Here is a 115,343-nt window from a genome sequence, read left to right as displayed (position 1 = left end):
AATCGCGTCGACCCGAAAAAGTATCTCGACAACAAACCGGATCTGCCGCCGCATCGCGACTTCAATAGCAAGTGGGATGACGACGACGACTGGCCGAACAAAGACCAGCCGAAGAAGTAAACCTGCGCTCCCCGTCATCGCGCAGGCTGGATGCATTCCCGGGTAGCGGCTGACGCCTTACCCGGGCTACCTAAACCAGCCGACGTTGTACCGCGGGGCCATTACAGCATTTCGATTATATCGTCATCTTTCGGCGTACCGCCGCTTAACGCTTCATCAAAATAGTGCTTCGGTACGGTATACCGCAGACGGTCGAGGGCAAACTGCATGCTGCGATCATCAATGGCATGTCCGAGATCTTCAACGATATCCAGCGTAACATCTCCCCCCAGCTCCTGCAGCCGCTCCTGCGCGGAAACCGCCCACGCCAGATCGATAACCCGATCCTCGCCGCCGTGGATCAGATGCACGGTGGTTTGCGTAGTCGCCGTTTGCGGCAACGTCGCGTAACGGCCGTTAAAGGCAATCACCCGTGACGCCAGCCCTGGCTCGGCTTTAATACTCTCAAGCGACATAATCGCACCCTGCGAAAAACCGATCAGCGCCGTTGCCTGCGGGCCTAAACCGCTCTGTTTTTGCCAGTAGCGCACCGTTTCAATAAAGGTCGGCATAATGGCATCGATGCGTTGCTGACGATTCTCTTCCGTCACGCCTTGCACCGAAAACCACTGCCGCGCCGGCGCCGGACCGCAGGGTTCTGCGCCACCAATACTGACAATAAGCGCGTTGGGAAACAGCGGCGCAAACCAGCTACCTATTTGCCCCATCGAAACCGGATTATCGCCCACGCCATGAAACAGCAGCAGCAACTGTTGCGCAGGCGTCGCCGGGCTCTGAACAATAAAGTGATCGTGTTTCATGGTTGTCTCCTGATGTCTCAGATAAACAGGAATCTGGCTCCTGGTTGATGCAAGGCAGTTTACGCCGCGCAGGGAATATGACCATGCCATTTAACTGAATGAGTTAGTTAAAAAAATTGCAGCTTCCTGACCCACTCTTCCAGCTGTTGCGCGCGGGCAGGATCGAGTCCCGCCATGGCCGCCGCCGCCTCTTCCCGCAGTCGCGCCAGTAGCGCCTTTCGACCGGATAAACCAAGGTTTGCGCACAGCGTTGCCTCATCCTGCTGCGCTAATCGCGCACGAAGCGCCACTAACGGCAGCGGCGTCGCCTGTAAGAGCCGGTTCAGACTCCCGACCGCCGTCAACAGCGGACGATGCGCAAAGGCAAAACCGGCGACCTCCAGCCAGTCCTCCTCAGTAAGCATAGTTGTTTCATCCGCCGTCACCGGAGCGCGTTCATCACGCCACTGACTTAGCCAGCGCTCATCCCGCGCCAGCCGTTGATATTCACGCCAGGCCAGCTGCCGCCCCTCTTCGCTGAGCGGATAAAGCGCCATCGCCGTATAACAGCCGCTGCTCGCCTCGCGATGCGTTCCCATACGCACCAGCAGAAACCCGCAGCGCTGCCAGAAGCGCCATAGTTCAGGGGTAAAACCAAAGCTGACGGAGAGATAGTCACACCCATGCGTCTGCTTGACGGCATGGGCGATTAAACGCTGCCCCTGTCCTTCGCGCCGGCGCGCTGGATGTACGGCAATACGGCTGACGCGTCTGCCGGTCAGCGTCGCCGCCAACGGGCTACCGCCGTGCGCGGCCAATGACTGGGCCACAAGATTGCCGCGCGGGCGGCGATATCCGGCCCAGACGGCGCGGCTAAGTTCAGGTTCAAGCCCCCCCTCCTCCACCAGCCACACCGCGCCAGCGACGCCATCCGCGCAGCGAGCCACGGTAAAGTGCTGGCCCGGCGCATCCATCATCCTGCGCAAATCCAGCGGCGAAGTGCGGTAATGCGCGCCGGAAAGCAGTTGATAAGCCTCTGATGGGCGCGAGGGCTGTTCGCGCCAGGCACGCTGGCTTAACGTCTCCAGCTGCGTTTCCCCGTGCGGCGCCTGGAGAAACGCCTCATCATTAAACAACAATAGCCGATCGATAACCGACTCCAGCGGGCAACCCGGCGCCCAGCGAATCGGCGACGACAGATGATACCGCCGTAGCGTTGGGAAACTGGCGCAGAACTTCAATAAGAAGCCACGACCGGTCCCCTCATAGCCCTGAACCGTCGTCGTTAACAGCGTATGGGGAAAACGCGCCGTCAGCTGGCGTAGCGTCGGCGCCGGGATAGCGGCGGCCTCATCGACCACCAGCCAGTCGGCTTTTGCGTCGCTTGCCAGCAGCGCATCAGGCGCCATAAAGCGCATCTTCTGTCCCGCAAAAGCGGCGATGACCTCTGTCGCGTCGCGCGTTGGCGCGGTGACGATGGCGGAACCAGCTAGCTGATGAATCAACATTCCCGCCAGCGCAGATTTACCGCGCCCGCGCCCGGCGGTGACGGCGGCAATGTGTGGGGGCGACGACGTCAGCGAAGTGAGAATAGCGGCCTGTTCGGCCTGCGGGTAACCATCGGCAGCATGCCAGTGCCTGCGCGGCACCGCCTCCGGCAACCGTAAGCCGTAGCCCTGTCGCCACAGGGCGACCTCAGGATCCGCGTTAAAGAGTTGAAGACAACGGTGGACAAAGTTAGGGGTGGCGATCGGTTCAGACGTATCGCTCCAGCGCAGCGAATCGCCATCCGCCTGCTCAGGCCAGCGGGCAAAATCCGGCGCCAGGAGCACTAACCAGCTGCCGGCGCGCAGCGTGCCGGCAAGCGCGGCAAAAGCCGCCACGTCAAAACCGTGGCGAGCGTCGAAAAAGGCATGCTGAAATTCGCGCCCGAGCAGCGTTTTCAGCGCGCCCGGCGCCACGCAGGGTTCCTGCTGCGGCAACGCGCCGACCCATAGACTATCGCCGCCCAGCCGCTCTCGCAGCTCAACGGCCTGCGCCAGACACCAATGTTCGTCGCCGCTGAGCACCAGCAAGCGACGAATACCCTCGCGCGCCATCTGCGCGGTCAGGTCAAGCAGCGTTTCCATCGGCAAACGTTAGCGAAGCGCGCTGCCGAAGGTATTACACTGCGCAGGGTCGCCGCTATCGAAACCGCGTTTGAACCACGTATAGCGCTGCTGGGAAGTCCCATGGGTGAAGCTATCCGGCACCACACGGCCCTGGCTCTGCTCCTGCAGACGATCGTCGCCGATGGCCTCAGCGGCATTGAGCGCCTCCTGCAGATCGCCGGTTTCCATCACATCCTGTTTCTGCATGTTATTGCCCCAGACGCCCGCAAAGCAGTCTGCCTGCAGCTCCATTTTCACCGACAGGCGGTTCACTTCGGTCTGCGAAGCCTGCTGCTGCATCTGACGGACCTTAGGTTCAATGCCGAGCAGCTTCTGCACATGGTGGCCGACTTCGTGCGCAATCACGTAGCCCTGCGCGAAGTCGCCGTCAGCGCCGAGTTTGTTTTTCATCTCGTCATAGAATGACAGGTCGATATAGACCGTGCTGTCCGCCGGGCAGTAGAACGGCCCCATCACCGATTGGCCGGTGCCGCAACCGGTACGGGTCGCGCCGCGATACATCACCAGCTTCGGCTGAACATATTGCCGCCCCATCTTTTCGAAAATAGGCCCCCAGGTGTCTTCGGTGGTGGCCAGAATAACGGAGGTGAACTTCGCCGCTTCGTCATCCTTCGGGCTGATGGAACGCTGGGTGGAGGTTTGCTGCTGCGGCATCGGTTCGCCGGTCAGCATGCCGGTTAAATCCACGCCATAATAACCCGCCACCAGAACGATAATCAGCAGGACGATGCCGCCTTTACCGCTTGGAATGCGAAAACCGCCACCGCCGCCGCCCAGCGGCGAACCTGAATCACTACGTCTGTCTTCCACATTGTCGCTTTCACGACGCCCTTGCCAGCGCATAAGCACCTCTATTCCATCATGTTACGAATATGAGAGATCGTAGGCGGTTCAGCGGAGGATTACCACAGGAAACAACGAATAAGAGCGCCAGAAGAATGATTTCTTCCGGCGCGGAGGGGATTAGTCGAGCTTGACGCCCAGACGGTGGGCCACTTCTTCGTAAGCTTCGATCAGGCCGCCGAGGCTCTGGCGGAAGCGATCTTTGTCCATTTTATCGAGGGTGTTTTTATCCCACAGACGGCTACCGTCCGGAGAGAATTCATCGCCAAGCACCACTTCACCTTTGAACAGACCAAACTCCAGCTTGAAGTCGACCAGAATCAGACCGGCATCATCAAACAGCTTGCTGAGTACGTCGTTCGCTTTGTAGCTGAGCTCCTTCATGCGCGCCAGGTTTTCTTTATTCACCCAGCCGAACGTCTCACAGTAGGATTCGTTGACCATCGGGTCGTGCATGGCGTCGTTTTTCAGGAACAGGTCGAACAACGGCGGAGTCAGTTCGATACCTTCTTCAATACCCAGGCGTTTCACCAGTGAACCCGCCGCGCGGTTACGAATCACGCATTCAACCGGCACCATATCCAGCTTTTTCACCAGGCATTCAGTATCGGAAAGCAGCGCTTCCATTTGGGTCGGGATACCGGCTTCTTCCAGCTTGCTCATAATGAAATGGTTGAATTTGTTATTCACCATGCCTTTACGATCGAACTGCTCGATGCGGGCGCCATCCCCTGCTGACGTATCGTTACGGAATTCAAGTACCAGCAGATCCGGGTTTTCGGTGCTGTATACCGTTTTCGCTTTGCCACGATACAACTCAGCTTGCTTTTTCATCTTTCACCACTCCAGTGATATTAAGCCAAAAAATTACCTTTCCGCCCGTAGGCAAAATCAGGCAAATTACCGGACTTTGCGGCTACGCACACGTTTGCGTCACTATACATTAAAAAGGGCCGGATTGCTCCAGCCCTTTTTATTACTTGTTAAATGCGGCCTGGAATACGGCTACCAGGGCGTCATTTTGCGACTGCGTCAGGGTATGGCCTTTCGGGTCGATGAACTGCAGACTACTGCGGTTATCGAGATCGCCGACCTGCAGTTTATAGTCGCCAGAGACCAACTGCGGATCGCTTGCGCCCAGTTCCTGCCAGCTGCTGTCAGACAGCGGCTTGTAAGTTACCGCCATGCTGCCCTGGGAGCGAGTGCTGTCGGTCACCTTCATGCCCACTTTTTCAAGCGTGGCCGGCAGTTTCTGCCATACCATGTTGAATGGCGCGCGCACCACCAGCATCGGCAAGCCGGTGTCATCCGCCGCGCTCTGCACGTCAAAGGTCGCGCCAGCGCTTCTCTGCGCCGCATTCTGCGCATTGGTGGCGTTGGAATCAAGACCGGAGGAGATAACGTTCAGCATCGAGGTGCTGTAGCGCTGCAGAGAAGCCGGGTCAGACACGGGCTTGCCCGCCTGCTCCAGGTTCACGAGCTTCACCACCACCGCCTGCTGATAGCCCTGCGGCTTAACGGAGATTTGATAACGGCCACGGTACTGCTGGTCTTCATCAAGGCGGTTCCACTCTACCCAATCGGTATTCAGCGTCTGGCCTGCATCGTCACGCTTGGTGATGGTGTAGTTTTTCGCCTGTACGATGCTGACAACCTGCGCCCATAAAGAACCGCTACGGCTATTTTCAACCATCAGGGTGGAAGTGTCGCCGTTAAACTGGGTACGCGCGCCGCTGACCAGGGCTAACGCCTGAGCCGGAGGACGAATGTCCAGCGCTTTACCTACCGCACCGGTGCTGGCGGCAACCGGAATGTTGTAGTCGCCAGTCTGCAGCGGCAGGATCATCCCCGCCGGGGCGTGAAGTTCACTGAGCGGCGCGGCATCTAAATAAGCCTCGTCGCCGCTAACCTGACGCTTATAGCGCGAGTCAGAACTACAGGCCGCGAGGAGTAAAACCAGCGAAACACCCGCAACCTTCGCCAGGCGCGACTTCTGTACTGAGTAAGCCATCAAATCTCCCTAAACTCTACAGCAAACCGGCATGCTTCAGCGCTGCGGTAACCGCTTTCGTACCCGTTTCGGTAATCGGCGTCATCGGCAGGCGCAGCGTGTCGGTCGCTACAAGTCCCAACGCCTTACAAGCCCATTTGACTGGGATCGGGTTGGGTTCGACAAATAATTTTGTATGCAGCGGCATCAGACGCTGGTTAATCGCGCGAGCTTCCGCGAATTGACCCGCCATCGCCAGTCGGCACATGTCCGCCATTTCACGGGCGGCGACGTTCGCCGTGACGGAAATGACGCCGACGCCGCCGAGCTGGATAAAGTCCATGCCGGTCGCGTCATCGCCGCTCAGCAGAATAAAGTCGTCTGAAACCAGCTCTTTGATCTGGTGAACGCGACTTAAGTTCCCTGTTGCTTCCTTAATACCGACAATATTTTTAATTTCCGCCAGGCGACCAACGGTTTCCGGCAGCATATCGCAACCGGTACGGGACGGCACATTATACAGAATTTGCGGCAGGTCAGTATGCTCAGCGATAGCTTTAAAGTGTTGGAACAGGCCTTCCTGAGTCGGACGGTTATAATAAGGAGTGACCGTCAGGCAGCCGACAACGCCGCTATCGTTGAAACGTTTGGTCAGGCTAATCGCCTCTGCGGTTGCATTTGCACCGGTACCAGCAATGACCGGGATGCGGCCATCGGCCAGTTCAAGGGTCATCATCACGACGTCGCCATGCTCTTCATGGCTTAACGTTGCGGATTCGCCGGTAGTCCCTACCGAAACAATCGCCGAGGTTCCGTTGGCGACATGGTAATCAATCAGTTTTTTCAGGCTTGACCGGCAGACATTACCGTTATCATCCATCGGCGTGACAAGCGCTACAATACTTCCCGTGAACATGGGCCATCCTCAGAGCAGAAGTGGGACAAGATTCTCAATGTTACGTTTGGTGCCGCAATAAAAGCAAGAGACCCAACGCCATCTGGGATGTTGTACGCCGGTTTTTTTTATGCTTTCCTAATGTTACCTCACCTTTTTAAAGGAAGAACAGGTTTGACAGCCTCATTACAACACTATCTGGTGATTACCGCTCTGGGCGCAGACCGCCCCGGCATCGTAAACACAATCACTCGCCACGTCAGCAGCTGCGGCTGCAACATTGAAGACAGCCGGTTGGCCATGCTCGGCGACGAGTTCACGTTTATAATGCTGCTTTCCGGCTCGTGGAACGCGATTAACCTGATCGAATCAACGCTGCCGTTAAAAGGAGCCGAGCTGGATTTGCTGATCGTAATGAAGCGCACCTCCGCCCGGCCGCCGCAGGCGATGCCGAATACGGTTTGGATCCAGGTAGAGGTGCCGGACTCGCCGCATATCATTGAGCGCTTTACCGCGCTGTGCGACACGTGGAATATGAATATCGCCGAACTGGTCTCCCGTACTCAACCGGGCGAAGATAAAGACGCCGCTCAGCTATTTATTCAAATCACCGCACACAGTCCTGCCTCGCAAAACACGACAAATATCGAGCAAGCGTTCAAAGCCCTATGTACAGAACTGAGCGCACAAGGCAGTATTAACATCGTTAATTATTCACAGCATGATGAACAGGATGGAGTTTAACCAATGACCCCACTGAAAGCCGGTGATATCGCACCGAAATTTAGCTTACCGGACCAGGACGGCGAGGAAGTAAATTTAACCGACTTCCAGGGACAGCGTGTTCTGGTTTATTTTTACCCGAAAGCCATGACCCCGGGCTGCACCGTACAAGCGTGCGGTTTACGCGATAACATGGACGACCTGAAAAAAGCGGGCGTCGAAGTTCTGGGTATCAGCACTGATAAACCAGAAAAGCTGTCCCGTTTTGCCGAAAAAGAGCTGCTGAACTTTACGCTGCTGTCTGATGAAGATCATCAGGTCTGCGAACAGTTCGGCGTCTGGGGCGAAAAATCATTTATGGGGAAAACCTACGACGGTATTCACCGTATTAGCTTCCTCATTGATGCTGACGGCAAGATTGAACATGTGTTTGATAACTTCAAAACCAGCAATCACCACGACGTCGTGCTGAACTGGCTGAAAGAAAACGCATAACGTCTAAATGAAAAACGCCGGGGGATAATAAATCGCCCGGCGTTTTTTTGCGTCAATCAGCGTGTCACTCGTCTTCAATAACCATTCCGTCAGGCCAGGCGTGAACCACCGCTTTGATTAACGTCGCCAGCGGAATCGCGAAGAATACCCCCCAGAACCCCCACAGCCCGCCGAAAATCACTACCGACAGAATAATCACCAGCGGATGTAAATTCACCGCCTCCGAGAACAGCACCGGCACCAGCAGGTTGCCATCCAGCCCCTGAATAATCAGGTATACGGCAAACAGGCTCCAGAACTCAGTGCCCGCGCCGAACTGGAACAACGCCACGCCGATCACCGGAATGGTGACCACAAAAGCGCCGATATACGGGATTAACACCGAGAATCCTACCAGTACGGCCAGCAGCAGCGAGTAGTTGAGACCAAAGAGAATGAAGCCTATCCAGGTGGCGACGCCGACGACAATCATCTCCAGCACCTTGCCGCGGATATAGTTGGTAATCTGCTGGTTCATCTCCTTCCACACCTGCCCCGCCAGGCCGCGATTACGCGGCAATACGCGGCGTACGGCATTCAGCATCTGCTGTTTGTCTTTCAGCAGGAAGAAGACCATCAGCGGAACCAGGACCAGATAAACCGCCAGCGTCAGCAGGCCCACCAGCGAGGCGAGCGAATACTTCACCACCGAATCCCCCACGGTCAACATGCGAGTGCGCACATTTTCCGCCATCGCATCGATGATGCCGGCATCCACCAATGCCGGATAACGCCGCGGCAGCGTGGCGGCGAAATCGGAAAGCTTATTCAGCATGCCTGGCATATCGCGGATGAGATAAATACCCTGTTGCCAGGCCACCGGCATCACCACAAAGGCCATCAACAGCAAGATACCGACAAAAAGCACCAGCACCAACGACGTGGCCCAGGTTCGCGACAAACCGATACGCTCCAGGCGAACGGTCGGCCATTCCAGCAGATAGGCCAGCACGATGGCGACCAGCAGCGGCGCCAGCAGCCCGCTGAAAAAGAACATAATGCCGAAGCCGGCCAGCAGAATAACCAGCAGCGCTATCGCTTCCGGATCGCTGAAACGACGACGATACCACTGCATTAACATCTCAAGCATAAACCCTTCCCTGAAGCGCAAATCGCCACAATCCGGGGAATTGTATCTAAGTGTCACAAAAAAGACTTCGCTTTTTATTGGCTATGACACAAACCTGCACAACTGTGCGAATATCATATTTTCAACGCCATCAACCACAGCTAAACTCGCAGAATCTGCGGCACGGGAACATTGGGCCGCGCAACCGATCAAACTGGCACACCCACATTACAGGACAGAGGTTATGTTCAGGCAGTTAAAGAAAACGCTGGTGGCCGCCGCCGTCGCGTCGTTGACGCTGGGGACGATATTACCTGCCGCCGCTGACTCGGCGGATACGCTGCCGGATATGGGCACCTCGGCAGGAAGCACGCTTTCCATCGGGCAGGAAATGCAGATGGGCGATTACTACGTGCGCCAGCTGCGCGGTAGCGCGCCGCTGATAAACGACCCGCTACTGGTGCAATACATTAACGGGCTGGGCATGCGCCTGGTCGCCCACGCTAACTCCGTGCGTACGCCGTTCCACTTTTATCTGATTAATAACGATCAGATTAACGCCTTTGCTTTCTTCGGCGGCAACGTAGTGCTGCACTCGGCGCTGTTCCGCTACGCGGATAACGAAAGCCAGCTTGCCTCGGTAATGGCGCACGAAATCTCCCACGTCACCCAGCGCCATCTGGCGCGCGCGATGGAAGATCAAAAACGTAGCGCGCCGCTAACCTGGGTCGGCGCGCTGGGCTCTATTCTGCTGGCGATGGCCAGCCCGCAGGCGGGGATGGCGGCATTAACCGGCACCCTGGCCGGCACCCAGCAGGGAATGATTAGTTTCACCCGTCAGAATGAAGAAGAAGCCGACCGCATCGGTATTCAGGTACTGCAGCGCTCCGGGTTCGATCCGCAGGCGATGCCGGCTTTTATGGGTAAATTACTCGACGAATCCCGCTATTCCAGCCGCCCGCCGGAAATGCTGCTCACTCACCCACTGCCGGAAAGCCGTCTGGCCGATGCCCGTAACCGCGCCAACCAGATGCGCCCGGTAGTAGTCCAATCCTCGGCGGATTTCTATCTCGCTAAGGCCCGTACCCTCGGTATGTACAACTCCGGGGAAAATAAGCTCGGCAGCGATCTGCTTGACGCCTGGTCAAAAGGGAATATCCGCGAACAGCACGCCGCGCAGTATGGCCGCGCGCTACTGGCCATGGAGAGCAATAACTACGATCAGGCGCGCAAAGCGCTCCAGCCGCTGCTCGGCGCCGACCCGCAAAATCCCTGGTATCTGGATCTCGCCACCGATATCGATCTTGGGCAGAAAAAGACTACCGACGCGATTAACCGTCTGAAAAACGCCAAAGAGATCCGTACCGATCCGGTCCTGCAGCTGAACCTGGCCAATGCCTATCTGCAGGGCGGACAGCCGGCGGAAGCCGCGACTATTCTCAACCGCTACACCTTTAATAACAAGGATGACGGCAACGGTTGGGACCTGTTGGCGCAGGCGGAAGGCGCATTGGGTCATCGCGACCAGGAGCTGGCGGCGCGGGCCGAAGGCATGGCGCTGGCCGGTAGGCTTGACCAGGCCATCTCGCTGCTAAGCAGCGCCAGTTCGCAAGTGAAATTGGGCAGTTTGCAGCAGGCGCGCTACGACGCTCGCATCGACCAGCTGCGCCAGCTGCAGGAAAGATTCCGCCCCTATCAGAAAATGTAAGGAGACCACATGTCTGACGCGGTAAAAATTTACCACAACCCTCGCTGCTCGAAGAGCCGTGACACGCTCAGCCTGCTGAAAGCCAACGGCATCGACCCTGAAGTGGTGTTGTATCTGGAGACGCCGCCGGATGCCGCGACGCTGCGCCAGCTGTTGAAAATGCTGAATATGAGCAGCGCCCGCGAACTGATGCGCCAGAAAGAAGATCTGTATAAGTCGCTCAATCTCGCCGACCCACAGCTCAGCGAAGAGGCGTTGATTAAGGCTATGGTCGAGAACCCGAAACTCATCGAACGGCCCATCGTGGTCAGCCACGGTCAGGCGCGTATCGGCCGCCCGCCGGAACAGGTGCTGGAAATCGTCAGCTAACCCCCTACGCGCCGCCGGTGTTGCCCGCGGCGCGATTTTTTTCGTGGCCGCTTCCAGAAAAAACAGGCCAATCCCCTCCCCTTGCGCAGTAGTGCTACTGTCCGTCCATCACCTGAATCCACTGGACGGATTGCCAATGAATAAAGCTATTTCCACACCGCATGACGCAGTATTTAAAACCTATCTTTCCCATTCGGATACCGCGCGCGATTTTCTCCAGTTGTATCTGCCTGAAGCACTAAAGGAGATCTGCGATCTGCGTACGCTACATTTAGAATCGGGTAATTTTGTCGAAGAAGATCTCAGACCTTACTATTCCGATATTCTCTACTCGCTGCAAACCACCGCGGGCGACGGCTATATTTACGCGCTGATCGAACATCAAAGTAGCCCCGACCGACATATGGCCTTTCGCCTGATGCGCTATGCCGTCGCCGTCATGCAGCGCCACCTTGATGCCGGACACGAAAAACTCCCTCTGGTGATCCCGGTGCTTTTCTATCACGGCCTGGTGACGCCCTATCCGTTTTCAATGCGCTGGCTGGATGAGTTTGCCGCGCCGGAGCTGGCGACCACACTCTACCACGGCGAATTTCCGCTGGCGGATATCACCGTCATACCGGATGATGAAATCGCCACTCATCAACGTATGGCAACGCTGGAATTACTGCAAAAACATATTCGACAACGCGATCTGGCGCAGTTACTCGACAAGCTGAGCGAATTATTATTGACTGGATTAGCCACGCAAACACAGGTGCAGGCGCTAATGCACTATCTGGTGCTCGCGGGAAATAGCCGCGAACCGATAAAGTTTATTCGTGAGTTGGCGCGCCGGACGCCGCAACATAAGGAGACGCTGATGACTATTGCAGAATATCTCGAACAGCAAGGGCTGGAGCGCGGTTTGCTTCAGGGCCGTAAAGAAGAAGCACAGCGTATCGCCGCCGCGATGTTACGTAGCGGTCTCGCCCCCGCGCTGGTGGCGCAGCTAACCGGGCTGACAGAGCAGGAACTGGCGTCGCTTTCGGCCTAAAGCTTCAGGATCTCTTTAACAAATGGGATCGTCAGTTTTCGTTGGGCGGTAATTGACGCGTGATCGAGCTGATCGAGCGTCATAAACAGCGAGCGCATTTCTCTATCCAAACGCTTGAGCAGGAAACGGCAGACATCTTCCGGCATCTCGAAACCGCGCAGTCTGGCGCGCAACTGCAGCGCCTGCAGCTTATCTTCATCCGACAGCGGCTGTAGCTTATAGATTTGCCCCCAGTCAAGGCGCGAGGCGAGATCCGGCAGGCCAAGATGCAGCTGTCGCGGCGGGCAATCGCCGGTGATCAGCAGGCGAGTTTTACCTGATTCGAGAATACGGTTATAGAGGTTGAAAATAGCCATTTCCCAGGGCTCATCCCCGGCCACGCACTCGATGTTATCGATGCACACCAGCGCCAGTTGCTCCATGCCGTCCAGCACTTCCGGCACGAACCACGTGCGCTTATCCAACGGCACGTAGCCGACGGCATCGCCACGCTGGGATAGCTCAGCGCAGGCGGCATGCAAAAGATGGCTACGCCCCGCGCCTTCGCGTGACCAGATATAGATGTATCCGCTGTGTTCCTGCCGCAACACGTTCTGCAGAGCGGCAAGTAGGGAAGGATTATCACCCGGCCAGAAACTCGCGAACGTTTCGTCGTCAGGAAGATACAGTGGCAAAGAGAGCTGTGCCGGAGCGTTCAGATGGACCTCAACATAGGCTTACAGAAAAACGCGAAGAGTTTAACACAGTTTTAGGTCAGGAGAGAACCGGGCAGGATCGCTGCCCGGTATGAGGATCGTTATTTCGCTTCTTCGCTATCCGCGGCGTCCAGCACCACTTCTTCCGGACGCAGGACGCTGATCAGTTTAAAGATCAGGCTCAGGCAGATACCGACGATCGTCGCCAGCGCCATGCCTTTCAGCTCCGCCGCACCAATATGCACCTTGGCGCCGCTCACGCCGATGATCAGGATGACTGAGGTCAGAATCAGGTTCTGCGCTTTGCTGTAATCGACTTTTGATTCGATCAGCACGCGGATACCGGATGCGCCGATCACCCCGTACAGCAGCAGAGAAACGCCGCCCATCACCGGTACCGGGATAATCTGGATCGCCGCAGCCAGCTTGCCGACGCAGGAGAGCAGAATCGCGATAATCGCCGCGCCGCCAATAACCCAGGTACTGTATACGCGGGTAATCGCCATCACGCCGATATTTTCCCCGTAGGTGGTGTTTGGCGTTGAGCCAAAGAAACCGGAGACAATCGTCGACAGCCCGTTGGCGAACATCGAGCGGTGCAGACCCGGATCGCGGATCAGGTCGCGCTTAACGATATTGGCGGTCACCACCAGGTGCCCCACGTGCTCGGCGATCACCACCAGCGCGGCAGGCAAAATGGTGAAAATGGCAAACCACTCAAAGCGCGGGGTGTAGAAGGTCGGCAGTGCAAACCAGTGCGCTTCGGCGATAGGCGTCGTATCGACCACCCCCATCACAAAGGAGAGCGCATAGCCCACCAGCACGCCGATAAGAATCGGTATAATCGCCAGGAAGCCGCGGAACAGTACGGAACCAAAAACCGTCACCGCCAGCGTCACCATCGAAATAATAATAGTTTTGCTGTCAGGCGATTGACCGTCAGCCGGCAGCAGCCCGGCCATGTTCGCCGCCACGCCCGCCAGTTCCAGGCCGATAACCGCCACGATGGCGCCCATCGCCGCCGGCGGGAACATCACATCCAGCCAGCCGGTACCGGCTTTTTTGACAATAAAGGAGACGATGCAAAACAGGACGCCGCACATAATGAAACCGCCGAGCGCCACTTCATAACCCAGCGGCAACAACAGCAGCACCGGGGAGATAAAGGCGAAGCTCGATCCCAGATAGGCCGGAATTTTGCCTTTACAGATAAAGAGGTACAACAGCGTACCGATGCCGTTAAACAGCAGTACGGTAGCCGGGTTAATGTGGAACAGGATAGGCACCAGAACCGTTGCGCCAAACATGGCGAACAGATGTTGCAAACTAAGCGGGATTGTCTGTAAAAGCGGCGGTCTTTCACTCACCCCGATTGCACGGCGCGTCATAATATTATCCTCTGAGAGTCGTTTGTTATTTGTTGTGGGCGTGATTTATTCAAAAAAAAGCCGACTCTCAAAGTCGGCTTTTTATCACTTCATCATTTATTTGGTACCGAAAATCTTATCGCCGGCATCGCCGAGGCCCGGAATAATGTATCCGTGCTCGTTGAGGCCCTGGTCGACGGAGGCGGTGTACAGCTCGACGTCAGGATGCGCTTTCTCCAGCGCGGCAATGCCTTCCGGCGCCGCCACCAGCACCAGCACCTTAATGCTCGAGCAGCCCGCTTTTTTCAGCAGGTCGATGGTCGCGATCATCGAACCACCGGTTGCCAGCATCGGGTCAACCACCAGCGCCATACGCTCGTCAATGTTTGAAACCAGCTTCTGGAAATAAGGAACCGGCTCCAGCGTTTCTTCATCACGGTAGATACCAACAACGCTGATACGCGCGCTCGGCACGTGCTCCAGCACGCCTTCCATCATACCCAGACCGGCACGCAGGATAGGCACCACGGTAATTTTCTTACCTTTGATCTGCTCAACTTCGACCGGACCGTTCCAGCCTTCGATAGTGACACGCTCGGTAGCGAGATCGGCGGTTGCTTCGTAGGTCAGTAAGCTACCAACCTCTGAGGCGAGTTCACGGAAGCGTTTAGTACTGATGTCATGCTCACGCATCAGGCCCAGCTTGTGTTTGACGAGTGGATGTTTCACTTCCACGATCTTCATTCTCTTTCTCCTCTGAGGGGCAGCCACAAAAAAAATCGCGGGATTATACCGCTTTTTGCGGATTGCGCCATACCCATCTTGCTTGACGTATATCAAACAAAGTGATTTATGGATTGTTACACATTATAAAACAAACAAAAAAAGCCGGAGGTTCCCCTTCGGCTTTTATCTCTGACAAGGCTATGCTTGTTGGCGATTACAGGTTTTCCCCGTTACTGGCAATAACCTGCTGATACCAGGCAAAGGATTTTTTACGGCTACGGGCCAACGTGCCGCGACCGTCGTTATCTTTATCGACAAAGATAAATCCATAGCGCTTTTTCATCTCCCCGGTACCGGCGGAAACCAGGTCGATACAGCCCCACGGGGTATACCCCATCAGATCGACGCCATCTTCCACCACCGCTTTTTTCATTTCGGCAATATGGGCGCTGAGATACTCGATACGGTACTGGTCGTCCACGCTGCCGTCAGCTTCACGCACGTCAATGGCGCCAAAGCCGTTTTCAACGATAAACAGCGGCAGCTGATAGTGATCCCAGAACCAGTTGAGCGAGTAGCGCAGACCAACCGGGTCAATCTGCCAGCCCCAATCCGATTTCTTGACGTAGGGATTGGAGACCAGGCTGGTGCTTTCGTCGTAATCCAGGTGCGGATTATCGTCAGTCGCTTTGGTGGCGAAGGACATGTAGTAGCTAAAACCAATATAGTCGACGCAACCCTCTTTTAACGCCAGGCGATCGGCGTCGGTGATATCCAGCGTAAAACCGCGGCGCGCGAAGTAGTTGAGCAGATGCTGCGGATAGCGGCCACGCACGTGCACATCGGTAAACCAGTAACGACGATGCATAGCGTTCATTGCCATCATGATGTCGTCCGGCGCGCAAGTGAGCGGATAGATTGGACACATCGCGATCATACAGCCAATCTGCAGGTCCGAATTAATCTCACGTGCCGCCTTCACCGCCAGCGCGCTGGCCACCAGTTCATAATGGGCGGCCTGAAACATCACCGGCTCACGGTCTTCTCCGGGCTGATACTTCAGGCCGGAGTTGGTAAAGGGGGCGAAATCTTCATGGAAGTTGGCCTGGTTGTTGATCTCGTTAAAGGTCATCCAGTACTTCACTTTGTGCTGATAACGGGTAAACACCACCTTCGCAAAGCGGACGAAGAAATCAATGAGTTTACGGTTGCGCCAGCCGCCATATTCAGTCACCAGGTGGTAAGGCATCTCAAAATGGGAGAGCGTGATCACCGGTTCAATACCATATTTCAGGCACTCGTCGAACAGATCGTCATAGAATTGCAGGCCCGCCTCATTGGGCTCCAGCTCATCGCCCAGCGGAAAAATGCGCGTCCAGGCAATTGAAGTACGGAAACACTTAAATCCCAGTTCGGCAAACAGCGCCACGTCTTCTTTATAACGATGATAAAAATCAATCGCCTCATGGTTGGGATAGTTATGGCCGGGCAGTACGCCGTCGGTGATCGTTCGCGGCACCCCATGGGCGCCTGCGGTCATCACGTCAGCGACGCTAATCCCCTTCCCTCCTTCTTGCCAGCCGCCCTCAAGCTGATGCGCCGCAACCGCGCCGCCCCACAGAAAACCTTCTTTGAATCCGGACATATACTCTCCCTATAGACGATCGTTATGCGCTTTTCACCAAACAGAAACCGGTTTCATTGGCATAATGGTCATTCATTAAAGGCGAGGCAAGCAGAAGACTGTACCCGGTTTCATTTTCGTGAACAGTATCAAATTTGCTCATCTCTAAGCCGTTTTAAATCGAGTGTAAAGCAGGCTCGCAAACGTTTGCTTTCCCTGTTAGAATTGCGCCGATTTTTCTTGCTACCGCAAACGCGTGGAGACTTCGCAGTGACCGATAAAACCTCTCTCAGCTATAAAGATGCCGGCGTGGATATTGATGCAGGCAACGCTCTCGTCGACCGTATTAAGGGCGTGGTGAAGAAAACCCGTCGCCCGGAAGTGATGGGCGGACTGGGCGGATTCGGCGCGCTGTGCGCTCTGCCGCAGAAATACCGCGAACCGGTACTGGTCTCCGGTACCGACGGCGTCGGCACCAAGCTGCGTCTGGCGATGGACCTTAAACGTCACGACACTATCGGTATCGATCTGGTCGCCATGTGCGTCAATGACCTCGTAGTTCAGGGCGCCGAGCCGCTGTTTTTCCTCGACTACTACGCGACCGGTAAACTGGACGTAGATACCGCGGCAAGCGTGATAAGCGGCATCGCCGAAGGCTGCTTACAGTCCGGCTGCGCGCTGGTTGGCGGCGAAACGGCGGAAATGCCGGGTATGTACCACGGTGAAGATTACGACGTGGCCGGTTTCTGCGTCGGCGTGGTAGAAAAATCAGAAATCATCGACGGCAGCAAAGTGGCTGACGGCGACGTCCTGGTCGCGCTTGCCTCCAGCGGCCCGCACTCTAACGGCTACTCGCTGGTGCGTAAGATTATCGAAGTCAGCGGCGTTGACCCACAAACCACCGACCTCAACGGCAAACCGCTGGCCGACCATCTGCTGGCGCCGACCCGCATTTATGTCAAATCGATTCTGAATCTGATTGCCAACGTCGACGTCCATGCTATCGCTCACCTGACCGGCGGCGGCTTCTGGGAAAATATCCCGCGCGTACTGCCGGACAACACCCAAGCGGTAATCGACGAGTCCTCCTGGCAGTGGCCGGAAGTCTTCAACTGGCTGCAAACCGCCGGTAATGTCAGCAGCCACGAAATGTACCGCACCTTTAACTGCGGCGTCGGCATGCTGGTCGCGCTGCCGGCAGCCGAGGCGGATAAAGCCATCGCCCTGCTGAACGAGCAGGGTGAAAACGCCTGGAAAATCGGTTACATCAAGGCATCCGATGCCGAACAACGCGTGGTCATTGAATGAAAAACATTGTGGTGCTGATTTCCGGTAACGGCAGTAATTTACAGGCGATTATTGATGCCTGCGCCCGGAAGCAAATCAACGGCACCCTGCGTGCGGTATTCAGCAATAAGGCCGAAGCATTCGGCCTTGAGCGCGCCCGCGAGGCTGGTATTCCGGCCTTTGCGCTCTCACCGAAAGCGTTTGATAGCCGCGAAGCCTTCGACCGCGAGCTGATGCAGCAAATCGATGTCTTCCAACCCGATCTGGTGGTGCTGGCGGGCTACATGCGTATCCTTAGTCCGGCCTTTGTTGGCCACTATCAGGGGCGCTTGCTGAATATCCATCCTTCTCTGCTGCCGAAATATCCAGGGCTGCATACTCATCGCCAGGCGCTGGAAAACGGTGATGAGGAACATGGCACCTCGGTGCATTTCGTCACCGACGAGCTCGACGGCGGGCCGGTGATCTTACAGGCTCGGGTGCCGGTATTTCCGGAAGACAGCGAAGATGACGTTACCGCCCGCGTTCAGGCGCAGGAGCACGATATCTATCCGCTGGTGGTGAGCTGGTTTGTTGATGGCCGCCTGCGTATGGAAGCTAACTCTGCGTGGCTGGATAATCGCAAGCTGCCGCCGCAGGGCTATGCCGCCGAAGAATAAGTTCGACCTGCCCCGGAGCAATCGCCGGGGCACCTTCCTCTCTTATTTCCTCGCTAATTATCGCCGTTTTCCAGACATAGCGCGTTAGGGTTCCAGGCTGCCGGTAATGGTATCGGGCGCTGATAATCAAATTCGCGCAGTGTCAGACCCGCTACGCCGTTGGCATACAGTACCGGCAAACCGCCGGGATAAGGTTCGACCCCCCAAACTCGGCCGCTTTGCGGATTCAGACACCAGGCGTTATCAATCCCCATCCCGGTCGGCGACATCGGATTGCACGGCGGGCGGATATCATAAAGCCCCTGCTCCGCTGCCAGGTTCAGCTTCTGGGTGAGCTGCACGCCGTCAAACAGAATACGCCGGATCTGGCCTGGCGTTTCACTATGTAGGTTTATCGCGCCTTCGCACTCGCCAACCAGCCCGCGGAACTGGATCTGTGAGATTTCGCCGGGTTCAATCGCCGGATCGCGGCGGCGCGCGGAAAGGAAAACAGGGTCCGCCTCGCCCCAGTGACAGGCCGGCGCGCTCACGCAATCAAAAGCAATGCTGCTAAAAATCATCCGCCGTAGCCGCCCGCCGTCGCGGGAAATCAGGCCGATGCCGCGATTGGAGTCAAAGATAGTGCAGTTACTCACCAGCACATCCTCAATATCCTGCCAGGTTTCAGTACCGATTTTAAAGGCGCAGCTTTTCGAGCGCAGCGTGCAGTTAACAATGGTTACCTGACGCAACGGTCGCTGGATGCGCTCAGGTTTATCGGTGGTTTTCAGACAGATGGCATCATCCGCCGCGCTGAAATAGCTATTGGCGATATGTACCTGCTGGCAGCTGTCGATATCCAGCGCATCGGTATTAGCCATCGTCAAATCATTGTCAACGGTGACACCGTCAACCACCACGCCCGTGCAGGAGACCAGATGAATTGTCCACATCGGGGCATGTCGTACGGTGATGTTCTCCAGCCGGACGCGACGGCAATTTTCCAGCAAAATGATCCTCGGGCGCGCCGTGGCTGGCGTGCGGTAACCCATGGCATCAACGCGACGGGAAAACCAGCCGTCAGCGCTGCCGTAAATCTCACCGCCGCCGCAGATGGTAATATTCTGCGCATCCACAGCATACAGAAAGGCCCGATCTGAAGATTCCGCCCGGCTCAGCGCCGTCGCCTGGGCAAAGTCATCATAGTTTTCGCTAACGATAAGCTCGGCGCCCGGCGACAGCCACAGACAGGTGTTCGAGCCTATCAGTAAACCGCCGAGCGCGTACCTGCCGCAATCAACCACCAACCGGCCGCCGCCCGCCTGCGCCAGTTCGTCCAGCGCCTGTTGAAAGAGTTCGGTATCAGGCGTCACGCCATCCGCATGGGGATGGCGCTGCGAAAGATAAATGTTCATAGCATGTCCTGGAAAATCAACGTGGAGGCTATCTCACCATCTCTCTCACCCTCAGCGTAGGGTCGAAAGCGATATCGCGGAAATATCTGCGTACCCTTTCACAATCGCCGTCACGACCAGGGGCAAAACGTGATAACACCCGCAAACTTTACCCCTGACAAAAATGATAAAAGGGTCCGCATCACATTTAAGGCCTGATTCAACCACAGAAAACGTGAGGCGCATCGCGGGGTTTATTTCATTTTGTCGCCATTTGGCATGCTGCTCGCAGAACGGTACGAAAAACCGTCTATCGGGATTTTCGCCCCCATCTCCCTCTTTTACTGTGCAACCTCTCATCCCTGATAAAAGAGATACGCGCATGACGAGGACAGTAACCCCGCAACGAGAAGTCAAAACCCGCAATATCCTCTGCTGGGGGATGGGCGATATTTTCGGCAGCGGCGCGATGACCATCACCGGCCTGTGGCTGCTCTACTTTTATATTGAAGTCGCCGGGCTCTCGCCCGCCGCCGCGGCCTCTATTTTCGCCATCGCCAAGATTTGGGACGGCATCACCGACCCGGTAATGGGCTACATTACCGACAACATTCGCACCCGTTGGGGACGGCGACGGATCTTCTTTATTGTCGGCGCGCCGCTATCGCTCTGTTTCGCTCTGATGTGGATAAGTGGTTTTGGCTACGCCTGGTACCTCGGTACCTATCTACTATTCAGCACCGTCTTCACCCTGCTGATGGTGCCTTACGATACGCTGCCTGCAGAGATGACCACCCGCTATGATTTGCGCTCGAAAATGTCCGGGGCACGAATGCTATTTGCTCAGGCGACAGCCTTTCTCGCGGCGCTGATCCCCGGACAAATCATGGCCCACGTCGACGATAAATCGCAGGCGTTTCTCTATATCGGCATTATCTTTGCCCTGCTTTTTGCCTTGCCGTGGATCTTCGTCTGGCGCGGTACCTGGGAACGTGAGCATCTCCCACCACCGCAGACGCAGCAAGGTTTAGGTAAAACGCTGCGCTCGCTGTATCGGGAAATGGCCTCGACCTTCCGTCTGCGGACCTTCCGTATCCATATCATGATGTACGTCGGCGGCGCGGTGGCGCTGGATATTTTCGGCTCGCTGTTTATGCACTACATGACCTACGTGCTACGTGTCGGCACCTCGCTGGCTTCGCAGGCCATGAGTCTGATGACGCTGTTTCAATTCTTCGCGATCCCTTTATTTACCTGGCTTTGCATCCGCGTCGGCAACGGCAACGCCTATAAGGTCGCCATCGCGCTGATCCTCTGCGCGCTACTGTGGTTCAGCCAACTGACCGCTTCTTTCAGCCATCTTTCCTGGCTGCTGCTCGGCGGCGCAATCGTGATGGGCATCGCCCGCGGCGGCACCTATCTCATCCCATGGAATGTCTACAATTTCCTGCCCGATATCGATGAAGCCTACACCGGCGTGCGCCGCGAAGGGATCTACGCAGGGGTGATGATGCTGACGCGCAAATTCTCCCAGGCGCTGGCGCTGTTTATCGTCGGCCTGGCGCTGGAAGCCTTTGGATTCACCAAAGGCGCCGAAACGCAGAATACCGCCGCGCTGAATGGTATCTGGTGGGTATTCCTCGTTGGCCCCGGCCTGCTGGCCTTACTGGCGATGTATGGCGCTTTTCGTTTTCGCTTGAGCCAGTCGCGACATCAAATCCTGATTAGCGAACTGGAGCGACTGCGCGCAGGTGGTCATCCACAGGATGCCAGCCCGCTGGCACGCGAAACCATCGAGCTACTGACCGGCCATCCTCATCGCAACGATCGCTGGCAACACGCCGCCGTTTCTACTCAAGGAAATCACTATGTCGCAGAAAAACAACCGTCCTGAATTACAGTCACTCATCGAAGCGCTAATCGGCAACTTAACCGCGATTACCGATGATAGCGGCGAGTATTTGCAGCGGCTGGCGGATGGCCGGGTGGTTGATACCAAAGGTTGGGACGGCTGGGAGTGGACGCATGGCATCGCCCTGTTTGGCCTGTTTCGCTACCAGCAGCTGACAGGATCGCTTCGGGCTGGTGAACTTATCGACGGCTGGTTTAGCGCCCGTTTCGCCGAGGGCACGCCGGAAAAAAACATCAATACCGCTTGTCCGTTTTTAACCCTGGCACTGCGCTATCAACAGACGCCTCGCAGCGACTGGCGCGCCTACCTGGAAAGCTGGGGAGACGCTATATATCGCCAGATGCCGCGTACCGATGAAGGCTGCCTGCAGCACGTCACCTATGAGGCTCCCCATCATCAACAAATCTGGGACGATACGCTAATGATGGCGGTGCTGCCGCTGGCGATGCTCGGCAAAATGTTTGGTAAACCGCGCTGGGTAGAAGAGGCGAAATTTCAGTTTTTGCAGCACCTGCACTATTTAAGCGACCGCCAAAGCGGCATGTGGTTTCACGGCTGGCATTTCAACGGCAGACACCATTTCGCCGGCGCGCTGTGGGCTCGCGGCAATAGCTGGATAACGCTGGCGATACCGGAGCTACTGGAGATGCTCGCGCTCGACGAGCACGACGCCTTTTACCGCCAGTTGCAAAATACTCTGCAGATTCAGGTCAGCGCCCTTGCCCGCTGCCAGGCCGAAAACGGCCTATGGCCGACGCTGCTCAACGACCCGGATAGTTATCTGGAAGCCTCTGCGACGGCGGGGTTTGCCGCGGGTATTTTTAAGGCGGTGCGCCTCGGCTACCTCGACGACGCGTTTCTGCCGGTCGCCGAGCGGGCCTGCCGGGGTATAATCGAACATATCTCGCCGCAAGGAGAGCTAACGCAGGTGTCGTTTGGCACAGCGATGGGCCACGACCTCGACCACTATCGTAACATTCCCCTGACCGCCATGCCCTACGGCCAGGCAATGGCGATACTGTGTCTGGTTGAAGCGCTACGCCGCACGCTTTAATACGGCTATCTGAGCGCCGTCAGTTCGGTGCTCAGGCTATCAGCCAGATTACGTGCTCGTACGGGATCGAACATCACGTAAAACGCCGGCGAGGCCTCTCCTGTCTGCTGACAAAGCGTTTCCATTTCCGATGCGCAGCGATACAGCGCCTGCACGTTGATATGACAAATTTCCCGCATGCTCCAGCTGTTTTCCACCTCTCGGGCGAAGTGCAGGGTAAAGAAGGCCTTTTGCGCGTGGGTAAATGTTTGGCAATAGAGCGCCAGTCCCTGCCACTCTTCACGCCACCGAAGCGCCAGCGCGGCGGGAAAATCCGCCGTGAGAGCGAACGCTTGCGCCGCTTTCCCCAACTGCTGCGCGCTGGCTGCGACGTCATCTTTTTCTTGCGCGATTTGCGTGAGATTAGCCATCGATTTCTGCGGATCGTCACGCTTGAAGTGGATATCGTGCGCCGAACCGGGTAACCAGTGACTGCGCGCCAGTTGTCCGTAAAGGCTCCACACCGCCTGGCCGTAGCTTTCAGGCAATTGGCTATGGCGATGGAACACATGGTCTCGCACATATATTGACTGATAGAGCGTCTGCGTCGCCTGCTCAAGCAGCGACTGGAACTGCTGCGCGACATCGGCTGGCGGACACCAGCCGTAACGCTGCGCCAGCCATTGCACCAGTAACTGCTGCTGATTTTTTGCCGCCCCTTCGCCCAGCAATTGGCTGCAGGCGAAGAGGTTACATTCGCTTAACGTCGCAGGGATCCAGTGATTATCGATGCTTTCCCAGCTGGTTTTACAGATAGCGCCGGTAATGCGCGGATTGCGGCTCTGGCACCACAACAGTCGCCCCTGTAGTTCATCAATACGTAAAAACGGCATGACTCCCCATCCCACTTCCTCGCCGGCAAGATCGATATCGATCCATACATCTCGCGTCTGCACCGCCAACAGCGCCGGATTATTAGGGAAAGCAGGCCAGAAACGTTCCGGCGTGAGTTTTATCGATACCGAAACCGCAGGCGGCAGCGGTTCAATCGCATCCAGCACGGCGCTAAGATCGTCATTGCTGGCCGGGAAAACGCGCAGTACCAGATGTTTATTTTGCGCGGCTACCGCCTGACTCAGGGCATTAAAGCAGCGGCGATACAGCATCAAGCTATGCGCGGGCTGGCGGGGATCGTCGTGTTGTCTGGCCCACTGCGGGTGAGAGATTGGTAATAAGCCGTCGGTACTGGAGAGCGCGATAATCAAACCGGTGAGCGCTGGCACGCTTTGGCACACGGCGCGGATTTTGTCAGTTAACCAGCGGCTCCAGAAATCGACATCGAAACGCACCCCGCGCGGGGTATCCAGCAGTTCCGGATGCGCTAATAACAGTTCGGTTGGAAAGCTAAGTTCTTTCGCCTGCAGATAAAATCGCAACCCCTGTTCACGGCAGCGTAACGCCAGGCGATTGAGATAGATACAGCGCGCTCGTTGTTGGCTCGACAACCGGTCGTTATAGTCAAAAGGCGTATACCCCTGTGGCGAAACCAGCTTGCCAAATAGCTCGGCCTGCCCCACCACCACGGTATTAAAATCATGCTCAAGTGCGTATTCAATCAACCGACAGGCCGACGGCCAGTGCCAGATATCCTGGTTGTTAAGCTCCAGCGCCCGCGTTTCCCACATCGTTTCGCCCTCCATTTCGCCCCTGACTGAACATAACGTAAGCAAACAAACGCGTCCGCTTTTTCCTGACATCTGATTGAAAGAAAACTGTCATATTGCTTTGACATAGTTGGACATTCAATGGCAAAGCTCGCCATAATGAAAAAGCGACGTCAATGATCCGGAGTGTGAGTTGTAATGGGCCAGGAAAAGCTATACATCGAAAAAGAACTCAGCTGGTTGTCCTTTAACGAGCGCGTACTTCAGGAAGCGGCGGACAAGAGCAACCCGCTTATCGAGCGCATGCGCTTCTTAGGAATTTACTCCAATAACCTTGATGAGTTTTACAAAGTGCGCTTCGCCGAACTTAAGCGACGCATTCTTATCAGTGAAGAACAAGGTAGTACCGCCCATTCACGTCATCTGTTAGGCAAAATCCAGGCCCGCGTGCTAAAGGCCGATCAGGAATTTGATGGTCTTTACAATGAACTGCTGCTGGAAATGGCGCGTAATCAGATCTTCCTGATTAACGAACGCCAGCTGTCCGTTAACCAGCAGTCCTGGCTGCGCAACTACTTCAAACAGTATCTTCGCCAGCATATTTCGCCGATTCTGATCAACCGCGAGACGGACCTGGTTCAATTCCTGAAAGATGATTACACCTATCTGGCGGTGGAGATTATCCGCGGCGACACCATTAATTATGCGCTGCTGGAGATTCCATCTGATAAGGTGCCACGCTTTGTGAACCTGCCGCCGGAAACGCCGCGACGCCGCAAGCCAATGATTCTGCTGGATAACATTCTGCGTTACTGCCTGGATGATATCTTTAAGGGCTTCTTTGACTACGATGCCCTGAATGCATATTCGATGAAAATGACCCGCGATGCCGAGTACGATCTGGTACACGAAATGGAATCGAGCCTGATGGAGCTGATGTCCTCCAGCCTGAAGCAGCGCTTAACCGCCGAGCCGGTACGTTTTGTCTACCAGCGCGATATGCCGGACGCGATGGTTGAAATGCTGCGCGATAAGCTCTCCATCTCCAACTACGATTCAATGCTGCCGGGCGGGCGTTATCACAACTTTAAAGACTTTATCGGTTTCCCGAATGTTGGCAAGGCCAATCTGGTCAACAAACCGATGCCGCGCCTGCGCCATCTGTGGTTCGATAAATTCCGCAACGGCTTTGACGCCATTCGCGAACGCGACGTACTGCTCTACTACCCATATCATACCTTCGAGCACGTGCTTGAACTGCTGCGTCAGGCCTCGTTCGACCCGAGCGTGTTGGCGATCAAAATCAATATCTACCGCGTCGCTAAGGATTCACGGATTATCGATTCGATGATCCACGCCGCCCACAACGGTAAAAAAGTGACCGTGGTGGTTGAACTGCAGGCTCGCTTCGACGAAGAGGCCAATATTCACTGGGCCAAACGTCTGACAGAAGCCGGCGTACACGTTATCTTCTCGGCGCCGGGGCTGAAGATCCACGCCAAACTCTTCCTCATTTCGCGTAAAGAAGGCGATGAGGTAGTGCGTTATGCGCATATCGGCACCGGCAACTTCAACGAGAAAACCGCTCGTATCTACACCGACTATTCACTTCTCACCGCCGACGCGCGCATCACCAATGAAGTTCGTCGCGTATTTAACTTTATCGAAAACCCTTACCGGCCAGTTAGCTTCGACTACCTGCTGGTGTCGCCGCAGAACTCGCGTCGTCTGCTGTATGAAATGATCGACCGCGAAATCGCCAATGCGCAGAATGGGCAACCGTCCGGAATTACGCTTAAATTAAATAACCTGGTCGATAAAGGGCTGGTGGACAGACTCTACGCCGCCTCCAGCACCGGCGTGCCGGTGAACCTGCTTATCCGCGGCATGTGCTCGCTGATCCCCGGTCTTGAGGGAATAAGCGAAAATATTCGCGTGATTAGTATCGTTGACCGTTTCCTTGAGCACGACAGGGTCTATTGTTTTGAAAACGGCGGTGATAAACAGGTGTGGTTATCCTCCGCCGACTGGATGACGCGCAATATCGACTATCGTATCGAAGTCGCCGTACCGCTGCTGGACCCGCGTCTGAAGCAACGCGTACTGGATATTCTCGATATCCTGTTCAACGATACCGTAAAAGCGCGCTATCTTGATAAAGAACTGAGTAATCGCTACGTGCCGCGCGGCAATCGTCGCAAAGTACGCGCACAGATGGCGATTTACGATTATCTCAAATCACTCGAACAACCCGATTAACCTATGCCAATAAACGAAAAAACCCCTCGGCCGCAGGAGTTCGCTGCGGTCGACCTTGGTTCGAACAGTTTTCATATGGTGATCGCCCGTGTCGTCGACGGGGCAATGCAGATCATCGGTCGCCTGAAGCAACGCGTCCACCTGGCCGATGGCCTGGATGAAAACTCGGTGTTGAGCGAAGAAGCGATTACTCGCGGACTGAACTGCCTGTCGCTGTTTGCTGAACGTCTGCAAGGGTTCTCCCCTTCCAGCGTTTGTATCGTCGGGACGCATACCCTGCGCCAGGCGGCCAACGCGGCGGATTTTCTCAAACGAGCGGAAAAAGTTATTCCTTATCCCATCGAGATAATCTCCGGTAACGAAGAAGCGCGTCTGATTTTTATGGGCGTTGAGCATACGCAACCGGAGCGCGGTCGTAAGCTGGTTATCGACATCGGCGGCGGCTCGACTGAGCTCGTGATCGGCGAAGATTTCGAACCCCGCCTGGTGGAAAGCCGACGTATGGGCTGCGTAAGCTTCTCCCAGGCCTATTTCCCCGGCGGCGTTATCAATAAAGAAAACTTCCAGCGCGCGCGCCTGGCGGCGGTGCAGAAGCTGGAAACGCTGGCATGGCAGTTCCGTATTCAGGGATGGAATGTGGCGCTGGGCGCCTCTGGCTCCATCAAAGCCGCGCATGAAGTGCTGATCGCCATGGGGGAAAAAGACGGATTTATTACGCCTGATCGCCTGGAAATGCTGGTTAGTGAGCTGCTGAAGAATAAAAACTTCGATTCATTAAGCCTGCCGGGATTGTCGGAAGACCGCAAAGCGGTATTCGCTCCGGGCCTGGCGATTTTGTGCGGGGTATTCGACGCGCTGGCGATCAAAGAGCTGCGCCTGTCCGACGGCGCCCTGCGCGAAGGCGTGTTGTACGAGATGGAAGGCCGCTTCCGCCACCAGGATATTCGCAGCCGAACGGCCCAAAGCCTGGCGAACCAGTACAATATCGATCGCGAACAGGCCCGCCGGGTACTGGAGACCACCACTCAGATGCTGGAACAGTGGCAGGAACAAAACCCGAAACTGGCGAATCCGCATCTGTCTGCCCTGCTGAAGTGGGCGGTAATGCTACATGAAGTGGGGCTGAACATTAACCACAGCGGCATGCATCGCCACTCCGCCTATATCCTGCAAAATAGCGACTTGCCGGGCTTTAATCAGGAGCAGCAGATGCTGATGGCCACGCTGGTGCGCTATCATCGCAAGGCTATCAAGCTGGATGATTTGCCGCGTTTTACCTTGTTCAAGAAAAAACAGTTCCTGCCGCTTATCCAACTGCTGCGTCTGGGCGTGTTACTGAACAATCAGCGTCAGGCGACGACGACGCCGCCAAAACTGACATTGAAGACGGAAGCCAACCACTGGACCTTAATTTTCCCGCACGACTGGTTTAGCCAGAACGCGTTGGTACTGCTGGATCTGGAAAAAGAGCAACAGTATTGGGAAGGCGTGCCGGAATGGCTGCTGAAAATTACTGAAGAAGAAGCGTAAAGCTGACATCTTTGACTAAAACGGCCGGGTCATACGCCCGGCCGTTTTTTATGCGACTTCAGCTGCACAGGCCAACTGTTCTATCGGAACCGGCATACCAATGTCATAGCCCTGCATATAATCAATCCCCAGCGAAATCACCGCCTGGCGGATCTCCGGCGATTCCACATACTCCGCCACTACCTGCATATTTTTGATTTGCGCCAACCGGCAAATCGACGCCACAACCTGATAATCCAGGCTACTGGTCACCAGATTACGGATAAAGCTCCCATCAATTTTCAGCATGTCGACGTTGAGCGTTTTCAGCCGCGCATAGCTGGCATAGCCGGTCCCGAAATCATCAATCGCCACCCGGCATCCCAACTCCTGCAACCGCGCGAGCGTTTGTTGCGCCTGCTCCGGATTACTGAGCGAGTGATTTTCCGTCAGTTCAAAAATAAGCTGCCACGGCTCGATATTATAATGATGCAACATTTCCTCGACTTCGTCCGGGAACCGGCTGCGGCTGACCGAGACTGGCGACAGATTGATGGCCAGACGCATGCCTGGCAGCGTATGTCGATTATCGTTCATAAAAGCCAGCGTATTGTCGATAACCCAGCTGTCGATGCGCGAAGCCAGGCCAAATTCGTGCGCCGCGGGCAAAAAATTATCCGGCGCAACCAGTTCGCCCTGCTCGCCCACCATACGCAACAGGACTTCATGATAGCTATCGCCACGCATGCCGATAATGGGCTGCGCCATCAGCCGAAAGCGATTCTGCTCCAGCGCCTGCAGGATCTGGTTCATCATAGACACACGTTCTTTTAATCCCTGCTGGACGTGAACGGCGCCGCGGCGCTGCACGTTTTCCGGGTGGCCGCTGGTTAACGACATATCGGCAATATTATTCAGTTCGCCGAGCAGTAAATACAGATGCTTGACCGGAGAGCGCACGTTGCAATAGCTGATCCCGACGGGCGGCTGCAGCGGAATACCATCCCAGATGAAACGGAACTGCTTAATCCGCTCATCCAGCATCACGATGCGTTTTTGATGATCGTCGCTATTCAGGCGTACCACCAGATCATGGCCCGAAAGGTGATAGACCATTTCATTCGGCTGCAGCATGTGACTTAAGTATTCCGACAGCTGCTGCTTATACTGAATGCGTAGCATCACGCCATAGTGCCGACCAAGCAACTCCAGCTCCGGCATGCGTAAAAAGCATAGTACCGACCAGGTCGAGTGGTTTAGCGCTCGGCTCAGGGCCCGTAAATTTGGCATATGAACGACCGGGTCGAGAAAGGCCATCCTACGAACCCGACGGTGGATCATCCGCTGCTGCGTCGCCAGCATCGCCATATAAGCGATAATAAAGGAGAAAACCAGGTAGCTGGAGGAGGTAATCGCCAGCTGGTTATTGTAGATCGGGGAAAATGGCAGATAGCTGTAATGAAAATGGATAACCAGAATTAATATCGGCGGCCACACCAGGGAAATAAAACGATAACCGAAACGCATCGCTCCCCATAGCATGACCGGCATAAGTAATGAAAGTGTATAATTTGTGCTAAATATCGTGCTGTTGGCATTTAACGGCATGAATAATAAAGCCAGTATTATTAACAATACTATTGCCCAGACAATAATTTCCAGCGGTTTTATTTTTTGGTCAATTTGTAAACGTACCTGGGATATAAAGCCGCGTAAGTGTAGCGGATTACGAATAACGCGAAGCAAAAAATAGCACAGCGGCACGCCGGTCAGACAACCGACCATCAGCGCCTGAAAAGTGATTAACGATCGTAAACTAAATGGCGTTGTCCCAACCAGTTCCGCCGCACGCGGATGCAGGCCAAGATACTCAGCAAGTTGAGAAATAATGAGAAAAATCACCGAAGGCAGCAGCATTTGCCAGAACAACCGATACGGCATCAGGGCAACATTGCCGTGGGAAATCTGCTGACGGCGCGGAACGAAAATACGATAACCGCCCCAGCACAGCACCGCGGGGATCAAAAAATGAAATAACACACCGATGGCTTGCTCAAAGGTCATGCCGCGCGTAATGGTCAGCAGCAAACCGATAACGATACCCGGCAGCGCCGCCCAGCCAAAAAAAAGCATCAGGCTTAATACTAGCGCCAGTGGAAGGTAATACAGGAAGACGGTATGACCGTTAAGATTTGCAAATGTATTCGCGGCGCGCGCCAGCGGCAACAGCAGCGTAGGCAGGATGAGCGGTAGCGCCCACCATTTATCCTGATATCGTTTGTATAGTTTAATAATACTCATAGATGCTCGACAGATTACCCCAACTCCTGCGGAGTATATTCAGACAGGCATCCAACCCGACCAGGCTAACCGCGAAAGTAATAACGATGCGGAACAGATGGACGATTTTAGTGAGCAATGGAATCAAGCAATTGACGCAAATCAATAAACTATTTAGCTAATATTAATAAAACTTATTTTTTTGCGACCTCGTGCAACAACCAAAATCTGTGTAAATACGATGTTCATCTTATATAACATTAAGTAATGTTTTAGCACTACGATTTTTACACCGCCGACAATTGACCCCACCGCTATACTATGACTTAATACCCCCATCGCCCGTCTTCGGGTATACTTCAAGGAACCTTTTGTGAGTCAGGCACCCAGTATGCGTAAACGACATCGATTTAACCGTCGCATGACCCGTATCGTACTACTTATCAGTTTTCTCTTCTTCTTTGGACGCTTTGTCTACTCCTCTATCGGTGCCTGGTACCATCATCAGGACAAACAAGAGTCGCAGCAATCGACCATCACCATTGACGCTCCGGCGACGCCAACGACTCCAGCCCAGGAATAACGCCTACGGCAAAATTTTTAGTTGTTGCAGCAGACGCAGCATCTCCGCTATCCCTTTGTTGATAACTTTATCCTGACGCATCACCACGCCCAGTTGGCGATAGAGCCGCGGCGATAGCGACTGTATACGTATTCCGGTGCGGTCATCTTCATCCGCCACCGCCATCTTCGGTACGATACTGTATCCCAGACCGGCACGCACCATACGCTTGATAGCCTCAATGCTACCGAGTTGCATCACCGGCGCCGAGTTTACCCCGGCAGCGCGAAACCAGCCATCGATTAGCCCACGGGTCCCGCTGCCGGCTTCAAATGCTATTAGCGAAAGTGCCTGTAGCAGTGAAGGCGTCACTTGCCCCACTAGCGGTTCATCATCGTTGGCAGTAATAAATACAAACTCTTCCTCCAGCACTGGCGTTACCGCCAGGCTGCGGCCGCTGGCAGGTAAGGTCACCAATCCCAGATCAAGCCGGCTCTCTTCCACCGCACGTACAATGTCAAGCGTATTACCGGTCGTGACGCCAACCGTTAACAGCGGATGCTTCTCGCGTAGATGGCGCAATAGCGGCGGCAGCAAATGAATACAGGCCGTCGCCCCGGTACCGAAGCTCATCGTGCCGTGCACTTCATGGTTAAACTCAGCCACCGACTGCACCGCCGTATTCACCGCCTGCTCAATAATTTCACTATGGGCCAGTAGCGCCAATCCGGCGGCAGTGGCTTTGATCCCTCGGCCGGTACGCTCAACCAACCGCGTCTTCAGGAACTGCTCAAGCTGGCGAACCTGCTGGCTTACCGCCGGCTGCGATATTCCCAGTACATCAGCGGCGGCGGAAAAACTGCCGCGCTGCGCCACCAGCCGAAAGGTCGTCAGATTTACCAAATTCAGCATCGTCATCACAAAGTTTCTCTTATGCAGGCTATAAGCCCCAGGGACTGCCTGCACAATAGCGCGCGCGATATGCTGCCGACAACTGCATAACGCTTTGGAATTCAATGAAAACGTCAACCTTGCCTGGCACCGCGCCTCTTTCCCTTACTCTCGCAGCCGGCGGCAACCAGCTCATCAACTGGGGGATCGTTTTTTATATGCCCGGTACCTTTGCCGGCGCTATTGCTAGTGATACTGGCTGGGGCGGAACGGAGATCTATCTCGGTTTGACCTTCGCCATGCTGATGATGGCGGCGATCTCGCCTTTTATCGCCCGCCTGTTGGCCTGGTTTGGCGGTCAGCGGGTGGTGTTCATCGGTTCATTAACCATCGCGGCAAGCTGCCTGGCTATGTCGCAGGCAGACAGCCTGATCTTCTGGTACGTCGCATGGCTACTGGCCGGTGTCGGTATGCGGCTGGCGCTATACGATGCGCTGTTCGCCGCGCTGGTTAACCTGTATGGTCAACGCGCGAGAATGACTATTTCACGGGTGACCCTGGCTGGAGGACTGGCCTCAGCGATATTCTGGCCGCTGGGCACCGCGCTGCTCGCGCTAATGGGATGGCGTGGAGCGCTGGTAATCTACAGCCTGTTTGGCCTGTTTAGCGCACTACTGCTGTGGCGGATGCCTAATCAACGCTTGCCCGACCGGAGCGCTCATCAGGAGAAAGTGCCGCTTTCCCGCCGCGACCAGCGCACAGGCCTGCTGTACGCCTCGCTTATCGCTTTGGTCACCTTTATTTCTAACGGCACATCCACCCATCTGCCTGAGTTTATCGCCAGCTACGGTCTGCCGGTAACAATAGGCGTACTATGGGGCATCGGACAGACCGGCGCCCGCTTTCTTGAGGTGATTTCAGGAGCGCGACTCACCCCACTCCGGCTAACGCTGTTGACCACAGCGCTATTGCCGCTCTGCTTTTTACTGGGCCTCAACGCCACCTCGCTAAGCTGGACCGTTGGCGGTTTTGTTTTCGCCTATGGGGCAATTAACGGCCTGACAACGGTATTTAAGGCAACATTACCGTTGCAGCTATTCGCAGCGGAAGATTACGCGCGGCGTACCGGACGGCTGCTGATCCCAGCGCAACTGCTGGCCGCCGTCTCGCCATTTGCCTATGCCTGGCTAAATCAACATCTGGGGATAGAAAGGAGCCTTGCTATTTCGGGTCTATTATCGCTGGTCGTACTGGGGCTGGCGCTGAGAATCGGCTGGCTGCAGCGGCGGCAGGTTGTGCGGATAAATCAGGGACAAAATGAAGAGAGGGTATGAAAAACCCTCTGTAAAACACACACATTTAGGGCTATCAGGCCACGATCAGACGCTTAAACAGCAGCTGCTGGACGTCCTGACGATGTGCCAGGATCGCATGCGCGGTCACTAACGTACCGTCTACGGAATACAAAACCCGGTAGCCTTCAGCGTGATTAAACTCCCGGTATTTGGCGCAGCCAATTTTCAGCAATTCTGGGCAAATCTGGCAGCCCAAGGGGAACTGGCCTACGGTGCTCTCAAACTGTGTAAGAATATCTGCGATAACCGGACGCGGCTCAATATCAACACGCTTCAGAAAACCCGCTATTGTGTCGATGCAGTGCTTTACTGTAAGCGTATACTCAAAGGTCACCTGCTGTTCCATGGAAATCCCTTAACGTTGAGCGCGCTGCGTTTAATCCGCAAGGCCATCCAGCAACTGGTCTTTCGAGAATACGCGCCCTTCCGCTTTATCTTTCTCTGACAGGGTAAGCAGCTTCAGCAAAGCAATGGCGTTCTCCCGTTCCTGCTGCTGGTCATAGGACTCTATAACATAAGCAGGCACACCATTTTGTGTGACCAGGATAGGTTCTGACAGATCAAGCGTTGCTGCGTTCTTTTTAACGTAGCTGATTGTTTCTACTTTCATGTTGGTCCGCCTAATAGTCATGCCTCGGTTTTAATATAGACTATATTTAGACCACACTCAATAATCATTACTCAGCGTCATTTACCAGGACATAAAAAAACCCTCTGTAAAACAGAGGGTTTGGTTCAGCTAGCGGAGGGGGTTATTCCCACTCAATAGTCGCTGGCGGCTTACCGCTGATGTCGTACACCACGCGGGAAATACCGTTAACTTCGTTGATGATGCGGTTGGAGACGCGGCCAAGGAAATCATACGGCAGGTGCGCCCAGTGCGCGGTCATAAAGTCGATGGTTTCTACCGCACGCAGGGAGACGACCCAGTCGTATTTACGGCCATCGCCCATCACGCCGACGGAGCGAACCGGCAGGAACACGGTAAATGCCTGGCTCACTTTGTCATACAGGTCGGCTTTGCGCAGTTCTTCAATGAAGATAGCGTCCGCGCGACGCAGCAGGTCGCAGTACTCTTTCTTCACTTCGCCGAGTACGCGAACGCCAAGGCCCGGCCCCGGGAACGGGTGACGGAACAGCATGTCATACGGCAGGCCCAGCTCCAGGCCAATCTTACGCACTTCGTCTTTGAACAGCTCTTTCAGCGGTTCAACGAGGCCCATCTTCATCTCTTTCGGCAGCCCGCCCACGTTGTGGTGAGACTTGATGACGTGCGCTTTACCGGTCGCGGAAGCGGCGGATTCGATCACGTCAGGGTAGATAGTGCCCTGCGCCAGCCATTTCACGTCTTCCAGCTTCAGCGCTTCTTCGTCGAACACTTCAACGAAGACGCGGCCAATGATTTTACGCTTCGCTTCCGGATCGTTTTCGCCCTTCAGCGCGGTCAGGAAGCGGTCTTCCGCCGCAACGTGCACGATGTTCAGGCCGAAACGGTCGCCGAACATATCCATAACCTGCTCGGCTTCGTTCAGGCGCAGCAGGCCGTTATCCACGAATACGCAGGTCAGGTTTTTGCCGATGGCGCGGTGCAGCAGCATCGCGGTAACGGAAGAGTCAACGCCGCCGGACAGGCCGAGGATGACTTTATCTTCACCCACCTGCTGACGAATACGCTCAACCGCGTCGTCGATGATCTTCGCCGGCGTCCACAGCGCTTCACACTGGCAGATATCGCGCACGAAGCGCTCCAGCATACGCAGCCCCTGACGGGTGTGGGTGACTTCCGGGTGGAACTGTACGCCGTAGAAGCGTTTTTCTTCATTAGCCATTATGGCGAACGGGCAGCTTTCAGTGCTGGCGACGGTCACAAAGTCGGAAGGGATAGCGGTGACTTTATCACCATGGCTCATCCACACGTCCAGCAGCGGCTTACCGTCAGCGCTCAGCGCATCTTCGATGCCCTTGATCAGCGCGCTGTCGGTCTGCACTTCCACCTGCGCGTAACCGAACTCGCGCTCGTTGGAAGCTTCAACGTGGCCGCCCAGCTGCATGGCCATGGTCTGCATGCCATAGCATACGCCGAATACCGGTACGCCGGCTTCGAAGACGTACTGTGGCGCGCGCGGGCTGTTGTCTTCGGTGGTGCTTTCCGGGCCGCCGGAAAGAATAATGCCGTTCGGGTTGAACTCGCGGATTTGAGCTTCGGTCACGTCCCAAGCCCAGAGCTCGCAATAGACCCCTAATTCACGTACGCGACGCGCAACCAGCTGGGTGTACTGAGAACCGAAGTCCAGGATAAGAATGCGATGTTTATGAATGTTATCCGTCATTGACGTTAATTCCAGAGAAGTAGCGATGATTGAATAAAAATCGCCCGGCGCGTAGCCGGGCGATGAAAATCAGGAGCCCATGCGGTAGTTCGGGGATTCCTTGGTGATCGTCACGTCGTGAACGTGGCTCTCCTGGATGCCCGCGCCGCTGATGCGCACGAACTCTGCTTTGGTACGCAGTGCGTCAATAGTACCACAACCGGTCAGACCCATACAGGAGCGCAGGCCGCCCATCTGCTGGTGAATGATCTCTTTCAGGCGGCCTTTATAGGCAACGCGGCCTTCGATACCTTCCGGTACCAGTTTGTCAGCGGCGTTATCGCTCTGGAAGTAACGGTCAGAGGAACCTTTGGACATCGCGCCCAGGGAACCCATACCGCGGTAGGATTTGTAAGAACGGCCCTGATAGAGCTCGATTTCACCCGGGGATTCTTCGGTACCGGCCAGCATGGAGCCAACCATCACCGCGGCGGCTCCTGCGGCAATCGCTTTTGCGATATCGCCGGAGAAACGGATACCGCCATCGGCGATAACCGGAATACCGGTGCCTTCCAGCGCTTCAACCGCGTCGGAAACGGCGGTGATCTGCGGAACGCCTACGCCGGTAACGATACGGGTAGTACAGATGGAGCCTGGGCCGATACCCACTTTCACCGCGCTGACGCCAGCTTCCGCCAGGGCACGAGCGCCCGCGCCGGTCGCCACGTTACCGCCGATGATTTGCAGGTCAGGATATTTAGCGCGCGTTTCGCGAATACGCTGCAGAACGCCTTCGGAGTGACCGTGAGAAGAGTCGATCAGCAGAACGTCAACGCCTGCGGCAACCAGCGCGTCAACGCGCTCTTCGTTACCGGCGCCAGCGCCAACGGCCGCGCCAACGCGCAGACGACCGTGCTCGTCTTTACACGCATTCGGTTTACGTTCCGCTTTCTGGAAATCTTTTACGGTGATCATGCCGCGCAGATGGAAGCTATCATCCACTACCAGCGCTTTTTCTACGCGTTTTTCGTGCATTTTAGCGAAGACCACTTCACGGCTTTCGCCTTCACGCACGGTGACCAGGCGCTCTTTCGGCGTCATATAAACGCTGACCGGCTGATTCAGGTCGGTAACAAAACGCACATCGCGGCCGGTGATAATGCCGACCAGTTCGTTGTCTTCGGTCACTACAGGATAACCGGCGAAACCGTTACGTTCGGTCAGCTCTTTCACTTCGCGCAGGGTGGTAGTCGGCAGAACGGTCTGTGGATCGCTTACCACGCCGGATTCATGTTTCTTCACGCGACGGACTTCTTCAGCCTGGCGCTCGATGGACATGTTTTTATGAATAAAGCCGATGCCGCCTTCCTGGGCCAAGGCAATCGCCAGGCGCGCTTCAGTTACGGTATCCATCGCCGCGGAGAGCATAGGAATATTCAGACGAATAGTTTTCGTCAGCTGCGTGCTGAGATCGGCGGTATTCGGCAGAACGGTAGAATGAGCGGGAACAAGGAGGACGTCGTCAAACGTCAGGGCTTCTTTAGCGATACGTAGCATGGGCAATATCTCGACCAGGGTGGATAAATATTGCCGTGGCATTATACAGAGCGTAACCGATTGCATCCACCCTTTTTTGCAAATAATACTTGCGATCCCCTCTCAGCGCGTTACTATCGACTGAATAACCTGCTGATTTAGAATTTGATCTTGCTCACATGTTGCCATCTCAATCCCCTGCAATATTTACGGTCAGCCGCCTGAATCAGACGGTTCGCTTACTGCTGGAACGCGAAATGGGCCAGGTCTGGATAAGCGGCGAAATCTCTAACTTCAGCCAGCCCTCTTCCGGCCACTGGTACTTCACCTTAAAAGACGATAACGCACAAGTGCGCTGCGCGATGTTTCGCAACAGCAACCGCCGCGTCACGTTTCGCCCGCAGCATGGCCAGCAGGTGCTGGTTCGCGCCAACATTACCCTTTACGAGCCGCGCGGCGACTACCAGATCATCGTCGAAAGCATGCAGCCCGCCGGTGAGGGCCTGCTGCAGCAGAAATATGAGCAGCTCAAGGCGCTCCTGACGGCGGAAGGGTTATTCGATCAAAACCACAAGCAGGCGCTCCCCTCTCCCGCGCACTGCGTCGGCGTCATCACCTCCAAAACCGGCGCCGCGCTGCATGATATTTTACATGTTTTGAAACGCCGCGACCCCTCGCTGCCGGTGATCATTTATCCAACGGCGGTGCAAGGCGATGATGCGCCGGGGCAAATCGTGCGTGCGATAGCAGTAGCCAACCTGCGCCAGGAGTGCGACGTGCTGATCGTCGGGCGCGGCGGCGGTTCGCTGGAAGATTTATGGAGCTTTAACGACGAACGGGTGGCGCGGGCGATTTTCGCCAGCCGCATTCCGGTAGTAAGCGCCGTCGGCCATGAAACCGACGTCACCATCGCCGATTTCGTCGCCGACCTGCGGGCGCCGACGCCCTCTGCGGCGGCAGAGATCGTCAGCCGCAATCAGCAGGAGCTTCTGCGTCAGCTACAGTCAGGCCAGCAACGCCTGGAGATGGCGATGGATTACTTCCTCGCTAACCGCCAGCGCCGCTTTACGCAGTTGTTTCACCGCTTACAGCAGCAACATCCTCAGCTGCGCTTAGCGCGTCAGCAAACCGAACTGGAACGCCTGCGGCAGCGGATGCGCTTTGCGCTGGAAAGCCAGCTCAAACGTGCCGACCAGCGTCAGCAGCGCGCCGCGCAGCGGTTGAATCAGCAAAACCCGCAGCCACGCATCCATCGCGCGCAGTCGCGTATTCAGCAACTGGAGTATCGTCTGGCGGAAAATATTCGCGCCCGACTGAGCGAGCAGCGCGAGCGTTTCGGCAATACCGTGACGCATCTGGAAGCCGTCAGTCCGCTGGCGACGCTGGCTCGCGGCTATAGCGTCACCTCAGCCGGTGACGGCAAAGTGCTGAAAAAAATCAAACAGGTGCAGGCTGGCGATGTCGTGACTACCCGGCTGGAAGATGGTTGGGTCGAGAGCGAAGTGACAACCATCACTCCAGTGAAAAAAACGCGCGCCCGCAAAAAAGTCTGATTATCCCCCCGTATCATGCGGGGATAACTATACTGCTGTCATGCCCTTTTAAAACCGTTCATCCGGCCAGGGAGCGTGATATGCCAGATACTTGTCCTCGTTTCGTGATTCCACCCTACATTTTACGCCGCATTGTCGATCATGGTTCCGTTCAGCAGCAGCGCTGCGCGCAGCAAACGCTGAGCCATGTACAAACCCTGATGACGCACGTGCCGGGCCGCCCCGCCGCCGCCCATGTCGCCACGCCAGGCCAGCTTGAGCGCGACATTTACGATGCCAGGCAGACTCAGGAACTTCCAGGATTCCAGGTGCGCTTTGAAGGACAGCCTTCCAACGGCGATGTCGCCGTGGATGAAGCCTACGACTATCTCGGCATCACCCATGAGTTTTTCTGGACGAGCTATCATCGTGATTCGCTGGACAACCGCGGATTGAAGCTGACCGGCAGCGTCCACTATGGTCACGAATATCAAAACGCTTTCTGGAATGGGCAGCAAATGGTGTTTGGCGACGGTGATGATGAAATCTTTAATCGCTTTACTATTGCGATTGATGTGGTGGCGCACGAGTTAAGCCATGGCGTTACGGAGAGCGAAGCCGGGCTTATCTATTTCGAACAATCCGGCGCGCTCAATGAATCGCTTTCCGATGTTTTTGGCTCACTGGTCAAGCAATATCAACGCCAGCAAACGGCAGATAAAGCAGACTGGATAATTGGCGAGGGGCTCCTCGCGAAAGGTATTCACGGCCAAGGACTGCGTTCGATGTCGCACCCGGGAACCGCCTATGATGACCCCATTCTTGGTAAAGACCCGCAACCCGCCCATATGAAAGATTTTGTGCATACCCAGCAGGATAACGGCGGCGTGCATATTAACTCCGGCATTCCTAATCATGCTTTCTATCTCGCCGCCAGCGCGCTGGGTGGTTTTGCATGGGAAAAAGCGGGATATGCCTGGTACGACGCAGTTTGTGATAAGTCACTGGCCAAAGACGCCGATTTTTCAGCCTTTGCCGGACTGACGATTCAACATGGCGAAAAACGTTTTGGTAAAACGGTCGCCGAGGCGATTCGCCAGGCCTGGGAGGGCGTTGGAGTCACATCATGAACGAGGCCGACCTCAGCGATGACGCAATTATTGAACTGGCGCGCGAGGGCGGCGTCGCCTGGATCCCGACGCTGAGCGGCATGCGTAAGATTGTCGTGGCGCAGCTTAACGAGCAACAAAAACAGCGCATCGCCGCAATACTGCAGCAGTCGTTGCCGCTCGGCAAGCCGCCGGGCCAGCCGGATTCTCCGGGTAGCGGCGACCAGCGTTTTTTTCGCATTCAGATAATCAGCGCCCAGCACTATCACAGCCTGATTATTCTCATCCCGGAAGAGCGCGCGCCGCAGGCGCTGGTTGAACTCTGGCGTAATGGTGAAGGCTGCGTTAGCGATTAGACAGGCACAAATTCGACGCGCTTTTTCGAAATCAGCCCGTGGCCGTGCTGGCAGAAATAATCCACCGCGCCGCAGGCCTTCAGCACTTCCAGCGGCTGATGGCAGTCCGGGCAGCGCGCCTCTAAAGCAAAATCTTTCTCACAGTTCGCGCAATGCGCGCTATTGCCTTGTACTTCCAACAGGGCATGACAAATGGGGCAATTGAGTTCCATGGCGTCTCCTTCTCATAATGAATAGCATGAGTTTATCACGTCATACGTCAGCGTTGCTGACCCGGCGAAGCGTTGAATAGGGTAGATAAAAAAACCCGCCGGCGGCGGGTTTCTGCATTATTTGCTTTTCTTGATATGCTTAATCAAGCGTTTACGCTTACGCATCTGGTTCGGCGTCAGGGTATTACGTTTATTGGCAAACGGGTTCTCCCCTTCCTTGAACTGAATGCGGATCGGCGTTCCCATGACATCCAGGGATTTACGGAAATAGTTCATCAGGTAACGCTTGTAGGAATCCGGCAGGTCTTTCACCTGGTTGCCGTGAATCACCACGATCGGCGGGTTATAACCACCGGCGTGCGCATACTTCAACTTCACGCGGCGACCGCGTACCAGCGGCGGCTGATGGTCTTCTGCCGCCATGGTCATAATGCGGGTCAGCATGGCGGTACCCACGCGACGGGTGGCGCTGTCGTAAGCTTCGCGCACCGATTCGAACAGGTTGCCAACGCCGCTGCCGTGCAGAGCGGAGATAAAGTGCACGCGGGCGAAGTCGATGAAGCCCAGACGGAAGTCGAGGGTCTCTTTCACCTGCTCTCTCACTTCCTGGCTCAGGCCATCCCATTTGTTAACCACGATAACCAGGGAACGACCGCTGTTAAGAATAAAGCCCAGCAGCGACAGATCCTGATCGGAGATGCCTTCACGGGCATCAATGACCAGCATCACCACGTTGGCGTCTTCAATCGCCTGCAGCGTCTTGATGACCGAGAATTTCTCCACGACGTCGGTAATTTTGCCGCGCTTACGCACGCCGGCGGTATCGATAAGCACATATTCGCGTTCATCGCGCTGCATCGGGATGTAGATACTGTCGCGGGTTGTACCCGGCATATCGTAAACCACCACGCGGTCTTCGCCGAGAATACGGTTAGTCAGCGTTGACTTACCGACATTTGGACGACCGACGATCGCAAGCTTAATCGGGAGATCTTGCGGGTTGAAGTCGTCTTCCGGCTCTTCAGCTTCTTCGCCGTTTTGCTCGGCTTCAAACTGCGCCCAGTAGGCGGCGTCTTCATCCACTTCTTCCTGAGGATTAACCTCATCTACCCACGGCAGCAGTACGTGTTCCAGCAGGCTGGTGACGCCGCGGCCATGCGAAGCGGCAATCGGATAAATATCGCCCAGCCCCAGCGACCAGAAGTCGGCCATCGCCTGATCGACGTCGATGCCGTCAGTTTTGTTCGCCACCAGGAAGGTCGGTTTTTCGCGAGAACGCAGATGTTTGGCGATCGCGGAATCCGCCGGCATCAGGCCCGCGCGCGCATCAACCATAAACAGCACCACGTCGGCCTCTTCAATCGCCAGCAGAGACTGTTCCGCCATCCGGGTTTCCACGCCTTCTTCCGTACCGTCGATACCACCGGTATCGATACAGATGAATTCGCGGCCTTCCACTTCAGCACGACCGTACTTACGGTCGCGAGTCAGCCCCGGGAAATCCGCGACCAACGCGTCACGAGTGCGCGTTAAGCGGTTGAAGAGCGTGGATTTTCCAACGTTAGGGCGCCCGACAAGCGCGACCACAGGTATCATGTTAAATGCCTCATACAAATTGCAATACAACCTCATTTTACGAGGTTTTTTAAAAAGTCAAAACGGCCCCTGTCTGTCAGGAGCCGTTTATTAAAGCGATACTACCGCGCGAGTTAACGCGTGATTGAATACAGCGTACCGTCTTTGGCCTGGATAAGCAGGCGACCGTCGGCGATAACCGGGTCGGTCAGGAAGCCGGAACTATCGACTTTCTGCTGCGCCACAAAGTGGCCGTCTTCCGGATTGATCCAGTGCATGTAGCCTTCGCTGTCGCCTACCACCAGGCTGCCGTTATACAGCGCCGGAGCGGTCAGCAGACGGTGCAGCAGATCGCTCTGGGTCCACAGCGTTACGCCGCCATCGGTGGTCAGCGCCAGCAGGCGGTCATTCTGATCGACCAGATAGATACGATTGCCGTCAACGATGAAATCGTTCACTGAACCCAGTTCGCGTTTCCAGATAATCTGGCCGCTGCGCAGATCCAGCGCGGTCAGGTTGCCATTATAAGCCAACGTATAAACAACGCCATTAACGATAACCGGCGTGGTGTCAACGTCGTTCAGACGGTCGATCTCAGTCGGGCCGGTGGCCGTAGAAATACGCTGCTGCCAAATCATCTGCCCCTGCTGCATCAGCACGGCGCTGACGCGACCGTTGTCACCGCCGACAATCGCCGCGCCATAGGCGGTAGCCGGAGCGGACTCACCGCGCAGGGAGAGCGCAGGCATGTCCAGGTTTACGGTCCATTTCACCGCGCCGTCGGTTTCGTTCAGCGCCTGCAGCTGACCGTTACTGGTATGCACCAGTACCATGCCATCGCTAACGACCGGACGAGAAATCGCTTCACCCGCAACACGGCTCTGCCACGCGACGGTACCGTCACTGGTATTCAGCGCGAACAGCTGCGCCTTTTCAGTACCAACATAAACGTGGCCGCCGGAAACGGTCAGCCCGCCGGAGAGCAGCGCCGGAGCGCGCGAGAACCAGCCGTCTTTTTCCGCCAGGTTCACTGACCAGACTTCTTTACCGTCTTCAGCGTGCAGCGCTTTCACGGTGCCTTTACGGTCAGCCGCATACACAACGCCGTCGGCAAACGCCGGGTGCAGGTTGGAATAGAAATCACCGATACCATCGCCAACTGAAGTGCTCCAGGACGTGGACGGCGTAAACTGATTTTCCACCGTCGGCAGCGGTGACATTTTCACCACATCTTCTTCGCTGTTAAACAGCGAGCAACCGCTCAGTAAGGTGACGGAAAGCAGCCCTGGCAAAAGTAATTTACGCAATTGCATCGAGTCCCTCTCAGATGGACAAATTATTTATTTTCATACGCATCATTTCGCTGAGCGCTGGCGATGCATCGCTTTTCACGCCTGCTTCCCAGGCCGCGCGGGCGCCCTGCTTGTCGCCTTTGCTCAGCAGAATTTCACCACGCAAATCGGCGACGATAGCGGTCCAGCCTTCGCCTTTAATGCCTTCCAGGGTTTTCAGCGCCGCATCCGGCTGCTTGAGCTGCAGCTGTACGCGCGCCAGACGCATATTGATAACTGATTTCAGGTTATCATCAGAGGCGGCAGCCAGCCCTTGTTGCAGCTGCTTCTCCGCGCCCTGCAGATCGTTTTTATCGACCAGACGCTGCGCGAGCTCCAGCGATGCGAACGCACCATAGGTGTTTTTACTGTCGGCGGCGAATTTCTCCGCCGCGGTCAGCGTTTCAGGCGAACCTGACTTCAGCGCGGAAATGGCATTCTCATAGGCCAAAGAGGAATCCCGGGCCGAATCCAGCTGATGGGAAGTCCAGTAGCGCCAGCCAACCAGCGCGCCGATCCCTAAAATCACCCCGACGGCCAGCGCTTTACCGTTCTCGGCAAAGAAACGCTTGAGGGCGTCGACCTGCTCGTTTTCGTTGTTGAAAGTTTCCACGCAGTCCTTCTCCTGACTAATGGTTTCCGGGAAATTAACCCAGAAGTGTGCGCAAATGCGCGGCAACGCTATCCTGCGTTACGGTAGTTTGCTCACCTGAGCGTAAATCCTTCACTACCACGTTTCCGTCAGCAATTTCTGACTCACCGACCACCAGCGCGACGCGCGCGCCCCACTTGTCAGCGCGGGCGAACTGCTTCTTAAAGTTACCGCCGCCGTGGTTAGTCATCAGCTTAACGCCGGGCAGCGCATCGCGAACCTGCTCAGCCAGACGCATTGCTGCGGACTGAGTATCGGTACCGGAGGCTACCAGGTATATATCGACAACAGGATCGGCTTTAAATTCCGGATTGACTGCCTGAACCAGCAAAACAAGACGTTCCAGGCCCATCGCAAAGCCAACGCCCGGCGTCGCGCGACCGCCAAGCTGCTCAACCAGACCGTCGTAACGGCCGCCGGCGCAGACGGTGCCCTGCGAACCGAGGCTGGTGGTGACCCACTCAAATACGGTGCGATTGTAATAGTCAAGCCCGCGCACCAGACGCTGGTTGACGATATAGCGAATTCCGGCCGCGTCGAGCAGCGCGCACAGACCGGCGAAGTGTTCTTTGGACTCGTCGTCCAGATAATCGCCCAGCGCCGGCGCATCGTTCAGCAGCGCCTGTACTTCAGGATTTTTAGAGTCCAGCACGCGCAGCGGGTTGGTATACATGCGGCGTTTGCAGTCTTCATCCAGCTTATCTTTGAATTGTTCCAGATAGGCAACCAGCGCGTCGCGATAGGCGGCACGCGCCTCCAGCGAACCGATGGAGTTCAGTTCGAGGCTGACGTGATCGGAAATGCCAAGCTCGCGCCACCAGCGCGCGGTCAACATGATAAGCTCAGCGTCGATATCCGGGCCCTGCAGGCCAAAGACTTCCGCGCCAATCTGATGGAACTGACGGTAGCGCCCTTTCTGCGGACGCTCGTGGCGGAACATCGGCCCCACGTACCACAGACGCTGTTCTTGATTGTACAGCAGACCATGTTCGATGCCGGCACGTACGCAGCCCGCCGTTCCTTCCGGACGCAGCGTCAAGCTATCGCCATTGCGGTCTTCGAAGGTATACATCTCTTTTTCAACCACGTCGGTCACTTCGCCGATCGCACGTTTGAATAACGGGGTCTGCTCTACAATCGGCAAACGAATTTCGCTGTAACCGTAGCTACCGAGCACCTGCTTCAGTGAGCCTTCAATGCGCTGCCAGAGAGCGGTTTCGCCCGGCAGATAATCGTTCATGCCACGGATGGCTTGAATGTTCTTTGCCACGTTTATTCTCTTTATATATAAAAATGAACCCCGGCGCCTTGCGCCCGCAGGTTCAATCATACACGGGAAGCGTATTGCTTCCCAACACGTTATTTTGCTTCAACCTGCTGAACTTCAATACGACGCGCTTCATCCAGCATGGTAGCTTTCGCGCGGATACGCGCTTCCAACTGGTCGATCATGTCGTTATTGTCCAGTCGGTCTTTGCGCACGCCGTCTTCGTACAGGCCGCTTTTCTTGTTGCCGCCGGTGACGCCGAGAGTGGAAACCAGCGCTTCGCCTGGGCCGTTAACCACGCAACCGATGATCGAAACATCCATCGGAGTGATGATATCTTCCAGACGCTGCTCCAGCGCGTTCACCGTACCAATGACGTCAAATTCCTGACGCGAGCAGGTCGGGCAAGCGATGAAGTTAATACCGCGAGAGCGGATGCGTAGCGACTTGAGGATATCGAAACCGACTTTGATCTCTTCCACCGGGTCGGCGGCCAGCGACACGCGCAGGGTATCGCCGATCCCTTCAGACAGCAGCAAACCTAAACCGATCGCGGATTTCACCGCGCCGCTACGCGCGCCGCCGGCTTCGGTGATCCCGAGATGCAGCGGCTGATCGATCTGCTTCGCCAGCAGGCGATAGGATTCAACGGCGAGGAAGACATCAGAGGCTTTTACGCTAACTTTGAACCGATCGAAGTTCAAACGATCGAGATGATCGACGTGACGCATGGCGGACTCTAACAGCGCCTGCGGCGTCGGCTCGCCGTATTTTTCCTGCAGATCTTTTTCCAGCGAACCGGCGTTGACGCCGATGCGGATAGGAATGTTTTTGTCGCGCGCGCAGTCCACAACCATGCGGATACGCTCTTCGTTACCGATGTTGCCTGGGTTGATGCGCAGGCAATCAACGCCATATTCCGCGACTTTCAGCGCGATACGGTAGTCAAAGTGGATATCGGCGACCAGCGGGACATTGACCTGCTGTTTGATGAGCTTGAAAGCTTCCGCCGCGTCCATCGTCGGGACGGAAACGCGGACGATGTCCGCGCCCACGCGCTCCAGCGCTTTGATTTGATTTACCGTCGCGGCCACATCGGTGGTGCGAGTATTGGTCATCGACTGTACGGCGATGGGTGCCCCATCGCCAATCGGCACATTACCAACGTAAATGCGTTTGGACTTTCTACGTTGAATCGGAGCCTGGTTATGCATGAAAAATCTCCCGCGTTACCCGTCTGTTACTGCGCCGGTGATTGTTCGGCATTTAGGGTCAGACGCGCAACCTGGTTAGTTCTGATAAAACGACTCAAATCGACTGGTTTGCCCAGATACTGGATTTGTACCGCAGCCGGGGCGCCGATTTTCAGCTTATATGGCGCCTGACCGCTCAAGTTCAGGTTCCCGCCTTTACGCTGCAGGCCGCTGAACAGTTTTTTACCGGTCGCATCGCTCACTTCCAGCCAGCAATCGGCGCTAAAGTTCATTACCAGATCCTGAGCGGAAGCCGCCGCTGCGGCATTCGCCTGATCGGTCGGCAACGCGGAGGTCGGGGCTGGCGAAGCCGGCGCGGCGGCGGCGGTATCGACGTTAGCCTGCGAAGGGGCGACCACGGCGTTGTTATCCACCGGCGCGGAGGTAGCCGCTGGTGCGCTTGGCGCAGGTGCGGTGGAGGTATCGACCGGCGCGCTATTGGTATTGGCTGCCGTCGTATCCGGCGCGTTATTCGCCGAGCTGGTATCCAGCGGAATTGACTGACTGCCGTTCAGGTCGCTGGTGGATTGATCGGCCATGCTGGTGATCTCTTCCTGCTGCGCTTTGTGGTCTTGCCACCACCATGCGCCGCTCAGGCCGATAACCACAAACAAAATCAGCCAGGTAAAGCTCATCAGCCAACCGTCGCGTTTTTTACGACGTTTACCCAGCGAGAAGCTCTGCATCGGCGCCACTTTGGCGGCGCGAATTGGCGCTTGCTTCGCCATCATCGGCAGCAGTTCTTCTTCCGGAATATGTACGAGGCGAGCGTAGGAACGGATATAGCCGCGCAGGAAGGTCGAAGCGAGATCGGCTGGCGCCTTATCTTCTTCAATATCACGAACCGTGGAAACCTTCAGGCATAAGCGTTCAGCCACCGCTTGCTGGCTGAGTCCGAGTTGTTCGCGGGCGTTACGCAGGCGCGCGCCCGTAGAGTTTGCTTCTTGATGGTCTTGAGTGGCTTCAGTATTCATTCGCTACAACTACTGGTACGTGAAATTTAAAGTTCAGCGCGGGAAAGAGCCTGCGCCGCGAGACACTGCTCAACGTCAACCGACAGTATAAGGCTGTCCGGGCGACTATCACAGAGACTTATCAATATTGAATGCTAAGCGGTTGTTGTACCGCTACATACTGCCTCAAAGTCGACAAAAACGCACCGTAATTATTAACCGAATCAGCGTATTTCGCCTGGCAATTCGACATATTTATGCAGCGCGCAGCGAAAGCTGTGCGCTGCATAACTTATCAGACGGCTTTAACGTCGATCGCTTCGCCCTGCATACGCTTACGCAGCGTACGTTTGGTGCGGTCGATAACATCGCCCGCCAGCTGGCCGCAGGCAGCATCGATATCGTCGCCGCGGGTTTTACGCACGATGGTGGTGAAACCATATTCCATCAGCACTTTGGAGAAACGATCGATACGGCTGTTAGAACTACGGCCATACGGCGCGCCCGGGAACGGATTCCATGGGATCAGGTTGATCTTGCACGGCGTATCTTTCAACAGCGCCGCCAGTTCGTGGGCGTGCTCGGTACCGTCGTTGACGTGATCCAGCATGACGTACTCGATGGTCACTCGGCCCTGGTTGGCGTTGGACTTCGAAATATAGCCGCGCACCGAGTTCAGGAAGGTCTCAATATTGTACTTTTTGTTAATCGGTACAATTTCGTCACGGATGGTGTCGTTCGGCGCGTGCAGAGAAATCGCCAGCGCAACGTCGATCATATCGCCGAGTTTATCCAGCGCCGGCACCACGCCGGAAGTGGACAAGGTCACGCGGCGTTTGGAAAGACCAAAACCGAAATCATCCAACATGATTTCCATCGCCGGAACGACGTTGTTGAGATTCAGCAGCGGCTCGCCCATACCCATCATTACCACGTTGGTAATTGGACGCACGCCGGTAGTCTTCACCGCGCCGACGATTTTCGCCGCGCGCCAGACCTGGCCGATAATTTCGGAAACGCGCAGGTTACGGTTGAAGCCTTGCTGAGCGGTGGAGCAGAATTTACATTCCAGCGCACAGCCAACCTGTGAAGAGACGCACAGCGTGGCGCGGTCTTCTTCCGGGATGTAGACCGTTTCAACGCGCTGATCGCCAACGGCAATCGCCCATTTGATGGTGCCATCGCTGGAGCGCTGCTCTTCAACGACTTCCGGGGCGCGGATCTCGGCGACTTCCTTCAGTTTGCCGCGCAGGACTTTGTTGATGTCGGTCATTTCATCAAAGTCATCGCAGCAGTAGTGATACATCCATTTCATCACCTGATCGGCGCGGAAAGGCTTCTCGCCCATGTTTTTGAAAAACTCGCGCATCTGCTGACGGTTTAAATCCAGCAGGTTGATTTTGGCATCTTTATTCGGCACCGTCAGAGCGGCGGTATCAGGTGTGACAATTTGTTCAGACATAATTTTTCCGGCCTCGTTATTACACGTTATGGCCCCAGGTGGGTTGAAAAAGAAACGCCCCGGAGAGCAACTGCTCGTCCGGGGGCGCTATATTCTACAAATTCTGGCGCATCATTGCCACGTTTGCACAAAGCAATGATAAAAAAATCTGTAACTGACTGCTCAATCCTCTAAGGCTTTTCGATTGTCAGGCCAACGCCGCGACGGTCGAAAAGACGAGGGTCGTATCTCCAAAGTATTTCAGGTCACCGCGAGGCGGCGAGTTCGCAAATCCCCGGGAGCATAGATAACTATGTGACCGGGGTGCGCGAATGAAGCCAACAAAGCGGTGGCGTGAAAGACGCAGGAGATTAGCGAGTGCGCGGGCAAACCTCGCCTTCAGCAAAGAAGAACGCGATTTCGCGAGCAGCGGATTCTACAGAGTCGGAACCGTGGGTGCCGTTCTCGGTGAAGCTGTCAGCGTAGTCAGCGCGCAGGGTACCTGCCAGGGCGTTGTCCGGGTTGGTGGCGCCCAGCAGGTCACGGTGACGCTGTACCGCGTTTTCGCCTTCCAGTACGGAAACCACGATCGGACCGGAGGTCATGAACTCAACCAGACCGTCGAAGAACGGACGGCCTTCGTGCTCAGCGTAGAAGCCGCGAGCCTGCTCAACGGTCAGATGCAGCATTTTGGTGCCGACGATTTTGAACCCTGCAGCTTCAAAGCGAGAAAAGATGCTGCCAATAACGTTTTTTGCCACCGCGTTTGGTTTGATGATGGAAAAAGTACGTTCAATAGCCATGATTACCTCTAATTAAATGTTCTGTTGTTGCACATACGATCGTATGGCCTGGCGCGCATTATAATGAGCAACGTCGGCGATGCCTACGGATGAAGGTAACATTTTGTTAAAATAAGATGAGTATTAGCAACACAAACCGCCAACAACAGATTTACCCTGTTTATTGTAAGGTAAAACTGGCCGCTGCCGTTTGCCCTGCCTCATCCATTACCACCAGTTGCCATTCGCCGGGTTTATCTAGCGTAATTGTCGTTCTTGCGCCTGTCGCCTCTAACGGTTCGCCGTTAATAAACCACCAGCGCCGCCCTTCTCCACCGCTCGTTTGCACGGGTAACATCACCCGCGCCTCGCCCGGGAGCCGTTTTATCACCGCCCCTTCGCGAATGCCGGAAAGCACCAGCGGCGCGGCATCCTGAGTTTGCAGCGGCGGACACGTCCTCGATGCCATGCCCAGCCGCGCGCGGCGGCGCTCGCTAACCGGCAGCCAGGGTTCCAGCGGTAGCGGCCAGACATCAACAGAAGTTTCTGTCGCGCCAGGACAATCCGCGGCGACCCTTTCTCCTGCTGCGTTGCGCCATACCGGGAAGCGGATACCGCGCACGCCCTCCTGACCCGGCAGCAGCAGCGTCGGCGGCTGGCTGGCATCCAGTAGCCAGCTGGCTAAGCGCCGGCGGCAGTTGCTATCGCCAACCGGCAGATCCTGCCCACCGGGCCAGCAGATAGTGCCGCGGCTGACCGACTGTGGACGCGGGTCGACCGGCAGCCCGCCGCGGCTCATTAACGGACGCGCCAGCAGCATATTATTGACCTGGTTTAACAGCGGCACGGCGCTGGCAAAACCAAACTGCCCCACCACCGGCGTACCGTCTGGCCGTCCGGTCCAGATGCCAATCAAGTAACGCGCGTTGAGGCCTACCGCCCACGCATCGCGATAACCGTAGCTGGTACCGGTTTTCCACGCCAGCGGCACCGCCTGCGGCAGCGACGCATCGGGTAACGGCTGGGCTTCGCCTGCCAATATCCGCCGGGTGATCCACGCCGCGCCCGGCGACATTAGCGCTCTTTCCACCAGCGGGTCGTCGGGTTTCATGCGCAGCCGCGCTGCCTTGCCATGGCGGGCGAAAGCGCCGTACGCCGCGACAATATCTTCCAGCCGCGCCCCGGCGCCGCCGAGGATCAGCGACAGATTCGGTTCGGCGCCGGAGGGTAGCATCAGAGGGAGCCCGGCATTACGTAAATTAGCCGCAAAGCGTTTTGGTCCATAGGCTTCGAGCACCTGCACCGCCGGCAGATTCAACGAACGCACCAGAGCCTCGCTGGCGCTCACCGGGCCATGAAACCCGCTGTCGAAATTACCTGGACGATAATCGCTAAAGCGCCGTGGCACATCCTGTAATAGCGATGCCGGGTGAATCAGCCCGTCATCCATCGCCATCGCGTAGATAAAGGGTTTCAGCACCGACCCCGGCGAGCGCACCGCCGAGACCATATCAATGTGGCCAAAGCGGCTATCATCGCGGATATCCGCCGATCCCACCCAGCCGCGGACTTTCATATCAGTATGATCGACGACAACAATCGCCAGTGAGCTGCGCGGCGGCAGACGTGATTTCCAGTTCATCGCCAGATCTTCAAGCTGCCGCTGGAGCCCGGCATCGAGCGTTGTCGTCACCTTTTCATCACCGCTTGTCGCCAGCGCCCGGCGCGCAAACAGCGGCGCCAGCTGAGGCATCTGCCGTGGGAATAGCCATACAGGTTCTTCCATCGCTTCCTGTACCGCTCGCTGCGGCCAGACGCCCTGGCTGAGCATCCGCCCCAGTACCTTATCGCGAGCGGCCTGGGCCCGCTGCGGCCAGCGGTCCGGGCGTAAACGGCTCGGCGCCTGCGGCAGCACGGCCAGTAGCGCCGCCTCGCCGTAGCTAAGCTGAGCGGGCGGTTTACCAAGATAAGCCCAGCTGGCCGCGCCGATCCCCTGCAGGGTGCCGCCAAACGGCGCGCGGTTCAGATACAGGGTAAGAATTTCGCTTTTTGACAGATGCCACTCCAGCTGCAGCGCCCGCCATAGCTGGCGTAGCTTGCCGCCGAAGGTGCGCGGATGAGGGTCGAGCAGACGCGCGACCTGCATGGTGAGCGTGCTGCCGCCAGAAACCACCCGCCCGGAAGTGAGATCCTGCCAGGCGGCGCGCAGCACCGCGAAGGGATTGACCCCCGGATGTTTCCAGAACCAGCGGTCTTCATACTGAATGAGCGCCTGCAGATAGCGCGGCGAAACGTCAGCAATAGCCACCGGGTAACGCCAGACGCCCTGCGCATCGGCAAAGCGCCAGAGCGGCGTGCCGTCTTCCGCCACCACCACGCGGGCAGGCGTGACTTCATGCAGCGGCAGCGGCCACAGACGATCGGCCGCCAATAGCGCCAGCCACACTAGAAAAATAAACGCCGCCAGCCAGCGCCAGCGACGTTTTATGCGAGGTAATGCGCGCATTTACGGCGTAACGGTAAGCGGGCCGCTAGCCGTTCCGGTCGCCCGCCACTGCGGTACATACATCGATTCCACCTGCGGTTGCGGAACCTGATAGGTGCCCGGCGTCACCGCCCGCGCCAGATAGACCAGCGTCACCGGCTGACCTTCATTAATGGCGACTGCGGCGACAAAGCGGTCATCGCGGAACTCGAGATGCTGAATATCCGCCTGCTGCATCTGGTTAAGCAGGTTTTGTACCGCTTCGCCATTCTCCTGCAGGCTGGCGCTGCTATTGGCCAGGTTCTGGTTTTCCAGCTCAAGTCCAGCCGGCAGCAGATCGACCACCAGCGCGTCAGGAACGTTACGTTTGGCGGTCACCTCCAGCTTGACCAGCACCAGTTCGCCGCTGCGCAGCGAGGTCAGCGATTTCTGCTGTCCGTGGGTATCGAAAATAGCGCGTTCAATCCCCAACACGTTGCCTCCCGGCTGCGGCGCGCTTTGCGGATAACCGCTGCTATCGAGGCGCAGCCACAGCGGCTGATTGCCGGTATTCGTCACCTGCAGCGACGCCAGCCGATCGCCGTCGAGATTGCGGGTTTGCGCTTTATCGCTGGCAAGCGGATCCGCCTGCAGCGAGGTTTGCGCCTGCCAGTTGCCCGGCAGGTCGGCAAGCGTACGCCCGGCAAGGAACAGCGCGTTGGTTTCCTGCGTCGACAGCCAGCGCTGGCCATAGGCCTCTTCCGACAAGCTGCCCAACAGCTGGTTTTGCACCTCCGGCAGCACCTTGTTCTCTTCCAGCAGCGCCAGCTTCAGCGCATCATCGCGAAGTTGGCTGCCGTAATCGCCCAGCCAACGATTCTCATCCTGGCGCGGCGTGGCAACCGCCAGCTTCATAGCCTCAGCGCCGCGCGGCGCATCGCCCATGGTTTTCAGCGCAATACCGAGTTGCAGCAGCGGCAATCCGGAGCGCGCCTGTTCGTGACGGCTCCAGATTTCACGCAAGGCGCCGAGCGGCGCTTTTTGCTGACGCGCCAGCACCAGCGCGGCGTATGCCTGAGCGGCAAAGCGGCTGGCCTGGGCATCGTCGCTGTAGCGCACGGTCATCAACCCCGGTTCCTGCAGATAGCGCAGCAGGCGCTCGTTGCCTTTATTAAGGGCGTTGACCGGCACGCTATAGCCCTGCTCGCCCGCGCGGACGAGGAAGTCCATGGCGTAGGCGGTCAACCAGTACTCTTCCGGGCCCTCTTTATCCCATAGCGCAAAGCCGCCGTTTTCCAGCTGCATCTGCAGCAGGCGCGAGATACCAACATCGACCGCCGCGCGGCGTTTTTCATCGCTATCGCCGCTGATGCCCAGCGCTTTTAGCTGCGCCGCGCTGGTGTATAAAGAAGGGAACAGGCCGCTGGCGGTCTGCTCAAGGCAGCCGTAAGGATAGGCTTTCAGCTCGCGAATATAGCGGGCGAGATTCAACGGCGGTTTACCGCTGAGCAGCAGTTGGCCCTGCAGCGTTTGCGGGGCGAACCCCTGACTCTGCGCCGCCGGCGCCAGCCAGCTTTCGCCAGGTTGTAGCACCGCGCCGCTATTGACGGTCTGCGCCGGGAACGCCGGACGCACGCCGATTTTCCACTGTTTTTGCAACGGCGCGAAGGTTTCGCCCGGCAGGTTCAGGCCGCTGATGGTGGCATTGACCTGACCATCGCCGAATCCCGCTAACGCGGTCACCGGTATAAACAGCGTGCTGCGCGCGCCCGGCGCCAGTTGTACCGGCGGCAGTTGGCCCTCGGTCAACGTGACCAACCCGCTGGCGGTAAGATGTACCTGCAGGGTTTGCGGTTTGTCGGTCAGATTGCTGAGATCCAGCGCCAGACGCGTGGCGTCGCCGCTGGCGAGGAAACGCGGGGTATTTAGTTCCGCGATAACCGGGGCGGCTACCACCACTTTATCTTCGCTGCTGCCGAAGTCATCTGCCGTCCATGCCTGCGCCATCACCCGCAGCTCGCCGTTAAAATCGCCGATGGGTAATGTCACCGAGCCTTCACCCCGATCGTCCAACACTACCGGCTGCGCCTGCTGAGCGACGATCGTCACGTGATTAACCGGCGGTTTGCCGCCGCGTTTTAACTCGTCGCCATCGCCGCCGAAGCGCAGACTGGCTAATCGCCCTTGCCCTTCGATCACCTGACCGTAGATGTCATAAATATCCGCGCCGTAACGTTTCTGGCCGAAGAACGCGTTCCACGGATCCGGCGTGGCATAATCGGTAATATTCAGCACCCCGCTATCCACCGCCGAGAGCAGAACGTTAACCTGTTTCGGTACCTCGCCCTCTTTCACGCTGGCCTTCACTTTCACCGTCAGCGGCTGGTTCGGGCGCATTTTATCCGGCGCCTCCAGCGCCAGAGACAGACGGCGGTTTTCATCGCCCAGCGGCAGATGCAGCAAGCCGACCGCGCGTTTCGGCGTCGCCGAGCGCGATTTATCGCCGGGGCGAACCACCAGCGTGCTGAGGTAGAGATCGTGTCGATTCCAGGCTTTATCAACCGGAATAGACAGATCCATCCCCTCCGCCGGGACGTCAATTTCCTGCCACCACAGCGGCCCTTCGCTGGATTCCACCATCGCGTAGCCTTTACCCGCCGCCGGGGCGGCAATATGCAGCTTGATGGTGTCACCCGGTTTATAGCCTGGTTTATCGAGCTTCATCGTTACGCGGTCAGGACGCGCCGCGCCGGCGCCTTCGCTGTTATCCTGCCAGCTATAGCCCGCCCAAAAGCGCACGCTGCTGACAACGTCGTCCGGCCCTTTCACCTCCAGGCGATACGAGCCCCACTCCACCGGGAAACTCACTTTACCAGTCTGCCCGGCCTGCAGATCCAGCGACGTTTCGCCCTCCTGCAGATCTTTTTGATCAAACTGCGACTGCCAGCCTTCGCTATCGGACCAGTTCCAGTAGTAGTCGCGCCGCTCGCGGATCAGCCGCACCTGCAGACTGGAGACCGCTTTTTTCTCGCCCTTGGCATCGGCATAGACGATGTCAAACGCGGCGTTACTGTTTTCATCGACCACCGGCTGTTTCACCGTGGTATCAGTGCGGTAGTCGTAAACGTCCTTCAGCGTAAATTGCGGGCGGATCCCCGGCAGCGCCTCGGCAGGCCAGATCGGCTGCTGTACGGTGCGGGTCACCGGACGGCCGCCTGACTCCAGCAGGCTGGCCTGCAACACCACCTGCAGCGGCGAGTGGCTATCCTGCCACTGGCTCGAAGTCGTCACTTCTCCATGGCCTTTTTCATCCAGCGTCAGCTGAACTTCATCGAGGCTACGGGAGAGGTTTTCTTCCGCGATATCGCCGAACTGGAAGCCCGGCAGCGCAGCGACGGCATCGCGCAGCGGGCGCAGGAATAGTTTGCCCTGCAGCTGATTGCCGCTGGCCGGCGCGCCGTAGAGATAAGCGCCGCTGACGCTAAAGGCGACGTCGGCATCCGGGGCGATAGGCGCGGCCTGCGGCGTCAGATTCAGCGCCATGCGCTCGGGCATAAAGTCTTCGACGTGGAAATCCCACTCGCGGGGTTGATTATCGCCGGTGCTGGCGCGAATGTGCCACATACCGGTGGCCGCGCCGCTGTCGAGCGGATAAGTAAACTGATACAGGCCATTGACCGGTTTGCTCATCACAGAGCGAATCACCTGGCCATCCGGCTGCACCACTTCCAGCTTCACCGGCTGCTCCGCCAGCGGTTTTCCATCGCCGTCACGCAACAGCGCGTTAAGGATAACCGTTTCCCCCGGGCGATAGAGATCGCGCGGGCCAAACATAAAGAACTGTTTGCTGAAGCCAGGGGCGCCAGCGATGGAGAACTCCGCCAGATCCAGCGCCGGCAGTTTAAGGTCAAGCAACGTAGTCTGCCCGTCTTTTCGCGCCAGCAGCAGCGCCGCTTCTTTATCGGTTTGCAGAGTAACATGGCCCTGGCTATCGCTTTTCGCCTGCGCCAGCGTCTGCCCTTTGGCGTTTAGCAACTGCACTTCAATACCCGACTGCGCGGCGCCGTTTTCGAGGCTCTGGGTAAAGACATCAAGCCGGTTATGGTAGCGATGCGCGGAGACGCCGATATCGCTGAGGGTGAACAGCGTTGCCGCATTACTGTAGCTATAATGACCCGCCGGGTTCATCACCGCCACATAGACGCCAGGCTGCTGGAGCGGCTTGATGTCGTTAAGCGGCAGCAGCAGCTTTTCACGGGTATTCCGCGCCGGGTTGAGATCGAAGCGGCCGCTATAAACCAGATCGGCCATCTTCAGCAGTTCGTCAGATTCCCAATTGCTTAACGAATTACGGTATTCCCACTGACTGACGAAGGCTGAGAGTGATTCCGGCTTAATACGGAAGAAATTGACATCGACATTGTCGACGTTCAGCGCCATCACCGGCAGCCCGGCGACCACTTTCCCCGGCAGCAGCGAACCGCGGCTGGCGAAACCGACGCTCGGCGCGATATCGCGAGTGGCGATGGTTTTTTCAAAAGGGCTGCCAAGGGTGGCGTCATTGAGGGCAATGAGCGTTGGGTCAACGGTGACGATCAATTCACGCTTTGGCTCGAGGTGGCGCAGACGCAGCTCTTTGAGATTCGGCGCCAGCTCCCACGCGCCGTCAACCTTGCCGCTTTTCTTATCGACCAGATGGACGCTGCGGGAAAAATCCTGATCCGGTTTGAGCGGAATGGAGAAGGTCAGCACCAGCGTCGCCGCGCCATCAAGCTGTACTTCAGAAGCGTCGAGCAACGTCAAAGCCTTGCCCTGGCTTTTTTCTTTTAACGTCGCCAGCTGCGCGCTATCCGGCTTTTTCGCGCTATCGGTAGCGCCTTTATCGGCCGCCGACACGGCCTGCGGCTCACCGCTGTTATCGCAGCCGCTTAATGATAGTGCGGTAAGGAGCGCCAACGAAAGCGCCGCTAAACGAAATGGTTTCATCCTTCTAACCCCTCGGCCCAGAGCCTGATGCAATCAATAACGTTCTATTATGCGCCATCACGGCGATTCTCAACAGCTACCAGCATAGAAACCACCGATGAATCAGAAAACTGCGTGACCGCCTCCCCACTCCCGCGACCTTAACTTGTCAGCCCTTTATAAAACGCCGACAATTCATTGATCGATAATAAAACGGAGGCACTCATGTCCACCTCATTCTTTGTTGCGGCCGACTGGCTGGCGGAACATATTGATGACCCGCAGATTCAAATTCTGGATGCGCGGATGGCGCCGGCGGGTCAGGAAGCGCTGCGCGATATGGCGGCGGAATACCGCGACGGGCATATCCCCGGCGCGGTTTTTTTTGATATCGAAGCGCTGTCTGACCACACCAGCCCGCTGCCGCATATGATGCCGCGTGCGGAAACCTTCGCCGTGGCGATGCGCGAGCTTGGCGTCAACAGCGATAAGCACCTGGTGGTTTATGATGAAGGCAATCTGTTCTCAGCGCCGCGCGCCTGGTGGATGTTACGCACCTTCGGCGTCGAAAAAGTGTCGATTGTCGCCGGTGGCCTCGAAGGCTGGCGCCGCGATGAATTGCCGCTTGAGAAAGGCGAACCGGACCTGCCAGAAGGCGAATTTGAGGTGAACTTCGATCCGGAGGTTATCAAACGCTTAACCGATGTGCTGCTGGTCAGCCATGAAGGATCGGCGCAGATCGTCGATGCCCGTCCGGCGGCGCGTTTTAACGGACTGGCGGATGAACCGCGTCCGGGCTTACGCCGCGGGCATATCCCCGGCGCGCTTAACGTCCCGTGGACCGAGCTGGTGATTAATGGCGAACTGAAGACAGTCGATGAGATGAACGATATCTTTAAGCGTCAGGGCGTTGATTTTTCACGACCGATTATCGCCAGCTGCGGCTCCGGGGTAACGGCGGCAGTAGTGATACTGGCGTTGACCACCCTCGGCGTCAACGGCGTGTGCCTGTACGATGGTTCGTGGAGCGAATGGGGCGCGAGAACGGATTTGCCGATCGAGCCGGCTCCTGCCGCTGAGTAAACGCGGCGTGACTGCGGGCCTCCCGTCCCGCGGTCACTAAATAATTTCTGATTTTCCCCGCCCTTTTATTCTGCTTCTCGCCAAACCGGTTACTCTATCCTGCCGCAGGGCTTGTAGCTGCCGTATTTGCTCTACTTACACCCAATTTATAAGGAAATTAAATAATGACCGTTTCATTACAGAACCTCATGGATGTCGTAAAAAAGTACAACCGCAATCCCACACCGAAACCTATGCCGGAAGATGAGGTGGAGCGCCTGCGGGTCCGGAAATATCGCGATCCGCAAAATAGCGAAACCGTGGCGCTTCCGGACAGTCTGAAAGCGCTGTTGGCCTACGATTGCCAGCTGAAAGGCCCCTACGGCCAGCTGGTACTGGAATGGGTTGTGGACTCTATTGATGAACATGGCATCCTGCTTTCCGACTCGCTGGATGAAGATGCTTATTACATGAATGGTCTTGATATGGCCGGACTAGACTTTGAAGAGCTGACGCCAATCTGGAACGACGATCCGCGTCTTCCTGCCCTGATTCGCATCAGCCATGCCGGCGATCAGCAGGTATTTATTTATGTCACTGAACGTGATGAACAGGGTGAATATCCTGTCGTCCGCTTCGAAGGTAAAGAGAATGACCTCTGGCTGGCAGAATCGTCGCTGATTGAATATCTGCAAGGGGTCTTTACCGATGAGGAGGAGAGCCACGACGAATGGCAACGCCAGCAGGACCTCAACCAGGTACGCGATGGCGCCTTGCTGGAGCTGGAATACATCCACGAGGACCTTTACGCGAAAATCGAAGGCTGCTCTGACTAACTCGCGGTCTCACCCCGAATAGCGCGGCCAGTTCGCGCTATTCACAGGGATGATAACGGCGTATGTATTGGGACGTGTCATCGTTAACGTCGTCTCCTCCAACCCGTATAACAATTAAGCTAATGCATGCGTATTTTTACCGGGTTGCGCTACGTTTATCCGGCCTATCAACTGTAATTTTCAGAATAACTCATGGTTTATTAATTTTTCAGGCATAAATAAGAACAAGGAATGATAATGGTAGATGATGGCAATGGAAATAACCTGCAAAAACTCCCGTGGTTAGGCGGTATCGCTGGTCTGATAGTAGGAGCTTTAATACTCTATTTCTGGAAGGAGTGGGCATCATGGCTTCCGGGAATCACATTTGAGAAAATGGCAACTTATGCCTATCAAAATGACCTTGAAAGAAATAGCTTACTGCCTATTACGGTATATGTCGATCTTCTTTTCTCGACTTTCCTACTTGTTCTTTTTCAACCTGGCTATCCACAAGCACCGATTGTATCTTGGGTATTACATAATAAACCCTCAGCTAAAAACATCATCATTTATATATTGCTCGCCTGGATACTCAGCCTTATTATACAGGGTATCCTTATATCACTCCCACAAAGTACCTTACTAAAATCAATACTATATATACTGGCCTTACTGACCATGGTTAGAATGCTTGTAACCGATGCCAGGCGCCAGTCCCAGGCGCTTTCCTCCCCCTTAAATCAGTTGCGCCCCGCCGTTATTGCTATTATTGCTCTTCAGTCTATCTGGCCGGTTAAAGCAACACTAATATTTGCCGATTTATATGACAACATCGGATTACGCTTGATGTTCCCAGTTGCAATAATGATTGGTGTTCTGCTGGCTTACTTAACCACTGCTGGTCTGGCCTGGTTAACGCGCCTTGTAATAGGCGAGAAAAACCTCCGGGCCTGGCGTGGGCAGTTTGCATTATTCAACGGAATAATCATCTTCTGTGTGGCGGGAAAATATTTTTTTCATTTGGTATCACGTTTTATGTAATAAAAAATATACACCGGGCGTCCAGCCATGCCGAAGCTGTATTAACCATTATTTTTGAATATAAGGACGGGGGTTGCCCCCCGTACGATTCAGATAATCCGGTTCTGCTTGAAATCGCGCAGGAAGCTGCCCCAGCGCTTTTCATAGAACGGCGTGATATGGGCAATCATAAAGTGGCTGATGCCCTTCTCGCCTTCTACCACCCGGCAAATATCGATAGGTTCATCGCCCGGCAAGGTATCGGTGGCCACGCTGCCGGTGGTCTGGATAATGGATTCAATATCCCCTTCCGCTTCAATCCCGATCAACAAGTTTGCCGGCGCGTCGGCGCTCTCTTTAATCGAGCATAGAAACGCCCGCTTGACGGTCTTCAGCGTTTTGAACAGCGTGGTCAGCGAATCCACCATCTGCGCCGGCGGTTCGGCGACTTCAGACAGCAGCAGCGCTTCGCCGCCTTCCAGTACCGTCTGGGTACTGAGCGGGCTGCCCTCTTCACCCAGCAGATGGCTGATTTCCCGCGGGGTAAATTCTTTGCCGCTCGGCAGCTTCGGGTTGAGAAACAGCGATTCGCCCAGCGTCATCGCCATCAGCGTGCGCGCCGGCATCATCACGAAGGCCTGTTCCTCTTCTACCGCCTGCTGTAGCGCCTCCAGCGAGGTGAAGAACGGAATGACCGACGTGCCGTCATCTTTTTCCCAATGCTTTAGATCGAGGGCGCTATCTTCGACAATCTGCTCGCCGTCCGCCGCGCTACCCGGCACCCAGACGGTGGCCTCAAGCAGCGCGGTGAAAAATGCCGGACGATGAGCAGGCTCGGTCGCCGCCTTCTCCAGCAGGGTTTCTAATTCATTTTTAGTATCAGACATAGATTCGCTACTTCAAAAATCGCCCGTCCGCGCGGGCCTACGGTTTTCCAGGCCGGGTAAGCGTAGCGCCACCCGGCAAGGCCATTACTCAGCCGTCAGCAGATTAGCGATAGTGCGCACACCAAGGCCCGTGGCACCCGCCGACCACTGTTCAACCGCAGCTTTACGGTAAGTCGCAGAGCAGTCGATATGCAGCCAGCCCTGGTGGTAGTTTTCCACGAAGTGGGACAGGAAGCCCGCTGCGGTGCTGGCGCCGGCCGGATACGCCGCGCTACCGGTGTTGTTCAGCTCAGCGAAGTTAGACGGCAGCTGGTTGCGGTGGAATTCGGCCAGCGGCAGACGCCAGAAGGCTTCATTTTCCGCCTGCGCGCTCGCCAGCAGACGATTCGCCAGCGCGTCGTCAAAGCTAAACAGCGCGTGGTAGTCGTTACCCAACGCCGTTTTCGCCGCACCGGTCAGGGTGGCGGCATCGATGATCAGCTGCGGCTTCTGCGCCGAGGCGTCGATCAGGCCATCCGCCAGCACCAGGCGACCTTCGGCGTCGGTATTCATGATTTCAACGGTTTTACCGTTGCGGTAATGAATGATATCGCCAAGCTTGAAAGCGTTGCCGCTAATCAGGTTATCCGCGCAGCACAGGAACAGCTTCACACGTTTGTTCAGACCTCGGGTAATGGCGAAAGCCAGCGCGCCGGTCACGGTGGCCGCGCCGCCCATGTCGGATTTCATCGAATCCATAAAGGCGCTTTGCTTGATGCTGTAGCCGCCGGAGTCGAAAGTGATGCCTTTGCCGACCAGACAGGCGTATACCGGCGCGTCTTTATCGCCAGTCGGGTTATAGTCCAGCGCCAGCAGGACCGGCGGGCGCTCGGAGCCGCGGCCAACGGTATGCAGGCCAAGATAGTTTTGCTCGCGCAGATCTTCGCCTTTGGTGATGCGATAGCTGACCTTTTCGCCCGCCACGCCGCACAGCAGATCGACGGCGCGCTGGGCCAGCTGTTCTGGTCCCAGCTCTTCTGCCGGTGCGTTGATGGTGTCGCGAACCCAATCGATAATCGTCAGGCGGTTATCCAGCTCGCTGCGCTGCGCGTCATCCAGGGTTGGCCATTCGACCTGGCGCTGACCTTTCGGCCCTTTATAGCCGGCCCAAAAAGCCCAGGCGCGATCGGTGTTCCAGCCTTCGCCGCTCAGGGCGACGTGCTTGATACCCATACCGTCAATTTTGCGCGCCGCGCGCTGGATTAACCCCAGGTCGTCTTTACCGTTGAGATGTAAGGCGATACCGTCGTTATTGATACTCCAGGTCGCTTTTTCTCCCCAGCGCGCATCGGCAGGCAGAGTAGAAAGCGTAATCTTCATGGCTTCGGTCATTATCTTTATCCTTATTAGCAAACGGGCCACCCTATGGCAGCCCGTTAAAATTTTTCCGCTTGAGGCGAAAATTATTCGGCTTCGTCTAACCAGACTAGCAGAATCGCCTCCAGAATTTTTTCATTGGATGCGTTTGGGTCGTCATCGAACTCTTCCAGGTCGCAAATCCACTGATGCATATCGGTGAAGCGAACGGTTTTCGGGTCGAGATCCGGGTAAGCGTCATACAAGGCTTCGCCGATTTCGCGACTGTCGGTCCATTTCAGTGCCATATTAGTGCTCGCGTGCGTGGTTGATGGTGTAACGCGGGATCTCAACGACCAGATCTTCGTCGGTAACGCGCGCCTGGCAGCTCAGACGGCTGTCAGGTTCTAGCCCCCAGGCTTTATCCAGCATGTCGTCTTCATCTTCGCTACTTTCCGCCAGCGAGTCAAAACCTTCACGCACGATGCAGTGGCAGGTGGTGCAGGCACAGGATTTTTCACAGGCGTGTTCAATCTCGATACCGCTACGCAGCGCCGCATCCAGAATGGTTTCACCGCTCTCAGCTTCCACAACTACGCCATCCGGACACAGGTCCTGGTGGGGCAGAAAAACAATTTTTGGCATTTTAAACCTCGTCCACGGATTGGCCTTTCAGCGCAGCGCGGACCGACTGGTCCATGCGGCGTGCGGCGAATTCCTGGGTTTGTGTGTCGATATTTTTAATGGCTTCTTTAATCGCGTCGGCATCTTCGCCTGCCGCGGCGGCGCGAACTTGCTCCGCGGCGGCATCGATAACCTGACGCTCTGCGGCGCTTAACAGCGCGGCGTCGGCGGCCAGCGCGCTTTCCAGGCTCTCCAGTACGCGAGCGGCTTCGACTTTCTGTTCAGCCAGCATACGCGCCTGGATATCCTGTTCGGCGTAGCTCATCGAATCTTTAATCATGTTGGCGATTTCGCCATCGGTCAGGCCGTAAGACGGTTTCACCTGGATTGAGGCTTCCACGCCGGTCGATTTTTCCATCGCTGTGACGCTCAGCAGACCGTCGGCATCAACCTGGAAGGTGACGCGAATATGCGCCCCGCCCGCCGGCAGCGCCGGGATACCGCGCAGCGCGAAACGCGCCAGCGAGCGGCAATCCTGCACCAGCTCACGCTCGCCCTGCATCACGTGAATGGACATCGCCGTTTGGCCATCTTTGAAAGTGGTAAACTCCTGCGCGCGGGCCACCGGAATGGTGGTATTACGCGGGATCACTTTCTCTACCAGGCCGCCCATGGTTTCCAGCCCAAGCGACAGCGGGATAACATCAAGCAGCAGCAGTTCGCTGTCCGGTTTGTTGCCGACCAGAATATCCGCCTGAATCGCCGCGCCGATGGCGACGACTTTGTCCGGGTCGATAGAGGTTAGCGGGTTACGGCCAAAGAATTCGCCAACGCGCTCACGCACCAACGGCACGCGGGTGGAACCGCCGACCATCACCACTTCCAGCACCTCTTGCGCTTCAACGCCGGCGTCTTTCAGCGCGCGACGGCAGGCCATCAGGGTACGTTTTACCAGTGGGGCAATCAGATCGTTAAACTGGCTACGGGTGATATCGCCCTGCCAGCCGCCGACTTCGACGTGCGCCACGTCGGCGTCGCTCAAGGCGATTTTCGCCGCAATGGCGGCATCCAGCAGCTCACGCTGCAGGCGGTTATCGCTACGGTCGCTGAGGCCCGCCTGCTCGCGCAGATAGTCGGCCAGCAGATGGTCGAAATCATCGCCGCCGAGAGCGGAATCACCGCCGGTCGCCAGCACTTCAAACACCCCACGGCTTAAGCGCAGAATGGAGATATCAAAGGTACCGCCGCCGAGATCGTAAACCGCAATCACCCCTTCCTGGCCGGAATCGAGACCGTAGGCGATAGCCGCCGCGGTCGGCTCATTGAGCAAACGCAGCACGTGCAGGCCCGCCAGACGCGCCGCGTCTTTGGTTCCCTGACGCTGAGCGTCATCGAAATAGGCCGGAACGGTAATGACCACGCCGTCGAGATCGCCCGCCAGCGCTTCAGTGGCGCGGGCGGCCAGCGCTTTCAGGATGTCGGCGGAGACCCGCACCGGGTTCAGCAGGCCGCCGGCGGTCTGGATCATCGGCAGTCCATTTTCACTGGCCTGCAGCTGGTACGGCAAGTGCGGATAGCGGGTTTGAATATCGGCGAGGGAACGCCCCATCATTCGCTTCACCGAGCTGATGGTGTTCACCGGATCCTGAGCGGCATTGAGCCGGGCTTCATAGCCGACGGTCAGTCCAGAGGCGTGGTAGTTCACGACCGACGGCAGCAGGTAGCGGCCTTGATGGTCGGGCAGAGTTTCGGCCTGGCCGCTACGCACGGTAGCAACCAGAGAATTGGTGGTGCCAAGGTCGATACCTGCCGCCAATCGACGCTGATGCGGCGCGGCGCTCAGACCAGGCTCACTAATTTGTAATAGGGCCATAATTGCTTCCGAAAATTAAAAGTCGAGCAGTTTTTCTTCGAGTTCTTCAGCACTGCTGCGCAGTTTATCGAGAAAACGGAGCTTGCGTACAGTATCAGCCGCCGCATCCCAGGTCTCGTTTTGCAATTGTTCAACCATCAGTTGATGGCGGGTATCAAACAGCGCTTTTACCCGTTTGATAAAGGTTTCCAGCCGCGCTTCGTCTTTCGCCTGGCCGATTTCATCGAGCTCTTCGCGCAGTTCCAGCTGTTCCATCAGGAACGCGGTGTCGCGGACGGTGTGCTGCTCGCTGGCGAGGTCAAAACCGTGCAGCGAAAGGAGATATTCCGCACGGGTCAGCGGATGACGCAGAGTCTGCCAGGCCTGGTTAATGGTGGCGGAGTGCTGAACCGCAGCCAGCTGTTCCGCAGCGGGCGCGCTGGCAAATTTATCCGGATGGTACTGGCGCTGCAGATCCTGATACCGGACAGCCAGTTGTTCAAGCGAGAGGGTATAGCTGGCTGGTAACCCGAAGAGGGTGAAATAGTCCATAGTAACCTCAGGGTCATGCATCTAAACTAAAACCCCACGCGCGGCGTGACCGCGGTGGGGTTGGGGATTACCGATTATACGTTAAAGCTTTCGCCGCAACCGCACTCATCTTTCACGTTCGGGTTGGTAAATTTGAACCCTTCGTTAAGGCCTTCTTTGACGAAGTCCAGTTGAGTGCCGTCGAGGAATTGCAGGCTCTTACCGTCGATCACGACTTTCACGCCTTTGTCTTCAAACACGGTGTCTTCTGCCGCCGGCTCGTCAACAAATTCCAGTACATAAGCCATACCTGAACAGCCGGAGGTTCTTACCCCCAGACGCAGGCCAAAGCCTTTACCGCGGTTCGCCAGGAAGGAATTGACTCGCGCTGCTGCACTGTCGCTTAAGGTAATCGACATAACAAACCTCAACTCTTAATTATTTTGCTTCACGTTTGCTTTTGTAATCCGCAATCGCGGCTTTAATCGCGTCTTCCGCCAGGATAGAGCAGTGAATTTTCACCGGCGGCAGTTCCAGTTCATCGGCGATATCGGTGTTCTTGATAGCCTGCGCTTCGTCCAGCGATTTACCTTTCACCCACTCGGTGACCAGGGAGCTGGAAGCGATAGCGGAACCGCAGCCATAGGTCTTGAAGCGCGCGTCTTCAATGATACCTTCATTGTTGACTTTAATCTGCAACTTCATGACGTCGCCGCACGCAGGTGCGCCAACCATACCGCTACCGACGCTGTCGTCGCTGTTGTCGAAAGAGCCGACGTTGCGCGGGTTTTCGTAATGATCGATGACTTTTTCGCTGTATGCCATGATGAATTCTCCTTATCGGTGCCGAATTAGTGATGTGACCATTCAATGCTGTTCAGATCCACGCCCTGCTTGAACATTTCCCACAGCGGAGAAAGATCGCGCAGACGGCCGATGGAGTTACGAACCAGTTTGATGGTGTAGTCAATCTCTTCTTCGGTAGTAAAACGACCTAAAGAGAAACGAATAGAACTGTGCGCCAGTTCATCAGTCATGCCTAACGCGCGCAGCACGTAGGATGGTTCAAGGCTCGCGGAAGTACAGGCTGAACCGGAGGAAACCGCCAGGTCTTTCAGCGCCATAATCAGCGACTCGCCTTCAACATAGTTGAAGCTGACGTTAAGAATGTTCGGCGCGCCCTGCTCGAGGTCGCCATTCAGATAAACTTCTTCCATATCTTTCACGCCGTTCCACAGACGGTCACGCAGGCCGCGCAGGCGCGCCATTTCGCTTTCCATCTCTTCTTTGGCGATACGGTAAGCTTCGCCCATACCGACGATCTGGTGGACAGGCAGGGTGCCTGAACGCATGCCGCGCTCGTGGCCGCCGCCGTGCATCTGCGCTTCGATGCGGATACGCGGCTTACGGCGTACGTACAGCGCGCCGATACCTTTCGGGCCGTAAATTTTGTGACCGGAGAAGGACATCAGGTCAACTTTCAGCTGGCTCAGATCGATAGGCAGCTTGCCCACGCTCTGGGTGGCGTCAACGTGGTAAATGATACCGCGGGCGCGGCACATCTCGCCGATGGTAGCGATATCCTGCACCACGCCGATTTCGTTGTTCACGTGCATAATGGAAACCAGGATGGTGTCGTCACGCATCGCCGCTTCCAGTTCTTTCAGATCGATAATACCGTTGCTCTGCGGAGCAAGGTAGGTCACTTCAAAACCTTCGCGCTCAAGCTGACGGCAGGTATCCAGTACCGCTTTATGCTCGGTTTTGCTGGTGATGATGTGCTTGCCTTTTTTCTGATAAAAGTTGGCTGCACCTTTAATCGCCAGGTTATCGGATTCCGTTGCGCCGGAGGTAAAGACGATTTCGCGCGGATCGGCACCGACCAGTTCGGCAATCTGATTACGGGCGATATCTACCGCCTCTTCAGCCTGCCAACCGAAACGGTGAGAACGTGAGGCCGGGTTACCAAAGGTCCCGTCCAGGGTCAGGAACTGCATCATTTTCTCGGCAACACGCGGGTCCACCGGCGTTGTTGCGGAGTAATCGAGGTAAATCGGTAATTTCATTGCTCTTAAACTCCGTACATCACTCAATGCAAGGAACCAGGCAACCGGCTTGATGTACGACCGAGTACACGAGATGCCTCAACATCCCGGCCTGATTCTGAAAATCTTTATTATTGCTATCTACCCTGCCGTTTCACCTTGCAGCCCGTAAGCCGCAAGCTGAAACTAAGCCTCGTGCTAGGCGCGCAGTTTTACGTCAATGGCGTCCTGAGAACGCGTAGTACGCTGAGATTCATGATTGTGCTGACGACCAGAAACATCGAGGATTTCCTGGTTATTCACCAGTTCGCCCAGGGTGATGTTGTTGAGGAAACCGGTCAAACGTTCGCTCAGATCGCGCCACAGCGCGTGGGTCAGACACTTATCGCCACCCTGGCAGCCGCCTTTACCCTGACAACGGGTGGCGTCAACGGATTCGTCTACGGCGCTGATCACTTCGCCTACGGCGATGCTGCCAGCTTCTTTACCTAACAGGTAACCGCCGCCTGGCCCACGAACGCTGGATACCAGACCATTTTTACGCAGGCGAGAGAACAGCTGTTCCAGATAGGAAAGCGAAATTCCCTGACGCTCTGAAATATCTGCCAACGGAACCGGGCCCGTTTCAGAGTTGAGCGCAACGTCAAGCATTGCGGTCACGGCATAACGCCCTTTAGATGTCAGTCTCATGTCTTACTTAACCTCAAACTCGCCCCTGCCCGGGCTTTTTATTAATATGGGTATTGCATAGCAGGGCCAAGTCTGACATTCCCGAGTAAATTGGTCAACTATTTACTTGACTGTTTTAGTCAGGTATTTGGCTTTCCGTGCCGTTATTGATTTCGATCCGCGCCCGGGCTACAACAGCGATGTGGATTCGTAGGCCGGATAAGCGAAGCGCCATCCGGCGTTAACGCGCTTACTTACCTTTATTCTGCTGGTCAATGGACGCCAGCATCCCGCGCAGGATGTTCAGCTCCTGGCTTTCCGGACGCGCGCGAGTGAACAGACGACGCAGCTTGTTCATCACCTGCCCCGGATGATTCGGGCGGATAAAACCGGTCGCCAGCAGAGTCTGCTCAAGGTGGCCGTAGAAACGTTCTAAATCATCGACCAGCGGATATGGCGTTTCTTCATGTTCAACCGCCGGCTGCGCCTGCTCCTGAGTCGCCAGCCAGGCCATTCGCACTTCATAGGCGATAACCTGCACCGCCATTGCCAGGTTCAGCGAGCTGTACTCGGGGTTGGCGGCGATCGCCACGTGATAGTGGCACTTCTGCAGTTCGTCGTTAGTCAGGCCAACGCGCTCGCGGCCAAAGACCAGCGCGACCGGCGCATGCTGACCTTCGGCGACGCTTTTCAGACCGCATTCGCGCGGATCCAGCATCGGCCACGGCAGCGTGCGGGAGCGCGCGCTGGTGCCAACCACCAGGCTACAGCCCGCCAGCGCTTCATCAAGGGTATCGACGATCTGCGCGTTACCAATCACATCGCTGGCGCCAGCGGCCAGCGCGATGGCCTGGGAATCAGGTTTCACCAGCGGGTTGACCAGCCACAGGTTAGTTAAGCCCATGGTTTTCATCGCGCGGGCAACGGAGCCCATATTGCCGGTGTGTGAGGTTTCTACCAGTACGATTCGAATATTTTGCAGCATTATGGTTCTTCGGCTAAAGATTATTCGTGCATGCTAACATAAAACGGAGACATAAGCAGAATTCGCTGTTACTATATGCGCCGTTTTTTCCCGTTCTTTAACATCCAGTGAGAGATACCGATGCATCCGATGCTGAACATTGCCGTGCGCGCAGCGCGCAAGGCGGGTAATTTAATTGCCAAGCACTACGAAACGCCAGATTCCGTAGAAACCAGCCAGAAAGGCAGCAATGACTTTGTGACTAACGTCGATAAAGCCGCAGAAGCGATTATTATCGAAACCATTCGCAAGTCTTACCCACAGCACACCATCATCACCGAAGAAAGCGGCGAGCACGCTGGTGAAGATCAGGATATTCAATGGGTTATCGATCCACTGGATGGCACCACCAACTTCGTTAAACGTCTGCCACACTTCTCTGTTTCCATCGCCGTACGCATTAAAGGCCGTACTGAAGTCGCCGTGGTTTACGATCCAATGCGTAATGAACTGTTCACCGCCACCCGCGGCCAGGGCGCGCAGCTGAACGGCTACCGTCTGCGCGGCAGCAACGCTCGCGATCTCGACGGTACTATCATCGCCACCGGTTTCCCGTTCAAAGCGAAGCAGCACGCTACCGCTTACATGAACATCCTCGGCAACATGTTCACCGAGTGCGCTGACTTCCGTCGCACTGGTTCCGCCGCGCTGGATCTGGCCTACGTTGCCGCTGGCCGCGTTGACGGTTACTTTGAAATCGCCCTCAAACCGTGGGATTTCGCCGCTGGTGAACTGATCGCTCGTGAAGCAGGCGCCATCGTTTGCGACTTCACCGGTGGTCATAACTATATGCTGACCGGCAACATCGTAGCCGGTAACCCGCGAGTCGTGAAAGCGATGCTGGCGAACATGCGCGAGCAGCTGAGCGAAGCGCTGAAGCGTTAATTTCTCACTGAATGTAAAAAGGAAGCCGCGGCTTCCTTTTTTTATACCCTAAAACGGCCGCAAGCCGCCGCCCGGCGGGATCGCGCTACTCCACATCACGACAGCCGCCGTCAATAGTGCCACGCCGCCGGCCAGCGCCAGCGTCGCCCAGCCAACCTGTTTCCACATCGCCGGCGCCTGATAGCCACTCAGGCGGATAGCCAACTGGCGGAATCCATGCACCAACAGCGCCAGCCCGCTTATGGTCAGCGACGTTCCCGCCGCCATCACCAGCGCGGCCGCCATGCCCCAGCCAAAGACGCCGATTACCTTGCTGAACAGCAGCACCATAATCGCTCCCGAGCAGGGACGCATGCCCATCGACAGTACAATCGCCAGCCTGGCGCGCCAGTCGTCGCCACTCTGTAGTTGATCCGGCGCCGGAAGGTGCTGATGGCCGCAGCCGCAATGTTCATCATGGACATGATGCGGGGTAAAAGCGGTAAACGTTGGCCGCCGCAGCAAGACTCGCAGTTTTTTCAATGCCCGCCAGCACAGTAAAAGCCCCAATGCGCCGACCAGCAGATAGCTCCCCTTCTCCAGCCAGAAGCTGCTGAGGTGCAGTTGACGCGCCGGAAGCTGCAGCAGCGTCAATACCACCACCACCAGTACTATCGCCACCATTCCCTGCAACAGCGATGCCGCCAGCGTCAGCGTAATACTCGATTTCAGCTTTGAGGGATGGGTGGCAAGCCAGGTGGTTATCACGATTTTTCCGTGACCGGGGCCAAGCGCGTGCAGTACGCCGTAGACAAAACTGAACCCGAGCAGTGACAGCCCCGCCGCTGACGGATTATCCGCCACCGCCTGCAGCAGTTGGCTGAGCTCAAGATTCAGTGAACGCTGCCAGACCGCGCTTTGCAACAGTACCTGCGGCCAGGCGAGCCACAACCAGATACCGCCCACGACGGTCAGCGTCAGAAACAGCGCCAGCGGCCAGAATGATTTCCAGCGCGGCGCCCGCGCTCGCGGCGTAAAGACTACTGACATGTCAAGGTCACCTTCTGGGCGAAGTAGTTACCCAGTTCCATATCTTCCGGCGGCGCGTCCTCTTTATCGAGCGACTGCGCATAAGACAACATTTTGTCGTTGGGTTTCGGCGTCATTACCGTGGCCTTGCAGGAGGCCCGCAGCGCGGCAGGCAACGAAAAATCGCTATCCTGCTCATAAAACATATCGACGTAGTAGGTCGGATCGAAGGTGGATAAAGTAAAGGTTTGTCCGGCAACAGGTTGCGGTGTCGCCAACGGCAAGGTGAAGGTGAGTACCGCCTGCAGCCCGCTACGCGCAAGGCCGTAGCCATCCGGGCGGTTAGCAAACTTAACCCGCTGGCCGTTGTGCCACAGTTCGCTGAAGTAGTGCTGGCCGAGTACGTTGGCCATGACCTCCGCCGCCAGTTTTTTCCATACTTCGCTGCCCGCCTTTGCATTGCCGGCATCATAGAGCAGATCCGCTGAAGTTATTTCGTCCATCGTCCAGCGCATCTTAAAACCGGTCAACAGACCGTCTTTCACCACGGCTTCACTCTGCAAATTAATGAAGCTGTGCGGATGCGCAACGGCTGACAATGATAAAACCATGAAAAATGCCGCACCGACGCAGTGTTTCACTTTCTTCATCTGTTCCTCGCGTGAAAAATTCTGTGAACTTCGCCAGCAATCCTGATCTAAAGGCCGCGGCCCGCCCTGCTCACCCTGCATCCTTTGGCTATTCTTAGCTGAAACCCTAACTGGAACTTACCAGATGATGACAGTGATTGAACCACCATCTGCGCTTTCCAGTCCACAGCGCCGTAGCCAGGTGCTCCTGATGTTCTATCTTCCGGGACAATCCGTCACGCCGCAACAGCTGGTCAGGCTCAACCAGGTGGATGAGGCGACGGCCCAACAGGATATCGCGGAGACGGGGCGCGAAATTCAGCGTTATCATCGACTGACTCTCGCGTCGCAGATGGACGGCAGCTATCGGATTGAAGGCGCCGCGCTCGATCAACGCCTGTGCCTGCTGCACGCTCTCCGGCGTGGGCTACGCCTGTGCCCGCATTTCGTTCATCACCATTTTACCCCGGCGTTAAAAACGCAGCTTAAACAGCAGGGTATCGCGCGAACCTTATATGATGATACCAATCTTCAGGCGCTGGTGAATCGCTGCGCTCGCGCGCTCAATCGGCAGTTCGACTGCCGGGATGGTCAGTTCCTGCGCCTGTATCTTCAGTACTGCCTGCTACAACATCATCTGGGCCAGTCGCCGGATTTCACCCGTGAGCAGCGCAACTGGGCGCAGGCCGCGGCGGAATTTAACCTCGCCGCCGAAATCGTCCGCCACTGGCAGCGCCGGGTCAGCGCCACGCCCCACGCCGGCGAACAACTTTTCCTGACCCTGCTGTTTATGTTACTGAAAACGCCGGATCCCATTCACGACGGTCATCAACAGGACAGACGCCTGCATCTGGCGATCTCCCGCTTGATCCATCGTTTCCAGGATCTGGCGGGACGGCCATTCAGCGATGAACAAGGGTTGAGTGACCAGCTCTATATCCATCTTTCGCAGGCGTTGAACCGCAGCGTATTCGCCATCGGTATTGATAACGCTTTACCGGAGGAGATCGGACGCCTGTATCCGCGCCTGATGCGTACCACCCAGGAGGCATTACGCGATTTCGAAACGGCCTATCATATTCAATTTAATCAGGAAGAGGTCAGTTTAATCGCGGTGATTTTCGGCGCGTGGTTGATGCAAAAAGCCGACCTGCATGAAAAGCAGGTAGTGCTGCTGACGCGGGAAAATAGCGAACTGGAACAGGCGCTGGAAATGCAATTGCGGGAATTAACGCTGCTGCCGCTGAATATTAAATACTTAAGCGTGACTCAGTTTCAGCAACAAGGCGCGCCGAAGGATGTGACCTTAGTGGTCACGCCTTACACCACCGCGCTACCGCTGTTTTCGCCGCCGCTGTTTCATGCTGAAGAGAATTTTAGCGATCACCAGCGGCAGCAGATTTGCAAAATGCTTGAGGATTAGGCGCTCACCGCCTTCGGTCGCACGATCAGCGCCGGTAGCGCCACCAGCGCCATCACCCAGAAGACGCCCTGATGCAGGTGCTGGTAGAGGAAACCAGCAAACACCGTCATCACCGCGATGCTGCCGCCCATAGCCACCGCCGAGTAAACGGCCTGCAGGCGGATAACCTCACTTCCCTGCCGCGCGGCGATATAGCGCATGGCCGCCAGATGACAGACGGTAAACGTTCCGCAGTGGAGGATCTGCGCGACCAGTAGCCATGGCAGTGCGGTCGTCCAGCCCATAATCGTCCAGCGCGCCACCCCGCACACCGCCGAGAGCAGCAGCAGGTCGCGGGCGCTAAAGCGGCGGAACACTTTTTTACTCAAGGCGAAAATCACCACTTCGGCGACGACGCCGAGCGACCATAAATAACCGACGGCGGAGGCAGAATAACCGGCCTGCTGCCAGTATAGCGCGCTGAAGCCATAGTAGGCGGCATGCGCCCCCTGCAACAGACAGACGCAGGCTAGAAAACGCCAGCTTTGCCGCACCAGGCTAAGCCACGCCGGTAGTCCGGCCGCCTCCTGGTGGCGGCTCTCCCCCTGCGGCATCACTGAAGGTTTCAGCAGCATGCCCAACAGCATCGAAGCAGTGCCCAGGCTTAACAACAACAGGATCGCCCGGTAATCAAACAGACTCACCAGCTTGCCGGTCAGCGCAGAACCGATGACAAAAGCAATCGATCCCCACAACCGCACCCGGCCGTAATCCATGGTGATCTGCTTTTGCCAGGTGTTGGCCAGCGCATCGGTTAAGGGTACCAGCGGCGAGAAAAAGAGGTTGAATCCGACGATGACCACCATCAGCCAGGCCACCTGCCCGCCGACCCAGAAGGCGAGAGCAAACAGCAGCGTCAGCAACGCCAGGATACGCAAGGCGCTAATCAAACGAGAAGGATCGCTGACCCGCGGCGCAATTAGCAGGCTGCCCAGAAAACGCGCCACCAGCCCGGCGCCGAGCAGCACGCCAATGGTTTCCGGCGTCAGGCCAACGCCTGCCAGCCAGACGCTCCAGAATGGTAAAAAAATACCGTAGCTAAAAAAGTAGGTGAAGTAACTTAGCGCCAGCCAGCGCGTGGAGTGCAAGACCATGATTCCCTCCCGAATGGAAGCTCTAGTCTGGCGATAAAGCGCATACTGAGCAAACCCATGTCTCACTATCTTCATGGTCGTTAAGTACATTTCTCTTAAAATCGTGAGCATTGTCACGCGATGAGTGTGCGACATGGCGGGCAGTATGAAAAAAAATCCGATAACCGGGCATCAGAGCGCTTCCCTCGTATCGGCTTAATCGCCGCTCAACGAGGCGCAACAATATTATTTTCCCGGCGTGGCGGGGAGTAAAAATGTGTATTACGTTTAGATCACACGCCTGTGATAAAGGACTGATTATGAACACGCTACGCTATTTTGACTTTGGCTCTTCCCGCCCTGTCCTGCTGTTAATCGCACGTATTGCGATCGTGCTGCTGTTCATTATTTTTGGCTATCCGAAACTGATGGGGTTTAGCGGAACGGTACAATATATGGCTTCTTCCGGCGCGCCGATGCCGACACTGGCGGCGATCATCGCGGTCATCATGGAGGTACCCGCCGCTATTCTGATTATTTTAGGTTTCTTCACCCGCCCGCTGGCGGTGATCTTTATCTTTTACACCCTGGGTACCGCGGTTATCGGCCATCATTACTGGGATATGACCGGCGATGCGGTATTGCCGAATATGATTAACTTCTATAAGAACGTCAGTATCGCCGGGGCCTTCCTGCTACTGGCTATAACCGGACCAGGTTCGATTTCGCTGGACCGTCGATAACCAGCAGACACAAAAAAGGCCGCAATCGCGGCCTTTTTTATCTTAACGCGGCAAGATTACGCGTAAACCGGGAAACGGGCGCAGATATCCAGCACTTTACCTTTGACGCGCTCAATAACAGCTTCGTCGTTGATATTGTCGAGAACGTCGCACATCCAGCCAGCCAGCTCTTTCACTTCCGCTTCTTTAAAGCCGCGGCGAGTCACAGCCGGAGAACCGATACGGATACCGGAAGTCACGAACGGGCTCTTCGGATCGTTCGGTACGCTGTTTTTGTTAACGGTGATGTTGGCGCGGCCCAGGGCGGCGTCAGCTTCTTTACCGGTCAGGTTTTTATCTACCAGATCCAGCAGGAACAGGTGGTTTTCAGTACCGCCGGAAACCACTTTGTAACCGCGGTTCAGGAACACTTCCACCATCGCTTTGGCGTTTTTGGCAACCTGCTGCTGGTAAACTTTGAACTCTGGCTCCATCGCTTCTTTCAGCGCCACCGCTTTCGCGGCGATAACGTGCATCAGTGGGCCGCCCTGCGCGCTTGGGAACACGGCGGAGTTCAGTTTCTTGTACAGCTCTTCGCTACCGCCTTTCGCCAGGATCAGGCCGCCGCGCGGACCCGCCAGGGTTTTGTGGGTGGTAGTAGTAACAACGTGGGCGTGCGGAACCGGGTTCGGATAAACGCCGGCGGCAATCAGGCCCGCTACGTGCGCCATATCGACGAACAGATAAGCGCCGATGCTGTCAGCGATTTCACGCATTTTCGCCCAGTCAACGATACCGGAGTAAGCGGAGAAGCCACCGATGATCATCTTCGGTTTGTGCTCCTGGGCCTGCTTCGCCATGTCTTCGTAGTCAATTTTACCGGACTCATCGATACCATAAGGAATGATGTTGTACAGTTTACCGGAGAAGTTAACCGGGGAGCCGTGGGTCAGGTGGCCGCCTTGCGCCAGGTTCATACCCAGCACGGTATCGCCTGGCTGCAGCAGTGCGGTGTAGACGGCAAAGTTAGCCTGCGAGCCGGAGTGCGGCTGCACGTTAGCGTAGTCGGCGCCGAACAGTTCTTTCGCGCGGTCGATAGCCAGTTGCTCAACGATATCCACGTACTCGCAGCCACCGTAGTAGCGCTTGCCCGGATAACCTTCGGCATATTTGTTAGTCAGCTGGGAACCCTGAGCCTGCATCACGCGCGGACTGGTGTAGTTCTCGGAGGCGATCAGTTCGATGTGCTCTTCCTGACGTACTTTTTCCTGCTCCATAGCCTGCCACAGTTCGGCATCATAATCGGCAATGTTCATTTCACGCTTTAACATCCGCATCTCCTGACTCAGCTAACGATAAAATTTTGGCCTAAAAAGGCGGTCCTGATGGACAACGGCCCACAGTATAACCGAATCATTCTGTGATAACAGGTCTTGACAAAGGATTTTACGCAAACGATTGGCTCCACAGCACACAAGGCTTTGAGCAATAACGCATCAAACATTATCAACGGATTTCTTTTCAGGTTTGTGATGCAAATTCTTCATGTTGTAACTGCTTTGCGGCAAAGTGATAAAGAACCATTTACATAGCAGGGTTATTTATATAAGATGCATTTGAAATGCATCAATAGGATAACATTTAAGGAAGCTGCTATGCTCGACGCTCAAACCATCGCCACGGTCAAAGCCACTATTCCCCTGCTTGTAGAGACCGGCCCAAAGCTAACCGCGCATTTTTATGACCGCATGTTTACTCATAACCCGGAGCTCAAAGAGATCTTCAATATGAGTAACCAGCGCAACGGCGATCAGCGCGAAGCGCTGTTCAACGCTATCGCCGCCTACGCCAGTAATATCGACAACCTGCCGGCCCTGCTGCCGGCGGTCGAAAAAATCGCCCAGAAACATACCAGCTTCCAGATTAAACCGGAGCAGTACAATATTGTCGGCAGCCATCTGCTGGCGACCCTCGACGAAATGTTTAGCCCAGGCCAGGAAGTACTCGACGCCTGGGGCAAAGCCTATGGCGTGCTGGCGAACGTCTTTATCAATCGCGAAGCGGAAATCTACCAGGATAACGCCAGTAAAAATGGCGGCTGGGAAGGTACCCGCGCGTTCCGCATTGTTAAGAAAACCCCACGCAGCCAGCTTATTACCAGCTTTGAACTGGAGCCTGTCGACGGGCAGCCGGTCGCCGATTACCAGCCGGGACAGTATCTGGCTATCTGGCTGAAGCCGGAAGCCTTCGAGTATCAGGAAATTCGTCAATACTCTCTGACCCGCAAAGCGGACGGTAAAGGCTATCGCATCGCGGTGAAACGTGAAAACGGCGGCCAGGTGTCCAACTGGCTACATAACCACGCCAGCGAAGGTGACGTTGTCTACTTAGCCGCGCCGGCAGGCGACTTCTTCCTCAACGTGGCAGCGCAGACGCCGGTGACCTTGCTCTCCGGCGGCGTGGGCCAAACGCCAATGCTGGCGATGCTGGATACGCTGGCGAAAAGCCATCATCAGGGCCAGGTGAACTGGTTCCACGCGGCAGAAAACGGTGACGTTCACGCCTTTGCGGACGAAGTGAAGGCGCTTGGCGCGGCGTTGCCGAAGTTTACTTCTCACGTCTGGTACCGTAGCCCGAGCGAGGCCGACCGTCAGGCTGGTCGTTTTGATAGCGAAGGTTTGATGGATTTAGCGCCGCTGGCGGAAAATATTCGCGACCCGCAGATGCAATTCTATCTCTGCGGCCCGGTGGCCTTTATGCAGTTTGCAGCGAAGCAGCTGGTAGAATTAGGGGTCAATAAAGACAACATTCATTACGAATGTTTCGGCCCGCATAAGGTTCTGTAAGCCCAACGACGCGGGGATTTGTAGGCCGGGTAAGCGCAGCGCCACCCGGCAATACTGCTGCGAGCGGGGAGGATTAAATCGCCGCGTCGTCTTCTTCACCGGTACGGATACGAATCACCCGCGCCACGTCGAAGACAAAGATTTTACCGTCGCCGATTTTACCGGTCTGGGCGGTACGAATGATGGTATCTACGCAGGTATCGACGATATCGTCCGTCACCACGATTTCAATTTTCACCTTCGGCAGAAAATCCACCATATATTCCGCGCCGCGGTACAGCTCGGTATGCCCTTTCTGACGACCAAACCCTTTGACTTCCGTCACCGTCATGCCGGTGATACCGACTTCCGCCAGCGCTTCACGCACGTCATCCAGTTTGAACGGTTTAATAATCGCATCAATCTTTTTCATGGTTTTCCTGTCTTTGTCGCGTAACCGGTTGCTTACCGTATCATAGCTTGCGCTATGCCGCGGGGCTACTCTTTAAAGTCGTTGGCGTCGAGCTCGTGGCGCGACAGCAGTTTGTAAAACTCGGTGCGGTTGCGCCCGGCCATCCGCGCGGCATGCGTCACGTTGCCTTTGGTTATCTGCAAAAGCTTACGCAGGTAGTTGAGCTCAAACTGATTACGCGCCTCGACGAAGGTCGGTAGCGCGGTATTCTCACCCTCCAGCGCCTGCTCCACCAGCGCATCGCTGATCACCGGCGATGAGGTCAGCGCCACACACTGTTCAATCACGTTAACCAGCTGGCGCACATTGCCCGGCCATTTGGCGGCCATTAGCCGCTTCATCGCATCGGTGGAGAAGGCGCGCACGAAGGGTTTGTGACGGTCGGCGGACTGGCGCAATAGATGATTGGCCAGTAGCGGGATATCCTCCGCGCGCTCGGAAAGCGGCGGGATCTTCAGGTTAACCACATTGAGCCGATAGAACAGATCTTCACGGAACTCACCGCGCGCCATCGCCTTCGGCAGATCGCGGTGGGTCGCCGAGATAATGCGCACGTCGATATCGATATCGCGGTTGCTGCCCAGCGGGCGCACCTTACGCTCCTGCAGTACGCGCAGTAGCTTCACCTGCAGCGCGACGGGCATATCGCCGATTTCATCAAGGAAAAGCGTACCGCCCTCAGCGGCCTGAAAAAGCCCTTCGCGGTTGCTGACCGCGCCGGTAAAGGCGCCGCGCGCGTGGCCGAACAGTTCGGATTCCAGCAATTGTTCCGGCAACGCGCCGCAGTTAATCGCGATAAACGGTTTTTCGTGGCGCGGACTGGCGTTGTGGATCGCCTGGGCGACAATCTCTTTCCCGGTACCGCTCTGGCCGATAATCAGCACGCTAACGTCCGACTGCGCCACCATACCGGCCTGCTCCAGCAGCCGCAGCATCTGTGGGCTGCGGGTGACAATCGCCTGTCGCCAGCGCTCGTCGGTGGCCGGCGAGCTCTGCTCGAGAGCATCATCAATCGCTTTATACAGCGCGTCTTTATCGACCGGTTTAGTCAGAAAACTAAACACCCCTTGTTGGGTAGCGGCAACGGCGTCAGGAATGGAGCCGTGGGCAGTCAGGATGATGACCGGCATGCCGGGCTGCGCCTTTTGGATTTCAGCAAACAGCTGCAGGCCATCCATTTCATCCATGCGTAAATCGCTCACCACCAGGTCCACCCGCTCGCGCGTCAGCACGCGTAGCGCCTCGGGCCCGCTTTCCGCCGTGACCACGCTGTAACCTTCGCTGACCAGACGCATCCCCAGCAGCTTTAACAGCCCCGGATCGTCGTCCACCAGCAGCAGGTGGGCGGGTTTACGGATCGTCATGGATCACCTCCGGTACCTTATCGCTACCGCTATTAAAATTGCCGCCGGGCTTACGGCTGGAGAGCTGGCGCTCAATATCGGTAAGGTTTTCCAGCTTGCGGGTGGTCAGCTCCAGTTGGCTACGCAACTGTTGCTCCTGCTGACGCAAGGTTTCCAGTTCAGCATCGCTTGATTGCTGGAGTTTGCCGTAGCGGGATCGCTCCTCAAATAACTGCAATTGGCGGGCTTGGCCGTCGCGCCACAGCCGGTACAGCGGGCGAACCTGGGCGGCGATTTGCGGGCTAAAGCTGTCGATGCGGGCAACCATTTCGCGACGCTCGTCGGGGGTGATTTTGGCGTCGGCCAGCAGAATGCCGCGTTTCAACGCATCCTGCCAGTTATCATCGTTATGCAATTTGGCTTCGGCGCGGGCCTGTACCGGCGCCAGGCGATCCGCGCAGTCAATGCCGCGCAGCCAGTACAGCGGGTTTTTATCACTGGCATCGTTTTCCAGCGACCAGATATTGGCGCAATCTACGGAGAGAAAATCCGCCACCTGATGTTCCGGCAGCTCGGGCGGCGCATTGCCGTCAGCGGCGCGCGGCGACATAGCGGCGGAACAACCCGCCAGCGTCAGGCAGCATAGGCCCGACAGCAGCCATCCCCGTAAAGGACGGCGCAATGCGAAAAAGTGGGACATATTCACCCAATGTTGATTCATGTGTTGGTTTTTCCCGGCTCAGCGGCGGGGAGCGAGATGCGAAAACAGATGAACCCGGGATTATCATCGACCAGGCTCAGCTCTCCCTGCATTTGCCGTACGCAGTCGCGGGCGATACTTAACCCCAGACCGCTGCCTTTTACTGCCCCTTTACGCAGGTGGCTTCCCTGATAAAAAGGCTCGAAAATCATATTTCTTTCGGCGGCGGGGATCGGCTCGCCGCTATTGGCGACATCGATACGAACCTGCTCGCCGTGGCGGTAACTATGAATCCGAATGTTACCGGATTCAGCGCCATAGTGCACCGCATTGGAGTACAGATTATCAAGCACGCTGGTCAGCAACGTCGGCTCCGCCAGGCAGAAGCGTTCACCCAGCGCAAGCTCGGTAGACATCATCTTGGCTCTTGCCGGTAAACTATGCGCGGAAACGACGGTCTGCGCCAGTTCGGCAATATCCACTTTCTGCCGCTCGACCGGGCCATCGGCCAGTTTGCGATTATAGTCGAGTAGCTGTTCGATCAGCTTTTGCAGATTGCGGCTGCTGTTATCGAGGATCTCAACGATTTCTTGCTGTTCCGTCGTCAGCGGCCCCGCGACCCGGTCCGCCAGCAGTTCCGTTCCTTCACGCATGCTGGCGAGCGGCGTTTTCAGTTCATGTGACAAATGACGAAGAAATTGGTGGCGTTGGGACTCCAGCCACGCCAGACGTTCACTCAACCAGATAATCCGTTTACCAACCGACCGCAGTTCGCGCGGGCCGGTGAATAGCGCCGCATCATCCAGCGTTTTCCCCTCCCCCAGGCGATTGATCATCTTCTCAATGCCCTTCACCGGGCCGATGATCATGCGGGTAAACAGCAAGACCAGCGTCAGGCTCAGCAGAAACAGAACCAGCGCCTGCCAGCCGAAGAACTGCCCGCGCTCGGCAATCTCCTGCTGTAGCTGCTGGCCGCGGGAGAAAATCACCGTGCGGGTCGCTTGCACCATTTCACTGTTAGCATCGGCAAAGGCTTCGAGGCTCGCCGCGGCTTTGGCATCCGGCGCGCTATTATGGCAACGTAGTTGGGCCAGGTCGGCAAGGTTCTGCCGCAGGGTCTGCCAGATGTCAGCATCCGGCAACACGCCGGAGAGCGCCTCAAGCATTTCGCTATAACGCTTGCGTTGATTTTGATAGACCCGCTCAAGGGTAGGATCGTCCAGCACGCAATACTGGAGATAGCTACGCTCCATTTCCAGCGAGGCGTTGACCATCGCTTCGCTACGCCGCGCATCCGTCAAGGTGGTGCGGTTAATATGCGCGGCCTGGGCACTGAGCGCGTTCAGGCTTTGCCAGGCCTGCCATGCCAGCACCAGCAGCGGCAGCATGATCAGCACAAAGGAAAGCGTCACCAGTTGGCGCAAGGAACGGGGGAAAAGAGAGAATCGCTTCAAAGATATAGCCTCAACCATTAGCTCCTGAAGATGCTAACTGAGGATGGCGGAAACATCCACGGCAGAAACAATAAAGGCAGGCTCTAAAGCCTGCCTTTATTAAGGAATGAGGCGGTGCCTTACTCGACGTTTCGCCCGATGGCTGATAAAGCAGAGCTGTTATCAGGAGTTGGACGGCAGGCACCTGTTTGTGCGTCATTCGAAGTTTATGTAGCGCTTCCCGAAGGGGCTGACATAAGAAGGTGAATGAGCCACTGCTGATTATTATGCACGAACTATGCCACCTTTCAAAACAAATTATTAACACTATGATATATAAAGAATTACATGCAAAAACCCACCCAAAATAATTTGCCTGTTTTTTGACCATAGTGTCGCCAATTAGCAACAGCAAATCGACCTTCAATTACACACATTTAAAATCAATAACTTAAGTGTCGTCATTCAGAGACACCGCAAAACCACGTCTGTCGGTAATTCCCGACACTCTGATACGGCCTCGATCACAAATAAAAAAGCCCCCTGGATTAACAGGGGGCTCGTTTTCATCAACACAATACGCTAGCGGTATTAACCCAGTTGCTTACGCGCGTTGCGGAAGATGCGCATCCATGGGCTGTCTTCACCCCAGTTTTCCGGGTGCCAGGAGTTGCTGACGGTACGGAAGACGCGTTCCGGGTGCGGCATCATAATCGTCGCGCGACCGCTTTCGCTGGTCACCGCGGTAATGCCGTTCACCGAGCCATTCGGGTTCGCCGGATAGGTTTGCGTCACTTTGCCGAAGTTATCGACGAAGCGCAGCGCCACCAGCCCCTTGCTTTCAAGCTGAGCCAGATGCGCGCTATCACGAACTTCCACCTGCCCTTCGCCGTGCGAAACGGCAATCGGCATCATCGAACCGGCCATACCCTGCAACAGCAGCGATGGGCTTTGGGTGACTTCAACCAGGCTGAAACGCGCTTCAAAGCGGTCTGAGTGGTTGCGTACGAAGCGCGGCCACAGATCGCTGCCAGGAATCAGCTCACGCAGGTTGGACATCATCTGACAACCGTTACACACGCCCAGCGCCAGCGTCTGCGGGCGGTGGAAGAAAGTGGCGAACTCATCGCGTACGCGTTCGTTGAACAGAATCGATTTCGCCCAACCTTCACCTGCCCCCAGTACATCACCGTAGGAGAAGCCGCCGCAGGCCACCAGCGCATGGAAGTCGCCAAGACCGGAACGACCTGCCAGCAGATCGCTCATATGCACGTCGATGGCATCGAATCCGGCGCGATGGAAAGCGGCCGCCATTTCAACATGGGAGTTAACCCCCTGCTCGCGCAGCACGGCCACTTTCGGGCGCGCGCCGGTCGCAATATACGGTGCGGCAACATCTTCATTGATATCAAACGACAGCTTAACGTTAAGACCCGGGTCGCTATCGTTAGACTTCGCCTGGTGTTCCTGATCGGCGCACTCCGGGTTGTCGCGCAGACGCTGCATCTGCCAGGTGGTTTCCGCCCACCACATACGCAGCGTGGTGCGGCTTTCGCTGAACAGCGGCTGACCGTCGGCGGTAATAACAAAACGATCGCCTGCCGTCGCCTGGCCTAAGTAGTGCACGCAATCTGCCAGACCATTCATCGCCAGCAGCGCTTCTACCGCTTCGCGATCCGCGGCGCGAACCTGAATCACCGCGCCCAACTCTTCGTTGAACAGCGCGGCCAGACGGTCATCGCCCAGCGCGGCGATATCGGCAGTTACGCCGCAGTGACCGGCGAACGCCATTTCCGCCAGCGTCACTAACAAGCCGCCATCGGAGCGGTCGTGATAGGCCAACAGCTTACGCTGCGCCACCAGCGCCTGCATCGCGTCCCAGAAGCCTTTCAGCTGCGCGACATCACGCACGTCGGCCGGCTGGTCGCCAAGCTGACGATAGACCTGCGCCAGCGCGGTAGCGCCCAACGCGTTATGCCCTTTGCCGAGATCGATCAGCAGCAGGGCGTTGTCTTCCGTAGAGAGCTGCGGGGTCACGGTGCCGCGCACGTCTTCAACGCGGGCAAACGCGGAGATAACCAACGACAGCGGCGAGGTCATTTCGCGCTGCTCGCTACCTTCCTGCCAGCGGGTTTTCATCGACATTGAGTCTTTGCCCACCGGGATAGTCAGGCCCAGCGCGGGGCACAGTTCTTCACCGACCGCTTTTACCGCCTCATACAGACCGGCGTCTTCCCCCGGGTGACCGGCTGCCGCCATCCAGTTTGCCGACAGTTTGACGCGGTTGAGTTCGCCAATCTGCGTAGCGGCGATGTTTGTCAACGCTTCGCCGACCGCCAGGCGGGCAGAGGCGGCAAAGTCGAGCAGCGCAACCGGCGCGCGTTCACCCATCGCCATCGCTTCGCCGTAGTAGCTATCGAGGCTGGCGGTGGTCACCGCGCAGTTGGCGACCGGGATCTGCCACGGCCCCACCATCTGGTCACGCGCCACCATGCCGGTGACGGTACGGTCGCCGATGGTCACGAGGAAGGTTTTCTCAGCCACCGTCGGCAGATGCAGCACGCGGTTAACCGCATCGGCAATCGCCATCGGTTGACGATCCAGCTCGCTGCCCTGCGCTTTCAGCGTTTGCACGTCACGCGTCATTTTCGGCGTTTTGCCAAGCAGGACGTCCAGCGGCAGGTCGATCGGCCGATCGTTAAAGTGGCTGTCGCTCAGGCTGAGGTGTTGCTCCGCCGTGGCTTCGCCGATCACCGCATAAGGCGCGCGCTCGCGGCGGCACAGCTCTTCAAACAGCGGCAGCTGTTCCGGCGCGACCGCCAGAACGTAACGTTCCTGGGATTCGTTACACCAGATCTCCAGCGGACTCATGCCCGGCTCATCGCTGAGGATATCGCGCAGCTGGAATTTTCCGCCGCGGCCGCCGTCGCTCACCAACTCCGGCATCGCGTTAGAGAGACCGCCCGCGCCAACGTCGTGGATAAACAGAATCGGGTTAGCATCGCCCAGCTGCCAGCAGCGGTCGATCACTTCCTGACAGCGGCGCTCCATTTCCGGGTTGTCGCGCTGTACGGAGGCGAAATCCAGATCGGCATCAGACTGGCCGGAAGCCATAGATGACGCCGCGCCGCCGCCGAGACCAATGTTCATCGCCGGGCCGCCCAGCACAATAAGCTTGGCGCCAACGGTGATTTCGCCCTTCTGGACGTGCTCGCCGCGGATGTTGCCAATACCGCCCGCCAGCATGATCGGTTTGTGATAGCCGCGCAGCTCTTCGCCATTGTGGCTGGTCACTTTCTCTTCATAGGTACGGAAGTAGCCATTCAGCGCCGGACGACCAAATTCGTTGTTAAACGCCGCGCCGCCCAGCGGGCCTTCGGTCATGATATCCAGCGCGGTCACGATACGCTCTGGTTTACCGAAATCCTCTTCCCACGGCTGCTCAAAGCCCGGAATACGCAGGTTCGAAACCGAGAAGCCGACCAGGCCCGCTTTCGGCTTCGCGCCGCGTCCCGTTGCGCCTTCGTCGCGGATCTCGCCGCCGGAACCGGTCGCGGCCCCTGGCCACGGCGAAATTGCCGTCGGGTGGTTGTGGGTTTCAACTTTCATCAGAATGTGCGCAGGCTCCTGATGGAAGTCATAGCGCCCGGTCTGATAGTCGGCGAAATAACGGCCGACTTCGGAACCTTCCATTACCGCGGCGTTGTCTTTATAGGCAGACAGCACATATTCCGGGTTTTTCTCGAAGGTGTTTTTGATCATTTTAAACAGCGACTTCGGCTGTTTTTGGCCGTCGATAATCCAGTCGGCGTTAAAAATTTTGTGGCGGCAATGTTCCGAGTTGGCCTGCGCGAACATATACAGTTCGATGTCGTTCGGATTGCGGCCAAGCTTAACGAATGCGTCCTGCAGGTAGTCGATTTCGTCATCGGCCAGCGCCAGCCCCAGACGGAGGTTGGCGTCAATCAGCGCCTGACGTCCCTGACCCAGTAGGTCCACGCTGGTCACCGGCGTCGGCTGATGGTGAGCAAACAGCTTCTCCCCCTCTTCCAGCTCAGTGAAAACGCTCTCCATCATGCGATCGTGCAGTTCTGCCGCAACGGCGTCCCACTGCGCGTCGCTCAGACCCTGTGCTTCAACGTAGTACGCCACGCCGCGTTCCAGCCGCACGACCTGCGATAAACCGCAGTTATGGGCGATGTCGGTAGCTTTGGAGGACCAGGGAGAGATAGTGCCGGGGCGAGGGGTGACGAGCAGTAATTTACCGGTTGGCGTATGGCTGCTGAGGCTTGGGCCATATTTAAGCAGTCTGACCAGTCTTTCGCGCTCCTCATCGCTTAGCGGGGCGCTCAGGTCGGCAAAGTGAACATACTCCGCGTATAAGGTGCTAACCGGCAGGTTGGCCGCCTGAAAACGTGCCAGCAGTTTGTTGATACGGAATGCCGACAGTGCAGGTGAACCACGCAAAATATCCATCATAAGTCTCTCGTCTTCGAAGCTTTCAAGGTGAGCCAGGGGGAAACGGGCGCCATTATAGAGAATCCTGAGCCCCGACGAAACCGTTTGCGTAGAAATAAAATGATTCATCAGTTTTATCAATAAATGTGACATGAATCGCGAATAAGTTGCCAACTGGCGCATTCTTAAGCAAAATGCCGCTCAACTTACGGCAACCTTTTACTTTTTCCGGATATACCCAGCTGAGGAACTCCACGCTGCAGAAAATTAACTATTTGAAAAAATTAAAGATTAATTATCTGCTGATCGGCATCGTCACCCTTTTGTTGGCGGCGGCGCTGTGGCCGTCTTTACCGTGGATGGGAAAACCGGAGAACCGCGTTGCCGGGATCATTGCTCGCGGCGAACTGCGCGTGAGTACAATTAACTCCCCGCTGACCTACGCCGCCATCAACAATAAAGACTACGGTCTTGATTACGAACTGGCGAAACGCTTCGCCGATTACCTTGGGGTGAAGCTGAAAGTCACCGTGCGGCAGAATATTAGCCAGCTATTTGACGATCTCGATGCCGGTAAAACCGATATGCTGGCCGCCGGGCTGGTCTATAACACCGAGCGGGTAAAGAACTATCAGGCGGGCCCCACCTATTATTCCGTTTCGCAGCAGCTGGTCTATCGCGTTGGCGGTAATCGCCCGCGCACGCTGGCCGGGATCAACGCCGAACAGCTCGCCATCGCCCCAGGCCACGTCGCCCTTAACGACCTGCAGGCGCTGAAGGAGAGCAAATACCCGGACCTCAACTGGCGCGTCGATGAAAAACGCGGCACTACCGCCCTGATGCAGGCGGTCATCGACGGCACGCTGGAATATACCGTCGCCGATTCCGTCGCCGTCAGCCTGTTCCAGCGCGTGCATCCGGAGCTGGCTGTGGCGCTCGATATCAGCGATGAACAGCCGGTCACCTGGTTTAGCGAAAAAAGCGAAGACAATTCACTATCGGCAGCTATGCTCGATTTCTTTAATAGTATGAATGAAGACGGCACCCTCGCCCGCCTGGAAGAGAAGTATCTCGGCCACGGCAACGATTTCGACTATGTTGATACCCGCACCTTCCTGCGCGCGGTGCAGAATACGCTGCCGGATCTGAAGCCGCTTTTTGAGAAATACGCCCGGCAGATCGACTGGCGACTGCTGGCGGCGATTGCCTGGCAGGAGTCGCACTGGGATCCGCAGGCCACCTCGCCAACCGGCGTGCGCGGCATGATGATGCTAACCCGTAACACCGCCCAGAGTTTAGGCCTGACCGACCGTACCGATGCCGAACAGAGCCTCGATGGCGGTATGCGCTATCTGCAGGATATGATGGCCAAAGTGCCGGATTCAATCCCGAAAGAGGAGCGGATCTGGTTTGCGCTGGCGGCTTATAACATGGGCTACGCGCATATGCTTGACGCGATGGCGCTGACAAAAAAACAAAAAGGCAATCCGAACAGCTGGTCCGACGTTAAGCAACGTCTACCATTATTGAGCCAGAAGCCCTACTACAGCCGCTTAAAATATGGCTACGCCCGAGGCCATGAGGCCTACGCCTACGTGGAAAATATTCGTAAGTACCATATCAGTCTGGTTGGGTATTTGTCTGAACAGGAAAGGAAAGCGGCGCAGGAGATGGCGATTGCCGAAGATTATCCAGCCGTCGCGCCGGAAGAACTCGATAGCGAGCATAAAGAGTATGCGATGCCCTTCTTTAAGTTTCGCGGCGAAAAGCTTGTCGACAACGTTAAACTGAAGTTGCCGACATTGGGACGTTAGCCCTCTTCCTGACGCGCTTTCTTCAATGCCTTTTTCTCTTCCCGCCGCCAGCGGAAGAAATCGCTCAGCATTGCGGAGCAAGATTCAGCCAGAATTCCCTCGGTAATTTCAACGCGGTGGTTCATCCCCGGATGATGCAGCACATCGATTAACGACCCGGCCGCGCCGGTTTTAGCATCGCGGGCGCCGAACACCAGCCGCGAGATACGGCTATGCACCATCGCCCCGGCGCACATCACACAAGGCTCCAGCGTGACGTACAGCGTGGCATCAATTAAACGATAGTTCTGCAGGACCAGCCCTCCCTGACGCAGCGCCATAATTTCGGCATGGGCGGTGGGATCGTGACGACCAATCGGCCGGTTCCAGCCCTCACCGATGACCTGATTGTTATGCACCAGCACGGCGCCCACCGGCACCTCGCCCTCTTCCCAGGCGCGTTTCGCCAGCGTCAGCGCATGGCGCATCCAGTATTCATCATTAAATTCGTGGTCAGACACAGCGGCACTCCTGCAGAAAAAGCGGGGCGCATTATACATGGGCGCTATATATCGCCCAAATAATTCGCCTGCAGCAGAATTATTCGAGCTGCTGGAGATCGCCCTGCGGCGTCACCCGCCAGCGGTGCTGGCAAAAACAGAGTAGCGGGTTATCCTGCTCGCTATCGCTATAGCCGCTATATAAGCGTAGCGGCGCGCCGATCCGCTGTTCCAGCTGCGCTACTTTCTCATGGCCCAGGCAACGCAGCGTCAGCACCCAGCCGCCGCGACGGCGGCTCATACGGCTGGCGATAAGCTTTACGCGCGGCAGCCAAAGCGTATCGGCATAGACCTGTTCCACCAGCGACTGCGGTGAGCCGGTAATCAGCCAGACGTCGGCATCGGTACTGGTTAAATAGTCGTTTAGCCGGCCCTGTACCACGGGAAAGGCGGTCACGTGCTGGCGAAACCAGCTAACGAACTCCGCCTCCAGACGCTTAAGATGGCTTTCACGCCGGCCACAGGTGGCGGCCCACAGCAGCAGGCTCATCGGCCAGCGCGCCGCGCGTCCGTTAACCAACAGCCCCAGCAGTACTATTGGCGACAAGGCCGCCACTGCCAGTACGTTGAGCGGTTGACGACGTAAGAGGTAACGAATAAAGCTGCCGAACATATCCTGCTGGTGCAAGGTGCCATCAAGATCGAAAAACACGACTCGTCGCGCGTTACTGTTCAAACCGAACTCCTTTCTGGTACGGATTTTCCTGGCGATGTCGATAGCTTAACAGGCTTGCCGCGACGAGCGCGAAATTGTCTGCCGTGGTTGAGGTAAGATTCAGAATCTGACCCGTTCGCATAATTCTTCACAGCAGAATTTTTAATTCGTATTATTCCACTTATAATCGAATACAAAATTCTTTTCGCCGCTAACGCCCTCCTTCGGAGAAGCCATGAACTGTTTAATCCGCATCCGCCAACGTTACCCGTCGCTGGCGGCGAGCGACAAAAAACTTGCCGACTTTATTCTGGCTCAGCCGGACCAAACCCGCCATCTCAGCTCGCAGCAGCTGGCGGGCGAAGCGGGTGTAAGCCAGTCCAGCGTGGTGAAGTTCGCGCAAAAAATGGGGTTTAAAGGCTTTCCGGCATTAAAACTGGCGCTCAGCGAAGCGCTGGCTAGCAGCCCGGATCCGCACTCTGTACCGGTACATAACCAAATTCGCGGCGACGATCCGCTGCGTCTGGTGGGCGAGAAGTTGATCAAGGATAACATCGCGGCGATGCACGCCTCGCTTGACGTCAACAGCGAAGAGAAACTTCTGGAGGCTGTGACCCTACTGCGCGATGCTCGCCGGGTGATCATTACCGGCATCGGCGCCTCCGGGCTGGTGGCGCGCAATTTTAGCTGGAAGTTAATGAAAATTGGCATCAACGCCGTCGCCGAGCAGGATATGCATGCGCTGCTGGCAACGGTGCAGGCGATGTCGGCGGACGATCTGCTGCTGGCTATCTCCTATTCCGGCGAACGCCGCGAGATCAATATGGCGGCTGCTGAAGCGCTACGCGTTGGCAGCAAAATCCTCGCGATCACCGGGTTTACTCCCAACGCCTTGCAGCAGCAGGCTTCGCAGTGTCTCTACACTATTGCTGAAGAGCAGGCGACGCGCAGCGCGGCGATCTCCTCCACCAGCGCGCAAATGATGCTCACCGATCTCCTGTTTATGGCGCTGGTGCAGCAAGATCTCGAACACGCGCCGGAACGCATACGCCATAGCGAAGCGCTGGTGAAAAAGCTGGTCTGAGTAGAAAATGGGCATCTGGCAATGCCCACAAACATTAGATTGTTTTTAGCTGATTGATAATAAAAGGATTTAGCTGTAATAAAAGCAGCAATTTTCGCGGCGCCCCGGTTGGCTGGCGTCGTTTTGTTTCCCAGCTTTTTACCAGGTCGTAGCTCACCCCTACCGCCAGGGCAAAATCCTGTTGTTTTAAGCCCGTCGCTTCGCGAATCGCTTTCACATCGATCGGGCTAAAGGTGTGAACATGCTGCGGCTCAGGGGTTTGTTCACCTTTTTCAATTCTCACCATTTCTTCTGCACTGGCCAGCAGATCGGCAAATAACTCGTCTTTCATCTGTACCTCATCGCCCTCGTGGACACCACTGGCACCGTTGCCTCGTGGGAGTGACAGAACCTCAGCGGGATACCAGCATAGCGGATAACTGCTTCAGCATCTTCTTTTGTTCTTCCGTTAAATCATCCAGCTCATTTTTGGGATAGACCAATGCCAGATAAATTCGCCCTTTACGCGTCACATTGTAATAAATAATTCTCACCCCGCCACGCTTGCCCATCCCCGGTCGGCTCCAGCGAATTTTTCGAAATCCCCCAGTCCCTGCAATGGTATCGCCAGCCTCAGGATCCTCAATCAACATCTCCTGAAAAACGCGAAACTCGTCATCCGGTAGAAGCGCCTGACGCCGTTTACTGAAACCCTGCAGCTCAATAAAAGTGTACATACCGCATCCTGCGTATCATGATTATAAAATCATCATAAGTGTACAGGGTACAACAATCAAGTTGATAAATGTACCAGGTACATATTCAGGGTCAACGGGATTATAAATATACACGCTAGCGAAGCCTGGTGAAAAAGCTGGTCTGAGTAGAAAATGGGCGTATAATGCCCGCCCTGTTTGTGTTGTTTCTGAGATTTTCCTGATGGCGCTGTTAATCACCAAAAAATGCATCAATTGCGACATGTGCGAGCCGGAGTGCCCGAATGAGGCCATTTCGATGGGCGAGAGCATTTATGAGATTAACAGCAATCGCTGCACCGAGTGCGTGGGCCACTACGACACGCCAACCTGCCAGAAAGTGTGCCCGATCCCGAATACTATTCTCAAAGATCCGGCGCACGTCGAGAATGAAGAACAGTTGTGGGATAAATTCGTGCTCATGCACCACGCGGATAAGCTTTAACCCGCGGGTTTAGCTTTCGACGATCACCGTGGCGCAGGCGTAGTGGCGTTCATCGGCGAGAGTGACGTGAATAGCGCTTACCCCCATCCGTTCAGCCAATAGCTTTGCTTCGCCCCATAGCCGCAGTTTCGGCTTGCCTAATTCATCGTTGTAAACTTCGAACTGATTAAACGCCAGGCCGTTGCGAATACCGGTTCCGAGCGCTTTCGCCGCTGCTTCTTTGACCGCAAAGCGTTTTGCCAGAAAACGCACCGGCTGCTGATGCTGCTCCCAAATGCTCCATTCGTGATTGCTCAGTACCCGGCGCGCCAGGCGATCGCCGCTACGGGCGATCACCGCTTCGATGCGGGCGATTTCGACGATGTCGGTACCCAGCCCGAGAATCGCCATTAGCCGCGCGCTTCCAGCATCAGGCGTTTCATTTCCGCGACAGCTTCTTTCAGGCCGCTCATCACCGCGCGACCAATAATGGCATGACCGATATTCAGCTCATGCATTTCCGGCAAGGCGGCAATGGCTTTCACGTTGTGATAGGTCAAACCGTGACCGGCATTCACCTTCAGACCAAGGCTGGCGGCATAAGTCGCCGCTTTGGCGATACGCTCAAGCTCTTTTGCCTGTTCGGCATCGGTTTTGGCATCGGCATAGCAGCCGGTATGGATTTCGATATACGGCGCGCCCACGTCGGCAGCCGCTTTGATCTGCTCATTATCCGCGTCAATAAACAGGGAGACCAGAATACCGGCATCCGCTAGGCGCTGACAGGCATCGCGCATCTTATCGCGCTGTCCGGCCACGTCCAGCCCACCCTCGGTGGTCACTTCCTGACGCTTCTCCGGCACCAGGCAGCAAAAGTGCGGTTTAGTTTCGCAGGCAATCGCCAGCATCTCTTCAGTGACCGCCATTTCAAGGTTCATTCGGGTGTGCAGAGTCTGGCGCAGGATGCGCACGTCACGATCGGTGATATGGCGGCGGTCTTCGCGCAGGTGCACGGTAATACCATCGGCGCCGGCCTGTTCAGCAATAAAAGCCGCCTGCACCGGATCCGGATAAGCGGTACCGCGCGCGTTACGCAATGTCGCAATGTGGTCAATATTGACCCCTAACAGTAATTCAGCCATGACAATCCTCGTTAATCATTATTCGTATTATCGGCTCGCGCCTTTCGCGCGGGCATAAACTGGCGAAACAGTTCCCGGCTCTTGAGCGGTTTCCCTCCAAGATACGGCTTCAGGGCGATGCGGGTAAAGCGCTTCGCGGCGCGCAGCGTATCTACATCCGGAAACTCTCGGCTAGCCAACGCTTTCAAATGGTGCCCGGTAAACGTGCTGTTATCAATCACCAGGCTGGCGATAAAGCCTTTTTCTTTACGATAGCGGTAGGTCATGGTGTCATCCACCGGGTCGCCGCTGCCGGCGCAGTGGAGGAAATCAACGCCATAGCCCAGGTGCCCGAGCAGCGCCAGTTCAAAGCGCCGCAGCGCGGGCTCCGGCGAACCGCTGGTCCCGGCAAGGGCCTGAATGCAGTGCAGGTAGTCGAAAAAGAGTTCGGAGAAGCGCGTTTCGTGCTCGAGCACGCGGGAGATGAGTTCGTTAACGTAAAGACCGCTGTAGAGCGTGATGCCGCTGAGCGGCAGCGCCAGCGAGACGGCTTCCGCGCTGCGAAGGGTTTTGACTTCGCCGCGGCCGCCGAAGCGAACCAGTAAGGGGGTGAAGGGCTGTAAGGCGCCTTTGAGATTAGAACGTTTGGAGCGTGCGCCTTTGGCAACCAGGCGCACGCGACCGGACTCTTCCGTGAAGACGTCCAGCATCAGGCTGGTTTCGCTCCACGGTCGGCTATGCAGGACAAAGGCGCGCTGCCATCCATCCACGTTGCGTTAACTCAGAGGTCGTCAACGTAACCGAGACTGCGCAGCGCGCGCTCGTCATCGGCCCAGCCGGATTTCACTTTGACCCACAGTTCGAGGTGCACCGGCGCTTCAAACATCTCTTGCATGTCTTTGCGCGCTTCGATGCCGATGGTTTTGATTTTGGCGCCTTTGTTGCCAATTACCATCTTCTTCTGCCCTTCACGCTCGACGAGGATCAGGCCGTTGATGTCGTAACCGCCGCGTTCGTTACTCACGAAACGTTCAATTTCGACGGTCACGGAGTACGGCAGTTCAGCGCCCAGGAAACGCATCAGCTTTTCACGGATGATCTCGGAAGCCATGAAACGCTGGGAACGGTCGGTAATGTAATCTTCCGGGAAGTGATGAATCGCTTCCGGCAGATGTTTACGTACGATCGACGCGATAGTATCAACGTTGGTGCCGGTTTCCGCAGAGATCGGCACGATGTCGAGGAAGTTCATCTGGCTGGCAAGGAACTGCAGGTGCGGCAGCAGATCCGCTTTTTCCTGCACGTTATCAACTTTGTTGACGGCCAGAATCACCGGCGCGCGCGCATCGCGCAGCTTGTTCAGCACCATCTCGTCATCTTGCGTCCAGCGGGTGCCTTCAACGACAAAGATAACCAGTTCCACGTCGCCAATAGAGCTGCTGGCCGCTTTGTTCATTAAGCGGTTAATCGCGCGCTTCTCTTCCATATGCAGGCCCGGGGTATCAACATAAATCGCCTGATACGGCCCTTCGGTATGGATACCGACGATGCGGTGACGGGTAGTCTGCGCTTTACGGGAAGTGATCGAAATCTTCTGCCCCAGCAGCTTGTTCAACAGCGTGGATTTGCCAACGTTTGGACGACCAACGATGGCGACAAATCCGCAATAACTTTTTTCTTCGCTCATTCCAGCTCCAGTTTTTTCAGCGCCTGTTCGGCGGCAGCCTGCTCCGCCTTGCGACGGCTGGAACCTGTGCCAACCACCGGTTCACTCAGGCCACTGACCTGGCAGTGGATAGTAAATTCCTGATCGTGCGCTTCGCCGCGTACCTGGACGACCAGGTAGGACGGCAGCGGCAGATGACGCCCCTGCAGATACTCCTGCAGACGAGTCTTCGGATCCTTTTGCTTATCGCCCGGGCTGATTTCATCCAGACGAGTCTGGTACCAGGAGAGGATTAAGCGTTCAACATTTTGAATATCGCTGTCGAGGAAAACCCCGCCGATTAAGGCTTCTACGGTGTCAGCCAGAATCGATTCGCGACGAAAACCGCCGCTCTTCAGCTCGCCAGGCCCAAGGCGCAGGCACTCGCCCAGTTCAAATTCGCGGGCGATTTCCGCCAGCGTATTGCCTCGCACCAGCGTCGCGCGCATACGGCTCATATCTCCTTCGTCTACCCGAGGGAAACGATGATAGAGCGCATTGGCGATCACGAAACTTAAAATAGAGTCGCCTAAAAACTCGAGACGCTCGTTGTGTTTGCTGCTGGCACTGCGGTGAGTTAATGCCTGTTGCAACAGCTCCTGATGAACAAAAGTGTAGCCCAGCTTTCGTTGAAGCCGATTAATTACGATGGGGTTCATGCGTTACCAATAAATGAATGCGTCAAAGATGCAGCACACGAAACCGACCTGAGCATACATACCCTTGATATATAAGGGCAGAAACTAACCAACGCGGTTTCGTGTGCAGTGTCACTCTTTCGAGAGACAACCAAAAACTTCGGGGGGATATTCTATACTCAACGACAAGGGATGTCGTTAGTTTGGATGGATTTAAATACTAAATAATTCACGCTGCCGTTATTGCACCAGCAGCGTGAATTAAGATGGGGAATTAGTGGATACCGCCGATGCGCGATAAACGTACGCCGGTTGGCCACTCACCTTCCTGTTTTTCGAAGCTCATCCAGATGGCGGTGGCTTTACCCACCAGGTTCGCTTCCGGCACGAAACCCCAGTAACGGCTGTCGGCGCTGTTGTCGCGGTTATCGCCCATCATGAAGTATTCACCCGGCGGAACGACCCACGTTGCCAGTGGTTGGCCAGACTGACGATAGTACATCCCCACCTGATCCTGAGCGATAGGTACCGTCAGAATACGGTGGGTCACTTCGCCCAGCGTTTCTTTGCGCTCGGTCAGACGAATACCGTCGGCTTTGGTTTCGCCTTTTGGCAGTTGCCAGAAACCGCTGGTAGCTTCACCACCGTTGCGACGGGAGAAGGTCTGAACGAAATCGCTTGGTTCGACGTTGGAGTAGGTGATCGGCAAGGCGCTACCGCATGCCTGACCCGACGCGCAGCCAGGCTCGATCGTGACCTGTTTAGCGACCGGATCGTAAGTGACTTTATCACCCGGCAGACCAACCGCACGCTTGATGTAGTCAAGGCGCGGATCTTCCGGATATTTAAATACCACGATGTCGCCGCGCTTCGGATGACCGGTTTCGATCAGCGTTTTCTGGTAGATCGGATCTTTAATACCATAGGCGAATTTCTCCACCAGGATAAAATCGCCAATCAGCAGAGTCGGCATCATCGAACCTGACGGGATCTGGAACGGTTCATAGATAAACGAACGCACAATCAGCACAATCGCCAGCACCGGGAAGATAGAGGCGCCGGTTTCCAGCCAGCCCGGTTTTGGGCCGACCTTCTTCAGCGTTTTCTTGTCCAGCTGATCGCCGGTCGCTGCCTGAGCAGCGGCCTGACGTTCACGACGTTTCGGTGCGAATATGAACTTATCCAGACACCACAACAGCCCTGTGACGAGGGTCGCAATGACCAGAATCAGGGCAAACATGTTCGCCATGCCAACTCCTTAGATTATTTGCCGTCTTTACCAACGTGCAGAATGGCGAGGAACGCTTCCTGCGGCAGTTCAACGTTACCAACCTGTTTCATACGCTTCTTACCTTCTTTCTGCTTCTGCAGCAGCTTTTTCTTACGGCTGACATCACCGCCGTAGCATTTCGCCAGGACGTTTTTACGCAGCTGTTTGACGGTAGAGCGCGCGATGATGTGGTTGCCAATAGCCGCCTGAATCGCGATATCGAACTGCTGACGCGGGATCAGCTCTTTCATCTTCTCGACCAGCTCGCGGCCACGATACGGCGCGTTGTCGTTGTGCGTAATTAACGCCAGCGCATCGACGCGCTCACCGTTGATCAGTACGTCAACGCGCACCATGTTAGAGGCCTGGAAACGCTTGAAGTTATAATCCAGCGACGCATAGCCGCGGGAGGTGGACTTCAGACGGTCGAAGAAGTCGAGGACCACTTCCGCCATCGGGATTTCATAGGTCAGCGCAACCTGTTTGCCGTGGTAAACCATGTTGGTTTGCACGCCGCGTTTCTCGATACACAAGGTGATCACGTTGCCGAGGAACTCCTGCGGCAGCAGCATGTGACATTCGGCGATCGGTTCACGCAGTTCCTGAATATTATTCAGCGGCGGCAGCTTCGACGGACTATCGACGTAAATAACCTCTTTAGAGGTGGTTTCTACTTCATAGACTACCGTCGGCGCGGTGGTAATCAGGTCAAGATCGTATTCACGCTCCAGACGCTCCTGAATGATTTCCATGTGCAGCAGGCCGAGGAAGCCGCAGCGGAAGCCGAAGCCCAGCGCCGTTGAGCTTTCCGGCTCATAGAACAAGGATGCATCGTTCAGACTCAGTTTACCCAGCGCATCGCGGAAGTTCTCATAGTCATCAGAGCTCACCGGGAACAGACCGGCATAGACCTGTGGCTTCACTTTTTTGAAGCCCGGCAGCGCCTTATCCGCTGGATTACGCGCCGCGGTCAGGGTATCGCCCACCGGCGCGCCAAGGATGTCTTTAATGGCGCACACCAGCCAACCCACCTCGCCGCATTTGAGTTCGGTACGGTCAACCTGTTTCGGGGTGAAGATGCCCAGACGGTCGGCGTTATAGACCTGACCGGTGCTCATCACCTTAATTTTGTCGCCTTTGCGCATGGTGCCGTTTTTAATACGCACCAGCGACACGACGCCTAAATAGTTATCGAACCAGGAGTCGATAATCAGCGCCTGCAGCGGGGCGTCCGGATCGCCTTCCGGCGGCGGAATGTCGCGTACCAGACGTTCCAGCACATCCGGCACGCCAACACCGGTTTTCGCCGAGCAGCGAACCGCGTCGTGAGCGTCGATACCGACGATATCTTCAATCTCGTCCGCTACGCGCTCAGGGTCGGCCGCAGGCAGGTCGATCTTGTTAAGAACCGGAACGACTTCGAGGTCCATTTCCATCGCGGTATAGCAGTTCGCCAGGGTCTGGGCTTCTACGCCCTGCCCGGCGTCAACCACCAGCAGCGCGCCTTCGCACGCTGCCAGGGAGCGCGAGACTTCATAAGAGAAGTCAACGTGGCCCGGGGTGTCGATAAAGTTAAGCTGATAGGTTTCACCATCGCTGGCTTTATAGTCGAGGGTGACGCTCTGCGCCTTGATGGTAATGCCGCGCTCACGTTCAAGGTCCATGGAGTCCAGAACCTGGGCCGCCATTTCGCGATCAGAAAGGCCACCGCAAATCTGGATGATACGGTCAGACAGCGTCGACTTACCGTGGTCGATGTGAGCGATGATCGAAAAGTTACGTATATTCTTCATATTTAGAGTTAATTATGCCTTACGAGTCTCATGAGGCCGCTGTTCTGTGCCTGACGTTTTTTAATCCGAAAACGCCGCATTCTACACTACATCCGCGAAACCAGGAAATGCTGTTAGATCCAGCATAACGGCAGAATTGTGGCGTTGTATCAGGAAGCGTAAATAAAGATGAGGGACAGTGAAATCACTGCCCCATTTCAGAGGAAGGCGTATCAACGCGCAGCAAATCCGGCGGTAAACCGACGCTTAAAATCACCGGCTGCCACGACTGGCGAGCAGCCAGCTTCGGCGACAGCCCGCGCGCCACCAGGAATCCGCCGACGCCGCCAAGCAACGCGCCGCACAGCGAAGCAATATCGCTGGCAAACAACACCTGAAAAATAGATGCCATCACAAACAGCCCGAACAGCGGCGCCATGTAGACCAGCATCGCCGAACCCAGCAAGCTGCTTTCAGCAATGCCCAGCTCCACTTTTTGCCCGGCCGTCAGCGGCTGGTCGCAGGGAACGCTAATGGTATGGCTGGTTTGCGGCCCCAGTTTATTGAGCACCCGGCTACCGCAACCGGCGCGCGAGGCGCAGCTGCTGCAAGAGGCTTTAACATCGCAGTGAACCTGCGCCACGCCGTTATGCCAGGAGACGACAGTCGCCCACTCTTTGATCATTGCGCGGCCCTGAACTTAATGCTGTCTGAGATACGTTTTGCCGTCTGCGGCGGTAATTCGCCAACCACCGAGATTTCGGCGTTATCGCGCACCGAAGTGCTGACGGTACGGCGACCTGTGCGCAGCAGCTGATCGCTGCTGTTAGCCGTCGCGCGGTTAACGTTAACGGAGAAGCTAAACAGACCGTCGGAATAGAGACGAGACTCGACCGGACCGTCGAAGGTCGGTAAACGACGCTGGCTGCTGGAAACTTCCGTCACGCCCTGCGGCAGCCAGGTTGGCGCCCAGTTAAAGTTGGCTTTATTGCCGCTTTCCGGAACCGACAGTTGCGGCGGCAGGCTGGCTTTTGACAGCGCTTCCATACTCGAGCTTACGTTATCACCGATATTGAATGAGACCACCCGGAACTGCTCCAGGGTTTCACCGTCGCGGTCGAGCAAGTCGACGCGTAGCGGCAGCTTGGTCTCGGCATCCAACCACGCAATGTAGCTATAGCGCGTACCGTCGCGGGCCACCACGCGCACTACATCGCATAGGCGATCGGCGATACGCGTCCGGCCAACGGAGATGAAATCATAATACGAGGCCAGCTTTTTGAAATCGGTATACACCAGAGACGGCAAGGAATCGACGATATAGTCGCCGTTCAGGGTGAAGGGATCGAGACCGGGTTCAAAATAGCTGATTTCAGTACCGCGCAGCACCACTTCCCGACGAGGACCGTCGAGCTGCAGCAACTGAGCAAGGGGCTGGTTGTTCAACCGCACGTGACGATAGCGCAGCGACTCAACGCCCTGTTTGTTGATACTGACAAAAGACAGCTCGTAGTTGAGGGACTGGCTAGCCAGGTTCATCTGCTGCAACAACGCCCCGGACGATGTATCAGCCGAGGCGTTGGTGGAGAAGAACAGGCTGCCTGCCATGAGCGACATGGCACACCAAAGTTGCTTCATTACTGCGATTGCGTTCCTAAAGTTTGATAACCCGGCACCTGAACAGCGGCTTGCTGAGTCTGGGCCTGGCCAAACTGAAGCTGCTCAGCGTGCAGGCGACGCTGCAATTCATAGTCCTGCAGCATAGCATTAATACGACGACGTTGCTCCTGAACCTGCGCCTGCTGACCGCTGCCGGCGGAGGCATCGGCCGGAACGCCCAGGCTAACCGGGCTGGCTTTGCCCATCATCGGCATGGTGTTGAAGACTGGCGCTTCCGGCTGCTGGGAGGCATCGGAGTGTCCGTTATACTGCTGGACACCGACGATAACGGCCAGAGAAACGCACGCTGCCACGCCCATTTGGGTAAGCGAGCTGGCCCACGGGCGCACTTTCTGCCAGAAAGGCATTTGACGCCACTGGTGTGGAGCGGGTTGAGATTCAGGAATAAGCGGCGCAACCTGACGAGCAGGTTCGTTCTCGATGGCGGCCATCACGCGAGCTGAGATATCAAATTGGAGCATCTCAGCGGTATCGCCTCGCAGCGTGTCGCGGATGAGATGGTAGCTCTCCCAGGTTTTTTGCATTTCAGAAGAACGACTCAGCTCATTGAGCAGCTCGTTATCCAGCGTTTCACCATCCATTAAGGCCGAAAGTTTTTCTTTCTGCATGCCTGATACCCTTTTCCAGTATTCCGCTATCGTCAACGCCTGATTAGCGGTTGAACTTTATTATCAATAGCTTCACGTGCCCGGAAGATACGCGAACGTACCGTGCCAACCGGACAATCCATGATGGCGGCTATTTCTTCATAGCTCAGGCCATCCAGCTCCCGCAACGTAATTGCCATGCGTAAATCTTCCGGGAGCGATTCAATGGTACGAAAAACTATTTGTCTCAGCTCTTCTGACAACATTAAGTTCTCAGGGTTCGAAATTTCTTTCAATGCCCCGCCGCTTTCGAAGTTTTCCGCCTCGTTGGCGTCAACATCGCTTGATGGCGGACGGCGTCCCTGAGCAACCAGATAATTCTTTGCCGTGTTCACGGCGATACGATACAACCAGGTATAAAAAGCGCTATCCCCCCGGAAAGAATCCAGCGCACGCCACGCCTTCACGAACGATTCCTGAACAACGTCAGCGATATCGCCCGGCGGTACATAGCGGGAGACCAGGCTTGCCACCTTGTGCTGATAGCGCACTACCAGTAGGTTAAAGGCTTTCTGATCTCCTTTCTGGACCCGTTCAACGAGGACCTGATCCGTTAACTGCTCGCTCATCCGAGGTAATGTCTCCCCAAACCCAATTCCCATGCGTATTCAGAACACCACCCAAGCACTGCATTATGAGCAAGCAGACGTTTGGAGTGTCTGAACACAATAAAGTTCCGTTACGCTTTTGATTTTTGTCTGACAACGGTGGACTGATTGTTATCTCTCATTATAAGTCCCGTTGTTCAACGCCAGGTAAGCTAATGAAGAAAAAGCGCAAGGCCCGCCTGAAGGGTAACGTAACCCAACTTATTTTTCACTATAAAATCTGAAGGTAACGGTCTGCTTCGCAAATATTTTCTTTCGTTTACATATTTACTTTTCCGCCTGCCTTGTTTAGCCCGCACAACTATTCACGAAAATAATTGTACGATTTAGCCCCACCAGGTGCTATGGTGAGGCCATTGTGTTTAGTAAATTAAACAGAAGCTATGAAGACGACTCCCGACTTTTCCTGTGATGTATTGATTATCGGCAGCGGCGCTGCCGGATTGTCTCTGGCGCTGCGCCTGGCGGAACGCCACTCAGTTACCGTCCTGAGCAAAGGCCCGGTTAGCGAAGGTTCAACTTTCTATGCCCAAGGAGGGATTGCCGCCGTTTTCGACGAAACCGACAGCATCGAATCCCACGTCGAAGATACGCTCATCGCCGGGGCCGGCCTTTGCGACCGTCATGCCGTCTCCTTTGTCGCAAGCAACGCCAAACCCTGCGTACAGTGGCTTATCGATCAGGGGGTACTGTTTGATACCCAGGTCCAGGCCAATGGCGAAGAGAGCTACCATCTGACCCGCGAAGGCGGCCATAGCCATCGGCGGATCCTGCATGCCGCCGATGCCACCGGTAAAGAGGTTGAGACGACGTTGGTTGGCAAAGCGCTGGCACATCCGAATATCACCATTCTGGAACGTAGCAACGCGGTTGACCTGATTATCTCCGATAAGATTGGCCTGCCGGGTACCCGGCGGGTGGTGGGCGCATGGATCTGGAACCGTAATAAGGAAAAGGTAGAAACCTGCAGCGCAAGAGCCGTGGTGCTCGCGACCGGCGGCGCAGCTAAAGTCTATCAATACACCACCAACCCTGATGTCTCCTCCGGCGACGGCATCGCCATGGCCTGGCGCGCGGGATGCCGTGTGGCCAATCTCGAATTTAACCAGTTCCACCCTACCGCGCTGTTTCATCCACAGGCGCGAAACTTCCTCCTGACGGAAGCCCTGCGCGGCGAAGGCGCGCTGTTGAAACGGCCTGACGGTAGCCGCTTTATGCCGGACTTCGACGAGCGCGGCGAACTGGCCCCGCGCGATATCGTCGCCCGCGCCATCGACCATGAGATGAAACGCCTCGGCGTCGACTGCATGTATCTGGATATTAGCCATAAGCCCGAAGCGTTTATTCGCCAACATTTCCCGATGATTTATGAAAAGCTACTCGGCCTCGGCATTGATTTAACCAAAGAGCCGGTGCCTATCGTGCCAGCCGCCCACTATACCTGCGGCGGCGTGATGGTGGATGATAACGGACGTACCGACGTCGACGGCCTGTACGCTATCGGCGAGGTGAGCTACACCGGGCTGCACGGCGCCAACCGCATGGCCTCGAACTCATTGCTGGAGTGTCTGGTGTACGGCTGGTCGGCAGCCGAGGACATTGCCAAACGCCTGCCGCTGGCGCAAGCGGCGGAACAGCTGCCGCCGTGGGATGAAAGCCAGGTTGAGATCCCGGATGAACTGGTGGTGATTCAACATAACTGGCACGAACTGCGCCTGCTAATGTGGGATTATGTCGGAATTGTGCGTACCACCCGCCGGCTGGAACGAGCGCTGCGGCGTATTACTATGCTGCAGCAAGAGTTGGATGAGTATTACGCGCGTTTTCGCGTCTCCAATAACTTACTGGAGCTACGCAATCTGGTGCAGGTGGCCGAGCTTATCGTGCGTTGCGCCATGCAGCGTAAGGAGAGCCGCGGCCTGCACTATACGCTCGACTATCCGGACACGCTGGAAAACAGCGGTCCGTCGGTGCTCTCGCCGCTTGCTCACATAAAGAGATAGAAATCGCGGGTCAGGGCGGTAAAGCCTTCAGAGTACTGCTGCTCTGGCCCACGAACCACCAGCCGATCGCTGAAACACTCGCCGGCGCTGGGAGAGAATGCCAGCAGGACGCGATGCGGCGGACGCATTTCTGTTTCCGCCACGTCGGTGCGTAAGCGCAAATGCCATCCCATCGCTTTCGCCCTATCGACAAACGCATTACCAATATCCACCGGCAGCACTACGCAGAAAAAGCCCTCCTCGGTAATCAGATCCGCGGCGCAGGCGAGCAGCGTCGTATGATCGAGCGAGGTGGTATAACGCGCTTGTTCGCGCTGCGACGTCGCACAAGGGACGCCTTCGGCAAAAAACGGCGGATTGCTGACGATAAGCTCATAGCGCCGCGGCGGCTGCGGCTGCCACTGCTGAATCGGCGCCTGAAATACCGCGACGCGTCCAGACCAGCTGCTGGCCGCCACGTTATCCCGCGCCTGCGCCGCGGCCTCTTCATCCAACTCCACCGCATCCAATTGGACCGAATCCGCGGTACGCTGGGCTAACATTAATGCCAACAAACCGCTACCGGTTCCGATATCCAGCACGTGCTTCACCTGAGCAATCGGCGCCCAGGCGCCCAGCAGAATACCGTCGGTACCGACTTTCATGGCGCAGCGATCGTGGGCGACAAAAAATTGTTTAAAGGTAAAACCATTGCGCGGCAGCGCAAACTTCGACTGAGACATCCTCAAAACCTTGCTGACGAAAACTCCTGTGCTTAAGGCTATGCACAATACCGGAGAACAGATAGCCTTACAAACAGATGAACATTACGTCAGTAACGTCTATAATCGGCGGCCCACTCAGAGGTAGAACATGACTGTAACGACTTTTTCCGAACTTGAACTCGACGAAAACCTGCTGGAAGCGCTCCAGGATAAAGGTTTCACACGCCCGACAGCCATTCAGGCCGCCGCTATTCCGCCTGCGCTTGATGGCCGTGATATTCTCGGTTCTGCGCCGACAGGCACCGGTAAAACTGCGGCATATTTGCTGCCAGCGTTGCAGCATCTGCTTGATTTCCCGCGTAAGAAATCGGGGCCGCCGCGGATCCTTATCCTGACGCCGACCCGCGAGCTGGCGATGCAGGTTGCCGATCACGCCCGCGAACTGGCGAAGCATACCCATCTGGATATTGCCACCATTACCGGCGGCGTTGCGTACATGAACCACGCGGAAGTGTTCAGCGAAAACCAGGATATCGTGGTCGCCACCACCGGTCGCCTGCTGCAGTATATTAAAGAAGAGAACTTCGACTGCCGCGCGGTAGAAACGCTGATCCTTGATGAAGCGGACCGCATGCTGGACATGGGCTTTGCCCAGGATATCGAAACCATCGCCGGTGAAACCCGCTGGCGCAAGCAGACCATGCTGTTTTCCGCCACGCTGGAAGGCGATGCGATTAAAGACTTTGCCGAACGCCTGCTGGAAGAGCCGGTTGAAGTTTCTGCAAATCCGTCGACCCGCGAACGTAAAAAAATTCACCAGTGGTACTATCGCGCCGATGATATCGATCATAAAACCGCGCTGCTGGTTAATCTGCTGAAGCAGCCGGAAGCAACCCGCTCTATCGTCTTCGTGCGTAAACGCGAGCGCGTTCACGAACTGGCCGCTAAGCTGCACGAAGCTGGCATTACCACCTGCTGGCTGGAAGGCGAAATGGTGCAGATCAAACGTAACGAAGCGATTAAACGCCTGACCGATGGTCGCGTGAACGTGCTGATTGCCACCGACGTCGCCGCACGCGGTATTGATATTCCGGATGTCAGCCACGTGTTTAACTTCGATATGCCGCGCACCGCCGATATCTATCTGCACCGTATTGGCCGTACCGGCCGTGCTGGTAAGAAAGGCACCGCTATTTCGCTGGTTGAAGCGCACGATCACCTGCTGCTGGGCAAAATCGGCCGCTACGTTGAAGAACCGCTGAAAGCGCGCGTGATTGATGAATTGCGACCGAAAACCCGCGCGCCGAGCGAGAAGTTAACCGGTAAGCCTTCAAAGAAAGTACTGGCGAAACGCGCCGAGAAAAAAGAGAAAGAAAAAGAGAAGCCGCGGGTGAAGAAACGCCACCGCGATACCAAAAACATCGGTAAGCGCCGTAAGCCAAGCGCTGCCGGGACGCCCTCAACGTCTAACGAAGAGTAAAAAAAACGCCGGGATATCCCGGCGTTTTCACATCTGGCTTGAGCCTTACAGGCTTTCGGTAAAGGTACGAGCGATAACGTCGCGCTGCTGTTCCGGAGTCAGAGAGTTAAAACGTACCGCGTAGCCGGAAACACGAATAGTCAGCTGCGGGTATTTTTCCGGGTGCTCAACGGCATCCAGCAGGGTTTCACGACGCAGCACGTTCACGTTCAGGTGCTGACCGCCTTCCACGCGGACTTCCGGTTTCACGTCTACCGGGATTTCACGGTATTCGATTTCACCCAGTTTGCTCATCGCAACCACGTCATCTTCCGCAAAACCACCCTTGGCACACAGGCAGCGCGCTTCGCCTTTTTCGCTATCCAGCAGCCAGAAAGAGTTCAGCAGGTCGTCGTTTGCCGCTTTAGTAATTTGGATACCAGTAATCATTTGATGCCTCCCAGGCAGTGTTTATTCGATTTTGGCCTCTTAGCGGCCAATTGGTAAAACCATTGTTGTATGAGTGTATATATATCAGCCGCTCACCCGGCATTCATTGATTTAAATCAACAAAAACCACTCACTCAAAGTGGGTATATAGGGATAGTATTGTTTTACATCAAGTTACGCCAGTAGATGCCATAAAAAATATTGTAAATTTTCAATTTTTTTATGCGCAATCAGTCAGGAATAACGTCGCGATTTTGTTATGCAGAAAGAAGCAGTTAAGCTATGGGCATGACACTTTGCAGGAGAGCAAGATGACCACCCCATTAACCTGGCACGACGTGCTGGCGGAAGAGAAGCAGCAGCCCTATTTTCTCAACACCCTCAAGACCGTCGCCGAAGAGCGCCAGTCCGGCATGACTATCTATCCGCCGCAGAAAGATGTCTTTAACGCCTTTCGCTATACCGAACTGGGCGAGGTCAAAGTGGTCATCTTAGGTCAGGATCCCTATCACGGCCCGGGACAGGCGCACGGTCTGGCCTTTTCTGTTTTACCGGGAGTGCAGATACCGCCGTCGCTGCTGAACATGTATAAAGAGCTGGAAGGCACCATCCCCGGCTTTCAGCGCCCGGCGCATGGTTATCTCGAAAGCTGGGCACGCCAGGGCGTGCTTCTGCTTAATACCGTGTTAACGGTGCGCGCCGGCCAGGCGCATTCACACGCCAGTCTCGGCTGGGAAACCTTTACCGATAAAGTGATAGCGCTGATTAACCAGCATTGTGAAGGAGTGGTTTTTTTATTGTGGGGCGCACACGCGCAGAAAAAAGGCGCCATTATCGATCGCCAGCGCCATTGCGTTCTGAAAGCGCCGCACCCATCGCCGCTGTCGGCGCACCGCGGTTTCTTCGGCTGCAACCACTTTGTGCAAACCAACCAGTGGCTGGCCGAACGCGGTGAGGCGCCCATTGACTGGATGCCGGTGCTGCCCGCTGAAAGCGAGTGAGCGACGACAATAAAAAAGCCAGCATCAGCTGGCTTTTTGCATTCAGAGACCGATATCAGGCCTTATTCTGACGCCACCATTCCGCCAGCAGCACGCCGGTCGCCACGGAGACGTTAAGGCTTTCGACGTTACCGGTGCCGTCGATGGCGACGTTGAGGTCAGAGCTGGAGATCGCCGCATCGGACAGACCGTCGCGCTCCTGGCCTAATACCAGCACCATTTTTTTCGGCAGCTCGGCCTTAAACAGCGGCGTACCGTTATGGCTGGACGTAGAGACGATAGCGTAGCCAGCCTGACGGAACTGCGTCAGGGTATCGATAAAGCTGTCGCCGGTGATCGGCTCAACATGTTCCGCACCGCCTTCTGCAGTACGGATCGCCGCGCCAGACTCTAGCACGCCGGCATCCTGCACTACTACGCCTTTCACGCCAAAGTGCGCGCAGCTACGCATAATCGCGCCGAGGTTGTGCGGGTTGCCGACATCTTCCAGCGCCAGTACGCAATCTTCGGCTTCTGCTTTCGCCACCCACTGGGCCACGGAAGTACCATGACGTTTTTTGATCAGGAAGCAGACGCCGCCGTGGTGTTCGGTACCAGACGCCTTCGCCAGTTCGGCTTCGTCCACTACGTGGTAGGCCTTACGGTTGGCCGCCATCCAGCGCAGCGCCTCTTTAAAGCGCGGAGTGACGCTCTGGATAAACCAGGCGCGTACGATGGCTTCCGGACGGCTCTGGAACAGCGCCTGACAGGCGTTCTCGCCGTAGACGCGGGTCTCTTCCGCGCGCTGACGACGCAGCACTTCCGGATCGATAAAGCTCTTACCGCTGATACCGCCGTGATCTTCTTTTACCGGCGTCTCATCACCCGGAGCGCGGGAAACGGTGCGCCACGGGGACGCATCGTCACGGTTAAAATCATTGCGCTTGCGATCGTCGCGTTTGCGATCGTCGCCGCGGCTGTTACGTTCATCGCGCGCAGGGCGGCTGCGGCCGTCAACACGTGACTTTCCTGGACGCCCTCCCCCTTTCCCGGTACGCGGGTTATGGGTACGTTTGTCAGAATCATCATCACTGCGGACATACATCACTTTGACCTTGCCGCTTTTATTTTTCAGTTCGTCGCTCATCTATTTTCTCCACCTGCGCTGCGCGAAGCGCGAAGATTACCCGATGTATCTTCACTTAGCCATTATTTCATTTAAAAGCCTTGGTCTATTGTAACCATCGAACAAAAGACATTGTCCTTTATTCGCGCCTCATCGATAATATGTAACATTACAGAAACAAATCGGCCACGTGCCGCGCTGCAACCCCATAACCAGAGGTTAGTTATGAATACCGTTTGTGCCAGTTGTCAGGCTCTTAACCGCATCCCCGAAGACCGTAGCGCTGATGGCGCCAAGTGCGGACGCTGCGGCCACGATCTTTTTGACGGCGATGTCATCAACGCGACCGGGGCAACGCTGGATAAACTATTAAAGGACGATCTGCCAGTCGTTATTGATTTCTGGGCCCCGTGGTGCGGCCCATGCCGTAGCTTCGCGCCGATCTTTGAAGATGTGGCTGAAGAGCGCAGCGGCGAAATGCGTTTTGTGAAAGTGAACACCGAAGCCGAACGCGAACTGAGCGCTCGCTTCCGCATCCGTAGCATTCCAACCATTATGATGTTCAAAAATGGTGAAATGGTCGACATGCTGAATGGCGCCGTCCCCAAAGCGCCGTTCGATAGCTGGCTGAACGAAGCCAACCAGCAGTAAACCCACCGGGGCACCGCTTGTGCCCCGTTTTCTCCTCTGCGACAATAGCGTTTTTCATTAGCGACTCCCATGATTGATAACGCTGTCCTTCGGCTACGCGCCGAACGCCTCGCGCGCGCAACCCGGCCTTTTCTTGCTCGCGGCAACCGCATCCGCCGCTGTCAGCGCTGCCTGCTCCCCCTAAAACAGTGTCTGTGCGCAACGCTGGCGCCGGCACCTGCCGACAGCCGTTTTTGCCTGGTGATGTTCGACACCGAGCCAATGAAGCCCAGCAATACCGGACGCCTTATCGCCGATATTCTGCCCAACACCGAAGCGTTTCAGTGGTCGCGTACCGAGCCGCCGCAGGCGCTGCTCGATCTGGTCGCCAACCCCGATTATCAGCCCATGGTCGTCTTTCCGGCCTCTTATGCCGGAGCGGAACGCCAGGTACTGAGCGCCCCGCCGGAGGGTAAGCCGCCGCTGTTTATTATGCTCGACGGCACCTGGACGGAAGCGCGGAAAATGTTTCGCAAAAGCCCGTATCTCGATGCGCTGCCGGTGATCTCTGTCGACCTGTCGCGCATCTCCGCCTATCACCTGCGCGAGGCCCATGCCGACGGCCAGTACTGTACGGCGGAAGTCGCCATCGCCCTGCTGGACTTAGCCGGCGACGCACAGGCGGCTGCCGCGCTTGGCGATCACTTTAGCCTGTTCAGAAGCCGCTATCTGGCGGGAAAAACGCAGCATAAGGGCAGTATCACAGCACAACAGGCTGAAAGCGTTTAAAATCATTCGGTCACTGGGGATCAAAGGAGACCGGTATGAGCCAACGAGGCCTGGAAGCACTGCTGCGGCCAAAATCGATCGCCGTCATTGGCGCATCGATGAAACCGCAGCGCGCTGGCTATTTAATGATGCGCAATTTGTTGGCCGGCGGTTTTAATGGCCCGGTCCTGCCGGTGACGCCCGCCTGGAAAGCGGTGCTTGGCGTACTGGCGTGGCCGACTATCGACAGCCTGCCGTTTACCCCGGATCTGGCGGTGCTCTGTACTAATGCCCGCCGCAATCTCGAGTTGCTCGAGGCCTTAGGGCGGAAAGGGTGTAAAACCTGCATTATCCTCTCTTCACAGCCAGACCAGTACCCGGCGCTGCTCGAGTGCGCCGCCCGTTATCAAATGCGTCTGCTCGGCCCCAACAGCCTGGGGCTGCTGGCGCCGTGGCAGGGCCTGAACGCCAGCTTTTCGCCGGTCCCTATCCAGCGCGGCAAGCTGGCGTTTATCTCGCAATCCGCCGCCGTCTCTAACACCATTCTGGACTGGGCGCAGCAGCGTGAAATGGGTTTTTCGTACTTTATTGCGCTGGGCGATAGCCTTGATATCGACGTCGACGACCTGCTCGATTTTCTCGCCCGCGATAGCAAAACCAGCGCTATCCTGCTCTATCTGGAGCATCTCAGCGATGCCCGGCGTTTTGTCTCCGCTGCCCGTAGCGCCTCGCGTAATAAACCCATTCTGGTCATTAAAAGCGGCCGCAGCCCGGCGGCGCAGAAATTACTGCATGTAAACTCAGGGATGGATCCCGCCTGGGACGCCGCTATTCAGCGGGCGGGGCTGCTGCGCGTGCAGGACACCCATGAACTCTTTTCCGCCGTTGAAACCCTGAGCCATATGCGCCCATTGCGCGGCGAAAAGCTGATGATCATCAGTAATGGCGCCGCGCCGGCAGCGCTGGCGTTGGACGAACTGTGGCTGCGTAACGGCAAGCTCGCCAATCTCAGTGAAGCCACCTGTGACCAGCTCAGGCAGGCGTTACCGACGGGCGTCGAAGTGGCTAATCCTCTGGATCTGCGCGATGACGCCAGTAGCGAGCACTATCTCAAAGCGCTGAATGTATTGCTGGACAGCCAGGATTATGATGCGCTGCTGGTGATTCACTCCCCCAGCGCCGCGGCGCCGGGCACCGAAAGCGCGCTGGCGTTGATTGATGCCCTTAAGCGTCATCCGCGCGGAAAATACGTCACGGTGCTGACGAACTGGTGCGGGGAGTTCTCCTCCCAGGAGGCGCGACGGCTATTTAGCGAGGCAGGTATTCCAACCTATCGCACACCCGAGGGTACCATTACCGCCTTTATGCATATGGTGGAATACCGTCGCAACCAGAAACAGCTCCGTGAAACGCCGGTATTGTCCGATACGTTGACCGCCAATACCGCCGAGGCTCACACGCTGTTGCAGCGCGCGCTGAGCGAAGGCGCGACCTCACTGGACACCCATGAGGTCAGCCCGGTGCTGCGCGCCTACGGCATCCATACTCTTCCCACCTGGATTGCCGCCGACAGCGCCGAAGCGGTACATATCGCCGAGCAGATTGGCTACCCGGTGGCCTTGAAGTTACGTTCGCCGGATATTCCGCATAAATCTGAAGTTCAGGGCGTTATGCTCTATTTGCGTACTGCTGCTGAAGTCCAGCAGGCGGCGGACGCGATTATTGACCGGGTAAAAATGGCCTGGCCGCAGGCGCGCATTCATGGCCTGTTGGTACAGAGCATGGCCAACCGCGCCGGGGCACAGGAACTTCGGGTCGTCGTCGAGCATGACCCGCTTTTCGGCCCGCTGATTATGCTTGGCGAGGGCGGCGTCGAATGGCGAGCGGAAAATCAAGCCGCGGTCGCCCTGCCGCCGCTGAATATGAACCTGGCGCGTTATCTGGTGATCCAGGCCATCAAGAGCAAAAAGATCCGCGGACGCAGCGCGCTACGCCCGCTTGATATTCCCGGTCTCAGCCAGTTGCTGGTACAGGTCTCTAACCTGATCGTCGATTGCCCCGAGATCCAGCGGCTGGATATTCACCCCTTGCTTGCTTCCGGCAACGAATTTACCGCCCTCGACGTTACTCTCAGCCTGGCGCCATTTAGCGGCGACAGCGAAAGCCGGCTGGCAGTCAGACCCTATCCGCAGCAACTTGAGGAATGGGTGGTAATGAAAAACGGCGAGCGCTGCCTGTTCCGGCCGATCCTGCCTGAGGATGAACCTCTGTTATTAGCCTTTATTGAGCAGGTCACCAAAGAAGATCTCTATTACCGCTACTTCAGCGAGATCAACGAATTCACCCATGACGACTTAGCCAATATGACGCAGATCGACTACGATCGTGAAATGGCTTTTGTTGCGGTACGCGCCACGGAGCAAGGAAGCGAGATCCTCGGCGTGACCAGAGCGATTTCCGACCCTGATAATATTGATGCCGAGTTTGCCGTACTGGTACGCTCGGACCTGAAAGGTTTAGGCCTTGGCCGACAGCTCCTTGAAAAGCTGATCGCCTACACGCAAGGACACGGATTACAGCGCTTAAATGGCATCACCATGCCAAATAACCGCGGCATGATAGGCCTCGCCAGGAAACTTGGCTTTGCAGTGGATATCCAGTTAGAAGACGGAATTGTAAGCCTGTCTCTTGCACTAAATACGTTACATTCGGTGACAAGCGACAGCAATTAATGACCACATTCGCGGGTAGTGATGGTATTATTGCCCGCTTACGTCGTCTGCATGGTACAGAAGACCCTTCAATAAACAGAGAAGAAACGCACTGTGATGTTGTCAAAATTTAAGCGTAATAAACATCAACAACACCTTGCCCAACTCCCTAAGCTCTCTCAGTCAGTTGATGATATCGAGTTCTTTTACGCGCCGGCTGATTTCCGCCAGGCGCTACTGGCAAAGATAGCCCACGCCACCCAGCGTATTTGCATTATTGCGCTCTACCTCGAGCAAGATGATGGCGGAAAAGGAATACTGCAAGCCCTGTATGACGCTAAACGTCAACGTCCGGAACTGGATGTACGCGTGCTGGTTGATTGGCATCGCGCCCAGCGCGGCCGCATCGGCGCAGCAGCCTCCAATACCAATGCCGACTGGTACTGTCGTATGGCCCAGGAAAACCCTGGGATTGAAATCCCGGTCTATGGCGTCCCGGTCAATACCCGGGAAGCGCTCGGCGTGCTCCATTTTAAAGGCTTCATCATCGACGATAGCGTCATCTATAGCGGCGCCAGCCTGAATGATGTGTACCTGCATCAGCATGATAAATATCGCTACGATCGCTATCAGTGTATCCGCAACGGCAAGATGGCCGACGTAATGTTCGACTGGGTCGAGCACAACCTGGTACAAGGTCGCGGCGTAAATCGACTGGATCGCCCGGATCGGCCGAAAAGCCCGGAAATCAAAAATGATATCCGCCTGTATCGCCAGGATCTGCGCGAAAGCGGCTATCACTTCACCGGCAATGCCGATGAAGATCAACTGTCAGTCACACCGCTGGTCGGGCTCGGTAAATCGAGCCTGCTCAACAAGACTATCTTCCACCTGATGCCGTGTGCGGAACATAAGCTGACCATCTGCACCCCGTATTTCAACCTGCCCGCCGTACTGGTCAGAAACATTATTTCTCTGCTACGCAGCGGCAAAAAAGTGGAAATCATCGTCGGCGATAAGACCGCGAACGACTTCTATATCCCGGAAGATCAGCCGTTTAAAATCATCGGCGCATTGCCTTATTTGTACGAAATTAACCTGCGTCGCTTCCTGAGCCGACTGCAATATTATGTGAATACCGATCAGCTCATCGTGCGTTTATGGAAAGATGACGATAACAGCTACCACCTGAAAGGTATGTGGGTTGATAACGAATGGATGCTGTTGACCGGCAACAACCTCAATCCGCGCGCCTGGCGGCTGGATTTGGAAAATGCCGTGCTTATCCACGATCCTAAGCATCAACTGCGCGAAATGCGGGAAAAGGAGCTTCAGCTCATCCGTACGCATACGACGGTAGTGAAGCATTATCGCGATCTACAAAGCATCGCCGACTATCCGGTGAAGGTGAAAAAGCTCATCCGCCGTTTGCGACGCATCCGCATCGACCGTCTTATCAGCCGCATTCTCTAAGATCAACGCCCCGTAATACGGGGCTTTTTTCAGGAAGCACTATGCGCTACTTCGTGATTATTATCCCTCTTCTGCTCAGTGGTTGCAGCCATATGGCCAATGATTCCTGGCGTGGTCAGGACAAGGCCCAACACTTTCTCGCGTCGGCAATGCTCTCCGCGGCCGGCAATGAATATGCGCAGCATCAGGGATACAGCCGCGATCGCAGCGCCGCCATCGGCCTGATGTTTTCCGTTAGTCTGGGGGCATCAAAAGAGTTATGGGACAGCCGCCCGGCTGGGAGCGGCTGGAGCTGGAAGGATTTCGCCTGGGATGTCGCCGGCGCCACCACCGGCTATGCGGTGTGGCAACTGGCGCATCAATAAGGTTACAAACGCAGGCCCTTCCCTTTGCCATGTAGCATCAGGGAGACCAGGAAGGCAATCGCCGCCATTACCGTCACGTACCAGTAGAAGGCATTTTCCATTCCCGCAGATTTAAGCGACAGCGCGACATATTCAGCCGAACCGCCGAACAGCGCGTTTGCTACCGCATAGGACAGGCCCACGCCCAGCGCGCGAACCTGTGCTGGAAACATTTCCGCCTTCAGGATACCGCTGATGGAAGTGTAGAAGCTGACGATCAACAACGCGCAAATCACCAGCGCAAATGCGGCATACGGCGAGCTAACATTCTGCAGCGCACTCAAGATTGGCACGGTAAACAGCGTCGCCAGCACGCCGAAACACAACATTGAAGTACGGCGCCCCACCTTATCCGAGAAGGCGCCAAATAGCGGTTGTACCAGCATATACACGAAAAGCGCCGCCGTCATAATCATGCTGGCAGTGCTGGCCGACATGCCGGCGGTATTCACCAGATATTTTTGCATATACGTGGTGAAGGTGTAAAAAGTCAGCGAACCGGCGGCAGTAAAGCCCAGCACCATGACAAAAGCCCGGCGATTACGCCACAAACCTTTAAAGGAACCGGCCTCTTTCAGCGCACGGGTTTCCTGCTTCGAGGTTTCATCCAACTGACGACGCAGCCACAGCGCGACGATGGCCAGTACTGCGCCCAGCGCAAAAGGAATACGCCATCCCCAGGCATGCAAATCTTCATCACTGAGGATTTGCTGTAGTGCGACAACGACCAGTACCGCCAGCAGTTGACCGCCAATTAACGTAACGTACTGGAAGGAGGCGTAGAATCCTTTCTTTCCTTCTACTGCGACTTCACTCATGTAGGTCGCGCTGGTGCCATATTCCCCGCCAACGGACAGGCCCTGGAACAGACGTGCCAGCAACAGCAGTGCCGGCGCCCAGGTACCGATAGTGGCGTACCCCGGTAGACAAGCAATCACCAGCGAGCCGAAGCACATCATGCATACCGAAATAAGCATTGAGGCTTTACGTCCGCGCCGGTCAGCAATGCGGCCAAATAGCCAGCCGCCGATGGGGCGCATCAGGAAGCCAGCAGCAAAAACTCCGGCCGTTTGTAACAATTGAGTGGTGGTATTTCCTGAAGGGAAGAAGATGTGCGCAAAATAGAGTGAGCAAAATGAGTAGACATAAAAATCAAACCATTCCACCAGGTTCCCTGAAGATGCCCCCACAATTGCCCATACACGGCGCCGGGTATCGCCCTGCTCCAGGGAACCCTGCTCGTTAATGCTACTTTCTGTCATTATAATTTTGCTCCAGCAAAGACCGTAATCTGTCTCATCGGGCGTGACACGTCACTCAGACAAATTAATTAGTGAACCAAATGTTATATAATTGTTATTTATTTATATGTGATTGTATTCACATTTTTTTTCGTAACACCGGTTTTCGCGATTAACGTCAGCACATGAGCAGTGAAAAAGTGAATTATGGCGAAGTGGGTATAACAACGGGGTTTTATATGGCTTTGAATGAAGGTGAGCGTGTGGATATGGCGCGATCTTCCCCGCAGGAGGTGCGGATCGGTAGCCCCGGTAAGCGCAGCGCCACCGGGGAGATGGCGGAGTACCTGTCCGCAAAACACAAAAACAAAAGGCTCGGTCTTCCGACTGAGCCTTTCGTTTACGTTGGTATGACAGTGGCTTTCCCCGGGGGCGGCGCGAGGCGCCTTTCCCGGGCTACGGGTTGCTACGCGGTCTGTAGCCCCGGTAAGCGCAGCGCTACCGGGGGGATAGACGCCACACAGCAAAAAACCCCGCACCTTTCGGTACGGGGTTCTTCTTATTTGATGCCTGGCAGTTCCCTACTCTCACATGGGGAGACCCCACACTACCATCGGCGCTACGGCGTTTCACTTCTGAGTTCGGCATGGGGTCAG

Annotated in this window: 105 protein-coding genes and 1 rRNA gene (1 of these 106 running past the window's edge); 35 read left to right on the top strand and 71 right to left on the bottom strand. The window is 56.2% G+C overall.

The features are described 5' to 3' along the window. On the top strand, nt 1-120 hold the 3' portion of the coding sequence (locus PGR79_RS14670) for a YpfN family protein (RefSeq protein ID WP_015365470.1). Its footprint begins 81 nt before the window's first position; 120 of the gene's 201 nt are visible here — the last part of the coding sequence; its start codon lies off the left edge, out of view; it ends in the stop codon at nt 118-120. A gap of 101 nt (nt 121-221) precedes the next feature. Here the strand turns inward: PGR79_RS14670 and ypfH are convergent, their stop codons facing one another. The 6 genes from ypfH to dapA form a co-directional block, all read right to left on the bottom strand. After that, nucleotides 222-920: an esterase gene (gene ypfH / locus PGR79_RS14665; RefSeq protein ID WP_047043485.1), complete on the bottom strand. Its 699-nt coding sequence runs from the start codon at nt 918-920 to the stop codon at nt 222-224. A 107-nt stretch (nt 921-1,027) separates the two neighbouring features. Continuing rightward, complete coding sequence (locus PGR79_RS14660; protein WP_113374477.1) at nt 1,028-3,028, bottom strand: tRNA(Met) cytidine acetyltransferase TmcA; 2,001 nt, start codon at nt 3,026-3,028, stop codon at nt 1,028-1,030. A 9-nt stretch (nt 3,029-3,037) separates the two neighbouring features. Further along, the gene (gene ypfJ / locus PGR79_RS14655) at nt 3,038-3,913 is read right to left on the bottom strand and encodes a KPN_02809 family neutral zinc metallopeptidase (RefSeq protein WP_045392648.1); all 876 of its coding nucleotides are present in this window, start codon (nt 3,911-3,913) and stop codon (nt 3,038-3,040) included. Nucleotides 3,914-4,033: 120 nt separating this feature from the next. Further along, nucleotides 4,034-4,747, bottom strand: coding sequence for a phosphoribosylaminoimidazolesuccinocarboxamide synthase (gene purC / locus PGR79_RS14650; RefSeq protein WP_015703148.1), 714 nt, complete (start codon nt 4,745-4,747; stop codon nt 4,034-4,036). A gap of 142 nt (nt 4,748-4,889) precedes the next feature. Continuing rightward, nucleotides 4,890-5,924: an outer membrane protein assembly factor BamC gene (gene bamC / locus PGR79_RS14645; protein WP_087858426.1), complete on the bottom strand. Its 1,035-nt coding sequence runs from the start codon at nt 5,922-5,924 to the stop codon at nt 4,890-4,892. Between the two features lie 16 nt (nt 5,925-5,940). Beyond that, complete coding sequence (dapA, locus tag PGR79_RS14640) at nt 5,941-6,819, bottom strand: 4-hydroxy-tetrahydrodipicolinate synthase (RefSeq protein WP_032712143.1); 879 nt, start codon at nt 6,817-6,819, stop codon at nt 5,941-5,943. A gap of 153 nt (nt 6,820-6,972) precedes the next feature. Here dapA and PGR79_RS14635 point away from each other — a divergent pair, with 153 nt between their 5' ends. After that, complete coding sequence (locus PGR79_RS14635; protein WP_015365463.1) at nt 6,973-7,542, top strand: glycine cleavage system transcriptional repressor; 570 nt, start codon at nt 6,973-6,975, stop codon at nt 7,540-7,542. A 3-nt stretch (nt 7,543-7,545) separates the two neighbouring features. Beyond that, entirely contained in the window at nt 7,546-8,016 is a 471-nt protein-coding gene (gene bcp, locus PGR79_RS14630; RefSeq protein WP_015365462.1) for a thioredoxin-dependent thiol peroxidase, read from the top strand. Nucleotides 8,017-8,080: 64 nt separating this feature from the next. On the opposite strand, the gene PGR79_RS14625 is transcribed toward bcp, so the two are convergent. Beyond that, nucleotides 8,081-9,145 carry an AI-2E family transporter gene (locus PGR79_RS14625; RefSeq protein WP_087858424.1) on the bottom strand — a complete coding sequence of 355 codons (1,065 nt, stop codon included), beginning with the start codon at nt 9,143-9,145 and terminating at the stop codon, nt 8,081-8,083. Between the two features lie 223 nt (nt 9,146-9,368). Here PGR79_RS14625 and bepA point away from each other — a divergent pair, with 223 nt between their 5' ends. From bepA to PGR79_RS14610, 3 genes are all read left to right on the top strand, one after another. Beyond that, entirely contained in the window at nt 9,369-10,832 is a 1,464-nt protein-coding gene (gene bepA / locus PGR79_RS14620) for a beta-barrel assembly-enhancing protease (protein WP_015703149.1), read from the top strand. 9 nt (nt 10,833-10,841) lie between these two features. Continuing rightward, a complete protein-coding gene (arsC, locus tag PGR79_RS14615; RefSeq protein WP_047043470.1) occupies nt 10,842-11,201 on the top strand; it encodes an arsenate reductase (glutaredoxin) in 360 nt (119 codons plus the stop codon). 136 nt (nt 11,202-11,337) lie between these two features. After that, nucleotides 11,338-12,237, top strand: a complete 900-nt coding sequence (locus PGR79_RS14610; RefSeq protein ID WP_113374478.1) for an Rpn family recombination-promoting nuclease/putative transposase — start codon at nt 11,338-11,340, stop codon at nt 12,235-12,237. Here PGR79_RS14610 and PGR79_RS14605 read toward each other — a convergent pair. The 4 genes from PGR79_RS14605 to PGR79_RS14590 form a co-directional block, all read right to left on the bottom strand. Continuing rightward, entirely contained in the window at nt 12,234-12,935 is a 702-nt protein-coding gene (locus tag PGR79_RS14605) for a DnaA inactivator Hda (RefSeq protein ID WP_026612247.1), read from the bottom strand. The genes PGR79_RS14610 and PGR79_RS14605 overlap by 4 nt on opposite strands. A gap of 98 nt (nt 12,936-13,033) precedes the next feature. After that, entirely contained in the window at nt 13,034-14,320 is a 1,287-nt protein-coding gene (uraA, locus tag PGR79_RS14600) for a uracil permease (protein WP_015370403.1), read from the bottom strand. 96 nt (nt 14,321-14,416) lie between these two features. Next, entirely contained in the window at nt 14,417-15,043 is a 627-nt protein-coding gene (upp, locus tag PGR79_RS14595; RefSeq protein ID WP_015370402.1) for a uracil phosphoribosyltransferase, read from the bottom strand. 196 nt (nt 15,044-15,239) lie between these two features. Then, on the bottom strand, nt 15,240-16,670 hold the full coding sequence (locus PGR79_RS14590; RefSeq protein WP_045379879.1) for a 6-phospho-beta-glucosidase: 1,431 nt from the start codon (nt 16,668-16,670) through the stop codon (nt 15,240-15,242). A gap of 249 nt (nt 16,671-16,919) precedes the next feature. Here PGR79_RS14590 and purM point away from each other — a divergent pair, with 249 nt between their 5' ends. Together purM and purN are read left to right on the top strand one after the other, a co-directional pair. Then, nucleotides 16,920-17,957, top strand: a complete 1,038-nt coding sequence (purM, locus tag PGR79_RS14585; protein WP_020078194.1) for a phosphoribosylformylglycinamidine cyclo-ligase — start codon at nt 16,920-16,922, stop codon at nt 17,955-17,957. Further along, nucleotides 17,954-18,595 (top strand): phosphoribosylglycinamide formyltransferase, encoded by a 642-nt coding sequence (purN, locus tag PGR79_RS14580; protein WP_015370398.1) that lies wholly within the window; start codon nt 17,954-17,956, stop codon nt 18,593-18,595. Before purM ends, purN begins: the two co-directional genes overlap by 4 nt. Before the next feature lie 53 nt (nt 18,596-18,648). Here purN and PGR79_RS14575 read toward each other — a convergent pair whose 3' ends face one another. Next, nucleotides 18,649-19,989 carry a glycosyl hydrolase family 28 protein gene (locus PGR79_RS14575; protein ID WP_113374479.1) on the bottom strand — a complete coding sequence of 447 codons (1,341 nt, stop codon included), beginning with the start codon at nt 19,987-19,989 and terminating at the stop codon, nt 18,649-18,651. Nucleotides 19,990-20,410: 421 nt separating this feature from the next. On the opposite strand from PGR79_RS14575, the gene PGR79_RS14570 reads away from it, so the two are divergent. Both PGR79_RS14570 and PGR79_RS14565 read left to right on the top strand, forming a co-directional pair. Further along, nucleotides 20,411-21,862 (top strand): MFS transporter, encoded by a 1,452-nt coding sequence (locus PGR79_RS14570; protein WP_113374480.1) that lies wholly within the window; start codon nt 20,411-20,413, stop codon nt 21,860-21,862. After that, the gene (locus PGR79_RS14565; RefSeq protein ID WP_113374481.1) at nt 21,837-22,934 is read left to right on the top strand and encodes a glycoside hydrolase family 88 protein; all 1,098 of its coding nucleotides are present in this window, start codon (nt 21,837-21,839) and stop codon (nt 22,932-22,934) included. Before PGR79_RS14570 ends, PGR79_RS14565 begins: the two co-directional genes overlap by 26 nt. A 5-nt stretch (nt 22,935-22,939) precedes the next feature. Here PGR79_RS14565 and PGR79_RS14560 read toward each other — a convergent pair whose 3' ends face one another. Next, a complete protein-coding gene (locus tag PGR79_RS14560) occupies nt 22,940-24,598 on the bottom strand; it encodes a hypothetical protein (protein ID WP_113374509.1) in 1,659 nt (552 codons plus the stop codon). A gap of 177 nt (nt 24,599-24,775) precedes the next feature. Between PGR79_RS14560 and ppk1 the strand changes: the two genes are divergently transcribed. Together ppk1 and ppx are read left to right on the top strand one after the other, a co-directional pair. Continuing rightward, on the top strand, nt 24,776-26,836 hold the full coding sequence (ppk1, locus tag PGR79_RS14555) for a polyphosphate kinase 1 (RefSeq protein ID WP_047043447.1): 2,061 nt from the start codon (nt 24,776-24,778) through the stop codon (nt 26,834-26,836). Nucleotides 26,837-26,839: 3 nt separating this feature from the next. Further along, the gene (ppx, locus tag PGR79_RS14550) at nt 26,840-28,366 is read left to right on the top strand and encodes an exopolyphosphatase (RefSeq protein WP_087858415.1); all 1,527 of its coding nucleotides are present in this window, start codon (nt 26,840-26,842) and stop codon (nt 28,364-28,366) included. Between the two features lie 48 nt (nt 28,367-28,414). Here ppx and PGR79_RS14545 read toward each other — a convergent pair whose 3' ends face one another. After that, nucleotides 28,415-30,646, bottom strand: coding sequence for an EAL domain-containing protein (locus PGR79_RS14545; protein WP_113374482.1), 2,232 nt, complete (start codon nt 30,644-30,646; stop codon nt 28,415-28,417). Between the two features lie 370 nt (nt 30,647-31,016). Here PGR79_RS14545 and PGR79_RS14540 point away from each other — a divergent pair, with 370 nt between their 5' ends. Then, the gene (locus PGR79_RS14540; RefSeq protein ID WP_015370389.1) at nt 31,017-31,208 is read left to right on the top strand and encodes a YfgG family protein; all 192 of its coding nucleotides are present in this window, start codon (nt 31,017-31,019) and stop codon (nt 31,206-31,208) included. 3 nt (nt 31,209-31,211) lie between these two features. Here the strand turns inward: PGR79_RS14540 and PGR79_RS14535 are convergent, their stop codons facing one another. Then, nucleotides 31,212-32,105 carry a LysR family transcriptional regulator gene (locus tag PGR79_RS14535; RefSeq protein ID WP_087858413.1) on the bottom strand — a complete coding sequence of 298 codons (894 nt, stop codon included), beginning with the start codon at nt 32,103-32,105 and terminating at the stop codon, nt 31,212-31,214. A gap of 98 nt (nt 32,106-32,203) precedes the next feature. Between PGR79_RS14535 and PGR79_RS14530 the strand changes: the two genes are divergently transcribed. Beyond that, on the top strand, nt 32,204-33,412 hold the full coding sequence (locus tag PGR79_RS14530; protein WP_113374483.1) for an MFS transporter: 1,209 nt from the start codon (nt 32,204-32,206) through the stop codon (nt 33,410-33,412). 34 nt (nt 33,413-33,446) lie between these two features. On the opposite strand, the gene PGR79_RS14525 is transcribed toward PGR79_RS14530, so the two are convergent. The 4 genes from PGR79_RS14525 to guaB form a co-directional block, all read right to left on the bottom strand. Continuing rightward, on the bottom strand, nt 33,447-33,779 hold the full coding sequence (locus PGR79_RS14525) for a type II toxin-antitoxin system RelE/ParE family toxin (protein ID WP_113374484.1): 333 nt from the start codon (nt 33,777-33,779) through the stop codon (nt 33,447-33,449). A 30-nt stretch (nt 33,780-33,809) separates the two neighbouring features. Continuing rightward, nucleotides 33,810-34,043 carry a type II toxin-antitoxin system Phd/YefM family antitoxin gene (locus tag PGR79_RS14520; RefSeq protein WP_004853132.1) on the bottom strand — a complete coding sequence of 78 codons (234 nt, stop codon included), beginning with the start codon at nt 34,041-34,043 and terminating at the stop codon, nt 33,810-33,812. A 142-nt stretch (nt 34,044-34,185) separates the two neighbouring features. Beyond that, a complete protein-coding gene (gene guaA, locus PGR79_RS14515; RefSeq protein ID WP_015703162.1) occupies nt 34,186-35,763 on the bottom strand; it encodes a glutamine-hydrolyzing GMP synthase in 1,578 nt (525 codons plus the stop codon). Nucleotides 35,764-35,832: 69 nt separating this feature from the next. Next, on the bottom strand, nt 35,833-37,299 hold the full coding sequence (gene guaB / locus PGR79_RS14510; RefSeq protein ID WP_015370334.1) for an IMP dehydrogenase: 1,467 nt from the start codon (nt 37,297-37,299) through the stop codon (nt 35,833-35,835). A 158-nt stretch (nt 37,300-37,457) separates the two neighbouring features. Here guaB and xseA point away from each other — a divergent pair, with 158 nt between their 5' ends. From xseA to PGR79_RS14495, 3 genes are all read left to right on the top strand, one after another. Then, on the top strand, nt 37,458-38,831 hold the full coding sequence (xseA, locus tag PGR79_RS14505) for an exodeoxyribonuclease VII large subunit (RefSeq protein WP_113374485.1): 1,374 nt from the start codon (nt 37,458-37,460) through the stop codon (nt 38,829-38,831). An 80-nt stretch (nt 38,832-38,911) separates the two neighbouring features. Then, entirely contained in the window at nt 38,912-39,940 is a 1,029-nt protein-coding gene (locus PGR79_RS14500; protein WP_113374486.1) for a M4 family metallopeptidase, read from the top strand. Further along, on the top strand, nt 39,937-40,275 hold the full coding sequence (locus tag PGR79_RS14495; protein ID WP_045386960.1) for a protealysin inhibitor emfourin: 339 nt from the start codon (nt 39,937-39,939) through the stop codon (nt 40,273-40,275). Before PGR79_RS14500 ends, PGR79_RS14495 begins: the two co-directional genes overlap by 4 nt. Here the strand turns inward: PGR79_RS14495 and PGR79_RS14490 are convergent. The 11 genes from PGR79_RS14490 to PGR79_RS14440 all read right to left on the bottom strand — a co-directional run bounded on the left by PGR79_RS14490 (nt 40,272) and on the right by PGR79_RS14440 (nt 57,191). After that, entirely contained in the window at nt 40,272-40,487 is a 216-nt protein-coding gene (locus tag PGR79_RS14490; protein ID WP_113374487.1) for a zinc ribbon domain-containing protein, read from the bottom strand. The genes PGR79_RS14495 and PGR79_RS14490 overlap by 4 nt on opposite strands. A gap of 117 nt (nt 40,488-40,604) precedes the next feature. Then, nucleotides 40,605-42,083 carry a ribosome biogenesis GTPase Der gene (gene der / locus PGR79_RS14485; RefSeq protein WP_049060146.1) on the bottom strand — a complete coding sequence of 493 codons (1,479 nt, stop codon included), beginning with the start codon at nt 42,081-42,083 and terminating at the stop codon, nt 40,605-40,607. A gap of 113 nt (nt 42,084-42,196) precedes the next feature. Then, complete coding sequence (bamB, locus tag PGR79_RS14480) at nt 42,197-43,375, bottom strand: outer membrane protein assembly factor BamB (protein WP_045392712.1); 1,179 nt, start codon at nt 43,373-43,375, stop codon at nt 42,197-42,199. A 10-nt stretch (nt 43,376-43,385) separates the two neighbouring features. Then, on the bottom strand, nt 43,386-44,006 hold the full coding sequence (locus PGR79_RS14475; RefSeq protein WP_045377550.1) for a YfgM family protein: 621 nt from the start codon (nt 44,004-44,006) through the stop codon (nt 43,386-43,388). 34 nt (nt 44,007-44,040) lie between these two features. Continuing rightward, nucleotides 44,041-45,315 (bottom strand): histidine--tRNA ligase, encoded by a 1,275-nt coding sequence (hisS, locus tag PGR79_RS14470; protein WP_113374488.1) that lies wholly within the window; start codon nt 45,313-45,315, stop codon nt 44,041-44,043. An 89-nt stretch (nt 45,316-45,404) separates the two neighbouring features. Further along, the gene (ispG, locus tag PGR79_RS14465) at nt 45,405-46,526 is read right to left on the bottom strand and encodes a flavodoxin-dependent (E)-4-hydroxy-3-methylbut-2-enyl-diphosphate synthase (RefSeq protein WP_087858408.1); all 1,122 of its coding nucleotides are present in this window, start codon (nt 46,524-46,526) and stop codon (nt 45,405-45,407) included. Between the two features lie 26 nt (nt 46,527-46,552). Further along, nucleotides 46,553-47,539, bottom strand: coding sequence for a cytoskeleton protein RodZ (rodZ, locus tag PGR79_RS14460; protein WP_087858407.1), 987 nt, complete (start codon nt 47,537-47,539; stop codon nt 46,553-46,555). Between the two features lie 274 nt (nt 47,540-47,813). Then, nucleotides 47,814-48,980 carry a bifunctional tRNA (adenosine(37)-C2)-methyltransferase TrmG/ribosomal RNA large subunit methyltransferase RlmN gene (locus tag PGR79_RS14455; protein WP_015370322.1) on the bottom strand — a complete coding sequence of 389 codons (1,167 nt, stop codon included), beginning with the start codon at nt 48,978-48,980 and terminating at the stop codon, nt 47,814-47,816. Between the two features lie 350 nt (nt 48,981-49,330). Further along, nucleotides 49,331-49,762, bottom strand: coding sequence for a nucleoside-diphosphate kinase (gene ndk / locus PGR79_RS14450; RefSeq protein ID WP_004866348.1), 432 nt, complete (start codon nt 49,760-49,762; stop codon nt 49,331-49,333). A gap of 160 nt (nt 49,763-49,922) precedes the next feature. Then, the gene (gene pbpC, locus PGR79_RS14445) at nt 49,923-52,247 is read right to left on the bottom strand and encodes a peptidoglycan glycosyltransferase PbpC (protein ID WP_113374489.1); all 2,325 of its coding nucleotides are present in this window, start codon (nt 52,245-52,247) and stop codon (nt 49,923-49,925) included. Beyond that, on the bottom strand, nt 52,248-57,191 hold the full coding sequence (locus tag PGR79_RS14440) for an alpha-2-macroglobulin family protein (protein WP_113374490.1): 4,944 nt from the start codon (nt 57,189-57,191) through the stop codon (nt 52,248-52,250). Nucleotides 57,192-57,395: 204 nt separating this feature from the next. On the opposite strand from PGR79_RS14440, the gene sseA reads away from it, so the two are divergent. From sseA to PGR79_RS14425, 3 genes are all read left to right on the top strand, one after another. Then, a complete protein-coding gene (gene sseA, locus PGR79_RS14435) occupies nt 57,396-58,253 on the top strand; it encodes a 3-mercaptopyruvate sulfurtransferase (protein WP_113374491.1) in 858 nt (285 codons plus the stop codon). 164 nt (nt 58,254-58,417) lie between these two features. Next, nucleotides 58,418-59,068, top strand: a complete 651-nt coding sequence (locus PGR79_RS14430; protein ID WP_113374492.1) for a DUF5066 family protein — start codon at nt 58,418-58,420, stop codon at nt 59,066-59,068. Nucleotides 59,069-59,305: 237 nt separating this feature from the next. Further along, nucleotides 59,306-60,091, top strand: a complete 786-nt coding sequence (locus PGR79_RS14425; RefSeq protein WP_113374493.1) for a hypothetical protein — start codon at nt 59,306-59,308, stop codon at nt 60,089-60,091. An 89-nt stretch (nt 60,092-60,180) separates the two neighbouring features. On the opposite strand, the gene sseB is transcribed toward PGR79_RS14425, so the two are convergent. From sseB to trmJ, 11 genes are all read right to left on the bottom strand, one after another. Continuing rightward, nucleotides 60,181-60,957 carry an enhanced serine sensitivity protein SseB gene (gene sseB / locus PGR79_RS14420; RefSeq protein WP_113374494.1) on the bottom strand — a complete coding sequence of 259 codons (777 nt, stop codon included), beginning with the start codon at nt 60,955-60,957 and terminating at the stop codon, nt 60,181-60,183. 84 nt (nt 60,958-61,041) lie between these two features. After that, complete coding sequence (pepB, locus tag PGR79_RS14415; protein WP_015370317.1) at nt 61,042-62,328, bottom strand: aminopeptidase PepB; 1,287 nt, start codon at nt 62,326-62,328, stop codon at nt 61,042-61,044. Between the two features lie 71 nt (nt 62,329-62,399). Further along, entirely contained in the window at nt 62,400-62,600 is a 201-nt protein-coding gene (iscX, locus tag PGR79_RS14410; RefSeq protein WP_002913954.1) for a Fe-S cluster assembly protein IscX, read from the bottom strand. 1 nt (nt 62,601) lies between these two features. Then, nucleotides 62,602-62,937 carry an ISC system 2Fe-2S type ferredoxin gene (gene fdx, locus PGR79_RS14405; RefSeq protein WP_012540871.1) on the bottom strand — a complete coding sequence of 112 codons (336 nt, stop codon included), beginning with the start codon at nt 62,935-62,937 and terminating at the stop codon, nt 62,602-62,604. Nucleotide 62,938: 1 nt separating this feature from the next. Then, entirely contained in the window at nt 62,939-64,789 is a 1,851-nt protein-coding gene (gene hscA / locus PGR79_RS14400) for a Fe-S protein assembly chaperone HscA (RefSeq protein WP_113374495.1), read from the bottom strand. Between the two features lie 15 nt (nt 64,790-64,804). Continuing rightward, the gene (gene hscB / locus PGR79_RS14395) at nt 64,805-65,320 is read right to left on the bottom strand and encodes a co-chaperone HscB (RefSeq protein WP_047053904.1); all 516 of its coding nucleotides are present in this window, start codon (nt 65,318-65,320) and stop codon (nt 64,805-64,807) included. A gap of 74 nt (nt 65,321-65,394) precedes the next feature. Further along, on the bottom strand, nt 65,395-65,718 hold the full coding sequence (gene iscA, locus PGR79_RS14390) for an iron-sulfur cluster assembly protein IscA (RefSeq protein WP_012540868.1): 324 nt from the start codon (nt 65,716-65,718) through the stop codon (nt 65,395-65,397). 19 nt (nt 65,719-65,737) lie between these two features. Further along, on the bottom strand, nt 65,738-66,124 hold the full coding sequence (iscU, locus tag PGR79_RS14385; RefSeq protein ID WP_004866383.1) for a Fe-S cluster assembly scaffold IscU: 387 nt from the start codon (nt 66,122-66,124) through the stop codon (nt 65,738-65,740). Between the two features lie 26 nt (nt 66,125-66,150). After that, nucleotides 66,151-67,365, bottom strand: a complete 1,215-nt coding sequence (gene iscS / locus PGR79_RS14380; protein ID WP_015703173.1) for a cysteine desulfurase — start codon at nt 67,363-67,365, stop codon at nt 66,151-66,153. Nucleotides 67,366-67,542: 177 nt separating this feature from the next. After that, entirely contained in the window at nt 67,543-68,034 is a 492-nt protein-coding gene (gene iscR / locus PGR79_RS14375; protein WP_015370314.1) for a Fe-S cluster assembly transcriptional regulator IscR, read from the bottom strand. Nucleotides 68,035-68,263: 229 nt separating this feature from the next. Continuing rightward, nucleotides 68,264-68,998 (bottom strand): tRNA (cytosine(32)/uridine(32)-2'-O)-methyltransferase TrmJ, encoded by a 735-nt coding sequence (gene trmJ / locus PGR79_RS14370; protein WP_113374496.1) that lies wholly within the window; start codon nt 68,996-68,998, stop codon nt 68,264-68,266. A 120-nt stretch (nt 68,999-69,118) separates the two neighbouring features. Here trmJ and suhB point away from each other — a divergent pair, with 120 nt between their 5' ends. Then, nucleotides 69,119-69,922 (top strand): inositol-1-monophosphatase, encoded by an 804-nt coding sequence (gene suhB / locus PGR79_RS14365; protein WP_015370312.1) that lies wholly within the window; start codon nt 69,119-69,121, stop codon nt 69,920-69,922. Between the two features lie 48 nt (nt 69,923-69,970). Here suhB and PGR79_RS14360 read toward each other — a convergent pair whose 3' ends face one another. Both PGR79_RS14360 and PGR79_RS14355 read right to left on the bottom strand, forming a co-directional pair. Then, a complete protein-coding gene (locus PGR79_RS14360; RefSeq protein ID WP_113374497.1) occupies nt 69,971-70,951 on the bottom strand; it encodes a nickel/cobalt transporter in 981 nt (326 codons plus the stop codon). After that, the gene (locus PGR79_RS14355; protein ID WP_032708890.1) at nt 70,942-71,580 is read right to left on the bottom strand and encodes a DUF1007 family protein; all 639 of its coding nucleotides are present in this window, start codon (nt 71,578-71,580) and stop codon (nt 70,942-70,944) included. The genes PGR79_RS14360 and PGR79_RS14355 overlap by 10 nt, the downstream gene beginning before the upstream one ends. 124 nt (nt 71,581-71,704) lie before the next feature. Between PGR79_RS14355 and csiE the strand changes: the two genes are divergently transcribed. After that, entirely contained in the window at nt 71,705-72,982 is a 1,278-nt protein-coding gene (csiE, locus tag PGR79_RS14350) for a stationary phase inducible protein CsiE (protein WP_015703176.1), read from the top strand. On the opposite strand, the gene PGR79_RS14345 is transcribed toward csiE, so the two are convergent. Beyond that, nucleotides 72,979-74,115: a 3-phenylpropionate MFS transporter gene (locus PGR79_RS14345; RefSeq protein ID WP_015370308.1), complete on the bottom strand. Its 1,137-nt coding sequence runs from the start codon at nt 74,113-74,115 to the stop codon at nt 72,979-72,981. The two genes, csiE and PGR79_RS14345, sit on opposite strands and share 4 nt — an antisense overlap. 299 nt (nt 74,116-74,414) lie before the next feature. On the opposite strand from PGR79_RS14345, the gene PGR79_RS14340 reads away from it, so the two are divergent. Beyond that, nucleotides 74,415-74,837 (top strand): DoxX family protein, encoded by a 423-nt coding sequence (locus PGR79_RS14340; protein ID WP_015370306.1) that lies wholly within the window; start codon nt 74,415-74,417, stop codon nt 74,835-74,837. 56 nt (nt 74,838-74,893) lie between these two features. Here PGR79_RS14340 and glyA read toward each other — a convergent pair whose 3' ends face one another. Further along, a complete protein-coding gene (gene glyA / locus PGR79_RS14335) occupies nt 74,894-76,147 on the bottom strand; it encodes a serine hydroxymethyltransferase (protein WP_015370305.1) in 1,254 nt (417 codons plus the stop codon). Nucleotides 76,148-76,471: 324 nt separating this feature from the next. Between glyA and hmpA the strand changes: the two genes are divergently transcribed. Next, entirely contained in the window at nt 76,472-77,662 is a 1,191-nt protein-coding gene (gene hmpA / locus PGR79_RS14330; RefSeq protein ID WP_113374498.1) for an NO-inducible flavohemoprotein, read from the top strand. A 73-nt stretch (nt 77,663-77,735) separates the two neighbouring features. On the opposite strand, the gene glnB is transcribed toward hmpA, so the two are convergent. The 5 genes from glnB to purL form a co-directional block, all read right to left on the bottom strand. Continuing rightward, nucleotides 77,736-78,074: a nitrogen regulatory protein P-II gene (glnB, locus tag PGR79_RS14325; protein WP_002914032.1), complete on the bottom strand. Its 339-nt coding sequence runs from the start codon at nt 78,072-78,074 to the stop codon at nt 77,736-77,738. A gap of 65 nt (nt 78,075-78,139) precedes the next feature. Beyond that, nucleotides 78,140-79,477, bottom strand: coding sequence for a two-component system response regulator GlrR (glrR, locus tag PGR79_RS14320; RefSeq protein WP_045377589.1), 1,338 nt, complete (start codon nt 79,475-79,477; stop codon nt 78,140-78,142). Continuing rightward, nucleotides 79,464-80,156, bottom strand: a complete 693-nt coding sequence (gene qseG / locus PGR79_RS14315) for a two-component system QseEF-associated lipoprotein QseG (RefSeq protein ID WP_162750221.1) — start codon at nt 80,154-80,156, stop codon at nt 79,464-79,466. The genes glrR and qseG overlap by 14 nt, the downstream gene beginning before the upstream one ends. Before the next feature lie 17 nt (nt 80,157-80,173). Continuing rightward, entirely contained in the window at nt 80,174-81,610 is a 1,437-nt protein-coding gene (locus tag PGR79_RS14310) for a sensor histidine kinase (protein WP_113374510.1), read from the bottom strand. Nucleotides 81,611-82,180: 570 nt separating this feature from the next. Further along, the gene (gene purL, locus PGR79_RS14305; protein WP_113374499.1) at nt 82,181-86,068 is read right to left on the bottom strand and encodes a phosphoribosylformylglycinamidine synthase; all 3,888 of its coding nucleotides are present in this window, start codon (nt 86,066-86,068) and stop codon (nt 82,181-82,183) included. Between the two features lie 173 nt (nt 86,069-86,241). On the opposite strand from purL, the gene mltF reads away from it, so the two are divergent. Next, a complete protein-coding gene (gene mltF / locus PGR79_RS14300) occupies nt 86,242-87,861 on the top strand; it encodes a membrane-bound lytic murein transglycosylase MltF (protein ID WP_113374500.1) in 1,620 nt (539 codons plus the stop codon). On the opposite strand, the gene tadA is transcribed toward mltF, so the two are convergent. Continuing rightward, nucleotides 87,858-88,361 (bottom strand): tRNA adenosine(34) deaminase TadA, encoded by a 504-nt coding sequence (gene tadA, locus PGR79_RS14295; protein ID WP_015370298.1) that lies wholly within the window; start codon nt 88,359-88,361, stop codon nt 87,858-87,860. The genes mltF and tadA overlap by 4 nt on opposite strands. 79 nt (nt 88,362-88,440) lie before the next feature. After that, the gene (gene yfhb / locus PGR79_RS14290) at nt 88,441-89,076 is read right to left on the bottom strand and encodes a phosphatidylglycerophosphatase C (RefSeq protein WP_045377600.1); all 636 of its coding nucleotides are present in this window, start codon (nt 89,074-89,076) and stop codon (nt 88,441-88,443) included. A gap of 214 nt (nt 89,077-89,290) precedes the next feature. Here yfhb and PGR79_RS14285 point away from each other — a divergent pair, with 214 nt between their 5' ends. Then, nucleotides 89,291-90,139, top strand: coding sequence for a MurR/RpiR family transcriptional regulator (locus tag PGR79_RS14285; RefSeq protein ID WP_047043382.1), 849 nt, complete (start codon nt 89,291-89,293; stop codon nt 90,137-90,139). Between the two features lie 34 nt (nt 90,140-90,173). Here the strand turns inward: PGR79_RS14285 and nadS are convergent, their stop codons facing one another. Together nadS and PGR79_RS14275 are read right to left on the bottom strand one after the other, a co-directional pair. Next, on the bottom strand, nt 90,174-90,470 hold the full coding sequence (gene nadS / locus PGR79_RS14280) for a NadS family protein (RefSeq protein ID WP_045392770.1): 297 nt from the start codon (nt 90,468-90,470) through the stop codon (nt 90,174-90,176). 61 nt (nt 90,471-90,531) lie between these two features. Further along, nucleotides 90,532-90,855 (bottom strand): type II toxin-antitoxin system RelE/ParE family toxin, encoded by a 324-nt coding sequence (locus PGR79_RS14275; protein ID WP_203034259.1) that lies wholly within the window; start codon nt 90,853-90,855, stop codon nt 90,532-90,534. Nucleotides 90,856-91,057: 202 nt separating this feature from the next. Between PGR79_RS14275 and PGR79_RS14270 the strand changes: the two genes are divergently transcribed. Continuing rightward, nucleotides 91,058-91,318 carry a YfhL family 4Fe-4S dicluster ferredoxin gene (locus PGR79_RS14270; protein WP_045386930.1) on the top strand — a complete coding sequence of 87 codons (261 nt, stop codon included), beginning with the start codon at nt 91,058-91,060 and terminating at the stop codon, nt 91,316-91,318. Nucleotides 91,319-91,327: 9 nt separating this feature from the next. Here PGR79_RS14270 and acpS read toward each other — a convergent pair whose 3' ends face one another. From acpS to rseD, 12 genes are all read right to left on the bottom strand, one after another. After that, on the bottom strand, nt 91,328-91,708 hold the full coding sequence (acpS, locus tag PGR79_RS14265; protein WP_213317562.1) for a holo-ACP synthase: 381 nt from the start codon (nt 91,706-91,708) through the stop codon (nt 91,328-91,330). Continuing rightward, nucleotides 91,708-92,439: a pyridoxine 5'-phosphate synthase gene (pdxJ, locus tag PGR79_RS14260; protein WP_430921919.1), complete on the bottom strand. Its 732-nt coding sequence runs from the start codon at nt 92,437-92,439 to the stop codon at nt 91,708-91,710. Before pdxJ ends, acpS begins: the two co-directional genes overlap by 1 nt. 11 nt (nt 92,440-92,450) lie before the next feature. Continuing rightward, nucleotides 92,451-93,188 (bottom strand): DNA repair protein RecO, encoded by a 738-nt coding sequence (recO, locus tag PGR79_RS14255; RefSeq protein ID WP_430921917.1) that lies wholly within the window; start codon nt 93,186-93,188, stop codon nt 92,451-92,453. A gap of 11 nt (nt 93,189-93,199) precedes the next feature. Beyond that, on the bottom strand, nt 93,200-94,105 hold the full coding sequence (gene era / locus PGR79_RS14250) for a GTPase Era (RefSeq protein WP_015370290.1): 906 nt from the start codon (nt 94,103-94,105) through the stop codon (nt 93,200-93,202). Beyond that, a complete protein-coding gene (gene rnc / locus PGR79_RS14245) occupies nt 94,102-94,782 on the bottom strand; it encodes a ribonuclease III (RefSeq protein WP_020078171.1) in 681 nt (226 codons plus the stop codon). The genes era and rnc overlap by 4 nt, the downstream gene beginning before the upstream one ends. A 253-nt stretch (nt 94,783-95,035) precedes the next feature. Further along, complete coding sequence (gene lepB / locus PGR79_RS14240; protein ID WP_045392778.1) at nt 95,036-96,010, bottom strand: signal peptidase I; 975 nt, start codon at nt 96,008-96,010, stop codon at nt 95,036-95,038. A 14-nt stretch (nt 96,011-96,024) separates the two neighbouring features. After that, nucleotides 96,025-97,824 carry a translation elongation factor 4 gene (gene lepA, locus PGR79_RS14235; protein WP_008803765.1) on the bottom strand — a complete coding sequence of 600 codons (1,800 nt, stop codon included), beginning with the start codon at nt 97,822-97,824 and terminating at the stop codon, nt 96,025-96,027. A gap of 184 nt (nt 97,825-98,008) precedes the next feature. Further along, on the bottom strand, nt 98,009-98,488 hold the full coding sequence (rseC, locus tag PGR79_RS14230) for a SoxR-reducing system protein RseC (protein ID WP_032712292.1): 480 nt from the start codon (nt 98,486-98,488) through the stop codon (nt 98,009-98,011). Then, nucleotides 98,485-99,441 carry a sigma-E factor regulatory protein RseB gene (gene rseB / locus PGR79_RS14225; protein WP_045392783.1) on the bottom strand — a complete coding sequence of 319 codons (957 nt, stop codon included), beginning with the start codon at nt 99,439-99,441 and terminating at the stop codon, nt 98,485-98,487. Before rseB ends, rseC begins: the two co-directional genes overlap by 4 nt. Further along, nucleotides 99,441-100,091: an anti-sigma-E factor RseA gene (rseA, locus tag PGR79_RS14220; RefSeq protein WP_015370285.1), complete on the bottom strand. Its 651-nt coding sequence runs from the start codon at nt 100,089-100,091 to the stop codon at nt 99,441-99,443. The genes rseB and rseA overlap by 1 nt, the downstream gene beginning before the upstream one ends. Nucleotides 100,092-100,123: 32 nt before the next feature. Beyond that, nucleotides 100,124-100,699, bottom strand: coding sequence for an RNA polymerase sigma factor RpoE (gene rpoE / locus PGR79_RS14215; RefSeq protein WP_002914074.1), 576 nt, complete (start codon nt 100,697-100,699; stop codon nt 100,124-100,126). After that, nucleotides 100,696-100,758: a rpoE leader peptide RseD gene (gene rseD / locus PGR79_RS14210; RefSeq protein ID WP_350425049.1), complete on the bottom strand. Its 63-nt coding sequence runs from the start codon at nt 100,756-100,758 to the stop codon at nt 100,696-100,698. Before rseD ends, rpoE begins: the two co-directional genes overlap by 4 nt. A gap of 363 nt (nt 100,759-101,121) precedes the next feature. On the opposite strand from rseD, the gene nadB reads away from it, so the two are divergent. Next, nucleotides 101,122-102,741, top strand: coding sequence for an L-aspartate oxidase (gene nadB / locus PGR79_RS14205; RefSeq protein ID WP_015703185.1), 1,620 nt, complete (start codon nt 101,122-101,124; stop codon nt 102,739-102,741). On the opposite strand, the gene trmN is transcribed toward nadB, so the two are convergent. Next, nucleotides 102,726-103,463, bottom strand: coding sequence for a tRNA(1)(Val) (adenine(37)-N(6))-methyltransferase TrmN (gene trmN / locus PGR79_RS14200; protein ID WP_087858390.1), 738 nt, complete (start codon nt 103,461-103,463; stop codon nt 102,726-102,728). The genes nadB and trmN overlap by 16 nt on opposite strands. A gap of 130 nt (nt 103,464-103,593) precedes the next feature. Here trmN and srmB point away from each other — a divergent pair, with 130 nt between their 5' ends. After that, nucleotides 103,594-104,925 (top strand): ATP-dependent RNA helicase SrmB, encoded by a 1,332-nt coding sequence (srmB, locus tag PGR79_RS14195; RefSeq protein WP_087858389.1) that lies wholly within the window; start codon nt 103,594-103,596, stop codon nt 104,923-104,925. Between the two features lie 45 nt (nt 104,926-104,970). Here srmB and grcA read toward each other — a convergent pair whose 3' ends face one another. Next, nucleotides 104,971-105,354 carry an autonomous glycyl radical cofactor GrcA gene (gene grcA, locus PGR79_RS14190; RefSeq protein ID WP_113374503.1) on the bottom strand — a complete coding sequence of 128 codons (384 nt, stop codon included), beginning with the start codon at nt 105,352-105,354 and terminating at the stop codon, nt 104,971-104,973. A gap of 311 nt (nt 105,355-105,665) precedes the next feature. Between grcA and ung the strand changes: the two genes are divergently transcribed. Further along, on the top strand, nt 105,666-106,355 hold the full coding sequence (gene ung, locus PGR79_RS14185; protein WP_020078167.1) for a uracil-DNA glycosylase: 690 nt from the start codon (nt 105,666-105,668) through the stop codon (nt 106,353-106,355). Nucleotides 106,356-106,410: 55 nt separating this feature from the next. On the opposite strand, the gene PGR79_RS14180 is transcribed toward ung, so the two are convergent. Further along, nucleotides 106,411-107,481: a tRNA/rRNA methyltransferase gene (locus PGR79_RS14180; protein ID WP_015703188.1), complete on the bottom strand. Its 1,071-nt coding sequence runs from the start codon at nt 107,479-107,481 to the stop codon at nt 106,411-106,413. 204 nt (nt 107,482-107,685) lie between these two features. On the opposite strand from PGR79_RS14180, the gene trxC reads away from it, so the two are divergent. From trxC to PGR79_RS14155, 5 genes are all read left to right on the top strand, one after another. Continuing rightward, the gene (gene trxC / locus PGR79_RS14175) at nt 107,686-108,111 is read left to right on the top strand and encodes a thioredoxin TrxC (protein ID WP_015370277.1); all 426 of its coding nucleotides are present in this window, start codon (nt 107,686-107,688) and stop codon (nt 108,109-108,111) included. 69 nt (nt 108,112-108,180) lie between these two features. Beyond that, nucleotides 108,181-108,879 carry a tRNA-uridine aminocarboxypropyltransferase gene (tapT, locus tag PGR79_RS14170; protein ID WP_430914701.1) on the top strand — a complete coding sequence of 233 codons (699 nt, stop codon included), beginning with the start codon at nt 108,181-108,183 and terminating at the stop codon, nt 108,877-108,879. Between the two features lie 35 nt (nt 108,880-108,914). Then, complete coding sequence (locus PGR79_RS14165; protein WP_087858387.1) at nt 108,915-111,590, top strand: bifunctional acetate--CoA ligase family protein/GNAT family N-acetyltransferase; 2,676 nt, start codon at nt 108,915-108,917, stop codon at nt 111,588-111,590. Between the two features lie 96 nt (nt 111,591-111,686). After that, complete coding sequence (gene pssA / locus PGR79_RS14160) at nt 111,687-113,042, top strand: CDP-diacylglycerol--serine O-phosphatidyltransferase (protein ID WP_113374506.1); 1,356 nt, start codon at nt 111,687-111,689, stop codon at nt 113,040-113,042. Nucleotides 113,043-113,083: 41 nt separating this feature from the next. Then, nucleotides 113,084-113,407, top strand: a complete 324-nt coding sequence (locus tag PGR79_RS14155) for a YfiM family lipoprotein (protein ID WP_087858385.1) — start codon at nt 113,084-113,086, stop codon at nt 113,405-113,407. Nucleotides 113,408-113,409: 2 nt separating this feature from the next. On the opposite strand, the gene PGR79_RS14150 is transcribed toward PGR79_RS14155, so the two are convergent. Both PGR79_RS14150 and rrf read right to left on the bottom strand, forming a co-directional pair. Then, nucleotides 113,410-114,708, bottom strand: coding sequence for an MFS transporter (locus PGR79_RS14150; protein WP_213317566.1), 1,299 nt, complete (start codon nt 114,706-114,708; stop codon nt 113,410-113,412). Between the two features lie 547 nt (nt 114,709-115,255). After that, nucleotides 115,256-115,343 (bottom strand): 5S ribosomal RNA (gene rrf, locus PGR79_RS14145); the annotation flags it as partial.

This window comes from Klebsiella sp. 141161 (assembly GCF_050600815.1).
Lineage (GTDB): Bacteria > Pseudomonadota > Gammaproteobacteria > Enterobacterales > Enterobacteriaceae > Klebsiella > Klebsiella aerogenes.
The sequence above is the reverse complement of the archived record's forward strand: the minus strand, read 5'-3'. Positions and strand labels throughout refer to the sequence as shown.

What these genes read in the sequence shown, in the direction of transcription:
- bepA (WP_015703149.1), top strand. Translation starts at nt 9,369, where the DNA reads ATGTTCAGGCAGTTAAAGAAAACGCTGGTGGCCGCCGCCGTCGCGTCG.
- glrR (WP_045377589.1), bottom strand. Translation starts at nt 79,477, where the DNA reads ATGACGATCCGTAAACCCGCCCACCTGCTGCTGGTGGACGACGATCCG.
- bamC (WP_087858426.1), bottom strand. Translation starts at nt 5,924, where the DNA reads ATGGCTTACTCAGTACAGAAGTCGCGCCTGGCGAAGGTTGCGGGTGTT.
- PGR79_RS14440 (WP_113374490.1), bottom strand. Translation starts at nt 57,191, where the DNA reads ATGAAACCATTTCGTTTAGCGGCGCTTTCGTTGGCGCTCCTTACCGCA.
- csiE (WP_015703176.1), top strand. Translation starts at nt 71,705, where the DNA reads ATGATGACAGTGATTGAACCACCATCTGCGCTTTCCAGTCCACAGCGC.
- purC (WP_015703148.1), bottom strand. Translation starts at nt 4,747, where the DNA reads ATGAAAAAGCAAGCTGAGTTGTATCGTGGCAAAGCGAAAACGGTATAC.
- iscX (WP_002913954.1), bottom strand. Translation starts at nt 62,600, where the DNA reads ATGGCACTGAAATGGACCGACAGTCGCGAAATCGGCGAAGCCTTGTAT.
- PGR79_RS14575 (WP_113374479.1), bottom strand. Translation starts at nt 19,989, where the DNA reads ATGAACATTTATCTTTCGCAGCGCCATCCCCATGCGGATGGCGTGACG.
- PGR79_RS14155 (WP_087858385.1), top strand. Translation starts at nt 113,084, where the DNA reads ATGCGCTACTTCGTGATTATTATCCCTCTTCTGCTCAGTGGTTGCAGC.
- ppx (WP_087858415.1), top strand. Translation starts at nt 26,840, where the DNA reads ATGCCAATAAACGAAAAAACCCCTCGGCCGCAGGAGTTCGCTGCGGTC.
- PGR79_RS14570 (WP_113374480.1), top strand. Translation starts at nt 20,411, where the DNA reads ATGGGCGATATTTTCGGCAGCGGCGCGATGACCATCACCGGCCTGTGG.
- PGR79_RS14495 (WP_045386960.1), top strand. Translation starts at nt 39,937, where the DNA reads ATGAACGAGGCCGACCTCAGCGATGACGCAATTATTGAACTGGCGCGC.
- srmB (WP_087858389.1), top strand. Translation starts at nt 103,594, where the DNA reads ATGACTGTAACGACTTTTTCCGAACTTGAACTCGACGAAAACCTGCTG.
- mltF (WP_113374500.1), top strand. Translation starts at nt 86,242, where the DNA reads ATGCCGCTCAACTTACGGCAACCTTTTACTTTTTCCGGATATACCCAG.
- purN (WP_015370398.1), top strand. Translation starts at nt 17,954, where the DNA reads ATGAAAAACATTGTGGTGCTGATTTCCGGTAACGGCAGTAATTTACAG.
- bamB (WP_045392712.1), bottom strand. Translation starts at nt 43,375, where the DNA reads ATGCAATTGCGTAAATTACTTTTGCCAGGGCTGCTTTCCGTCACCTTA.
- upp (WP_015370402.1), bottom strand. Translation starts at nt 15,043, where the DNA reads ATGAAGATCGTGGAAGTGAAACATCCACTCGTCAAACACAAGCTGGGC.
- PGR79_RS14500 (WP_113374486.1), top strand. Translation starts at nt 38,912, where the DNA reads ATGCCAGATACTTGTCCTCGTTTCGTGATTCCACCCTACATTTTACGC.
- purL (WP_113374499.1), bottom strand. Translation starts at nt 86,068, where the DNA reads ATGATGGATATTTTGCGTGGTTCACCTGCACTGTCGGCATTCCGTATC.
- qseG (WP_162750221.1), bottom strand. Translation starts at nt 80,156, where the DNA reads ATGTCCCACTTTTTCGCATTGCGCCGTCCTTTACGGGGATGGCTGCTG.
- bcp (WP_015365462.1), top strand. Translation starts at nt 7,546, where the DNA reads ATGACCCCACTGAAAGCCGGTGATATCGCACCGAAATTTAGCTTACCG.
- trxC (WP_015370277.1), top strand. Translation starts at nt 107,686, where the DNA reads ATGAATACCGTTTGTGCCAGTTGTCAGGCTCTTAACCGCATCCCCGAA.
- dapA (WP_032712143.1), bottom strand. Translation starts at nt 6,819, where the DNA reads ATGTTCACGGGAAGTATTGTAGCGCTTGTCACGCCGATGGATGATAAC.
- uraA (WP_015370403.1), bottom strand. Translation starts at nt 14,320, where the DNA reads ATGACGCGCCGTGCAATCGGGGTGAGTGAAAGACCGCCGCTTTTACAG.
- glnB (WP_002914032.1), bottom strand. Translation starts at nt 78,074, where the DNA reads ATGAAAAAGATTGATGCGATTATTAAACCGTTCAAACTGGATGACGTG.
- PGR79_RS14660 (WP_113374477.1), bottom strand. Translation starts at nt 3,028, where the DNA reads ATGGAAACGCTGCTTGACCTGACCGCGCAGATGGCGCGCGAGGGTATT.
- PGR79_RS14430 (WP_113374492.1), top strand. Translation starts at nt 58,418, where the DNA reads ATGACCGTTTCATTACAGAACCTCATGGATGTCGTAAAAAAGTACAAC.
- PGR79_RS14520 (WP_004853132.1), bottom strand. Translation starts at nt 34,043, where the DNA reads ATGAAAGTAGAAACAATCAGCTACGTTAAAAAGAACGCAGCAACGCTT.
- arsC (WP_047043470.1), top strand. Translation starts at nt 10,842, where the DNA reads ATGTCTGACGCGGTAAAAATTTACCACAACCCTCGCTGCTCGAAGAGC.
- pdxJ (WP_430921919.1), bottom strand. Translation starts at nt 92,439, where the DNA reads ATGGCTGAATTACTGTTAGGGGTCAATATTGACCACATTGCGACATTG.
- acpS (WP_213317562.1), bottom strand. Translation starts at nt 91,708, where the DNA reads ATGGCGATTCTCGGGCTGGGTACCGACATCGTCGAAATCGCCCGCATC.
- trmJ (WP_113374496.1), bottom strand. Translation starts at nt 68,998, where the DNA reads ATGCTGCAAAATATTCGAATCGTACTGGTAGAAACCTCACACACCGGC.
- PGR79_RS14360 (WP_113374497.1), bottom strand. Translation starts at nt 70,951, where the DNA reads ATGTCAGTAGTCTTTACGCCGCGAGCGCGGGCGCCGCGCTGGAAATCA.
- guaA (WP_015703162.1), bottom strand. Translation starts at nt 35,763, where the DNA reads ATGACGGATAACATTCATAAACATCGCATTCTTATCCTGGACTTCGGT.
- der (WP_049060146.1), bottom strand. Translation starts at nt 42,083, where the DNA reads ATGATACCTGTGGTCGCGCTTGTCGGGCGCCCTAACGTTGGAAAATCC.
- PGR79_RS14610 (WP_113374478.1), top strand. Translation starts at nt 11,338, where the DNA reads ATGAATAAAGCTATTTCCACACCGCATGACGCAGTATTTAAAACCTAT.
- PGR79_RS14270 (WP_045386930.1), top strand. Translation starts at nt 91,058, where the DNA reads ATGGCGCTGTTAATCACCAAAAAATGCATCAATTGCGACATGTGCGAG.
- PGR79_RS14540 (WP_015370389.1), top strand. Translation starts at nt 31,017, where the DNA reads ATGCGTAAACGACATCGATTTAACCGTCGCATGACCCGTATCGTACTA.
- PGR79_RS14285 (WP_047043382.1), top strand. Translation starts at nt 89,291, where the DNA reads ATGAACTGTTTAATCCGCATCCGCCAACGTTACCCGTCGCTGGCGGCG.
- PGR79_RS14180 (WP_015703188.1), bottom strand. Translation starts at nt 107,481, where the DNA reads ATGAGCGACGAACTGAAAAATAAAAGCGGCAAGGTCAAAGTGATGTAT.
- sseA (WP_113374491.1), top strand. Translation starts at nt 57,396, where the DNA reads ATGTCCACCTCATTCTTTGTTGCGGCCGACTGGCTGGCGGAACATATT.
- PGR79_RS14275 (WP_203034259.1), bottom strand. Translation starts at nt 90,855, where the DNA reads ATGTACACTTTTATTGAGCTGCAGGGTTTCAGTAAACGGCGTCAGGCG.
- lepB (WP_045392778.1), bottom strand. Translation starts at nt 96,010, where the DNA reads ATGGCGAACATGTTTGCCCTGATTCTGGTCATTGCGACCCTCGTCACA.
- ndk (WP_004866348.1), bottom strand. Translation starts at nt 49,762, where the DNA reads ATGGCTATTGAACGTACTTTTTCCATCATCAAACCAAACGCGGTGGCA.
- PGR79_RS14165 (WP_087858387.1), top strand. Translation starts at nt 108,915, where the DNA reads ATGAGCCAACGAGGCCTGGAAGCACTGCTGCGGCCAAAATCGATCGCC.
- hscB (WP_047053904.1), bottom strand. Translation starts at nt 65,320, where the DNA reads ATGGACTATTTCACCCTCTTCGGGTTACCAGCCAGCTATACCCTCTCG.
- ppk1 (WP_047043447.1), top strand. Translation starts at nt 24,776, where the DNA reads ATGGGCCAGGAAAAGCTATACATCGAAAAAGAACTCAGCTGGTTGTCC.
- pssA (WP_113374506.1), top strand. Translation starts at nt 111,687, where the DNA reads ATGTTGTCAAAATTTAAGCGTAATAAACATCAACAACACCTTGCCCAA.
- iscS (WP_015703173.1), bottom strand. Translation starts at nt 67,365, where the DNA reads ATGAAATTACCGATTTACCTCGATTACTCCGCAACAACGCCGGTGGAC.
- PGR79_RS14150 (WP_213317566.1), bottom strand. Translation starts at nt 114,708, where the DNA reads ATGACAGAAAGTAGCATTAACGAGCAGGGTTCCCTGGAGCAGGGCGAT.
- nadB (WP_015703185.1), top strand. Translation starts at nt 101,122, where the DNA reads ATGAAGACGACTCCCGACTTTTCCTGTGATGTATTGATTATCGGCAGC.
- iscA (WP_012540868.1), bottom strand. Translation starts at nt 65,718, where the DNA reads ATGTCGATTACCTTAAGCGACAGTGCAGCAGCGCGAGTCAATTCCTTC.
- trmN (WP_087858390.1), bottom strand. Translation starts at nt 103,463, where the DNA reads ATGTCTCAGTCGAAGTTTGCGCTGCCGCGCAATGGTTTTACCTTTAAA.
- rseC (WP_032712292.1), bottom strand. Translation starts at nt 98,488, where the DNA reads ATGATCAAAGAGTGGGCGACTGTCGTCTCCTGGCATAACGGCGTGGCG.
- sseB (WP_113374494.1), bottom strand. Translation starts at nt 60,957, where the DNA reads ATGTCTGATACTAAAAATGAATTAGAAACCCTGCTGGAGAAGGCGGCG.
- PGR79_RS14340 (WP_015370306.1), top strand. Translation starts at nt 74,415, where the DNA reads ATGAACACGCTACGCTATTTTGACTTTGGCTCTTCCCGCCCTGTCCTG.
- PGR79_RS14545 (WP_113374482.1), bottom strand. Translation starts at nt 30,646, where the DNA reads ATGAGTATTATTAAACTATACAAACGATATCAGGATAAATGGTGGGCG.
- pepB (WP_015370317.1), bottom strand. Translation starts at nt 62,328, where the DNA reads ATGACCGAAGCCATGAAGATTACGCTTTCTACTCTGCCTGCCGATGCG.
- rnc (WP_020078171.1), bottom strand. Translation starts at nt 94,782, where the DNA reads ATGAACCCCATCGTAATTAATCGGCTTCAACGAAAGCTGGGCTACACT.
- PGR79_RS14455 (WP_015370322.1), bottom strand. Translation starts at nt 48,980, where the DNA reads ATGTCTGAACAAATTGTCACACCTGATACCGCCGCTCTGACGGTGCCG.
- ypfH (WP_047043485.1), bottom strand. Translation starts at nt 920, where the DNA reads ATGAAACACGATCACTTTATTGTTCAGAGCCCGGCGACGCCTGCGCAA.
- PGR79_RS14345 (WP_015370308.1), bottom strand. Translation starts at nt 74,115, where the DNA reads ATGGTCTTGCACTCCACGCGCTGGCTGGCGCTAAGTTACTTCACCTAC.
- ypfJ (WP_045392648.1), bottom strand. Translation starts at nt 3,913, where the DNA reads ATGCGCTGGCAAGGGCGTCGTGAAAGCGACAATGTGGAAGACAGACGT.
- hmpA (WP_113374498.1), top strand. Translation starts at nt 76,472, where the DNA reads ATGCTCGACGCTCAAACCATCGCCACGGTCAAAGCCACTATTCCCCTG.
- iscU (WP_004866383.1), bottom strand. Translation starts at nt 66,124, where the DNA reads ATGGCATACAGCGAAAAAGTCATCGATCATTACGAAAACCCGCGCAAC.
- glyA (WP_015370305.1), bottom strand. Translation starts at nt 76,147, where the DNA reads ATGTTAAAGCGTGAAATGAACATTGCCGATTATGATGCCGAACTGTGG.
- PGR79_RS14490 (WP_113374487.1), bottom strand. Translation starts at nt 40,487, where the DNA reads ATGGAACTCAATTGCCCCATTTGTCATGCCCTGTTGGAAGTACAAGGC.
- rseB (WP_045392783.1), bottom strand. Translation starts at nt 99,441, where the DNA reads ATGAAGCAACTTTGGTGTGCCATGTCGCTCATGGCAGGCAGCCTGTTC.
- PGR79_RS14530 (WP_113374483.1), top strand. Translation starts at nt 32,204, where the DNA reads ATGAAAACGTCAACCTTGCCTGGCACCGCGCCTCTTTCCCTTACTCTC.
- PGR79_RS14590 (WP_045379879.1), bottom strand. Translation starts at nt 16,670, where the DNA reads ATGTCCGGATTCAAAGAAGGTTTTCTGTGGGGCGGCGCGGTTGCGGCG.
- PGR79_RS14565 (WP_113374481.1), top strand. Translation starts at nt 21,837, where the DNA reads ATGTCGCAGAAAAACAACCGTCCTGAATTACAGTCACTCATCGAAGCG.
- era (WP_015370290.1), bottom strand. Translation starts at nt 94,105, where the DNA reads ATGAGCGAAGAAAAAAGTTATTGCGGATTTGTCGCCATCGTTGGTCGT.
- PGR79_RS14560 (WP_113374509.1), bottom strand. Translation starts at nt 24,598, where the DNA reads ATGTGGGAAACGCGGGCGCTGGAGCTTAACAACCAGGATATCTGGCAC.
- rseA (WP_015370285.1), bottom strand. Translation starts at nt 100,091, where the DNA reads ATGCAGAAAGAAAAACTTTCGGCCTTAATGGATGGTGAAACGCTGGAT.
- suhB (WP_015370312.1), top strand. Translation starts at nt 69,119, where the DNA reads ATGCATCCGATGCTGAACATTGCCGTGCGCGCAGCGCGCAAGGCGGGT.
- nadS (WP_045392770.1), bottom strand. Translation starts at nt 90,470, where the DNA reads ATGAAAGACGAGTTATTTGCCGATCTGCTGGCCAGTGCAGAAGAAATG.
- lepA (WP_008803765.1), bottom strand. Translation starts at nt 97,824, where the DNA reads ATGAAGAATATACGTAACTTTTCGATCATCGCTCACATCGACCACGGT.
- fdx (WP_012540871.1), bottom strand. Translation starts at nt 62,937, where the DNA reads ATGCCAAAAATTGTTTTTCTGCCCCACCAGGACCTGTGTCCGGATGGC.
- PGR79_RS14625 (WP_087858424.1), bottom strand. Translation starts at nt 9,145, where the DNA reads ATGCTTGAGATGTTAATGCAGTGGTATCGTCGTCGTTTCAGCGATCCG.
- tapT (WP_430914701.1), top strand. Translation starts at nt 108,181, where the DNA reads ATGATTGATAACGCTGTCCTTCGGCTACGCGCCGAACGCCTCGCGCGC.
- rpoE (WP_002914074.1), bottom strand. Translation starts at nt 100,699, where the DNA reads ATGAGCGAGCAGTTAACGGATCAGGTCCTCGTTGAACGGGTCCAGAAA.
- PGR79_RS14425 (WP_113374493.1), top strand. Translation starts at nt 59,306, where the DNA reads ATGGTAGATGATGGCAATGGAAATAACCTGCAAAAACTCCCGTGGTTA.
- PGR79_RS14355 (WP_032708890.1), bottom strand. Translation starts at nt 71,580, where the DNA reads ATGAAGAAAGTGAAACACTGCGTCGGTGCGGCATTTTTCATGGTTTTA.
- ung (WP_020078167.1), top strand. Translation starts at nt 105,666, where the DNA reads ATGACCACCCCATTAACCTGGCACGACGTGCTGGCGGAAGAGAAGCAG.
- grcA (WP_113374503.1), bottom strand. Translation starts at nt 105,354, where the DNA reads ATGATTACTGGTATCCAAATTACTAAAGCGGCAAACGACGACCTGCTG.
- PGR79_RS14535 (WP_087858413.1), bottom strand. Translation starts at nt 32,105, where the DNA reads ATGACGATGCTGAATTTGGTAAATCTGACGACCTTTCGGCTGGTGGCG.
- ispG (WP_087858408.1), bottom strand. Translation starts at nt 46,526, where the DNA reads ATGCATAACCAGGCTCCGATTCAACGTAGAAAGTCCAAACGCATTTAC.
- iscR (WP_015370314.1), bottom strand. Translation starts at nt 68,034, where the DNA reads ATGAGACTGACATCTAAAGGGCGTTATGCCGTGACCGCAATGCTTGAC.
- pbpC (WP_113374489.1), bottom strand. Translation starts at nt 52,247, where the DNA reads ATGCGCGCATTACCTCGCATAAAACGTCGCTGGCGCTGGCTGGCGGCG.
- PGR79_RS14525 (WP_113374484.1), bottom strand. Translation starts at nt 33,779, where the DNA reads ATGGAACAGCAGGTGACCTTTGAGTATACGCTTACAGTAAAGCACTGC.
- xseA (WP_113374485.1), top strand. Translation starts at nt 37,458, where the DNA reads ATGTTGCCATCTCAATCCCCTGCAATATTTACGGTCAGCCGCCTGAAT.
- rodZ (WP_087858407.1), bottom strand. Translation starts at nt 47,539, where the DNA reads ATGAATACTGAAGCCACTCAAGACCATCAAGAAGCAAACTCTACGGGC.
- guaB (WP_015370334.1), bottom strand. Translation starts at nt 37,299, where the DNA reads ATGCTACGTATCGCTAAAGAAGCCCTGACGTTTGACGACGTCCTCCTT.
- hscA (WP_113374495.1), bottom strand. Translation starts at nt 64,789, where the DNA reads ATGGCCCTATTACAAATTAGTGAGCCTGGTCTGAGCGCCGCGCCGCAT.